At 50.2% G+C, this 115,343-nt stretch carries 88 protein-coding genes, 1 tRNA gene and 2 pseudogenes (1 of these 91 running past the window's edge); 71 read left to right on the forward strand and 20 right to left on the reverse strand.

Translation table 11 applies throughout. From position 1 onward, the window contains the following. Nucleotides 1-257 precede the first annotated feature (257 nt). From HZU72_RS18040 to HZU72_RS18065, 6 genes and pseudogenes are all read left to right on the forward strand, one after another. Nucleotides 258-1,031, forward strand: a complete 774-nt coding sequence (locus HZU72_RS18040; protein ID WP_051430537.1) for a thymidylate synthase — start codon at nucleotides 258-260, stop codon at nucleotides 1,029-1,031. Beyond that, on the forward strand, nucleotides 1,028-1,585 hold the full coding sequence (locus HZU72_RS18045; RefSeq protein ID WP_027958918.1) for a dihydrofolate reductase: 558 nt from the start codon (nucleotides 1,028-1,030) through the stop codon (nucleotides 1,583-1,585). The genes HZU72_RS18040 and HZU72_RS18045 overlap by 4 nt, the downstream gene beginning before the upstream one ends. Nucleotides 1,586-1,605: 20 nt before the next feature. Continuing rightward, nucleotides 1,606-2,457 (forward strand): ProQ/FINO family protein, encoded by an 852-nt coding sequence (locus HZU72_RS18050; protein WP_027958919.1) that lies wholly within the window; start codon nucleotides 1,606-1,608, stop codon nucleotides 2,455-2,457. 265 nt (nucleotides 2,458-2,722) lie between these two features. After that, nucleotides 2,723-3,793 (forward strand): porin, encoded by a 1,071-nt coding sequence (locus tag HZU72_RS18055; protein ID WP_022519672.1) that lies wholly within the window; start codon nucleotides 2,723-2,725, stop codon nucleotides 3,791-3,793. A gap of 236 nt (nucleotides 3,794-4,029) precedes the next feature. Next, nucleotides 4,030-4,416 (forward strand): annotated as a pseudogene (locus HZU72_RS18060) (porin); the annotation flags it as partial. 601 nt (nucleotides 4,417-5,017) lie between these two features. Continuing rightward, complete coding sequence (locus HZU72_RS18065; protein WP_328737820.1) at nucleotides 5,018-6,349, forward strand: undecaprenyl-phosphate glucose phosphotransferase; 1,332 nt, start codon at nucleotides 5,018-5,020, stop codon at nucleotides 6,347-6,349. A 45-nt stretch (nucleotides 6,350-6,394) separates the two neighbouring features. On the opposite strand, the gene HZU72_RS18070 is transcribed toward HZU72_RS18065, so the two are convergent. Further along, nucleotides 6,395-7,309 (reverse strand): glycosyltransferase family 2 protein, encoded by a 915-nt coding sequence (locus HZU72_RS18070; protein WP_180094627.1) that lies wholly within the window; start codon nucleotides 7,307-7,309, stop codon nucleotides 6,395-6,397. Between the two features lie 3 nt (nucleotides 7,310-7,312). After that, nucleotides 7,313-9,502, reverse strand: a complete 2,190-nt coding sequence (locus HZU72_RS18075; RefSeq protein WP_180094629.1) for a glycosyltransferase family 2 protein — start codon at nucleotides 9,500-9,502, stop codon at nucleotides 7,313-7,315. A 169-nt stretch (nucleotides 9,503-9,671) separates the two neighbouring features. On the opposite strand from HZU72_RS18075, the gene HZU72_RS18080 reads away from it, so the two are divergent. From HZU72_RS18080 to HZU72_RS18090, 3 genes are read left to right on the forward strand one after another with little or no spacing between them, the layout of a single operon-like run. Next, nucleotides 9,672-10,496 carry an ABC transporter permease gene (locus tag HZU72_RS18080; RefSeq protein ID WP_180094630.1) on the forward strand — a complete coding sequence of 275 codons (825 nt, stop codon included), beginning with the start codon at nucleotides 9,672-9,674 and terminating at the stop codon, nucleotides 10,494-10,496. Further along, on the forward strand, nucleotides 10,486-11,916 hold the full coding sequence (locus tag HZU72_RS18085) for an ABC transporter ATP-binding protein (protein WP_180094633.1): 1,431 nt from the start codon (nucleotides 10,486-10,488) through the stop codon (nucleotides 11,914-11,916). Before HZU72_RS18080 ends, HZU72_RS18085 begins: the two co-directional genes overlap by 11 nt. A gap of 20 nt (nucleotides 11,917-11,936) precedes the next feature. Next, on the forward strand, nucleotides 11,937-12,908 hold the full coding sequence (locus HZU72_RS18090) for a class I SAM-dependent methyltransferase (RefSeq protein ID WP_180094635.1): 972 nt from the start codon (nucleotides 11,937-11,939) through the stop codon (nucleotides 12,906-12,908). A gap of 59 nt (nucleotides 12,909-12,967) precedes the next feature. Here the strand turns inward: HZU72_RS18090 and HZU72_RS18095 are convergent, their stop codons facing one another. From HZU72_RS18095 to HZU72_RS18105, 3 genes are read right to left on the reverse strand one after another with little or no spacing between them, the layout of a single operon-like run. Then, nucleotides 12,968-13,921 carry a glycosyltransferase family 2 protein gene (locus tag HZU72_RS18095; RefSeq protein WP_180094636.1) on the reverse strand — a complete coding sequence of 318 codons (954 nt, stop codon included), beginning with the start codon at nucleotides 13,919-13,921 and terminating at the stop codon, nucleotides 12,968-12,970. 2 nt (nucleotides 13,922-13,923) lie between these two features. Next, nucleotides 13,924-14,307 carry a GtrA family protein gene (locus HZU72_RS18100; protein ID WP_180094638.1) on the reverse strand — a complete coding sequence of 128 codons (384 nt, stop codon included), beginning with the start codon at nucleotides 14,305-14,307 and terminating at the stop codon, nucleotides 13,924-13,926. Further along, a complete protein-coding gene (locus tag HZU72_RS18105; RefSeq protein WP_180094641.1) occupies nucleotides 14,304-15,809 on the reverse strand; it encodes a glucosyltransferase domain-containing protein in 1,506 nt (501 codons plus the stop codon). Before HZU72_RS18105 ends, HZU72_RS18100 begins: the two co-directional genes overlap by 4 nt. A gap of 669 nt (nucleotides 15,810-16,478) precedes the next feature. Between HZU72_RS18105 and HZU72_RS18110 the strand changes: the two are divergent. From HZU72_RS18110 to HZU72_RS18235, 26 genes and pseudogenes are all read left to right on the forward strand, one after another. Beyond that, nucleotides 16,479-17,682, forward strand: a pseudogene (locus tag HZU72_RS18110) (dTDP-glucose 4,6-dehydratase). A gap of 47 nt (nucleotides 17,683-17,729) precedes the next feature. Continuing rightward, on the forward strand, nucleotides 17,730-18,083 hold the full coding sequence (locus HZU72_RS18115; protein ID WP_180094643.1) for a four helix bundle protein: 354 nt from the start codon (nucleotides 17,730-17,732) through the stop codon (nucleotides 18,081-18,083). Continuing rightward, nucleotides 18,080-19,021: a dTDP-4-dehydrorhamnose reductase gene (rfbD, locus tag HZU72_RS18120; RefSeq protein WP_180094645.1), complete on the forward strand. Its 942-nt coding sequence runs from the start codon at nucleotides 18,080-18,082 to the stop codon at nucleotides 19,019-19,021. The genes HZU72_RS18115 and rfbD (HZU72_RS18120) overlap by 4 nt, the downstream gene beginning before the upstream one ends. Before the next feature lie 29 nt (nucleotides 19,022-19,050). After that, entirely contained in the window at nucleotides 19,051-19,935 is an 885-nt protein-coding gene (gene rfbA, locus HZU72_RS18125) for a glucose-1-phosphate thymidylyltransferase RfbA (protein ID WP_180094647.1), read from the forward strand. After that, nucleotides 19,935-20,489 (forward strand): dTDP-4-dehydrorhamnose 3,5-epimerase, encoded by a 555-nt coding sequence (gene rfbC / locus HZU72_RS18130; RefSeq protein ID WP_180094648.1) that lies wholly within the window; start codon nucleotides 19,935-19,937, stop codon nucleotides 20,487-20,489. The genes rfbA and rfbC overlap by 1 nt, the downstream gene beginning before the upstream one ends. Before the next feature lie 355 nt (nucleotides 20,490-20,844). Next, on the forward strand, nucleotides 20,845-21,252 hold the full coding sequence (locus tag HZU72_RS18135) for an RT0821/Lpp0805 family surface protein (protein ID WP_180094650.1): 408 nt from the start codon (nucleotides 20,845-20,847) through the stop codon (nucleotides 21,250-21,252). Beyond that, the gene (locus HZU72_RS18140) at nucleotides 21,252-22,985 is read left to right on the forward strand and encodes a polysaccharide biosynthesis/export family protein (protein ID WP_180094652.1); all 1,734 of its coding nucleotides are present in this window, start codon (nucleotides 21,252-21,254) and stop codon (nucleotides 22,983-22,985) included. Before HZU72_RS18135 ends, HZU72_RS18140 begins: the two co-directional genes overlap by 1 nt. A 160-nt stretch (nucleotides 22,986-23,145) precedes the next feature. Then, nucleotides 23,146-23,955: an ABC transporter permease gene (locus HZU72_RS18145; protein WP_180094654.1), complete on the forward strand. Its 810-nt coding sequence runs from the start codon at nucleotides 23,146-23,148 to the stop codon at nucleotides 23,953-23,955. Between the two features lie 3 nt (nucleotides 23,956-23,958). Then, on the forward strand, nucleotides 23,959-25,059 hold the full coding sequence (locus HZU72_RS18150) for a KpsE/RkpR family capsule polysaccharide export protein (protein WP_180094656.1): 1,101 nt from the start codon (nucleotides 23,959-23,961) through the stop codon (nucleotides 25,057-25,059). 222 nt (nucleotides 25,060-25,281) lie between these two features. Then, nucleotides 25,282-25,632: a four helix bundle protein gene (locus tag HZU72_RS18155; protein WP_180094658.1), complete on the forward strand. Its 351-nt coding sequence runs from the start codon at nucleotides 25,282-25,284 to the stop codon at nucleotides 25,630-25,632. A 660-nt stretch (nucleotides 25,633-26,292) separates the two neighbouring features. After that, nucleotides 26,293-27,750 carry an MBL fold metallo-hydrolase RNA specificity domain-containing protein gene (locus tag HZU72_RS18160; protein ID WP_180094660.1) on the forward strand — a complete coding sequence of 486 codons (1,458 nt, stop codon included), beginning with the start codon at nucleotides 26,293-26,295 and terminating at the stop codon, nucleotides 27,748-27,750. Between the two features lie 65 nt (nucleotides 27,751-27,815). Beyond that, on the forward strand, nucleotides 27,816-28,754 hold the full coding sequence (locus HZU72_RS18165; RefSeq protein ID WP_180094662.1) for an ATP-binding cassette domain-containing protein: 939 nt from the start codon (nucleotides 27,816-27,818) through the stop codon (nucleotides 28,752-28,754). Nucleotides 28,755-28,784: 30 nt separating this feature from the next. Next, complete coding sequence (rfbB, locus tag HZU72_RS18170) at nucleotides 28,785-29,915, forward strand: dTDP-glucose 4,6-dehydratase (protein WP_180094664.1); 1,131 nt, start codon at nucleotides 28,785-28,787, stop codon at nucleotides 29,913-29,915. A gap of 43 nt (nucleotides 29,916-29,958) precedes the next feature. Further along, on the forward strand, nucleotides 29,959-30,312 hold the full coding sequence (locus tag HZU72_RS18175; protein ID WP_180094666.1) for a four helix bundle protein: 354 nt from the start codon (nucleotides 29,959-29,961) through the stop codon (nucleotides 30,310-30,312). Continuing rightward, nucleotides 30,309-31,265, forward strand: a complete 957-nt coding sequence (gene rfbD / locus HZU72_RS18180; RefSeq protein WP_180094668.1) for a dTDP-4-dehydrorhamnose reductase — start codon at nucleotides 30,309-30,311, stop codon at nucleotides 31,263-31,265. Before HZU72_RS18175 ends, rfbD (HZU72_RS18180) begins: the two co-directional genes overlap by 4 nt. A 23-nt stretch (nucleotides 31,266-31,288) precedes the next feature. Beyond that, a complete protein-coding gene (locus HZU72_RS24320) occupies nucleotides 31,289-31,492 on the forward strand; it encodes a sugar phosphate nucleotidyltransferase (RefSeq protein WP_443089499.1) in 204 nt (67 codons plus the stop codon). A 1,131-nt stretch (nucleotides 31,493-32,623) separates the two neighbouring features. After that, complete coding sequence (locus tag HZU72_RS18190; protein ID WP_180094670.1) at nucleotides 32,624-35,386, forward strand: rhamnosyltransferase WsaF family glycosyltransferase; 2,763 nt, start codon at nucleotides 32,624-32,626, stop codon at nucleotides 35,384-35,386. A gap of 16 nt (nucleotides 35,387-35,402) precedes the next feature. After that, a complete protein-coding gene (locus HZU72_RS18195) occupies nucleotides 35,403-36,161 on the forward strand; it encodes a Stf0 family sulfotransferase (RefSeq protein WP_180094672.1) in 759 nt (252 codons plus the stop codon). Nucleotides 36,162-36,178: 17 nt separating this feature from the next. Next, nucleotides 36,179-37,312: a polysaccharide pyruvyl transferase family protein gene (locus HZU72_RS18200; protein ID WP_180094674.1), complete on the forward strand. Its 1,134-nt coding sequence runs from the start codon at nucleotides 36,179-36,181 to the stop codon at nucleotides 37,310-37,312. A gap of 139 nt (nucleotides 37,313-37,451) precedes the next feature. Next, on the forward strand, nucleotides 37,452-38,612 hold the full coding sequence (locus tag HZU72_RS18205) for a hypothetical protein (RefSeq protein WP_180094677.1): 1,161 nt from the start codon (nucleotides 37,452-37,454) through the stop codon (nucleotides 38,610-38,612). 463 nt (nucleotides 38,613-39,075) lie between these two features. Further along, on the forward strand, nucleotides 39,076-40,662 hold the full coding sequence (locus tag HZU72_RS24140) for a tetratricopeptide repeat protein (protein ID WP_180094679.1): 1,587 nt from the start codon (nucleotides 39,076-39,078) through the stop codon (nucleotides 40,660-40,662). Nucleotides 40,663-40,688: 26 nt separating this feature from the next. Next, nucleotides 40,689-41,633, forward strand: coding sequence for a sulfotransferase family 2 domain-containing protein (locus HZU72_RS18215; protein ID WP_180094682.1), 945 nt, complete (start codon nucleotides 40,689-40,691; stop codon nucleotides 41,631-41,633). Nucleotides 41,634-41,824: 191 nt separating this feature from the next. Continuing rightward, on the forward strand, nucleotides 41,825-43,918 hold the full coding sequence (locus tag HZU72_RS18220; RefSeq protein WP_180094685.1) for a glycosyltransferase family 2 protein: 2,094 nt from the start codon (nucleotides 41,825-41,827) through the stop codon (nucleotides 43,916-43,918). A gap of 139 nt (nucleotides 43,919-44,057) precedes the next feature. Continuing rightward, the gene (locus tag HZU72_RS18225) at nucleotides 44,058-45,032 is read left to right on the forward strand and encodes an aminoglycoside phosphotransferase family protein (protein ID WP_180094687.1); all 975 of its coding nucleotides are present in this window, start codon (nucleotides 44,058-44,060) and stop codon (nucleotides 45,030-45,032) included. Nucleotides 45,033-45,070: 38 nt separating this feature from the next. Continuing rightward, nucleotides 45,071-46,066 (forward strand): UDP-glucose 4-epimerase GalE, encoded by a 996-nt coding sequence (gene galE / locus HZU72_RS18230; protein ID WP_180094689.1) that lies wholly within the window; start codon nucleotides 45,071-45,073, stop codon nucleotides 46,064-46,066. Nucleotides 46,067-46,300: 234 nt separating this feature from the next. Beyond that, nucleotides 46,301-47,146 carry a glycosyltransferase gene (locus tag HZU72_RS18235; RefSeq protein WP_235976168.1) on the forward strand — a complete coding sequence of 282 codons (846 nt, stop codon included), beginning with the start codon at nucleotides 46,301-46,303 and terminating at the stop codon, nucleotides 47,144-47,146. Nucleotides 47,147-47,208: 62 nt separating this feature from the next. Here HZU72_RS18235 and HZU72_RS18240 read toward each other — a convergent pair whose 3' ends face one another. Then, entirely contained in the window at nucleotides 47,209-48,936 is a 1,728-nt protein-coding gene (locus HZU72_RS18240) for an SLC13 family permease (RefSeq protein ID WP_180094693.1), read from the reverse strand. Between the two features lie 184 nt (nucleotides 48,937-49,120). Between HZU72_RS18240 and HZU72_RS18245 the strand changes: the two genes are divergently transcribed. The 5 genes from HZU72_RS18245 (at nucleotide 49,121) to pgm (ending at nucleotide 55,562) form a co-directional block, all read left to right on the forward strand. Then, nucleotides 49,121-49,861 (forward strand): helix-turn-helix domain-containing protein, encoded by a 741-nt coding sequence (locus HZU72_RS18245; protein WP_180094695.1) that lies wholly within the window; start codon nucleotides 49,121-49,123, stop codon nucleotides 49,859-49,861. A gap of 200 nt (nucleotides 49,862-50,061) precedes the next feature. Further along, entirely contained in the window at nucleotides 50,062-50,964 is a 903-nt protein-coding gene (gene cysD, locus HZU72_RS18250) for a sulfate adenylyltransferase subunit CysD (protein ID WP_027958948.1), read from the forward strand. Further along, nucleotides 50,964-52,868, forward strand: a complete 1,905-nt coding sequence (gene cysN / locus HZU72_RS18255) for a sulfate adenylyltransferase subunit CysN (RefSeq protein ID WP_180094697.1) — start codon at nucleotides 50,964-50,966, stop codon at nucleotides 52,866-52,868. Before cysD ends, cysN begins: the two co-directional genes overlap by 1 nt. A 137-nt stretch (nucleotides 52,869-53,005) precedes the next feature. Further along, nucleotides 53,006-53,779: a 3'(2'),5'-bisphosphate nucleotidase CysQ gene (gene cysQ, locus HZU72_RS18260; protein ID WP_180094699.1), complete on the forward strand. Its 774-nt coding sequence runs from the start codon at nucleotides 53,006-53,008 to the stop codon at nucleotides 53,777-53,779. 187 nt (nucleotides 53,780-53,966) lie between these two features. Continuing rightward, nucleotides 53,967-55,562 (forward strand): phosphoglucomutase (alpha-D-glucose-1,6-bisphosphate-dependent), encoded by a 1,596-nt coding sequence (gene pgm / locus HZU72_RS18265; RefSeq protein ID WP_180094701.1) that lies wholly within the window; start codon nucleotides 53,967-53,969, stop codon nucleotides 55,560-55,562. Between the two features lie 305 nt (nucleotides 55,563-55,867). Here the strand turns inward: pgm and HZU72_RS24145 are convergent, their stop codons facing one another. Next, on the reverse strand, nucleotides 55,868-57,307 hold the full coding sequence (locus HZU72_RS24145; protein ID WP_180094703.1) for a flagellin N-terminal helical domain-containing protein: 1,440 nt from the start codon (nucleotides 57,305-57,307) through the stop codon (nucleotides 55,868-55,870). A gap of 321 nt (nucleotides 57,308-57,628) precedes the next feature. Here HZU72_RS24145 and HZU72_RS18275 point away from each other — a divergent pair, with 321 nt between their 5' ends. The 23 genes from HZU72_RS18275 to HZU72_RS18385 all read left to right on the forward strand — a co-directional run bounded on the left by HZU72_RS18275 (nucleotide 57,629) and on the right by HZU72_RS18385 (nucleotide 88,061). Further along, nucleotides 57,629-59,056: a phosphomannomutase gene (locus HZU72_RS18275; RefSeq protein ID WP_180094705.1), complete on the forward strand. Its 1,428-nt coding sequence runs from the start codon at nucleotides 57,629-57,631 to the stop codon at nucleotides 59,054-59,056. A 294-nt stretch (nucleotides 59,057-59,350) separates the two neighbouring features. Then, nucleotides 59,351-61,060 (forward strand): glucose-6-phosphate isomerase, encoded by a 1,710-nt coding sequence (gene pgi / locus HZU72_RS18280; RefSeq protein ID WP_180094707.1) that lies wholly within the window; start codon nucleotides 59,351-59,353, stop codon nucleotides 61,058-61,060. Between the two features lie 52 nt (nucleotides 61,061-61,112). Continuing rightward, nucleotides 61,113-61,589: a hypothetical protein gene (locus HZU72_RS18285; RefSeq protein ID WP_180094709.1), complete on the forward strand. Its 477-nt coding sequence runs from the start codon at nucleotides 61,113-61,115 to the stop codon at nucleotides 61,587-61,589. 1,183 nt (nucleotides 61,590-62,772) lie between these two features. Then, the gene (locus HZU72_RS24150; protein WP_180094710.1) at nucleotides 62,773-64,974 is read left to right on the forward strand and encodes a polysaccharide biosynthesis tyrosine autokinase; all 2,202 of its coding nucleotides are present in this window, start codon (nucleotides 62,773-62,775) and stop codon (nucleotides 64,972-64,974) included. Between the two features lie 141 nt (nucleotides 64,975-65,115). Further along, nucleotides 65,116-66,402, forward strand: coding sequence for an exopolysaccharide biosynthesis polyprenyl glycosylphosphotransferase (locus HZU72_RS18295; RefSeq protein ID WP_180094712.1), 1,287 nt, complete (start codon nucleotides 65,116-65,118; stop codon nucleotides 66,400-66,402). Between the two features lie 86 nt (nucleotides 66,403-66,488). Then, entirely contained in the window at nucleotides 66,489-68,372 is a 1,884-nt protein-coding gene (locus tag HZU72_RS18300; protein WP_235976169.1) for an ABC transporter ATP-binding protein, read from the forward strand. Between the two features lie 109 nt (nucleotides 68,373-68,481). Then, nucleotides 68,482-69,483, forward strand: coding sequence for a UDP-glucuronic acid decarboxylase family protein (locus HZU72_RS18305; RefSeq protein WP_180094714.1), 1,002 nt, complete (start codon nucleotides 68,482-68,484; stop codon nucleotides 69,481-69,483). Between the two features lie 195 nt (nucleotides 69,484-69,678). Then, nucleotides 69,679-70,914, forward strand: a complete 1,236-nt coding sequence (locus tag HZU72_RS18310; protein WP_180094716.1) for a glycosyltransferase family 61 protein — start codon at nucleotides 69,679-69,681, stop codon at nucleotides 70,912-70,914. Nucleotides 70,915-71,756: 842 nt separating this feature from the next. Further along, a complete protein-coding gene (locus tag HZU72_RS18315; RefSeq protein ID WP_443089500.1) occupies nucleotides 71,757-72,542 on the forward strand; it encodes a glycosyltransferase family 61 protein in 786 nt (261 codons plus the stop codon). A 139-nt stretch (nucleotides 72,543-72,681) separates the two neighbouring features. Beyond that, on the forward strand, nucleotides 72,682-73,695 hold the full coding sequence (locus tag HZU72_RS18320) for a glycosyltransferase family 2 protein (RefSeq protein ID WP_180094720.1): 1,014 nt from the start codon (nucleotides 72,682-72,684) through the stop codon (nucleotides 73,693-73,695). Between the two features lie 250 nt (nucleotides 73,696-73,945). Beyond that, nucleotides 73,946-75,010 (forward strand): glycosyltransferase family 4 protein, encoded by a 1,065-nt coding sequence (locus HZU72_RS18325; protein ID WP_180094722.1) that lies wholly within the window; start codon nucleotides 73,946-73,948, stop codon nucleotides 75,008-75,010. A 50-nt stretch (nucleotides 75,011-75,060) separates the two neighbouring features. Continuing rightward, a complete protein-coding gene (locus tag HZU72_RS18330) occupies nucleotides 75,061-75,861 on the forward strand; it encodes a hypothetical protein (protein ID WP_180094724.1) in 801 nt (266 codons plus the stop codon). Continuing rightward, on the forward strand, nucleotides 75,861-76,847 hold the full coding sequence (locus tag HZU72_RS18335) for a glycosyltransferase family 2 protein (protein WP_180094726.1): 987 nt from the start codon (nucleotides 75,861-75,863) through the stop codon (nucleotides 76,845-76,847). Before HZU72_RS18330 ends, HZU72_RS18335 begins: the two co-directional genes overlap by 1 nt. A gap of 135 nt (nucleotides 76,848-76,982) precedes the next feature. Then, nucleotides 76,983-77,936, forward strand: a complete 954-nt coding sequence (locus tag HZU72_RS18340; RefSeq protein ID WP_180094728.1) for a glycosyltransferase family 2 protein — start codon at nucleotides 76,983-76,985, stop codon at nucleotides 77,934-77,936. Further along, nucleotides 77,933-79,165 (forward strand): glycosyltransferase family 4 protein, encoded by a 1,233-nt coding sequence (locus HZU72_RS18345; protein ID WP_180094731.1) that lies wholly within the window; start codon nucleotides 77,933-77,935, stop codon nucleotides 79,163-79,165. The genes HZU72_RS18340 and HZU72_RS18345 overlap by 4 nt, the downstream gene beginning before the upstream one ends. Before the next feature lie 127 nt (nucleotides 79,166-79,292). Then, nucleotides 79,293-80,462 carry a glycosyltransferase gene (locus HZU72_RS18350; RefSeq protein WP_180094733.1) on the forward strand — a complete coding sequence of 390 codons (1,170 nt, stop codon included), beginning with the start codon at nucleotides 79,293-79,295 and terminating at the stop codon, nucleotides 80,460-80,462. A 185-nt stretch (nucleotides 80,463-80,647) separates the two neighbouring features. Then, the gene (locus HZU72_RS18355) at nucleotides 80,648-81,898 is read left to right on the forward strand and encodes a hypothetical protein (protein ID WP_180094735.1); all 1,251 of its coding nucleotides are present in this window, start codon (nucleotides 80,648-80,650) and stop codon (nucleotides 81,896-81,898) included. A 172-nt stretch (nucleotides 81,899-82,070) separates the two neighbouring features. Beyond that, nucleotides 82,071-82,613 (forward strand): WcaF family extracellular polysaccharide biosynthesis acetyltransferase, encoded by a 543-nt coding sequence (locus tag HZU72_RS18360; protein ID WP_180094738.1) that lies wholly within the window; start codon nucleotides 82,071-82,073, stop codon nucleotides 82,611-82,613. A 135-nt stretch (nucleotides 82,614-82,748) separates the two neighbouring features. Further along, complete coding sequence (gmd, locus tag HZU72_RS18365; protein ID WP_180094740.1) at nucleotides 82,749-83,867, forward strand: GDP-mannose 4,6-dehydratase; 1,119 nt, start codon at nucleotides 82,749-82,751, stop codon at nucleotides 83,865-83,867. A 2-nt stretch (nucleotides 83,868-83,869) separates the two neighbouring features. After that, on the forward strand, nucleotides 83,870-84,844 hold the full coding sequence (gene fcl, locus HZU72_RS18370; RefSeq protein ID WP_180094742.1) for a GDP-L-fucose synthase: 975 nt from the start codon (nucleotides 83,870-83,872) through the stop codon (nucleotides 84,842-84,844). 87 nt (nucleotides 84,845-84,931) lie between these two features. Further along, nucleotides 84,932-86,338, forward strand: a complete 1,407-nt coding sequence (locus HZU72_RS18375) for a mannose-1-phosphate guanylyltransferase/mannose-6-phosphate isomerase (RefSeq protein WP_180094744.1) — start codon at nucleotides 84,932-84,934, stop codon at nucleotides 86,336-86,338. 12 nt (nucleotides 86,339-86,350) lie between these two features. Next, nucleotides 86,351-87,118, forward strand: coding sequence for a glycosyltransferase family 2 protein (locus HZU72_RS18380; protein ID WP_180094746.1), 768 nt, complete (start codon nucleotides 86,351-86,353; stop codon nucleotides 87,116-87,118). A 61-nt stretch (nucleotides 87,119-87,179) separates the two neighbouring features. Beyond that, a complete protein-coding gene (locus tag HZU72_RS18385) occupies nucleotides 87,180-88,061 on the forward strand; it encodes a glycosyltransferase family A protein (protein ID WP_180094749.1) in 882 nt (293 codons plus the stop codon). Nucleotides 88,062-88,112: 51 nt separating this feature from the next. Here the strand turns inward: HZU72_RS18385 and rfaH are convergent, their stop codons facing one another. The 7 genes from rfaH to HZU72_RS18420 are packed head-to-tail and all read right to left on the reverse strand — an operon-like array spanning nucleotide 88,113 to nucleotide 103,143. Further along, on the reverse strand, nucleotides 88,113-88,640 hold the full coding sequence (gene rfaH / locus HZU72_RS18390) for a transcription/translation regulatory transformer protein RfaH (RefSeq protein ID WP_180094751.1): 528 nt from the start codon (nucleotides 88,638-88,640) through the stop codon (nucleotides 88,113-88,115). A 35-nt stretch (nucleotides 88,641-88,675) separates the two neighbouring features. Beyond that, on the reverse strand, nucleotides 88,676-89,998 hold the full coding sequence (locus HZU72_RS18395; RefSeq protein ID WP_180094753.1) for an aminotransferase class I/II-fold pyridoxal phosphate-dependent enzyme: 1,323 nt from the start codon (nucleotides 89,996-89,998) through the stop codon (nucleotides 88,676-88,678). Further along, nucleotides 89,995-97,422 (reverse strand): type I polyketide synthase, encoded by a 7,428-nt coding sequence (locus HZU72_RS18400; RefSeq protein WP_180094755.1) that lies wholly within the window; start codon nucleotides 97,420-97,422, stop codon nucleotides 89,995-89,997. Before HZU72_RS18400 ends, HZU72_RS18395 begins: the two co-directional genes overlap by 4 nt. Beyond that, nucleotides 97,419-99,059: an LTA synthase family protein gene (locus tag HZU72_RS18405; protein WP_180094756.1), complete on the reverse strand. Its 1,641-nt coding sequence runs from the start codon at nucleotides 99,057-99,059 to the stop codon at nucleotides 97,419-97,421. Before HZU72_RS18405 ends, HZU72_RS18400 begins: the two co-directional genes overlap by 4 nt. Beyond that, the gene (locus HZU72_RS18410; RefSeq protein ID WP_180094758.1) at nucleotides 99,052-99,849 is read right to left on the reverse strand and encodes an SDR family NAD(P)-dependent oxidoreductase; all 798 of its coding nucleotides are present in this window, start codon (nucleotides 99,847-99,849) and stop codon (nucleotides 99,052-99,054) included. Before HZU72_RS18410 ends, HZU72_RS18405 begins: the two co-directional genes overlap by 8 nt. Nucleotides 99,850-99,893: 44 nt before the next feature. Beyond that, the gene (locus HZU72_RS18415) at nucleotides 99,894-101,135 is read right to left on the reverse strand and encodes a capsule polysaccharide biogenesis protein (protein ID WP_180094760.1); all 1,242 of its coding nucleotides are present in this window, start codon (nucleotides 101,133-101,135) and stop codon (nucleotides 99,894-99,896) included. Between the two features lies 1 nt (nucleotide 101,136). Beyond that, nucleotides 101,137-103,143 carry a capsule polysaccharide biogenesis protein gene (locus tag HZU72_RS18420; RefSeq protein WP_180094762.1) on the reverse strand — a complete coding sequence of 669 codons (2,007 nt, stop codon included), beginning with the start codon at nucleotides 103,141-103,143 and terminating at the stop codon, nucleotides 101,137-101,139. A 447-nt stretch (nucleotides 103,144-103,590) separates the two neighbouring features. Between HZU72_RS18420 and HZU72_RS18425 the strand changes: the two genes are divergently transcribed. From HZU72_RS18425 to HZU72_RS18435, 3 genes are all read left to right on the forward strand, one after another. Beyond that, nucleotides 103,591-105,609 (forward strand): diguanylate cyclase, encoded by a 2,019-nt coding sequence (locus HZU72_RS18425; RefSeq protein ID WP_180094764.1) that lies wholly within the window; start codon nucleotides 103,591-103,593, stop codon nucleotides 105,607-105,609. 144 nt (nucleotides 105,610-105,753) lie between these two features. Then, nucleotides 105,754-106,701: an AEC family transporter gene (locus HZU72_RS18430; protein WP_180094766.1), complete on the forward strand. Its 948-nt coding sequence runs from the start codon at nucleotides 105,754-105,756 to the stop codon at nucleotides 106,699-106,701. A gap of 98 nt (nucleotides 106,702-106,799) precedes the next feature. Next, nucleotides 106,800-106,876 (forward strand) — tRNA-Arg (locus tag HZU72_RS18435). A gap of 191 nt (nucleotides 106,877-107,067) precedes the next feature. Here the strand turns inward: HZU72_RS18435 and HZU72_RS18440 are convergent. Together HZU72_RS18440 and HZU72_RS18445 are read right to left on the reverse strand one after the other, a co-directional pair. Beyond that, complete coding sequence (locus HZU72_RS18440; RefSeq protein WP_208458148.1) at nucleotides 107,068-107,307, reverse strand: YdhR family protein; 240 nt, start codon at nucleotides 107,305-107,307, stop codon at nucleotides 107,068-107,070. A 228-nt stretch (nucleotides 107,308-107,535) separates the two neighbouring features. Continuing rightward, nucleotides 107,536-107,748 carry a helix-turn-helix transcriptional regulator gene (locus tag HZU72_RS18445; protein ID WP_125749702.1) on the reverse strand — a complete coding sequence of 71 codons (213 nt, stop codon included), beginning with the start codon at nucleotides 107,746-107,748 and terminating at the stop codon, nucleotides 107,536-107,538. 456 nt (nucleotides 107,749-108,204) lie between these two features. Here HZU72_RS18445 and HZU72_RS18450 point away from each other — a divergent pair, with 456 nt between their 5' ends. Both HZU72_RS18450 and HZU72_RS18455 read left to right on the forward strand, forming a co-directional pair. Next, nucleotides 108,205-108,678: a S24 family peptidase gene (locus HZU72_RS18450; RefSeq protein ID WP_125749699.1), complete on the forward strand. Its 474-nt coding sequence runs from the start codon at nucleotides 108,205-108,207 to the stop codon at nucleotides 108,676-108,678. 394 nt (nucleotides 108,679-109,072) lie between these two features. Beyond that, nucleotides 109,073-109,615 (forward strand): hypothetical protein, encoded by a 543-nt coding sequence (locus tag HZU72_RS18455; RefSeq protein WP_180094768.1) that lies wholly within the window; start codon nucleotides 109,073-109,075, stop codon nucleotides 109,613-109,615. 79 nt (nucleotides 109,616-109,694) lie between these two features. Here HZU72_RS18455 and HZU72_RS18460 read toward each other — a convergent pair whose 3' ends face one another. The 4 genes from HZU72_RS18460 to HZU72_RS18475 form a co-directional block, all read right to left on the reverse strand. Continuing rightward, nucleotides 109,695-110,198 (reverse strand): opioid growth factor receptor-related protein, encoded by a 504-nt coding sequence (locus HZU72_RS18460; protein ID WP_180094770.1) that lies wholly within the window; start codon nucleotides 110,196-110,198, stop codon nucleotides 109,695-109,697. Further along, nucleotides 110,198-110,713, reverse strand: coding sequence for a gamma-glutamylcyclotransferase family protein (locus HZU72_RS18465; RefSeq protein ID WP_180094772.1), 516 nt, complete (start codon nucleotides 110,711-110,713; stop codon nucleotides 110,198-110,200). The genes HZU72_RS18460 and HZU72_RS18465 overlap by 1 nt, the downstream gene beginning before the upstream one ends. Before the next feature lie 90 nt (nucleotides 110,714-110,803). After that, nucleotides 110,804-111,835, reverse strand: coding sequence for a helix-turn-helix transcriptional regulator (locus tag HZU72_RS18470; RefSeq protein ID WP_125749689.1), 1,032 nt, complete (start codon nucleotides 111,833-111,835; stop codon nucleotides 110,804-110,806). A gap of 40 nt (nucleotides 111,836-111,875) precedes the next feature. Beyond that, nucleotides 111,876-112,493 (reverse strand): DUF2201 family putative metallopeptidase, encoded by a 618-nt coding sequence (locus HZU72_RS18475; RefSeq protein ID WP_125749686.1) that lies wholly within the window; start codon nucleotides 112,491-112,493, stop codon nucleotides 111,876-111,878. A gap of 302 nt (nucleotides 112,494-112,795) precedes the next feature. Here HZU72_RS18475 and HZU72_RS18480 point away from each other — a divergent pair, with 302 nt between their 5' ends. The 3 genes from HZU72_RS18480 to HZU72_RS18490 all read left to right on the forward strand — a co-directional run. Further along, nucleotides 112,796-112,945 (forward strand): DUF4113 domain-containing protein, encoded by a 150-nt coding sequence (locus HZU72_RS18480; RefSeq protein ID WP_125749683.1) that lies wholly within the window; start codon nucleotides 112,796-112,798, stop codon nucleotides 112,943-112,945. Between the two features lie 404 nt (nucleotides 112,946-113,349). Then, complete coding sequence (locus HZU72_RS18485) at nucleotides 113,350-113,988, forward strand: hypothetical protein (protein ID WP_180094774.1); 639 nt, start codon at nucleotides 113,350-113,352, stop codon at nucleotides 113,986-113,988. Between the two features lie 156 nt (nucleotides 113,989-114,144). After that, nucleotides 114,145-115,343: the 5' portion of an ATP-dependent nuclease gene (locus tag HZU72_RS18490; RefSeq protein ID WP_180094776.1), read on the forward strand. It continues 730 nt past the right edge of the window; only the first 1,199 of its 1,929 coding nucleotides appear in the window; the start codon lies at nucleotides 114,145-114,147; its stop codon lies beyond the right edge, outside the window.

The raw sequence follows: 115,343 nt of genomic DNA on the forward strand, positions 1-115,343 counted from the left end.
CAAGCGAGGAGGAGTCCATATACGCGCTACGGTTCGTGCACCCACTTGAATGGGTGGTTTTCGTAGCGCGTGGTAAGCGAAGCGCACCCGCGGGAGCAGCGTGAAGCGGTGCCGGGGTTGGGCGAATAACGTTAACGGGGCGGCATTGCTAGACCGGGCAGCTATGGGCGCCTAGAATAAACCGCTACATCGCCTGTTAATTTGGAAATTCTGTGACTGCACCAACGCCCGCGCTTGAGCAACCCTATTTAGACTTGATGCAAACCGTTTTGGAGCATGGCGTTGACCGCCACGACCGTACAGGCGTCGGCACGCGCTCCGTGTTTGGCCATCAAATGCGCTTTGATTTATCGCGTGGTTTTCCACTACTGACCACCAAAAAACTCCATCTGCGCTCGATTATTCACGAACTCCTGTGGTTCCTGAAAGGCGACACCAACATCGCCTACCTAAAAGAGAACGGCGTGCGGATTTGGGACGAGTGGGCGGATGAAAACGGCGATTTAGGCCCCGTTTACGGCTACCAGTGGCGCAGCTGGCCCGACCCAAAAGGTGGCAGCGTTGACCAAATTGCCAAGGTGCTCGGTCAAATTCGCACCACACCCCAATCCCGCCGCCTGATTGTTTCTGCATGGAACCCAGCCCAGGTCGATGAAATGCAGCTACCACCGTGCCACTGCCTGTTCCAGTTCTATGTGGCCAATGGCAAGCTGTCGTGCCAGCTCTATCAGCGCAGCGCCGACATTTTCCTCGGCGTGCCGTTTAATATCGCCAGCTACGCCTTACTACTGACCATGGTCGCCCAGGTGACCGGCCTGCAGCCGGGTGAATTTATCCACACCTTAGGCGATGCGCACCTGTACAGTAATCACCTTGAACAGGCCAAAGAACAGCTATCGCGTGCGCCTAAAGCGGCGCCTAAGCTGGTGCTCAATCCAGAGGTAGACGACCTGTTCGCATTCCGTTTTGAAGATATTCACATTGACGCTTACGAGGCGCACCCGCACATCAAGGCCGAGGTAGCGGTATGAGCCAGCGAAACGATACGAGTAATCAAAACGGCGCTTTCGACTCTCTGGTGCCGGTGGCAATGATCGTTGCCATGGCTAAAAATCGTGTGATCGGCGTAGACGGCAAGTTGCCCTGGTACCTGCCCGAAGATTTAAAGTTCTTCAAACGCATTACCCAGGCAAAACCGCTGGTCATGGGGCGTAAAACCTACGCTTCCATTGGCAAGCCGCTGCCTAATCGGCTTAATGTCGTTGTCACCCGCAACGCCGAGTTTTCCCACGAAGGCGTGCGCGTGTGCCACGACCTGCCCGCAGCGTTAGAGCTAGCCGACCAGCACGCCACCATAGAGGCGGCAGAAGAGATCATGGTAATGGGAGGCGGAGAAATCTACCGCCAAGCGCTTCCCTTTGCACAGCGGCTTTACATAACGGAAGTGGACATAGAGGTAGAAGGCGACGCAACGTTTCCTGACTTCGACCCCAGCGAGTGGCAAGAAGTACAGCGCGTAGCGGGGCAGCCAGCAGAAGGGCAGCCAAGTTATGATTTCGTCGTTTACGAGCGCATCGCCGACTAAAAAGGGCAAAGGAGAAGGCTATGGCCGCCAGCTTAATGAATATATTAGATGATTTAGAAGCGCGTCTTGAACGCACACAAGCTGAGCTACATGCCCTGCGTGAAGAAAACCAGCGGCTAAAACAGCAATTGGCGTTGCAAGAAACCCAATCGCAAAGCGTGCCAAGCTCCGAAGCCACGACTAAAATAGATAATGAAAGACATAGCGAAGAAGCTGTCGATGCAAAGGTTCTCGACCCAAAAGCGCCTGAAACGCCACCATCTAGTGAAGTAGCGCCAGATCAGGTCGAGCCAGAAGAAGTCAAGCCAGAAGAAGTCGTGTCAGAAGAAACAGGGCCAGAAGAAACAGGGCCAGAAGAAAAAGGTGAATCATCGGCTACCGCTGAAACGGTTAAGGCACCTTCACCGCACGCCCTGCTGAATCAATGGTACGAGCGCTACCCCAAGGCGTTTTTTAAAGGCCACACCAAGCCCTTAAAAGTTGGCATTCATCAACAGCTTGCAGAGCGCGAAGAGTGGCCTAATAAGCTAATTCGTCGAGCCTTAGCCAACTACGTGAACCTCCCGCGCTATATAAAAGCAGTGCGCGAGGGTGCCGAACGGGTAGATTTGGATGGCCAACCCGCAGGTAAGGTCGATAAAGAAGCGGCGCGACACGCAGCAGAAAAACGCGGTGAGAAGAAAGAAGGAGGGCAGCCCAAAAAAGCGCAACCTAAACCATCGCCTGCCGCTAAAAACACCCGTCAAGAAAAACCGAAACAGCCTGATTTAGCGCAGGATGCAGAACCGAAGGCAGAAAAAGGCGAGCCGCGTAAGTCGCTTAGCTTGGAAGACAAATTGTTAGATTTACAGCAGAAATTCAAAGGCCGCTGAGACCGGGCCCAGCAGCAGGGGTTCCATAAAAAAGCACAAATAGTAAGAAAACACTGTTTTTTTCTATTGCGTTCCCTGGAGTCCCGGTATAGAGTTTGTTCTGCGAGCATTGGACTATAACAAGGCTTAGTTGAGGACATGCCGCATACCACCGGGAAAAAACCGGCGGATGGCAAAAGAGCATGGCCCGCAAAAGCCAACTGCCAACTTATTAAGAGTTGAGCAGCAACGATCGAAACAGTATACGAGTTAAGGAACTTACATCATGAAAAAGACACTTTTAGCGACTGCTATCGTTGGCGCCCTGGGTGCCTCTGCTGCAGCACAAGCAGCTACCGTTTATGACCAGGATGGCACCCGACTGGACGTCTATGGCCGTATCGCCATGGGTGTTGCTGGTGGCGGCCCTGAGTACAACGGTGACGGCGAAAAAATCAACAACGACGCTGAGTTCGTAGATGTTTACTCACGTCTTGGTCTGCGCATGAGCCACGAAGTTTCACGTGACCTGACTGCTTTCGGTCGTGTTGAGTGGCGTTTCGACGGTGACGAGCGTACCGGCCCTAGCGGTAATGGCAACAGCGGTTTCAAAGAAGTTCGTCAGAGCTACATCGGCTTGCAAAGCGACCAGTTCGGTACTTTCCAAGCAGGTAATTTCGACAGCTTCTACAATCAGTTCGTTTCTCTGCCGTTCGATTGGGAAATTGATCGCGGTTTAGAGTTTGCTGGTCACCCGAAGCAGTCGCGTGGCGACTCTATCGGTTACTACACGCCTGACCTGAGCGGCTTCACTGCATTCTTGCAACTGAAACACTATAGCGAGCGCGGCCTGACTGAAGCGGAAGAAACTTCTGAAGGTGACGTAATCGCGCCGCAAGGTGGTGTTCGTTACGCACAAGGCCCTGTAACTGTTGGTCTGGGTTTTGTTGATGACGTTGCACGTGGCGGCGGTAACGCTGAAATGTTGTACGGTCTGATCGGTTCTTACGATATCACTGACCAGTTCTCTGCTCGCTTGGGTTACGAAACTCGCGACGATAACAACCTTCGTGGTGGTGGTTACGACACAGTTGGCCTAGGTGGTACTTTCACCACTGGTCCTTGGGCGTTTGCTGCTGACATCTACGATGTAGATCCTGACAACGGCGACAGCCGCACTTCTTGGGCCCTGGGTTCTTACTATAACGTTTCCAGCAACTTTGATGTGTTCCTAGAGCTGCAGCAAGCTGACCAACCGTCTATCGACGTTTCCATCGGCGGTGGCAGTGGCGTCGATGTTGAGCGCGCTGATGGCGACGACATGTACTGGCTAACAGGCGCTCGTTACCACTTCTAAGCCTGGTTTAAACACTACGCTTAAAAGGTAACTGCCTAGCAGAACCAAATAGAACCGGCCTCTTTAGAGGCCGGTTTTTTTTGCATTTTTGCCAATAATATTTATTAATACAAATAAGAACTGTTTTCCTTTAAGGTCGGCTTGATATTGTATAACATTGTTTCGCTGCATATAGCTGAGAATAGCTGAATAGCTAAAGCAGCGAACAAGATTAGCGTATCAAGGGATTATTTCTAATGCAGAAGAAGCAGTTAGCGGTGGTTGTAGCAAGTCTGTTAAGTATCTCCTCGGTTCAAGCCACAACACTTTATGATCAGGACGGCACGAAGCTGGATATTTACGGCCGTATTGCCATGGGTATTGCGGGCGGTGGCCCTCAGTTTAATAGCCCTGGCAATAAAGTGAATGATGGCGCGGAATTCGTTGATGTTTATTCCCGTGTGGGGTTTCGAATGAGTCATGCGATCACTTCAAACATGACGGCATTAGGTCATTTGGAGTGGCGGTTTACCGGTGATGAGCGCAATACGAACCAGGGCTTCAATGAGATTCGTCAAAGCTACATCGGTTTATCAAGTAAGCAGTACGGCACATTGCTAGCAGGTAATTTTAATAGCATGTATTTCTAAGATATCCCAGTAAAGCTGGTTACCCAGTACCCTAAACAGGCAGACAGCGCTCCACATCATGGTCATGTCGGGGCGCTTTTCGTTGCATGCCAGGCAGAATGATCCTGTGCAATATACCGGCACAATAGGCCGGACAAGGCGTTCGACTGGCTGGCTACAATGTCGATAGGCTGTGCCGGTTTGCTTAAGACGTAGGGCACTTCCCGGGTGGCAGTTTGTGGGCACCACAATAGGGCAGCTTACCCGTTGTTCTGTTATGATTAGGCCAACGGTCAGGCTGATATGAATAATGCTGAAACTGGTAATAAAGTAAGCGTGTTTAGTACTTTTTTGTCAATGCAAGTGACTGGTAGAGTGAGTTCGTTATGCTTAGTATATAGGTTTTAAATTATAACTATTGATTGTTTTAACCAATATTTACCATTAGGTTAAATGAATATGGAAGCCAGCAGTTGCCGCTAATGAATGAAAACAAATTAAGTGCAATGACTGTCTTGTCGAAAATTAATTGCAATAAAGAATTGCAAAAAAAATACTGTGACACATGGATAGACGATCAATAGGAATTGTAGAACGCTATCCGGCTCAGCTTATAATGCCGGGCGTGGATATATTTGCGCTTGTAGTGGGTGGATTGCTAGCACACTGTCTACGTTTTCAATCTCTCCAGCTGCATGACAGGTATTGGCTGGCAATGGCAGTAATGGGGTTGCTAGTCTTGCTGATCAATACGCTGCAAGGCGGCTATATACGCTGGCGTATCAGTAAAATATCAACACTGTTGGTCAAGCTAAGTATGGTATGGGCGATAGTTGCCATTTTGGTAGCTTCACTCATATTCTTTGCACATGCAGCGGGTAACTATTCACGACTGTGGATCGGCTATACGCTTGTCTTTTCGTTTGTCATAGCGGCCGGGCTAAGAGTGGCTGCCCAGCTAATGCTTAAATATGCGAGAAAGCTGGGCAAGGCGAAACGGCCAGTCTTCTTGGTGGGGCCGTCGTTGCAAGTGATCCACGTCGGTAAGGGAATGCGCGATGCCCCCTTTGAAGGCTACTGCATTGCCGGTGTCGAGCGCTTGTATGAAAACCCGGATAATCTTTTCTATGAGCGCCTGGTAAGGCGAGTGACCGAGTCAGGTGCCCGCGAAGTTTGGATCTGTGTGCCGCTGGAAATGGGCGGGCTGGTTCGCTCCATTTTCTACGAGCTTCGCTACCACACGGCTGAGGTTCGCTTCATACCCGATTTCGAAGGCATGCAGCTACTCAACCACCGCATAAGCGAAGTGGCAGGTCATCTAGCTGTCGATCTCAGCGTTTCGCCGCTGGATGGCGTGATGCGCATCGTCAAGCGCATGGAAGATCTGGTGCTGGGGTCTCTCATCAGCCTGTTGATACTGCCGGTCTGCCTGGTAATAGCGATCGGTATTAAAGCCACATCGCCCGGGCCGGTATTGTTCAAGCAGTATCGCACCGGGGCCAATGGCAAATTTTTCAAAGTCTACAAGTTTCGAACCATGTACGTGCACCAGGAGCCGGAAGGCTGGGTGACTCAAGCATGCCCCGGCGATGAAAGGATAACGCCTATCGGCGCTTTCCTGAGGAAAAGCTCTTTCGATGAACTGCCGCAGTTTTACAACGTGCTGCAGGGGCGCATGTCGATTGTAGGGCCAAGGCCGCATGCCCTGGCGCATAACGAATATTACAAAGACATTGTTGAATCCTATATGAAGCGGCACAAGGTAAAGCCGGGCATCACCGGTTGGGCGCAGGTAAACGGCCACAGGGGCGGCACCGATACCATCGAGAAGATGGAAAAACGTGTTGCCCATGACTTGTGGTATATCGATAGCTGGTCGTTGGGCCTGGATTTAAAGATTATCTTCCTTACCATCATCAAAGGCTTCTTCAACAAAAACGCCTACTGATGTGGGTGCTGATAAAAAAGTATCATTCCAACCGAGCTGGCACGCTCAATTCCAGAACCGAGCGTGCATTGAAAGCCGTTGTTTAAGGCGGGTAGGCAGTTGCCTCTCATGGCGCCCAAGCCGGTAGCCCAGGTACTTGGCAAACGTGCGTAGCAGAGCGCCGGGGAGCGCCAATGGGGCGTGTTTTAGCAGGTAGCCCGCCTCAGAGCGAATAAACCGCAAGCCTTCACCCTCCGCGCTGCCCAGCCATTCCAGCAGCCACGCCTCCTGGGCATGAAACGCCCCAATATCAAAGTAACGCTTGAACTCTTCGCTGATCGAGTAATTATGGGAGTGGTGTACGCAGGCAGTGGCGTTATAAGCCAGCTTCCAGCCTTGCTTGAGAAGCCTGGCGCCCGCCATCATGTCTTCGGACAGAATTACATGGTCAGGAAACCCACCAGCTTCTATCAACGCCTGCCGACGGTAGGCCGCGAAAGAATTAGAGAGAAAGGCTGTCTTAATGCCTAACGTTGGGATATCCGCTTGACTCACCACTCGAGACTCAGCGGGATAATTGAACAAGCGAGCATGTGTGGCAATCGGTGTGGCATCGTGGTGCGGTAGTTGTCTACCAAAAGCCGCGCCGATGGTATGGTCTTCAAAGCTCTGGCTGAGAGTCGTTAACGCAGCAGGGTCTGATATAAAGGCATCCTGCGTCATGAAGATCACCACATCACAGTCGCCCAAATCATGAAGCAACCTGTTACGGGTGCCGCCATGATTAAAAGTCCGACGATCAATGCTAATTACCTCAGCACCTGCATTGTGAGCCAGGGTGGCGGTGTCGTCATCAGAAGATGAGTCAACCACCACCAATTGCATGTTAGGCGCTAGCCCCTCAAGGGTAGCTTCAAGCCAGCGCTGCCACTGTGGCCCTGCGTTCAGCGTAGGCACGCAAACGGCAAAATTAAGTGCCATTACCTACTTCCCTATAGAAGGTTGGCTGCGGGTAAGAAGCTCTTCGTCAGTTGATTTCTTAACATCGTGATAGGCATTATCAAGCGCCAATTGCCGCTGCTGCTTCACAATGGGATTGGCGGGAGTACGATAAAGAGACGTTGTCTTTTCCACTAGTTTAAACATGCTTTGGTAGGCGTAGCGGCGCCATAAATTCCAATCTTCAAGCTGATCAAGTGCTTCATTAAATCCGCCAAGTTCTTCATAAAGCGCACGACGGAACATAATGGCCTGAATCGAAATAAAGTTCTCAGTCGCCAAGCGCTCATGGCTAAATGCCAAGCGGTGCTGGCCATGCATTTGATAAAGCAGCTCATTAATGTGCTTGTTTTCTTTATCAATATCACACATCACATCCCAGGCAAGGCTGTAAACGCCTGATAGCGATTCTTCGCTTTCCAGTGCGGTTCGTACCAGTAACTCAATATGATCTGCGTAGATCAAGTCATCATCATCAAGGAAAAGACACCACTCACCACTAGCTTTGGCAAGCCCCAAATTGCCTGCAGCGCTGCGGCCTAATTTATCCTGGGAGTAATACCGCACTATTAGCTCGCTATTTTCAGCTAGGCGATCAACCGCTTGCGAGCAGTGTGTACCGCCATCTTCGACCACGATCCACTCAATGGCGCGATAAGTTTGGTTGAGAACACTGATACCCGCTTGGTTTAATAACCAATCTCTACCCTGATAGGTGCGTGTAATAATTGAAACGAGCGGCCTTTCCTCAAACGTTTCAACCGCCGTATTAGATGGAACAAATGCACCTTCGCGAGTCAATTCGTAATCCAGCCCCCGGAACACACCGACCGAAAGGTTACCTGCTTTTTTACGTTCGCGATTTAAAGCAGGAAGCTGATGCAAGAGTGCATAGTACTCTTTCGCTAATCGTTTGCGCGCGCCCTCGAAGGGCTGAGGGCGAGCAACGCTAGCGATGGCCAAACCAAGTGTCGCTAAGCGAGCAGGAACAGTACCGTAACGCAACCGCAAATAGAGGTTAGCACGGGTGCTACCTAGATATTGAGCTGGCTTAACCTGGTGTGCCTCTTCATAGGTATAGTGAGCCACGGTCGCGTTTGGGCAATAGCGCAGTCTGAAGCCCGCCTCGCGAATCCGGAAAGAGAACTCAACGTCTTCGCCGTACAGAAAAATGCGCTCATCGTAGCCATTAATATGATTAAACGAGGTGCGACGAATCAGAATACATGCATGAGACGACCAATGGGTCTCCCAGGTAACTGGGTCATAATGCTTAGGGTGTTCATAAGGGCGCTGTCGAAGCTCCCAGCAAGCAACATCGTCTTGATCCCTGGCAGCCAAGGTAACCACACGCGAAATCGACTCTGGATCAAACTCAAGATCAGGGTTGGTGATTAAGGCATACTCACCCTGGCTATGGTTGATCGCCCAGTTATGTGCCGCGCCGAAGCCCAGGTTAGGCCGCTGGTGTAACTGAAAATCAGCAAACGCATCACCCATGGTAGAGCGTATAGCGGTAATCCCTTCAAGGGTGTCATCCGTAGAGCCATTATCAACAATCGCAATTTCAATACGATCAAGCGGGTATGCCTGAGAATGAATGCTATTGAATAATGAAGTTAACCATTTGCTACTATTATAAGTAACAAGAGATATAGTAATTAACGGTAAAGCAGTGTCGTGAGGTAGTGGAGTACTGGATGCTTGCGCTAACCCCCCATGCTGAATAAGAAGCGGTTCATCTAAGTTGCGTTTTTCAGTAAGTTTATTTAAAAGCCGCAAATTATGAGGTTCGTTAAAGCGAGCTTCAAAACGCTTCATCACATCTGCCAGCGGACGAAGCACTGATTTTACCGGTGCAGGTAGCCTGCGGGCCGCAGAGCGAGCCTGGTAATAGCAATGACGTAACGAAATAGGTGAATGACCAGCACCCTTGCGCAGGATTGCCACCGCATGCCAACGTGCATGGCGGCTTATATAAATAGCGCGACGCAAAGGTTTGGTCACACGCCAAGAACGAGATGACTCAATGGCGTTAAGCTGCCCACGTAAGTGCTCGTTTTCCTGGCGCAGATAGGTGATCTCATTCAACATATTTTGCGCGCCTTGGTGGCTGGAAGCCTCATTAGGCAAGCGTCCATGCGTATTGTTGTGGCTTAAGTTGCGATCTTCCAATGTTCGTCCTGAAATAGCAGTAATCAAGTAAAAGAGAATCGGTTTATGATAGTCGATCTACTATCTAAGGTCGACGCGCATTTCTTCGCGTTGTTAGAGGCAGGCGTGTAACGTAGAATAAGCGGCTTATTCTAGCCACCAATGGACGGAAGCCGTGACGCGAACGCACATGGCAGCGCGGTTTAAGACTGCGCCGAGGCAATTAATTGCAAGTGTTAATACTCATCACCAACTGCTTTTGAAGCTGATTTGGCGCGATGTGGTAGGGCGTTACAGGGGGTCTTTGATTGGTTTGTTGTGGTCGTTTGTGACACCGCTAATCATGCTGGCCGTTTACACATTCGTTTTTACTTATGTTTTTCAAGCGCGTTGGAATGTAGGTGAAGGCGAGCCAAGAGCATTATTTGCACTAGTACTTTTTTCGGGATTAATGCTGCACGGTTTATTAGCGGAAGTGCTTAATCGTTCGCCAAGTATTATTATCAATAACGTTAACTATGTAAAAAAAGTCGTTTTTCCCTTAGAGCTTTTACCCATCGTTATTTTAGGGGCCGCGCTTTTTCATTTTGCGATTAATGTGGGTGTCATGCTACTGGCTATGCTGCTAATGGGTATGCCGCTGCATGCGACTATTTTGCTCTATCCGCTCGTCGTACTGCCATTGGTGCCGTTAACACTGGGACTCGGATGGGGACTTGCGGCGCTGGGTGTTTTTGTGCGAGATATCGGACAGCTAATCGGTATTGTAACTACTATTTTGCTATTTCTTTCGCCGATCTTTTTTCCCTTGGATGCGCTGCCGCCCTTGCTGCAAAAGCTGCTGGTGTTAAACCCGTTAACCATCATCATCGAAAATGCACGTAACGTTTTGCTGTGGGGTGAAATGCCGAACTGGGGAGCGTTAATGATTTATAGCGTTGTCGCACTAGCGGTGTTCCTGGTCGGGTTCGTTGGTTTCCAAGCGCTACGTAAGGGGTTTGCTGATGTCCTCTGAAATTGCTATCCGCGTCGAAGGGCTCTGCAAAGAGTACCGTGTCTACGAAAAGCCCTCTGACCGACTCAAGCAAACCTTTGCGCCTCTCATTGCAAAGTTACGGCGTCGGGAAACTAAGCTCTATTATCGAGAATTCAGAGCGCTCCGGGATATTTCATTCACCGTTAGGCGCGGTCAAACTGTTGGCTTAATAGGCCGTAACGGTTCCGGAAAATCGACCCTGCTTCAGCTTATTTGCCAAACGCTTACGCCGACCTCCGGTATCGTTGAAGTAAATGGCCGGGTCGCCGCTCTACTAGAACTTGGGGCAGGCTTTAATCCTGAGTTTACCGGTAAAGAGAACGTCTATCTCTACGCCTCTGTTATGGGATTGTCGCAAACTGATATCGACAGCCGTTACGATAATATCGTGGCGTTTGCAGATATTGGCGAATTTATTGGCCAGCCGGTTAAAACTTACTCCAGCGGCATGTTATTACGACTTGCCTTTGCCGTTATTGCCCATGTAGACGCAGATATTCTGATCGTCGATGAAGCGCTAGCGGTCGGGGATGCCTTCTTTGTTCAAAAGTGCATGCGATTTTTGCGCCGCTTTATGGAAACCGGCACTGTGCTGTTTGTAAGCCACGATAGCTCGGTAGTAACCAACCTCTGTAATCACGCCATTTGGTTAGAAAAAGGCAATGTTATTGAACAGGGTGATCCCAAGCAGGTAGCTGAACACTACTTGGAAAGCCAGTACGCAGAAAACACGCCTTTTGAAACCCCGGTGCCTTCAGAGCAGCAAGCTGAGGAATCCCAGCCAGAGGAAGACGGTGGTGAATCCATACGTCAGACCGATAGTCAGGGCGAAGCTAGCGACTACACAGCGGCAGAAGACTTTTATGATATGCGCCGCGAGTGGATTAATAACTCAAAATGGCGCAACGACATAGAGCTCTTTGCCTTCGACCCAGATGCTCCCAGCTTTGGTGAAAAGGGTGCAGAGGTAACAAGCGTTGTGCTACTCAGCGAAGAGGACAAAATGCTGCATTGGGTTGTAGGTGGTGAAGCAGTACATCTACAAATCAACTGCAAGGCGCACCATAGCCTAAAGAGTCCAATCGTCGGGTTTGTAATAAAAGACCGCCTAGGGCAAACCCTATTTGGGGATAACACCTTTTTGGGCACCGAACCCATTAGTATGAGTGCTGATGATAATTTCTGCGCGCATTTTGAATTTCGCATGCCCATCTTGCCCGCCGGGCAATACTCCGTATGCGTGGCATTAGCCGATGGCACTCAACAAGAACACCGTCAACATCACTGGATTCACGATGCTCTTATCGTGACCTCTCATGCAAGTTCTGTTGCGCACGGTTTAGTGGGCATTCCAATGCGGCGTGTTGCGCTTGAATCACTTAATATCCCAGCGTCGTGATTAAAATCGAGACATCTACAATGAATCAATCTCACACACTGACTGTTGATAAGACCTGGTTATTTGAGCCTCGCTATATTACTGAACCCGATAGCTGGGCAGGGCATACGCCCTTCGCAGCATGGCTGGTATCCAATCAGAAGCCAGATCGCTTGGTAGAACTGGGGACTCACACCGGGTTTTCATACGGCACCTTTTGCCAAGCAGTAAGCGAAAACGCGCTGCCTACACAGTGTTTTGCAGTAGACACATGGCAAGGTGACGAGCACGCGGGAAACTATGACGACACCATCTATCAGCAAGTAAAAGAGTGGCACGATGAACGTTACAGCGGCTTTTCACGCTTAATGCGAATGACCTTTGATGATGCCCTAGCGCATTTTGAAATGAAAAGTGTCGATCTGCTTCATATCGACGGACTGCATACCTACGAAGCAGTCAAGCATGATTTTGACACTTGGCTACCTAAGCTATCGGACAGAGCTGTAGTGCTTTTTCACGATACTCACGTGCGTGACAGAGGGTTTGCCGTATGGCAGCTGTGGGATGAATTAACCAAGCAATACCCTCATATTACCTTTGCACACTCTAGTGGACTGGGTGTGCTTTTGGTGGGTAAAGATGTTGCGCCAAGTGTTAAACAGCTTGCCAACACCTATCAACACAGCCCTGAACTAGTGAGTGGCATGTTTGCTCAGTTGGGCGGCCGCATTGAAAACCTATGCGAAATGCGTCGTCAGCGGCATCAGAATGAAGCACGTGGCAGGGCACTCGAAGAGCGGGAAGAAATGTTAGTGCTGCGAGACAATGCCATCGTGACGCTGGAAAAAACAGTTCGTGAGCAGCAGCAGGCGCTACAACAAGGGCGGCATTTACTCACTACAGCAGAAAGTACTTCTCATTCTCCTGAAAGCATAAGCATGCCAGCTGAAAGTGAAGCATGGCAGCACTCCCTGCTGGCTCGAATTGCTAAAAAGCTTTACAGTCGATAATTGATTATCATGCCCATTAACCAAACAGGAAAGTGGTTCTGGGCATGGTTGCTACAATGTTATTGCTCGCGACTGTTACTCATAGGTTCTGATGTATTTAACGTAGATTTTACTATGTAACGAGGACGCTGTTTTGTTTCCAAGTAAATGCGTCCAATGTATTCCCCAAGCACGCCAATTCCAATTAATTGTACCCCACCTAAGAACAGTATTGCTGTCATCAGAGATGGGTAGCCTGGGACAGGGTTGCCCCATAAAAGTTTGGAGATAATCATCCAGCTAGCATAAAAGAAAGCTAATAGTGCTACAAAAAAGCCTATATATGTCCAGATCCTTAAAGGCCATGTGCTAAATGAAGTAATGCCATCAATTGCAAAGTTCCAAAGCTTCCAGCCACTGAACTTTGTTTTACCAGCAACTCTAGCAGGGCGACTATACTCAATGATCGCTGTTTTAAAGCCTACCCACGAAAGCACTCCTTTCATGAATAGCTGCTTTTCAGGCAAACTCAAAATAGCGGTTACAACTTCTTTTGATATCAGTCTGAAGTCACCTACATTTTCTTCTATTCTAGGCGAACTAATAGAGTTGTGGAGTCGATAGAACCAAGTTGAGGTTGCGCGTTTAAGAAAACTATCATCTTTTCGATCGCTGCGTTTAGCCAGTACTACTTCGTAACCTTCCTGCCACTTTGATATCATCTCAGGAATAACCTCAATCGGATCCTGAAGGTCAACATCAATAGGAATGCTGGCATCACCCGTTGCATAGCTTAAGCCAGCTACTAAAGCTGATTCTTTACCAAAATTTCGAGAAAAATTGACTACAATAACATTAGTATTCTCAGCTGCTAAGCGTTCAAGTATTTCGAGCGATTGATCCTGACTGCCATCATTTACAAAAATATACTCGATCATGTTCTGACTGAGTAGATTGGATGATGTAACTGCTTGGTAGAAGATATCGATAGTATCTTCTTCGTTATATACAGGGATGATTAATGATAATTTCATAGTCACTTCCGAAAGACGCAGAAAGAGGAGTAGAGATAACCTAAAATAAGGCTAAGAGCTGAAAATATAATTAATGTCAATAAGGGGGGAGTACCCAATGAGTCACCTAGTAAGCCGGTAAAATAGCTCAATATGCCCATTGCCAGAACAAAGCTTATGTACCGTAATAGGGAAGTCTTTTGCTGAAAGGTATAACGTGCATTGACAAAGAAGGAGAAACTGACGGCTAAACAAAAAGCCACAAGATTAGCTATTGACTGACTTGTACCTAATCCCCAGTGAAGCACCAAAAAAACTACCCAATGAAGCAGGGTGTTGACCAAGCCAACGGTTGTGTAGCGCTTAAAGGTGGCTAACCAGCGGCTATTGGTAAGAGCATTACTCACGGTTGGGTATCCTGTTGGTTGATGATAACTACAGCGACATCATCGATGAAGAAAACAGACTCGTTTGATGGCCATGATTCACGATTGGCAGCAGCATTAACGGCAGCAAGTCGCTCTGCCTCATTGGCCGGAATAAAGCGGCTATCCACAATGCGAAATATCCATTCCCGAGACCAAGGTGCAAAGCGAGCCGTACCTGCATCACCTCTTGGGCCAGAGGCCATAGGAATCTCATAAATGACAGCAATTGACTGGGGAGTAGCTAGCGGGCGCTCTAGCTCAGCGGCTGTCGACTCAATTCGGCCTATAATACGGTTGGTTGCCAGTAAGTCGGCTTGTGTAGCTAAATACTTATCATATGCAAATTTGTTGATTTGACTAGCGCTATCGAATAAAAACAGCGTAGAAAATGTGCCTGCACATATAAGGGCTACAGCAGCAAAATGTTGATTGATATTATTGAAACAAATTTTATCAATGACGAAAGCAACCCAAAAAGCATGTAATGATGCTAAACCGATTAACGATCTAGGTGGGAAAGGGGTGTTTGAGCCCGCAAATGCTAAAGCAAATGGTGCAAAGAGAGATAGTATGACCAGCAAGATAACGATGACTGCATCAGCCTTTCTTCTCCAGATTAGCAGCATACAAGTAATAGCAAATGTAATAAAAATACCAAGCAGTGGAAGTGTCCAGCGAAGAGTAATGTAAAGAGTCTCGGGAAGTGTTATGAAGCTTAATGAGTGAGATAGAAAAAGTGACTTTATTATCTCGGCATTTTCAATTAGAGCAAATGGTGATATGGACATTCGGCTGCTCGGCTCAATCCCAATAAAGCGATAGCTGATGCTTGTAATTAAAAAATATAAAATCAGTGATATTATTAAAGCAGTGGTGCCAATTAGAAATCTTTTAATAGCAATTGAAAGGTTTTGTGTAATTATACTCATAATAAACGCACAGATTAAGACAACGCCAGCCACCTGAGCAGCTGCGGGGTAAAGAGCTGGTGCCAATACAAGAATAGCCATGCCGATGCCATACCTACCCTTGTAAATGGCATACAACCCCGCAAGAGCGCATAGGTTTGCAAGTGGATAAGCAACACGCGTGCTAGAAAAATCAAATAGCATGCCATAGTAAATGGAAATGCTGCTAGCCAGCATAAAGCTATAAATAGCTGCGCCATGACTAAAGCCAATGATCCGAGCCGCGAACCAACTACTCCATAAAAGTAGCATGCTGCCAATGGCAGAGTAAAAAAGACCCCCCGGATTATTGTCTTGAAGCCACTCAAATACCATAAAGTAGCCCCATCTTCCTTGGGCTAAAAATGTTCTAGCATCCTGTGAGATACTTTGGATTTGGATAATGTCGTCACTATTGAAAGTAGGTATTATCGCCTGATAAGCATACGCGATGACCACAAGGAGATATAACCAAGCATAACCACTTGCTGATGATGTGATTTTGCTTAATATGTTTCTATAAAACGACAGCATGTAGCGCTCCAAGTACTCAGTCTATTGATGGTGTGGTTCTTTTGTGATCTTTATAAAAAACGATTTTCTTATCTGATCGCTGCACTGTTGTTTTGAGCTGTTCTAAGTCTCTCGAAATCATCCTGATAATTCAGTGTTGTTTGTTTGGTACATCAAGTTTCTATATTTTTAGCTTTGTAATATTAAGTGGCTAAAGTGATGGAAAATACAGATCGAAAGTTTATTAGTAGGGTTCGTCAAGCCTGTATCTTCAAGTGGATTCTGCCAAATCAGGGCCATCAAAAAAGCACGTGTCATTGTATCGTTTATTTTAGGTTATAGGTAGCATGCTTGATGATTAAGGTTCTGGTGGTCACCAGTGCCAAGCACTGAACGTTAGCGATGCTAGGATTGAATTGCTGATAACCAAGATATGTCAGTGAAATACTTAACTACCAAGTCAGTAGTAGGTCGCTGATCACTACAGCAGCAAGCCCATACCGGCAGTAGCTCTCATAAAAGGGGAGGAGGGATGGTCGCGGGGCCATTTCATTCATTTCCTCTAGGTGGGGGGGCTGTCATAATCAGCTCAATATTTACCGATTATCGTAGAGGTGCGCTTTACCTTGCCTAACAAGTAGATGGCGATTGAGTACTATGGTGCTGCGTATGAAACATAAGGAACATTCAATGAACATTTTAGTAACAGGTGGCGCAGGGTTTATCGGTTCAGCGGTGGTTCGCTACCTGATCGAACAGACCGAACACAGCGTGGTGAACGTTGACGCATTGACCTATGCCGGTAATTTGGAATCGCTAAGCTCGGTAGACAACAGCGAACGCTACACCTTTGAGCAGGCCGATATCGGTGATGCGGCGAGCATGGCTGATATTCTTGATCGCCATCAGCCGGATGCGGTGATGCACCTGGCGGCAGAGTCCCATGTTGACCGCTCAATTGATGGCCCCGCCGCCTTTATACAAACTAATATCGTCGGCACTTATACCTTACTTGAAGCGGCTCGCCACTACTGGAAGGGCCTGCAAGCAAGCGCGCCTGAGAAAGCCAGCGCATTCCGCTTTCATCATATCTCCACCGATGAAGTGTACGGCGATCTAGCGTTGAGTGAAGAGTCAGAGGTAAAGAGTGAGGAAACACCCTCACCCCTCACCCCTCACCCCTCACACCTCACAGGCGAAGCCGCTGTTCACCGAAGAAACTCCCTACGCCCCCAGTTCGCCTTACTCCGCCAGCAAGGCAAGTTCCGACCACCTGGTGCGCGCATGGCACCGCACTTACGGTTTGCCGGTATTGCTCACCAACTGCTCCAACAACTACGGGCCGTACCACTTCCCTGAAAAGCTGATCCCGTTGATGATTTTGAATGCGTTGGCGGGTAAGCCACTACCCGTTTACGGCAAAGGCCAGCAAGTGCGCGATTGGCTATATGTAGAAGACCACGCCCGCGCGCTGGTCAAAGTCGTCACGGAAGGCGTCGTCGGCGAAACCTACAACATTGGTGGGCACAACGAGCAGACGAACCTCCACGTGGTAGAAGCCATCTGTGAGATTCTGGATGAATTGGTGTTAAGTGAGGAGGGAGGAGTAAGGAGTGAGGAGAACCCCTCACAAGCGAGGCGCTCACAACTCACAACTAACGATTCACCACTCACCACTTACAAAGACCTAATCACTTTCGTGCAAGACCGCCCAGGCCACGACTTGCGTTACGCCATCGACGCCAGCAAGATCGAACGCGAGCTAGGCTGGAAGCCAGAAGAAACCTTCGAGACCGGGCTGCGCAAAACCGTTCAGTGGTACCTCGCCAATGAATCCTGGTGGAAGCGAGTACAAGACGGCAGCTACCAGGGCCAGCGGCTAGGCAGTTTGTAAGGTGTAAAGAGTAAGCGCTTCGCTTGTAAGGGGGGAGGGGAATGGTCATGAGAAAGCATCAGCAACTCCGAGTGTGGCAAGAAGCTATGGATCTGGTTGTTGCTATTTATTCGATGAATTCTACCTTTCCTTCAGCTGAGCGGTTTGGGCTTGCTAGCCAAATGCAGCGGGCCGCTGTTTCGGTGCCAAGTAACATAGCTGAAGGTGCGGCACGGGGCAGTAAACCAGACTTTTTAAGATTTTTGCATATAGCGCGAGGCTCGCTCAGTGAGCTTGAAACTCAGTGCCAAATTGCCCAACGCTTAGGGTATACGGCTGATATTTCAGCTCTGGAAATAGCGATCAACTCTGTATTTTCACAGCTAGGCGGGCTGATCAAGGATTTAAAGGCATCCCTATGAACTCTGAACACACACACCTCACACCTCACACCTCACGCCTCACTATTCTCATTACCGGCGGCAACGGCCAAGTAGGCTTTGAACTCCGCCGTCAACTCGCCACCTTGGGAGATATATTAGCCCCCAACCGCGCAGCGTTGGATCTTTCCAACGCTGATGCCGTCGATGCATTTCTGGCCGAACACCAGCCAGACTTGATCGTCAACGCAGCAGCCTACACCGCAGTCGACAACGCCGAATCTGACCAGGCAATGGCAACGCGCCTAAACGCCGAACTGCCAGCGCAATTGGCCGAGTACTGCCACCAGCGGGGCAGTTGGCTAATCCACTACTCCTCGGATTACGTGTACAGCGGCGAAGGCACCACCCCCTGGCAGGAAGGCGATGCCACCGGGCCATGCAACGCCTATGGCGCGACCAAGCTGGCCGGTGATGAAGCCGTCGCCAACAGCGGTTGCCAGCACCTGATTTTCCGCACCAGCTGGGTCTATAGCGCCTTTGGCAAAAGCTTTCTGGCCACCATGCTGCGGCTAGGGGCCGAAAGAACAGCATTAAGCATTGTGAGTGACCAGATGGGGGCGCCCACTCCCGCACGCCTGATTGCACTCGTCACCCAACAGGCGTTAGCGACGCTGAATAACCCTAAAACCGCCAACGATTTGGAAAGCGGCGTGTATCATCTCGCCCCCAGGGGCGAAACCAGCTGGCATGGGTTTGCCTGCGAGATATTCCAGGTAGCAAAACAGGCTGGATTACCAATGACCATTAGCCCAGAAGGTGTAACGGCAATACCCACCGTTGATTACCCAACCCCGGCGGCGCGCCCGCTGAATTCTCGGCTGGAAGTCGATAAGATAGAAGCAGCACTGGGAATCCAGTTGCCCAGTTGGCAAAGCCAGTTGGCGCTTACCGTGGAAGAAATAGCAAGCTCGCGATAGTGGCGGGCAACGAGCAAGGAGCAATAACGATGCAACGTAAAGGCATAATTCTAGCGGGGGGCAGCGGAACCCGCCTGCACCCCATCACGCGCGGTGTTTCAAAGCAACTGCTGCCCATCTACGACAAGCCGATGATCTACTACCCCATTTCGGTGCTGATGCTGGCAGGCATCCGCGAAATCCTGATCATCTCCACGCCGGAAGACCTGCCCCAGTACAAAAACCTGCTGGGCAATGGCGACTTCTTCGGCGTGCGCTTCGAGTACGCCGTGCAGCCAAGCCCGGACGGCCTGGCCCAGGCGTTCATCATTGGTGAAGAGTTCATCGGCGATTCGCCGGTCTGCCTAGTGCTGGGCGACAACATCTTCCATGGCCAGCACTTCTCCGAGCAGCTAAAACGCGCCTCTGAGCAAGCCAGCGGCGCCTCGGTATTTGGCTACCTGGTAAAAGACCCTGAGCGCTTTGGCGTGGTGGAGTTCGACGAAAGCGGCACCGCCGTTTCCATTGAAGAGAAGCCCGCCAAGCCCAAATCGCCCTACGCGGTTACTGGTCTCTACTTCTACGACAACGACGTAGTGGAGATCGCCCGCCAGGTGAAGCCATCAGAGCGCGGTGAGCTGGAAATCACCAGCGTCAACAACGCTTATCTGGAGCGCGGCGACCTGCGCGTCGAGCGCCTGGGTCGCGGCTTCGCGTGGCTGGATACCGGCACCCACGACAGCTTGTTGGAAGCCAGCCAGTACGTGCAAACCATCGAACACCGCCAAGGCCTGAAAGTCGCCTGCCTGGAAGAGATCGCCTGGCAGCAGGGCTGGCTAACCGATGAAGCGCTGCGTGAAAGTGCCACTGCGCTGGCTAAGACCGGCTACGGCCAGTACCTATTACACCGTCTAGATGCAGAAGGAGCCCACTAATGCTCGTTGAAAAAACCGCACTGCCCGAGGTGGTGATCCTGACCCCCAAGGTGTTTGGCGACGAACGCGGCTTCTTTATGGAAAGCTTCAACCAGCAAGCGTTTGAAGAGGCCACCGGCTGCAAGCGCAACTTCGTGCAAGACAACCACTCCCGCTCCCGCCAGGGCGTGCTGCGCGGCATTCACTACCAGCTAGAACAGCCCCAGGGCAAACTGGTACGTGTGGTTCACGGTAGCGTATGGGATGTAGCCGTGGATTTACGCCGCGACTCAGCCCAGTTTGGCCAGTGGGTAGGCGTCGAGCTTTCCGCCGAGAATAACCGCCAACTGTGGGTGCCAGAAGGCTTTGGGCACGCATTTGTAGTGATGTCAGAAACAGCAGACTTCCTCTACAAGACCACTGATTTCTACCACCCTGAATCTGAGCGCTGTATCCGCTTTGATGACCCGGAGCTAGGTATCGAATGGCCCAAACTACCGGTCCCGTTTGCGCTCTCTGAGAAAGATCAGGCGGGTAGCACCTTTCAGTCAGCGGAAGTGTATAGCATGCTATAATCTCCAGCGCTCGCCAGCGAAAACGCACGTGATGCCTACGCCACACTGGATTACCAGTGTGGCGTTTTATTATCTTTTCCAACGGTGGTTCAGCGGCGGTGGCTAAGGCGGTGAAACGTAATGCATTCGATGGTTAAGTAAAATGAGCAGATATTGGAAGGGTTGTCAATGTAGAGGCGGAGACGGTATTCCCCTACAATGTCGAGCTGGTGCGAAATATCTAGTTTGATAGCTACTTCTTTAAGCCAGTAAGAAGGTAGCGCACCACCACATTCACCCGCGCAGAAGAGTAGGGCAAGGGAATACGCCCGTCACGATCCCTGGGCGGTAGCGTGCCTTTAATTTGGAATTAACTATGCCATTATCCCAACGTTCATTGGTGTCGCCAGCTCGCATGCTGCTGGCGGCGCTCAGTTTAGTCATGGTTAGCGGTTGCGCCTCTTACCCCTCCGGCTCTAGCCAGCAAGAAGCACAGTACGTGCTCAATAATGACCCCGCCACGTTGCTGCAAGACGAACGCCTCAACGACTTTCTTACCAAAGCCCCCGCCGGTGCCATCATGAATGTAACCAGCAGCCCCTGGGGCGATAACGTAGAGGTCGTGGCCGATGCTGCTTACCTGGCTGCCAGCGGGCGCGAATGCCGCAAGCTGCGAGTAGTGGAAGCAGGCACGAACGCCGCGGGGGCCGCTCTGGTGTGTAAAACGCCGAACGGCTGGGTGAATCAACGCGTCGTGGCACAAACATCACAGGGGCGCAATTAATGAACGTTTTAAAACTGCTTAACCGCGCGTCGCTCAAACGCTCTATGGCCGTGGCCTCCATTGCGCTGGTCAGTACACTCACCACAAGCACCGGTTGGGCGCAGTCGCTTAGCCTTTCCGATAGTATTCTGCCCGAACAGGCTGAGCGGCAAGGGGCCGCAGGCCAGGAAGAAGTTAACGATACCCCCCGTGCAGACTGGCGCAGCGGTACTTACGGCCCGGTTTCCCAGCCACCGCAAAACCCCGATGCGCTACCACCGTTTGGCGCCAACCTGTTCACCGGCGGCTTTCGTGGCGCCATGGGCGATGGCCTGAACCCGGATTACCGCATCAAACCCGGCGACCAAGTCACCGTGCGCGCCTGGGGCGCGTTTGAGTTTGACCGCGTGCTACCGGTGGATGCCCAAGGCAACATCTTCATTCCCGGCTCCGGCCCGCTGAATGTAGAAGGGCAAAGCAGTCAGGAAGTGGATGGCAGCGTACGCAGCGCGATTACCTCGGTGTACCCGGATAACGTAGAGGTCTACACCAACCTGCAGGGCGTTCAACCGGTCGCCGTTTACGTTACCGGCTATGTAGAAAACCCCGGCCGCTATGCCGGTACGCCCAACGACTCACTGCTCTACTTTCTTGATCAAGCTGGCGGTATCGACCAAGACCTAGGCAGCTACCGCCAAGTGCGCGTGGTGCGAAATGACACCACCGTCGCCACGGTCGATCTTTACGATTTCCTGCTCAATGGCAGCATTGCCCGTCCGCAATTTCAGGATGGCGACACCATTGTAGTAGAAGAGCGTGGCCCGGCAATTGCCGTGGGCGGCGATGTGCATCGTGAACACCGTTACGAGCTAATTGGCAATCAGCTTAGCGGCGCCGAGTTGGTAAACCTGGCGCGGTTAAAAAGCGGTGTTTCCCACGTACTGCTGCGCGGTGACCGTGAAGACGGCCCCATTGCACAATACTTCCCCATCGATATGTTCGCAGGCCAAACGATTCGCAGCGGCGACGAAGTACTGTTCAGTTCCGACCAGCGCAGCGAAACCATTGTGGTAGAAGTGGAGGGCAGCTACTACGGCCCCTCACGCTACGCGCTACCCAGGGATGCCCGCCTAAGCGAACTGTTGGATGCTATCGCCGTGCCGGAAAACATGACCGCAGTGGAAAGCATTTCAATCAAGCGGGAAAGCGTTAAAGAGCAGCAAGCGCAGTCGCTAGAAGACAGCCTGCGCCGCCTGGAAACCACCTATCTCGGCGCGCCTTCCAATACCAACGAAGAAGCCCAGATTCGGATTCAGGAAGCTGAGCTGATTCAAGACTTCATCTCCCGCGCCAGTGAGCTAGAACCCAGCGGTCGCTTGGTAGTGGCCTACGATGGCCGCATTTCCGATATTCGCCTGCAAGATGGCGATGTGGTGACTATTCCGGAAGTCAGTGACTCCATGCTGATTAGCGGGGAAGTGCTAGTGCCCCAGGCCGCGGTCTACCGCCCCGGCATGAGCGTGATCGACTACATCGAAGGCGCAGGCGGCTTCACCGAACGTGCGGATGACGATCACATTCTGGTGGTTCGTCAGAATGGCGCGGTCGAGAACGCCCGCAACGTCAACCTGCGCCCTGGGGACGAAATTCTGGTGATGCCTGCTGCACCCACCCACAACCTGCAGCTAGCCTCCACTATCACGCAGATCCTCTATCAGGTAGCCGTTGCTACCCGCGTAGCGGTCGATCTGTAATAGCGGGTGAGTGGTCAAGGGTGAGTAGTTAATGGTTGGAGTGGGGTTTCGAGAGAGGGTTACCACTCACAACTCACAACTCACCACTCACCACTCACCACAAAGCAACAAGCGAAGCGACGTAGGCACACACTTTGTATCTCTTTAAACAAGTAACGCTATGGATAACGTAAACAGCGGCCCGCGGCGCGCCCGTACGCCGTGGCAGGTAACCCGCAGCGTGTGGTACGCCATGTTTATGCGCGAAGCCATTTCGCGCACCATGGCAGACCGTATGGGCTGGTTCTGGATGATCTTCGAGCCTGTTGCTTTTGTTGGAATAATGGTGGCAATTAGAAGTTATGTAAGCAGTGATAGGCTAATATCTAATGCGCCATTTATACCTTGGATGATTGCTGGTTTAATGGGATTTTCTTTAGTAAGGGAAGGAATGCTGCGCGGAATGGGGGCAGTTATTGCCAACAATGCATTATTTGCTTATCGACAAGTGCAGCCTTTTGATCCAGTCCTAGTGCGTAACTTTTTAGAGGGAATGTTACGTACTTTAGTTTTTTTTATATTTGTTATAGGTGGTTTAGCACTAGGCTTAGAATTATATCCTGATAATGCCATAAAAGTTATGTCCGGGTGGTTGTCTCTTTGGTGTTTAGGTCTTGGCTTGGGCTTAATTACTTCGGTAGCATCTACGTTAGTGCCCGAAGTTGGCAAAATCGTAAGAATGGTTTCATTGCCTTTGCTTATTGTTTCAGGAGTTATATTTCCACTGAACCAACTGCCGCATTGGTTGTTAGAATACTTAATGTATAACCCTATACCTCATGGTTTAGAAAACTTGCGTTTAGGTTTCTTCGATAATTATCAAGTCGTACACGGAACGAGTATGCTTTACTTCTGGCTAGTGACGCTTTTTCTGAATGCTCTGGGGCTTTTATTGCACCTGCGTTTTTCTGATCGTTTAAAGGCAAAATAATTCATGCACTACTCTTTACACCGATTCATAATCAAGTTTCCTCAGTGGGCGTTAGCTTTTTTTGCAATTTTACTGGTGTCATTTTATTGGTTCGTGATTGCAGAAAAACGGTATGTATCTCGTGCTACGGTGGTGTTGGAAAGCCCGCAAGTAGCAACACCGGAATTTAGTTTGTCTTCCTTAATGGGGAGCGGTGGTGGGGGGAACACCCATGACCTGTTGTTGTTGCGTGAGCACCTGCTCTCAGTCGATATGCTGCGCCAATTAGATGAAGAGCTAAATATCCGCGGTCATTACACTGAGCACGGCGATATTTTTGCCAAGCTACATAATCGCGATGCACCCATTGAAGACTTGCACAAATATTACCTGCGCCGGGTAGAAGTAGAGCTCGACGAGTACGCCGGTGTGCTAAATGTTCAAGTAGAGGCGTATACCCCCGAGTTTGCTCATGAGATGACCACATTGCTGCTTGAGGCAGGTGAGAACCATATGAATGAGATGGGCCACCGATTAGCTGATGAGCAGGTACGTTTTTTAGAGCAGCAAATGGTGCGCCTGGATGAGCGTTTTAGCGAAACGCGCCAGGCATTGCTGGAGTACCAAAACGAATACGGGCTGGTGTCACCAACGGATACCGTAGCAAGCATTAACCAGGTTGTCGCAACACTTGAAGCAGATTTAGCTCGCCTGCAAGCGCAGCGTAATGCGCTTTCCAGCTTCCAGAGTGCGCAGTCACCGGAGTTACGTCAGGTGGAGCGCAATATCAGCGCACTGCGCGACCAAATCATCGAGCAGCGCGACCGCATTGCCCAGGCATCGGGTGATTCGCTCAACAGCGTATCAGCAGAGTATGAAACGTTAGAACTGCAAGCTCAGTTCGCCCAGGAGACCTACTCCAGCGCACTGGCGGCACTGGAAAACACCCGACTGGAAGCCGCCCGCCAGCTCAAGCAGGTAAGCGTACTGCAAAGCCCGCTAATGCCGGAGTACCCCACAAAGCCCGATCGGCTCTACAACAGCAGCGTATTCGCCATCATCACCATCTTTCTAGCCTTCATCCTCAGCATGCTGATGATGATCATCAAGGATCACAGGGATTAGGTGAGTGGTGAGTTGTGAATGGTTAGTGGTGAGTGGTGAGTTGTGAATGGTTAGTGGTGAGTGGTGAGTTGTGAATGGTTAGTGGTGAGTTGTGAATGGTGAGTGGTGAATGGTTAGTGGTGAGTGGTGAGTGGTGAATGGTTAGTGGTGAGTGGTGAATGGTGAATGGTGAGTTGTGAGTGGTGAATGGTGAGTCGTGAATAGTAAGTGGTAGGGGTGGGAATGAGGAAGCATCAGGAGCTGAGAGTTTGGCAGCAGGCGATGGATCTGGTCGAACAAATCTATCAAATTACGTCGCTATTTCCTGATGACGAACGATTTGGTCTCACAAGTCAGATGAGGCGAGCTGCTGTATCAATTCCAAGCAACATTTCAGAAGGGGCAGCGAGAGGAAGTGATAAAGATTTTATTCGTTTTTTGTTTATCGCACGTGGCTCGTTGAGTGAAATTGAAACCCAGCTATTGATTGCCCAGCGTCTTAGCTACATTCAGGATGTGAGCATTACGATCGAATTGATTCATAAAGTCTCAGGCCTTCTAGGTGGGTTGATTCGCAATTTACAGAGCCGATAATTTACTCACAACTCACAACTCACAACTCACAACTCACAACTCACAACTCACAACTCACAACTCACAACTCACAACTCACAACTCACAACTCACAACTCACAACTCACAACTCACAACTCACAACTCACAACTCACAACTCACAACTCACAACTCACAACTCACAACTCACAACTCACAACTCACAACTCACAACTCACAACTCACAACTCACAACTCACAACTCACAACTCACAACTCACAACTCACAACTCACAACTCACAACTCACAACTCACAACTCACAACTCACAACTCACAACTCACAACTCACAACTCACAACTCACAACTCACAACTCACAACTCACAACTCACAACTCACAACTCACAACTCACAACTCACAACTCACAACTCACAACTCACAACTCACAACTCACAACTCACAACTCACAACTCACAACTCACAACTCACAACTCACAACTCACAACTCACAACTCACAACTCACAACTCACAACTCACAACTCACAACTCACAACTCACAACTCACAACTCACAACTCACAACTCACAACTCACAACTCACAACTCACAACTCACAACTCACAACTCACAACTCACAACTCACAACTCACAACTCACAACTCACAACTCACAACTCACAACTCACAACTCACAACTCACATGCTCGAAATTATCCACCACGGCGGTGCCACTGGGGTCACCGGCAGCTGCCACCAACTGGTTCTCAATCAAAACGAATCACTACTGGTAGATTGCGGCCTCTTCCAGGGCGAAGACTCCAAAGAAGACAGCTTCGAGCAGCTACAGATCGAATTCGATACCAGCACCGTTAAGGCCCTTGTCATCACCCACGTTCATATCGACCATGTGGGCAGGCTGCCTTACCTACTGGCGGCGGGCTTCACCGGCCCTATTATTTGCTCGATCCCCACGGCCAAGCTGCTGCCGCTGGTAATTGAAGACGCGCTAAAAATTGGCTTCACCCGCAACGCCCAACTGATCGAGCGCTTTCAAGCGCAGCTACAAAAGCAGATCGTCAGCGTGCCTTACGGCAAATGGCAGAGCATAGGGTCAGTCAGTGATGTAAGCGGCCACACCGGCGCTAGCGTAGGCACAGCTGAAAATGCAGAGATAAGCGAAAGCACAGGCACCACCCGTGTAAAACTCAAACGGGCAGGGCACATTCTGGGTTCAAGCTACGTAGAAGTAAGCTACCAGGATGCCGTCACCGGCCAAAAGGAGCGCGTGGTGTTCTCCGGCGACCTGGGCGCCCCCTACGCGCCTTTACTGCCCGCGCCAAAATCACCTTACGGCTGCGACCAACTGGTGCTCGAAAGCACCTACGGCGACCGCCGACATCCAGACCGCCGCCAGCGCCGCGCTACCCTGAAGGCAGCCGTGGAGCAAGCACTCGCTAACGGCGGCACGGTGATGGTGCCTGCGTTCAGTATCGGCCGAACGCAAGAACTGCTGTACGAGCTGGAAACCATCATTCACCAATCCCGCTCATCTCAATGGCAGTCGATGGAAATAATTGTCGATTCACCGCTGGCAGCACGCTTTACTCAGGTGTATCGCGAGCTAAAACCTTACTGGGATAAAGAAGCCCAGAGCCGCCTACGCAGTGGCCGCCACCCGCTCAGCTTTGCCAACATCTACACGGTAAATAGCCACGCAGAGCATGAGCAAACGGTGGAGTACCTGGCCCAGACCGGCCGCCCGGCGGTAGTGATTGCCGCCAGCGGCATGTGTGCAGGCGGGCGCATCATGAACTACCTAACAGCCATGCTGGGTGACGAACGCCATCAAGTGTTGTTTGTAGGCTACCAAGGCGCAGGCACCCCAGGGCGGGATATTCAGCAGTACGGCCCCCAGGGCGGCTGGGTAAACATAGACGGCGAGCGAATCGATATAAAGGCAGGTGTGACCTCTATCAGCGGCTACTCCGCCCACGCCGATCAAAAAGACCTACTCAACTTCGTAAAGCGTATGCGCCGCTGGCCCAACACCATTCGTCTGGTGCACGGTGAACAAACCGCCCGCGCAGCGCTCAAAAGCGAGTTGGAAAAACTCTATAAGCGAAAAGGAAAAGAAGTGAGAGTAGTGAATGGTAAGTAGTGAGTTGAGGAGCATTCACCTGATTCACCACTCACTATTCACCACTCACTATTCACGAATTCAAAATGATCGAAATAAAAAACCTCTACAAACGCTACCACAACCACCACGGCAGCGATTGGGTGCTCAAGGACATCAACTTGACGATACCCACCGGGGTAAGCGTAGGGCTGATCGGTGCCAACGGCGCGGGTAAGTCCACGCTGCTGCGCCTCATCGCGGGTATGGACAAGCCTGAGCGTGGTGAAGTGATTCGCCACAGCCGCGTTTCCTGGCCTGTGGGGTTGGCAGGCGGCATGCAGAACAATATGACCGGGAGGCAAAATGCTAAATTTGTAGCCCGTGTGCAGGGTAGTACCCATCAAGAGGTTAAGCGAGTCATTAAATTTGTCGAAGACTTCGCAGAGATAGGCGAAGCTTTTGATGAACCAGTACGTACCTACTCATCCGGGATGCGCTCCCGCGTTTCATTTGGCCTATCGCTTTCCTTCGACTTCGATATCTATATCTCTGACGAAGCCACTGCCGTTGGCGATAGGGCGTTTAAAGAAAAAGCCAAAGCGCTGTTCAAGTCTAAAATCGGTCAAGCATCGTTAATAATGGTGTCTCACTCAGAAGGTATTTTGAAGGATCTCTGCCAAGTAGGCCTTTACCTAAAAGAGGGCCGAGGATATTGGTATGACGATATTAATGAAGCCATTAAGGCCTACCATGCGGACATTGATAGCGGCAAAGCAATGGCTGAGCCCAAGGCGGTTCGTAAGCCCAAGCGTTTCGACAACTTGCCCGGTAACATTCCTGAGGCTGAAACGCATTTGCAGCAGGTCAAGAGCAAGTTGGTAGAAGCGCAACGAGCGTTGGAAGTCGCTAAGCAGCAGAATCTGTTGCCTGTTTACCGCAAACATATTCGAGACGACATCCCCAAACGGCAACAGCAAATAACCAATGCCCAGCTTCACCTGGAAGCACTTAAGAAAGAGCAGGGCAATGCCACTGCTGAATAGGTTGTAATATTTAATTCAAGGACTGTGTACATGGCGAATAAAACTTTCTTGATTACTGGTGGTGCCGGTTTTATCGGTTCAGCGGTGGTGCGCGAGCTTATCCAGAACTCAGCTCACCATGTTGTGAATGTAGACAAGCTGACTTATGCAGGTAATCTGGAATCGCTCGCTAATGTTGAAACCAATGAGCGTTACACCTTCGTGCAGGCTGATATTTGCGATGCAAACGCTATGCAGCAACTGTTTGAAAAGTACCAGCCAGATGTTGTGATGCACCTAGCGGCAGAAAGTCATGTGGATCGTTCCATTGATGGCCCGGCTGAATTTATTCAAACCAATGTGGTCGGTACCGCTGTACTTCTAGAAGCCGCCCGTAGCTACTGGAAAGTGCTGCAGGAGCAAGACTCTGCCAAAGCCGAGGCGTTCCGCTTTCATCATATCTCTACCGATGAAGTTTATGGTGATCTTGAAGGCACGGATGACCTGTTCACCGAAGAGACATCCTATGCTCCCAGCTCGCCTTATTCAGCCAGCAAAGCCAGTTCAGATCATCTGGTACGCGCATGGCAGCGTACCTATGGGCTCCCCACTCTGGTAACCAACTGCTCAAATAACTACGGCCCGTACCACTTCCCGGAAAAGCTGATCCCGCTGATGATTCTTAACGCCCTGGCAGGCAAATCCCTGCCGGTATACGGCGATGGACAGCAGATTCGTGATTGGCTCTATGTTGAAGATCACGCCCGCGCATTGATCAAAGTAGCCACAGAAGGGCAGGTAGGCGAGACCTACAACATCGGCGGCCACAACGAGCAAACGAACCTGCATGTCGTCGAAACCATCTGTGAAATCCTGGATGAGTTGGTGCTAGGTGAGAAGTTAGGCATGAGGAGTGAAGAGAATGGCGCTAACCCCTCACAAGCGCAGCGCTCACCACTCACTACTTACAAAGAATTAATCACTTTCGTGACTGACCGCCCCGGCCATGATGTGCGCTATGCCATAGACGCCAGCAAAATCGAACGCGAGCTAGGCTGGGTGCCAGAAGAAACCTTTGAAACCGGCCTGCGTAAAACAGTGCAGTGGTACCTCGCCAACGAAACCTGGTGGAAACGCGTACAAGACGGCAGCTACCAAGGCCAACGCCTAGGGAATGTATAGTAAGGGGTAAGCGCTTCGCTGGTGAGGAGTGAGGTAAAAAAACATGAGGAAGCATCAGCAACTGCGGGTATGGCAAGAAGCGATGGATCTCGTTGTCGCTATTTACTCAATGACCTCATCCTTTCCCTCAGTTGAGCGATATGGGCTAGCTAGCCAAATGCAACGTGCTGCTGTATCTGTGCCAAGCAATATAGCCGAAGGAGCGGCGCGTGGTAGTAAACCCGACTTTTTAAGATTTTTGCACATAGCACGTGGTTCGCTCAGTGAACTTGAAACTCAGTGCAAAATTGCCCAACGCTTAGGGTATATGGATGATATTTCAACACTGGAACTAGCGATCAACTCTGTATTTTCACAGCTAGGCGGACTGATCAAGCATTTAAAGGCTTCACTATGACATCTGAACACGCACACCTCACACCTCACGCTTCACCCCTCACTATCTTCATCACTGGATCAAACGGCCAAGTCGGCTTTGAGCTCCAACGCCAATTTGCCATCTTCGGCAACACCTTGGCTCCTACACGCCAAGAGCTCGACTTAACCAACACCCAAGCGGTTGACACCTATTTAGCTGAGCACCAGCCAGCACTGATCCTCAACGCTGCCGCTTACACAGCGGTCGATAAAGCCGAAAGCGAGCCAGAGCAAGCTAAACGCCTCAATGCCGATCTGCCAGCACAGTTAGCCAAGTATGCTGCCGAGCACAACATTCCGCTGGTGCACTACTCAACCGACTATGTGTATCCAGGTAATGGTGAAACACCCTGGCAGGAAGATAGCCCTACGGTACCGCACAGCGTATACGGCCAAACCAAGCTGGAAGGCGACCAAGCGGTTACCCAAAGTGGCTGCCAGCACCTAATTTTCCGTACCAGCTGGGTATATGCCGCCCGCGGTAACAACTTTATGAAAACCATGTTGCGCCTGGGCCGCGAGCGCGAAGCACTCAACATCGTCAACGACCAAATAGGCGCGCCCACACCAGCCCGCCTAATCGCCCAGGCCACCGCACTAGCGTTCACGCCTCACTCCTCACAATTTACGCCTCACTATTCACCCCTCACGCCTCACATCCCCTCAGGCATCTACCACTTGGCGCCGCGAGGGGAGACAAGCTGGCACGGCTTCGCCTGTGAAATTTTCAAGCAAGCAAGTGCGTGTGGTGCAGAACTAGTGATTCAGCCTGACAGGGTAAGTGGTATACCTACTGTGGATTACCCAACTCCCGCGAAGCGGCCGCTTAACTCCCGAATGTCTCTAACTAAACTTGAAGCTGCGCTTGGTGTCACATTGCCAACTTGGCAATCACAATTGGGCCTGACACTCAAAGAAAAATTGGAAAATTGATAAGCCAAAACAAGTAGGCCACGATGAACCAAACTAAACAACACAAAGGTATTATTCTGGCAGGGGGATCAGGCACACGCCTTCATCCAATTACCCGTGGGGTATCCAAACAGTTGTTGCCTGTCTACGACAAACCGATGATTTATTATCCCATTTCGGTGCTGAGGCTTGCGGGTATATCGCGATATCTTGATTATTTCAACGCCAGAAGACCTACCACAATATAAAAACGCTGTTAGGCAACGGTAAAAATTCCGATATTAACCTTCAATTCGCGGAGCAACTTAGCTCAGATAGTCTGGCTTAAGTATTTATTATTGGTGAAGAATTTATTAGTGGCAGTCCTCTATGACTGGTGTTAGAGAACAATTTTCCGGTCAGCATTTTTCAGAGCAGTTAAAGCGAGCAGGTCAGCAAACAAATGGTTCAACCGTTTTGGCTATTTAGTGAAAGACACTGAACGGTTTGGTGTGGTGGAATTTAGTGAAGATGGCAAAGAGCTTTCGATTGAGGAGAAACCATAAAAAGCCTAGATCTAGACATACGGGTAACTGGGTTATATTATCTACGATAATGATGCTATAGAAATAGCTAAGAACGTAAAACTATCAGAGTGTGGCGAGCTGGAAATTACTAGTATCAATAACGTATACCTGAAGCGGGGGCTCAGCGTGTAGTGCCACTAGGCCGTGGCTTTGTATGAATGGATATTGGAACACGCGACAGCTTGCTAGAGTCTAGCCAATACGTGCAAACCATTGGGCACCACTAGGGGCTAGGAATTGCCTGCTTGGAAAAAATAGCCTGGCAGCATGGCCGGGGTAGTGATGAGCGGCCGGTAAAAACTCGCCAAACCGCTTGCCAATACCCAATTAAGCAAATATTTGCAGGAACTATTGAAGGTAAAGGGTAAAAAACAAGCTTGAGCGGGTAGCCAGCCACTGACCTTGATTCTTAATGCTCATCAATGGTGCTTCGTTAATCTAGAATTATCTAGGTTATTCTTTATCTTACCCATTTTATTTTAATATGGTTGGACTGCTGACTTATTTATGCCTATTAATAACACTGTTTACCGCTAAGTATTATTGATGTGTTTTGTGATATCAATATAAATGCACTCTCCATGAATTAAATAATTTCTGTAGAGATAAATGGTTGTAGTATATTGTAATGTATTTATTGATAAGTTGACATGCCGGTATAAAAATACAGATTACAATGCTTTGGATGAGCTGATTTTTCAGTTTCTGATGATTTTAGCTTAGGAATAGATTTTTTATTGCTTAATGGCATGATTTAAAAGCCGATAATATGAATAGTAATTTAGACAGCCACATGTTTGATTGGAGCAAAAAATGAAAGTTAAAGAAAAATATAAATTTGGCAAAAAAGGCACTAAGGAAGAAATGATTGAAAAATACTTCGATGCTAAATTTTATCTGAATCATTATAAAGATATTTGTGAAAAAAGCGTATCTCCAATTCAGCACTATTTAATATTTGGATGGAAAGAGGGGCGAAATCCCTCGCGTTGGTTTTCAACTAACGCGTATCTGGAAGATCATGCTGATGTAGCGGAAGCTGGAATTAATCCTCTATTACATTTTGTTTTACATGGTAAAAAAGAAGGCAGAGCAGTAAGAAGTGTAGATGATTATAATGAGGAAAAAAGAAAAAAAGAGGAATTAAGCAAGAAAAATTCTTTATCTGATTTTAATGAATTTGATGTTAACGCTGTCGTAAAAGAAAATTTCGATGAGAGTTATTATCTTAGAAATTATCAAGACATAAAAGATGGAGCTATAAATCCTTTAGAGCACTTTACTATTTTTGGGTATAAAGAAGGTAGAAATCCTGCGCCGTGGTTTGATACAAAAAAATATGTAGAAAAATATGGTTACTTATTTGAAGGTGACGTAAATCCTTTTGCTTATTATTTAATGGTTGGTAAGAAAATAGGCCATATTATTTATGCAGCAAGGGATTATACAAGTGAAGGGCTTTTAAAATTACCACGTAACCCATTAAGTACTACGATATCTACATCGGGAATAAAACCTTTTAGAGTTAAAGATTTAAATAATGCATCTGTAACTTACAATAAGAAATGTTTAGACATTCATTGGGTTGTGCCTGATTTTAATAAAGGTGGCGGCGGCCATATGACTATTTTTAGATTTGTCAGATGGCTAGAAATTTTTGGGCATAAATGTACTGTTTGGATTTTTAATCCATATATAAATGATAATGAAAATGAAGCATATGAAAAGGTTGTGAAGTTCTTCCAAACAGTTAGAGCAGAAGTTAAATTCATTACTAAGAATCATTTTCCACAGAATGGTGATGTTTTAATCGCGACATCATGGCAAACTGTTTCTATAGTCAAAGAAATTAACTCATTTAAAGAAAAATTTTATTTTGTACAAGATTATGAACCTTATTTTTACCCTCGAGGTGCAGAATCTATTCTTGCTGAAGAGACCTACCGTGAAGGCCTTTCATGCTTATGCGCCAGCCCTTGGTTAGAAGAAAAAATGAAAGTTGATTTTGGTTGTTGGGCAAAATCATTTATGTTGGCTTATGATAAAAATGAGTACAAAGTTTTTGAAAGTAAAAGTGATAATAAATCTCATAAATTTAAAATAGCAGTATACAGCAGAGTGTTTACTGCAAGGCGAGCAGTAGAGCTGGCCTTGTCAGGCCTGGAACTTCTTTCTGAAGATTATGATAATATAGAGGTTCACTTGTTTGGAGGTGATGTTCCGTTTGAAGAAGCTCCTTTTGACTGTATTGTACATGGAGTTTTAAATTCAAATGAATTAGCAGAACTTTATAATGAATGTGATATTGGAGTATGCTTTTCAGCGACGAATTACTCATTAGTTCCGCAAGAAATGATGGCTTGTGGCTTACCAATTATAGAGCTTGATGTAGAAAGCACGCGCGCTATTTTTCCAGAGGGTACGGTAGAGTTTGCTTACCCTAACCCGGAAGGTGTAAAAGCTGCAGTTGCAGAAATGATGAACTCTGCTGAGAAGCGAGCTGCTCAGTCAGAAAAAGCATTAACATGGGTAAAAGAATTTTCATGGGAGTCTTCTGTAAAAACTGTAGAAAAAGCTTTAATAGAAAAGCTTTCTGAGAAATGGGAACAGAAAAGTGTAAATGCTAATAATGCTGTCTTAGTCTCAATAGTTATACCTACATATAATGGAGGAAATTTACTTTTTGATGTTCTAGACGCAGTGAAACGTCAAAGGGCACCTTGGGAATTTGAGATCATTGTTATCGATAGCAGTTCGAATGATGGTACTGCAAATATGCTTAAAAGCTATTCTGGGATACGCTTTTACTCAATCGATAAAAAAGATTTTGGTCACGGAAAAACCCGTAATTATGGAGTTGAGCTTTCTAAGGGAGAGTATGTTGCATTTTTGACACAAGATGCACTGCCTGCAGATGAATTTTGGCTTTACAACATGGTAGCACTTTTAGAACATTATCCTAATGCAGGTGGAGTATATGGAAGGCACCAAGCTCATGATGAAGCTACATACTTCACTCAAAAAGAAATAGAAAACCATTTTGCAAATAAACTGAATTACCCACTATGTATGAGCAAAAATTTGGATTTAGATAGATACAATGAAGATATTCGCTGGAAACAAGCTATGCATTATTACAGTGATAATAGTTCTTGCTTAAGAAAAAAAGTTTGGGAAAAAATACCCTATAGAGATGTTAAATATGGTGAAGATCAGCTTTGGGCATACGATATAACTGAAAAAGGATATGAAAAAGTATATTCTCCTGGTTCTTTGATTAAACACTCTCATGATTATCTTCCTGAAGAAAGCTATGAAAGATCAAAAATTGATGGAGATTATTTTTCTTATTTTTGGAACTATAATGTGGTGCCTGATGATCCGGAAGAACTAGATAAATTAATAAAGGAAATAAGACGTAAAATTGCTTCACAAGGTGCTAAGTTAGGTCTTAAGCATGAAGAGTGGGAGAATTGGCAGGAAGTTATGGAAAAACGTTTACAAGGTTTATATGAGGGACAAAAAAGAAGTGATTCTATTTTTGCTCCAGAAAGCAAAGAAGCCAGTAAGTACTAATAAGGGGGAGTGAACAATGCCAGGCTTAATCTTATGTGCCACACAAAGATGTGGCTCGACTATGATAGTAGAAGACATACGTAATACTGGAGTTTTAGGTCTTCCAGAAGAGTACTTTATACCCTGGGATTCTTCCAAAAAAGAAGTTGACTGGGTAGCTGCTTTACAAGGTATTAAAAATAAAGCAAAAACATCGAATGGCTTCTATTCGATAAAGGTGATGGCAAACCATCTTCCTGTAATTGATGAATGCCTTAAAGGATCACGTTTTGACACTAAAGATTCTAATTCGGTTTTGTTTCCACGCTTTAGAGAAGCATTTAAAGATTGTAAATTCTTGATGATACGTCGGGATAGTATAGTTCGACAGGCAGTATCGAGAGAAATGTCACGACAAACTGGCGTAAATCATGCCACTAAAAATGAAAATGATGAGCACTTTGCTGGTAATTTAATGAAGGGTTATCAAGAAAATTATAATAAAAAAACGCATTATAATCTTAAAGGGGTTGGCAATGAAGTCAAAAAAATTTCTGCAGAGAATGCACTTTGGGAATCGTTTTTTGAAAGCAATGAAATTAAGAGCCCTCTTGTATTACGCTATGAAGAAGTATGTAAAAATTTCCCTGCCTATTTGACCAGAATTTCTAATTTTACGAATGTGCCTTTAGAACAAGACTTGGATTTCCAACAACGTAAAATGGTTAGGCTTTCAAATTCAGTCAATGATGAATGGGTAAAATCGTATCTTAAAGATTTTGGTTATTCCGTTTAAATAATACAGAGGCTATAATGAGATATTTAATGATAGGTGCTGGGCATTTTTTAGATGGCAATGATAAGCAATCTAACGTTTTTGCCTTTAATGATCTGCTTAAACAGTCCGGTGGCAATTCTGGGAATTATATGATAGGTGAAGGTGTCAGGTTTCATATACTGGACTTTATGGATAATGATACTGATACTTTTGAATATATGCCATGGTCGAAATTTAGACTAACAACATCGGCGCAACTTGATGAAAACTATGATCAAGTAATTTTGGCCGGCGCTAACATGATTAATGAGAAAGCTGATTTCAGCTTCGCTTATAATAAGCTTGCAGCTACTAGTTTGCCTATTTTTGCGATGGGCGTTGGGGCTCAAGCTGAAAATTATAGCGATGGCATAAAAGTTCCTACTGGTACAATTAATTTTTTTAAGCTAATAGATGAGAGATCAGCTTCAATTGGTGTAAGAGGTGATTTCACAGCATATATTTTAGAAAGTATGGGTTGTTCAAAAGTAGAAATTAATGGCTGTCCATCGTATTACATAAATAAAAACAATAAAGATTTTTATATTGAAAAGAATTGTGAAATTTTAAATTCTGCATTTTTAATGAAAAGAGACAGGAATAAATATAAATCCGATATGCTTCTTAAAGAATATCAGAGTGCTGCATTGAGAGAATGCATAGATAAAAATTTTAAACTTGTAGTCCAAACTGATTATGCTGAAGCTTCAACGGCTTATAATAAAGTGATGGTATCTGAACCGTGGGGAAGGTTAAAAAAATATTTTTCTATAAAGAAAGAAGAAGAGCAAAAGTTTAATAATTTTTTTATTAATAATACCGGAATTTATTTTTGTTGGGATGAGTGGGTTGACTTTTTAAAGGGTGTTAATTTTTCGTATGGTGCTAGGTTTCATGGTAATATGGTTGCCCTGATGAATGGTATACCTGCTTTGAATATAACGCATGATACTCGAACCAAGGAATTTTGTGAAACCTTAAATCTGCCTTACATTGATATTGAAAGTTTAGATAAAAAATATATGACTTCTGATGAATTGTATGATTATGCTAATTTTGATAATTTTAATTCTCAGTACGGTATTATGTGTAAGAAATTTGATGATTTTTTACGTTTGAATTTAAACTAGTCCTTCCGGGGCTTTTTAGCCCCGCTTTATATAGGAATTATATTTCTCTTTAGCGATTTTTTTGACTAATCTTTTATTAAAAAATAGTATTGTTTGTATGTTTATATGCTTATTGTTTTATTTGTGATAAGGTAAAAAAATGGTTTATATTTCCGATTATGCAGGCTTTATTGACAATAAGGCAAGAGAAACACATGTCATATTTTCCAGCGCCAATATGCCAAGAGGTAAATTGTCAGGAACTCGTGTCTTCATACGCACGGATGTAAATTATATTTTTTTAAATTGTATTGAAAATTCCTGGTTTTTAAATGGTGTAATAGGCTTCGGGAAAGATCTATTAGAAACTATTGATAAATTAAAATTATTAATTAAAGAATTAGGCGATCACTATGTCGTTTTTTACGGTGGTTCTATGGGGGGGTATGGAGCTCTTCTATATGGATTACACATCAGACCACATCGAGTGGTCGCAACTGGTGTAGAATATATATTAGGTATTAAAGGAGGTTTTTTTAATAAGCATTGTTTAAATAAGAATTTAATTTGCACTGATTCAAGTAATGAATATTTATATAACCTTGTGAATTGCAACAAAGAGTATTTAGATAAAGTTTTCTTGATATATGGTGAAAGAGCGTTTAGCGACTTAATCTGCGCACTAAAAATGTCTTCGGATGGTTTTAGTAATATATTTACTATTGTCAATGAAGATCATTCTATCCCTCCTTTTTTGACTTCTTTTTTTGATATTAGCGACCTAATATCTTCTAAGGATATATATTCATCTTTAGGAGCTTTTTCAGGGAATATAGTTAATTATCCTGATTTTGTAAATGCTTGTTATGAATTCTATGTCAATAAAAACGCCTACAGTCTACTCGACTTTAAAGATATTGAAAATCTTCCTCCTTTAGTTAGAAGCTATTATTATTTCTATAGATTTTTATATGAGAAGAAGAAGGGGGTCATAAAGGCTTCTTTTTGGCTTGAAAGAGCTATTTATTTAAATCGCAGTTGCCCTATAATTCTTTATAATTATGCCGATTATATGAATCTTATAGGAGATTACAACACAGCATTAATGTACTCTAAGTTATCTTATAGTTTTTATGTTAAAGGTGTGAAGCCTCTTTATAATGCGCAATTATCTTGTATTGAATCTTTAATAAATCTTGAAAATCACGATGAAGCCATTAAAAGTTTTGCTTTGTTTAAAGAAAAAATTTCTAAGTCTGCTTTAAATAATCCTCACATAGCTCTCAGAATAACAAAAATAGAAAGTCGGCTTGGTATTTAAAAATCCATAAATAATAAATTTGACTTTGTCATGTTTTTAAAATAAATATGTAAGCATGCTGCATTATTGTTTTGAGAAATCTATTTTTTTCAAACTTGAAGAATGCTTATAAAATTTATGCATTCCCTTTCTTTTTTAATTACTTTATTTAATTGTCTCAGATGACATTTGCCTAGTTTTATGTGTAAAAATTTATTTTATTCGCAATAAAATATATGAAGCGTCTTATATAATGTTAATGGTAGTTAATGTTTGAGCCGACGACGGCTTAAAATTTTATTAGATTGGCTTGATTGTGTTATTTAATCATTTTATTCCGCTACGACCTCAAAAAGAAATTGTTAAAAGACTTTTTAAAAAATTGTTACTGGAATATAGTTTTTTATTTTTATAAGCGATGTTTTTATTATTTATTTAAAAGTTCTTGCATATAAAATAATCTTTTAACTCAAGAGGTTTAATTGTGTCTGATACTACTATATTGATATGTACCGGTTTCCATCGGAGTGCTACTTCAGTAACGGCACAGTGGTTAGCTCGATTGGGGCTAAATATGGGCCACTGGATGCTAGGAGCTTCTCCTTCTAATAGAGATGGACACTATGAAGATAATTCTTTAGTTATGTTACAAAATCAAGCTTTGGCTGCCCAAGGTACTTCATGGCGCTTCCACGACGAGGTACCTCTGTATCCTCTTCAGGCCGTCAACATGATTTCACGATACTCTGCCAGCCGTGACCAATTTTCTCCTGAAGGCTGGTGTGTTAAAGATCCGAGATGTACACTTTTTTTACCAGCATGGAATAATGTACTTGAATCTAGGGCGCGCTATTTATTTGTACTTCGACATTGGTCTGAAAGCATACAGTCACTTTATAAAAGGCATGCTGAAGCATTGGTCTTCGATCACAGCTCTGGCTTGAAAGAGGCGCATCTTCAGTTTTGGCGAAAACCCACATTGGCATTGGAAATGTGGATCGCTTACAATCGTCGTTTATTGGATTTTTTTAAAAAACATCCAGATCAGACCCTATTGATAAGTCAGCGTAGTATATTTTCTGGACTTAAATTGCCTGAAATATTGAATAAACGCTGGAATATGTCGTTCGATTTCGCTGAATCTCCTGTTAAACCTCACTTATTAGCTGATATAGTGGACAATAACATTTTATCCATGTGCACTACAGAGCTTGTTGAAAAAGCTGATAAGCTTTGGGAAGAATTAATGGCTATTACAGATTATAAAAATAACGATGAAAGTGCGCGCTGGTCAAATAACGAGAATAAAATTTGTCAATTAAGAAATGTTTCAGAAATCTTAGATACTTATATTCCTACTGTTATCCCAATTGATTTGAAGGCCCACTTAGATTGGCTAGAAACGCAAGCTGGGCCGCTGAATTTATTGCCTGTGATTCAGTGGTTAAGATCTGATGCTGAGTATCGCTTTGGTTTATGGGAAAAGCTGGCTCGTTTAGCTTTGAAACATTCTAATTGGAGTGTTGCTATTGAAGCTCTAAAACATATAGTTATTGTTGGTAACCCTGCACCAAATATATTCAAGCTTTTAGCGGATGCTTATCTTGGGCATGGTGAGTATGATATGGCTATTAAGTTATACGAAAAAGCGATATCAAAAAATAAAAAGAATTTTATTTTTTATGTATCTCTCTCTCATTTGTATATGTCTTTAGGACGACATGAAAAAGCAGAGATGTTATTAAAGAAAAGTACTAAATATTTTGATAGAATTCCAGGCTTGCTTTTTAATGCTATTATAGATGCACTTTGGCAACAAGGGAAATATAATGAAGCTAAGGACTTGCTTGCAGCAAGAAAAGATGAAGGTAGCATACTAAAATTATCACTATATGAAATAGAAGAAGGAAATGAAAGTGGTGTTGAAAGGCTACGTAAATGGCGCTCGCGACGTCTTGAGTTTAATTCTTTTGAGTCTTTTAAGTGCCAAATTGAAAGCAGCGGTTTAAGCAAAAGTTCCAGCATCAATCTAGTTAAAAGGGTTCAGGATATTTATGCTGAATTATTTTGAATTTTCTCATCATTTTAAGGTGCCTTATGTTACCTGTTTTTTTTGTACATATTCCTAAAACTGCTGGTACTAGTTTTCGTAAGTCGGCAGAATCTTTTTATGGTAGAGAAAAAATTGTCTACGATTATTCGCCAAGTTCCGAAGAAACTTCAAATATAATTAACAAGTGGATATATGAGAAAAAAGATCCTTTGAATTTTTTTGAAGAGTTTAGTTGTTTAAATTATTCTCTTTTAAGCGGGCATGTTAATGCCAGTAAATATATACACCTATTGGGTGCTCAACAAACTGTTTCTTTTTTTCGAGACCCTGTTCAGCGTGTAGTTTCGGAATACTACCATTTCGTTCGAAATAATAACTATAAAGGCGACCTCCCTTCTTTTTATCGTAAACCTCAATTTATTAATCGGCAAACGAAGATAATGCACGGCGTGCCTTTTGAGTCAGTCGGTTTTTTTGGGCTTACGGAAGAGTATGAAATTAGTTTAGAGATGCTTAATTCTCTTTATGGGCTGAGTATAAAATCCATAAAGCTTAATATGGGTAGAAAAGATCAAACAGTAGACTATAAGCTTTCTGATGAAGAGCGCATTGAAATTGAAGCTCTTAACGAAGACGATATTGTTTTTTATCAAAAAGTTAAGAATAATTTTAGAGAGCGATATTCACTTTTTAGAAATGGAGAAACGTATGTGCATGGATTGGTGCAGCAACTTAGTCCAAAAAAAATAAGTGGTTGGGCATGGTATGCTATGAATAGCTCTGTTGTCTCTCTAAACATTTTAGTAGATGATAAGCATGTCTCTACGATTGAGTGTAAAGAGCTAAGACCTGGCTTGTTACGTCTCTCTCCACCAAGAAATGGATATGTTGGCTTCCAATACAATTTTTCTGAACCGTTGCTGAGTGGATCCATCGTTAAAGTAGTAGTAGTTGAAACTGGTCAGTTGCTTACAAATCAGGAAATTTAAATAATATTTATATTTTAGCCTTTGGCCAAAGAGTACAAGAGAATATTGTGAAGCTTTTTGTATGTTTTCCCCAATGCAAACCCCGTTGCCACCTGCGGCGTTTGAAAGAATGTGCAATATTTCAGTGGCAGGCTACTGACGCTGACCCGCAATTCACTCTGCCCAAGGCACGCCTGTTACCTGGATGGCAAATGCTTGAAGTTGCTGTTGATCATGATCAACCCAGTGCGGCAGTGAAAATCTACTTTAATCGTGGAAATGGCTTTGAAGAAGAAAGCAGCGTTTACCTACCGTTAAAGAGTGGACGCATCACCAAACGGCTTTTTTGGATGCCTTTCGGAGTCAAAACACTTCGCTTGGATCCGTTGGAAAGTGAGGGGCATTTCACCATTCGTCACCTGCGTTTTGTGTGGTTAACCCCATGGTTTGCTCACGACCGGTTGGCGCAGCGTTTAGCCAATATGCACTATAAGTGGCGTAATGTACCTAAGCGACAGGTTATCAAGGCGCTTAAAGAGCAGGCGGTTTCAAGCGGTCGTCCATGGCGTGAAATTGCCCTGGAAACCTATGAAGCGACGTTTGAGCGGTTTTCGGTTCAGCGTAGTTACGGTGATTGGATTGCGGGTCAGGTTAAGCCCAGTGAAGCGGAACTGGCTAACACACTAAATGGGTTGGCCTTCAAGCCCTTGGTATCGGTGCTTGTTCCCGTTTATAACCCGACGCTTGAGCACTTGAAGAGTTGTTTGGATTCCGTGTTGGGCCAAGCGTATCCCCACTGGCAACTCTGTATTGCTGATGATGCGTCTACTGATCCGGCTGTTTCGGCACTGTTGGCAGATTACGTTGAGCAAGATCGCCGTGTTCATGTGGTTACACGGGAGAACAATGGTCATATTTGTGCCGCCAGCAATAGCGCACTAGCATTGGCAGAGGGCGAGTATATCGCACTTGTAGACCATGACGACTGTCTGGCTCAAGAGGCGCTGTTGGAAATGGTTGTGGCTCTTAATCAGCAGCCTCAGGCACGGCTGCTGTACAGCGATGAAGATAAGCTCGATGAACGCGAGCAACGCTTTGACCCGCACTTTAAGCCGGATTGGAACCCCGATCTATTACTGGCGCAAAATTATATTTCGCACTTGGGTATGTATGAAACTGCCTTGGTAAGGGAAGTTGGTGGGTTTCGTCAAGGGTTTGAAGGCAGTCAGGATTACGACCTGGTGCTTCGAGTGACTGCCCATTTGACCCCAGAACAGATTGTCCACGTGCCTAAGGTGCTTTATCACTGGCGAGCCACTGAAGGCTCCACTGCCATGAGTAGCGGACAGAAAGATTACACCTCCCAGGCTGGGCTTGATGCTGTCGCAGAGCATGTTGCTACCTGCCACCCTAGGGCCAGGGTAGAGCATGGAGCGTTCGCCAATACTTATCGCGTACGTTGGCCGGTACCCAACTCTAAGCCATTGGTGAGTTTGTTAGTGCCCACGCGTGATCGTGTAGAAATATTGAAGCCCTGTGTGGATGCCATTCTATCGCGTACCGATTACCGTAATTTCGAGCTGTTGATTCTGGATAACCAGAGTACCTGCTCGGAAACACTTGCCTACATGGAGAAGGTCGCCTCGCAGGACTCACGGGTTCGTGTATTGCGTTGGGAGCAACCATTTAACTACTCTGCTATCAATAACTTCGGTGCCCAAAATGCCAAGGGTGACATTATTGGTCTGGTTAACAATGATATAGAGCCGATCAACTCAGATTGGCTAACCGAAATGGTCAGCCAGGCAAGCCGGCCTGAGATTGGTTGTGTGGGCGCTAAGCTCTACTACCCAAATGATACGGTTCAGCATGCAGGCGTTATTTTAGGGATTGGTGGCGTAGCTGGTCATGCCCACAAGTACTTTACTCGCCACGCTATTGGTTATTTCACTCGGTTGCATCTTGCGCATAATTTATCGGCGGTAACTGCCGCGTGCATGCTGGTTCGAAAGTCAATTTTTGATGAAGTTGGCGGACTCAATGAAGCACACTTAGCGGTGGCCTTTAATGATGTAGATTTTTGCCTGAAGGTACGTGATGCAGGCTACCGCAACTTATGGACTCCCTATGCCGAGCTTTACCATCACGAATCCATCTCACGTGGGGCCGACGACAACACTAAGAAGCGTGCCCGTGCAGCGGGTGAAGTCGCTTACATGCGTGAAACCTGGGGGGAGCAGTTGGATAATGACCCCGCCTATAACCCTAACCTTACACTGGTGCATGAAGATTTTTCGCTTCGCTAATCAATTCGGGGCACTGGGATCACTTGACCAGGTCAGCGAAGATGGGGTGCGTGGGTGGTGTTCATCAGAAAAGCCCCTTCGCATTAAAGTGAATGGGCAAGAGTGCTTACGTGCATATTGCCAGGAGCAAAGACGCGATGTGCAAGCAGCAATAGGAGGTGAAAGCACTGTCGGCTTTAATGCACAGCTGACATTGGTTCCAGGGGACTTAGTTGAAGTTACCACTTACTGTCGCAAACCCTTAGCGGGAAGCCCCAAACGGGTGGCAAGCAACACTTGGCTGGGGGCAGAGGCCGTAAAGTATCCAGCTTTTAAGTTAATCGCAGTCCTCCTATCGGAAACTCATGCTAGTCACTTCCAGCCTTTTTTTAGGCGTAACGCTGAGTTGGCAGCAGTGGCACTACGGGCTCCTAATCAGCCTGATAGGCTGGTAAAGTTTAATTGTAACGCTGCGCATAGACGCGATGTGCAAGCTTTTTATAAGCTTGTCATTATCCCCTTCTCATTACCTGCGCCTGAACTACTGCCTACGCCTAATGGGGAAGGTTTGTTTGCTCTAAACTGTCTTCATTATCGTTATGTAGAAGGTCGAACCTATTCCGCAGCCTCATTACTGCCTGAACAGGCTCGCCGTGATGTGATCCACGCCCTCGGCAAGCTACATTCAATTGCTATCGGTAATCTGAGACGGCTAAATAGCCATCAGCCTTACTGGGCTTATTTGCAGCGGAGTATAGTTCGGCAGGCATTACTTTCGTGCGATATTGGCTATATAAAAACGTTGATGGTGATGAGGCGCTGCATTCGTAAGCTACCAATGGTGCTTTCTCATGGTGATCTACACACTGGTAACGTGCTAGTGGATGCCACAACAGGCAAAGTGACATTGATTGATTGGGATCGGTGGGGGGAATTGCCACTTGGTTATGATGAAGCCTGCTTCTTACGAGGCATACCATTTCGACAAGCCTTGGCGTATCTGCCGGATCAACATGCTTTGCGTTTAGGTTTTACGATAGTGAGTTATTGGTTAGGTGCTGTGGAGGGAAATGGTTTTCGTTATACGGAGCAGGCTAAAAGCATGATGAATTTTTTAGAGAAGCATATGGGTTAGTTGGCTTGAGTTCTTAAATGCCGCATTAAGGAATTACAATGCAGTTATTAGTTGTTGGTGGAGCAGGTTATATTGGTTCCCATATGGTGAAACAGTTGGCAGCAGCTGGCCATAAAGTTGTGGTCTTAGATAATTTGTCGACTGGATTCAGCTCGCTTGCCAAGTATGGAAGCCTTGTGATAGGTGATTTGGCGGATGTTAAGCTGTTAGAGCAGCTCTTTCAGGACCACAAGTTTGAGGGTGTTATGCATTTTGCCGCTGCAAGCTTAGTGGGTGAATCAGTGCAGCGTCCAGGTAAATATTATCGAAACAATGTGGCAAACACTCTTAACTTGCTGGACGTGATGGTGCGCCACGGGACAAAGAATTTTATTTTTTCCTCTACCGCGGCAACATTTGGCGAGCCGGAATACACTCCCATTGATGAGGCTCATCCTCAAAAGCCGATTAACCCTTATGGCGCAAGTAAGCTCATGGTTGAGCGAATTTTGCAGGATTTTCATGCGGCTCACGATTTAAATTCGGTGTGTTTGCGATACTTTAATGCCTGTGGTGGCGACCCAGAAGGAGAGATTGGAGAGTGTCATGATCCAGAAACACACCTCATCCCTATCATCTTGCAGGCAGCATCCGGTCGTCGCAGCCACATCACTGTTTTTGGGCGGGATTATGCTACGCAAGATGGTACTTGTGTGCGTGATTACATTCATGTAGAGGATCTATGCTACGCGCATGCACTGGCGTTAGATGCGTTGGCAAATTGCAAACTACAAGGGGCTTTGGCTTATAACTTAGGCAATGGATTAGGTTATTCGGTACAACAAGTACTTTCTACTGTACAAAAAATAGTTGCGGAAGATGACAAAGAAGTGACTGTTGAAGAAGGGCCACGTCGTCCAGGCGATCCTGCAATATTAGTTGCGGATGCCGCATTGGCGAAATACATTTTAGGCTGGCAGCCGAAGTATGCAGACTTAGAAACTATTATTCGCCATGCATGGGCCTGGGAAAAGAAAATGGCTATAGTTGCATAATCAAGTAACGTCTGTTTGATTCAGGATTCGATTATTTTGCAAAGCTGTAATACATTTATAGTTTTAAGCGATGGGGCTAGGCCAACAGAAGATATTTATTTTTTGAAATCTGCGGCCCCAGAGTTGAGTCGTTTGGGGAACCAAATTGAGCGAGTAGTTGCCTCCCGCTCTTTTGCGAATGCTAGATTGCATGGAAGGAACGTTTTAAATAGCTACCCGAGTGCTACCTTATTATTGTGCCGCTCTCTGTCATTAAGCTGGTTGCGCTGGCTAGAACGCAACCGCAACGTCTTTGGCTATATCGTCTATTTGATCGATGACGACGTTGCCGCTGCCTCCGTCGATGCTACGCTACCCAGCGCCTACCGCAAACGCATGGCGGGCATAGCAAGCCTTCAGCCCCGCCTGCTCGCCCTGGCCGATGAGGTGGTGGCATGCAGCGACCAACTGGCAAGCTACTTTACACCGCGCCACGCCAAGGTTTCGGTGCTTACACCGCCGTTGCTGGCGCCATTGCCGAGCCAGGAGCATTTGTCGGTTACCGCTTCTTCAGAAACGCCTTGGCAGATAGGCTTTCACGGTACCCGGGCGCACCTTCAGGATTTACTGCATATCGCACCTGCCTTGGAAGCACTGCAAAAACAGCGTGATGATACCGAGCTTGAAATCATGCTGGGCCAACATATTCCCAGGCGGTTGGCGGCGCTACCACGGGTAAAAGCCCCGGCACCGTTGCACTGGCAGGCTTTTCAGCAGTACCAACGCCAGCGACGAATACACATTGGCTTGGCACCGTTATTAGCAACGCCGTTCAACCAGGGCAAGTCGTTTATCAAGTTTTTGGATATTGCCGCTATGGGTGGGGTAGGGATCTACTCCAATCGCTACCCCTATACCGAGGTGGTTCGCCATGGCGAAAACGGCTTGCTGGTGGACGACTCCCCCGAGGCGTGGCAGGCAGGGTTAAACCAGTTGCTCGATAACCCTGAAGCAACCGCTAAAATGGCAAGCCAGGCGGCGCGGGACGCCCTAAACATTGGTAACCCACAGAAAGCGATAACGTTTTGGCAATCGCTATAGCGTGATAATCAAACTCCCCACTCACCACTCACCACTCACCACTCACCACTCACCACTCACACCTAAAACGGAAACACCCAAGGCGTAATCAGCAATACCGCCGCTGAGTAAGTCACACTAACCGGCAAGCCAATCTTTAAAAAGTCGGTGATGCGGTAGCGCCCAGGTGAATACACCATTAGGTGGGTTTGGTAGCCAAACGGGATTAGAAAGCAGGCGCTGGCACCGTACGCAACGGCCATTACAAACGGCAGTGGGTCGGCGCCAAAGGCGTGGGCGGTGCTCCAGGCCACCGGAAAGGCCAGCGCGGCAGCGGCGTTGTTGGTCACGGTTTCTGTGAGCAGCAGCGTTAGTAGGTAACAACCCACAAATGCGGCATAGATACCGTAGCCGCTGAACAGCCCCTGCATACCGCTGGCTAACAAGCCCGCCGCGCCTGAGTTTTCCAGTGCCTGGGCAATCGCTAACGCCGAACCAATAATCAGCCATAGCTCAAACGGGAAACGGCGGCGCAGTTCCGCCAGGCTGATCACTTTCAACAGCAGTAGCCCGCCCAGCAGTATCAGTAGCCCGTGGAACAGTGGCAGCAGATTAGCGGTAGCCAGGGCGATCACCGTTGCAAAGCCGCCCACGGTGAATAGGCTCTCTTTGTTACTCAATTGCGGCCTGGTGAAACTGCCGCTGAGTAAGTGGAAGTTGCGGTCTAGGTTGCGGTGCTGCCGGAAATCAGCGCTTACCGCTAACAGCAAGCAGTCCCCCACGCGAAGTGGGATTTTCCCCAACTGCCCCTCCAAACGTTTTTCTCCCCGCCGTATACCCACCACTCCCGCACTAAACATGCTGCGAAAATCCACATCCTGCAGGGTTTTGCCTGAAAGCTCGGATTCGTGGGAAATCACCACCTCCACCAAATTCGTCGCTAACAGGTTGTCGGCCTGATGGCCGAACAGCTGCAGCCCTGGAAAGCGCTGCAGTGCTTGTACCTTGCCCACTTCCCCCGTGAAAACCAGCGTGTCGTTGGCCAGCAGTTGCTCATCCGGTGCCACGGGGCTAATCAGCCGCCCGTGGCGCTCTATTTCCAGTAAGTAGAGCCCCTCTAGGCTACGCAGGCCGTTTTCTTCGATGGTTTTGCCGATCATGGGCGAGTCGGGCTCTAGGTCGGCCGCTAGAAAGTAGGAGAGCTTTTCATTGGTGTTTTCCACCTGGTGATGCGGCAGGGCATTGGCGCGCCACATTAGAACGCATAGGGTCGCCAGCGCCACAGGGATACCCACTAGACTGAATTGGAACATGCCTAACTCGCTGCCACTGGCGCTCAAGTTAAACGAGTTCACCACCAGGTTGGTGGACGTACCCACCAGGGTGGTAATGCCGCCCAAGATGGAGGCGTAAGAGAGCGGGATTAATAGCCGGGATGGCGCGATACGCTGCTGGCGCGAAATAGCGCCGAGAAAGGCCGCTACCACGGCCGTGTTATTCAAAAAAGCGGAAAGCACCGCCGTACTACCCATTAAGCGTGCCGTAGCAAGTCGCGGGTGGCCCTTTAATAGGTGGCGCGATAGCCAGTCCAGCAGAGGCGAACGTTCAAGCGCCAGCGATACCAGCAGTAAGAGTAATAGTGTGGCGAGTGCCGGGTTGGTGTATTGGGTGAGCAGGGTAGCGGTGTCGACAAACCCTAGTAGCAAAAAAATAGCGGCCAACGTGACAAAAGCAATGGCAGGCTTTACGCGCCCGCTAATTAACAGCGCCAATAAAAGCGTAATAGAAAACAGAACGGCCCAGGGGGTCATATTGGGTCCTTAAAAACGGTAACTTCATGGTTCACTTGCTGGATTTTACGCAGGCTTTTATGATGGTGTCTAATGATTGCCGATCTTCGATCTGATGATTATTGAAAATTATATTTAATACAGGTGGTTAGCGATAATTTTGAGCATTAAACATTTATCGCCTGAAACGCTCAATGAGCGCCGCATGCAAGCCGTAAAGCTACGCTTGGATGGGGTCACGGTTGCGTTGGTAAGCCAACAAACCGGGCTTTCTTCCCCGACCGTTTCGGCGGCCTGGAAGGCGTTTCGTGAAGGTGGCTGGGCGGCAGTGCCGGTACGCCCCCGCGGCCGTTTAAAAGGGCAGGCCAATGTGCTTGATGCCGCTATTCAACAACGGTTGTGGGAGGCACTGTATGCCCCGCCCCCCGCTGAACAGCCAGGCTGGAGCAGCGCTGACCTTGTGGCTTTTTTACGCGATGAGCATGGTGTTGAGCTGAGCCAGCGCGGTATTGAGCACTGGTGGGAAAGCCAAGGTTTGAAGCATGAGCCTTGGCCGTTAAGCGCATTGGCTAAGCAACGCTCGCAGCGGGGCCGGTGGTATCGGCAGGCCGTTGCGCCGCGGTTTAATAGGTTAGAAGAGGCCGACCAGCGTTGGCAGGGTGGTGTGCGCCGGGTGGCGCATCCACAGCGTCCGGTTTATCAGCTCTATTTGCATGGCCCCCGTGGCCGGTTGTGGATGCGTTGTTTTAGGCGCCCGCCCGTGGCAGATGATTATCTGGCTGCAATGCAGGCGCTCATTGGCAAGAGTGAACAAAGTAACAGGCCAGTCGCCTTGGTATTTCATGGCGCTTGGTTGTCAGCCAGCCCGCAGGTAACGGCTTGGTTGGCGCAACAAACGATGTTTTGGTTAGTGCCGGTGCCTGCCGATATGGGCTTGGCTTCCTAGGCCCTGTCTGAAAACTGGCTGCGCTCGACCATACGGCGTTAAAAATCGGCTCAAAGTACTCATTTACACTACGTAAACTTCGTCTTTTCGCCGATTTTTGCCTTGTCTGGTCTTCGCTCGCCGACTTTTCAGACAGAGCCTGGCACTTGAAAGCAAACTTTTTCACGCTATGTTTTTTCACACAATTGTTGGGACAGATGATGACATCACTCACCCATTTACAGCGACTGGAAGCGGAAAGCATTCAGATCATGCGCGAAGTGGTTGCCGAGACTGAAAACCCGGTAATGCTTTATTCCGTTGGCAAAGACTCGGCGGTCATGCTGCACCTGGCCCGCAAAGCTTTTGCACCTTCTCCGCCGCCGTTTCCGCTGCTGCACGTTGATACCCGCTGGAAGTTCCGGGCCATGTATGAATTCCGCGACAATATGGCGGAAGAGATTGGTATGGATCTGCTGGTGCATATCAATCCGGAAGGTGTCGAGAAGGACATCAATCCGTTTACCCACGGCTCGGCGATTCATACCGACATAATGAAGACCGAAGGCTTAAAGCAGGCGCTGGATAAGTACGGCTTTGATGCGGCTTTTGGCGGCGCCCGGCGCGATGAGGAGAAATCCCGTGCCAAGGAACGTATTTTTTCGTTCCGTACTGCACAGCACCGCTGGGATCCTAAAAATCAGCGCCCGGAGTTATGGAAGCTCTATAACACCCGGAAGAATGGCAAAGAGTCTATTCGCGTATTTCCGATTTCCAACTGGACCGAGCTGGATATCTGGCAGTACATCTACCTGCAGAATATCCCCATTGTGCCGCTTTACTATGCGGCTGAACGGCCGGTGGTGGAGCGCGATGGTGCGCTGATTATGGTCGATGATGAACGCATGCCGTTAGAGCCGGGTGAAGTGCCCATGATGCGTAAAGTACGTTTTCGCACATTGGGGTGTTACCCGCTAACCGGTGCGGTTGAATCAGAAGCGGATACCTTGCCCGCCATTATTCAAGAAATGCTGTTGACCAAAACATCGGAACGCCAGGGCCGGGTCATTGATAGTGATAGTGCGGCATCCATGGAGAAGAAAAAGCAAGAGGGGTATTTTTAATGTCTCACTCATCTGACCTGATTGCTGGCGATATCGAAGGCTACCTGAAAGCCCATGAGCACAAAGGCTTGCTGCGCTTTATTACTTGCGGCAGCGTAGACGACGGCAAAAGCACCCTGATTGGCCGCCTGCTGTTTGAGTCCAAGTTGCTGTTTGAAGATCAACTGGCAGCAATAGAAGCGGACTCGAAAAAATACGGCACCCAGGGCGGCGAGATGGATTTTGCGCTGCTGGTGGATGGCCTGGCCGCTGAGCGCGAGCAGGGCATTACCATTGATGTGGCCTACCGTTTCTTCTCGACCGAGAAGCGCAAGTTCATCGTGGCGGATACGCCGGGGCATGAGCAGTACACCCGCAATATGGTTACCGGGGCTTCCACTGCCGACGCGGCTATTTTGATGGTCGACGCACGCCATGGGATTTTGACGCAAACCCGCCGCCATAGCTTTTTGATGTCGTTAATGGGTATGCGCCACCTGGTGGTGGCCATTAATAAGATGGATTTGGTCGACTACTCCAAAGCGCGTTTTGATCAAATCGTCGAAGAGTACCGTGCTTTCGCCAAACAGCTGGGGTTGGAGAACATCACCTTCATTCCTATGTCGGCGCTGAAGGGCGACAACGTCATCGAGCACAGCGCCAAAATGCCGTGGTACCACGGTACGACGCTGCTGGGTTACCTGGAAACCGTCGAGCTGGATGCTGAGCATCTTCAACGCTCTCCCTTCCGCATGCCTGTGCAGTGGGTGAATCGCCCCAACCTGGATTTCCGCGGTTTTACCGGCATGGTGGCCAGCGGTGTGGTGCGCCCAGGCGACCAAATTCGCGTTCAGCCTTCTGGCAAAACCAGCACTGTTTCGCGGATTTATACCCTGGATGGTGACCTGGAAGAGGCGGTAGCCGGGCAGTCGATTACACTGCTGCTGGAAGATGAAATTGATATTTCCCGTGGCGATGTCATTTCCGGCGTAGATGAGCCAGCCCACACCGCCGACCAGTTTGAAACCACCCTGGTGTGGATGCACGAAGCACCGCTGTTGCCGGGCCGCCCTTACTTGATGAAGCTGGGTACCCAAACGGTTTCGGCAACCGTGACGGATATCAAGTATCAGGTCAACGTCAATACCCTGGAACACACCGCGAGCAAGCAGCTTGATCTGAACGGTATTGGTATTTGCACCCTAAGCCTTAACCGTGCCGTTGCCTTTGATGCCTATAAAGACAACCACGATACCGGTGGCTTTATCCTCATCGACCGTATGACCAACAATACGGTTGGCGCAGGCATGCTGCACTTCGCCTTACGGCGTAGCCAGAATATCCATATGCAGCATGTGGATATCGATAAGCAGGCGCGTGCGTTGGCCAAAGGCCAGAAACCTGCCGTGTTGTGGTTCACCGGGCTTTCTGGGGCGGGTAAATCGACCATTGCTAACCTGGTTGAGAAAAAACTCTTCACCCACGGTCAGCATACTTATCTGCTGGATGGCGATAACGTGCGCCATGGCTTGAATCGTGATTTAGGCTTTACCGATGCTGACCGCGTTGAAAACGTGCGCCGGGTAGCGGAAACCGCCAAGCTGATGGTGGATGCCGGGTTGATCGTGATGTCGGCGTTTATCTCGCCATTCCGCAGCGAGCGCCAACTGGCACGGGATCTGTTGGAAGCGGGCGAGTTCATCGAGATTTTTGTCGATGCTCCGCTGGATGTTGTCGAGGCGCGTGACCCGAAAGGCCTGTATAAAAAGGCCCGCCGTGGTGAGCTTAAAAACTTCACCGGTATTGATTCGACCTATGAAGCCCCCGAAGCGCCGGATGTGCACCTGAAGACATCCGAAATGGATGCGGAAGAAGCAGCCGACGCCGTGATCGCAGCCTTGCGTGAACGTGGAATGATCAGCTGATTTGAATGCACTAGCTGTCAGGTGGTGGCGAGGTTGGCCGCTACCTGGCAGCTTTTTTTATGCAAAGGCTAGGTCTTAAAGACTAAATCTTAAAGGGCTAAGTCTTAAAGGGCTACGTCTTATAGAGGGATTAGATTATGGCGCTTATTGATCAAGTACTGCTGGATGCCATTGAAGGTATAGCTCGCGAAGCTGGCGACGCCATCATGAGCGTTTACGCCCGCGAGTTCAGCGTGGAAGAGAAGGAAGACAAAAGCCCGTTAACCGAGGCAGATAAAGCGGCGCACAACGTTATTATGCGCGGTTTGCAGGCGCTGCCGGTGCAGATCCCGATCCTCTCTGAAGAGGATATTGAGGGGTTTTCAGGTGCTGATGCTGAGGGCCGCTACTGGTTAGTTGACCCGTTGGATGGCACCAAAGAGTTCATCAAGCGTAACGGCGAGTTCACCGTCAATATTGCCCTGATTGAAAACGGTAAGCCGGTGCTCGGCGTGGTGACTGCCCCGGCGCTTGAGGTGGGCTATGTGGCCGCACGGGGGCTGGGCGCGTTTAAGATTGAAGCCGATGGTCATCGTAAGGCTATTTCCGTGGCAGGCAAACCTAATCCGGGTACCGCATGGCGTGTAGTGGGCAGTCGTTCGCACCCTAGTCCTGATTTGGCCGCTTGGTTGGAACAGTTGGGCGAGCACACCATGCTGCCCATGGGCAGTTCGCTGAAGCTGTGCATCATTGCCGAAGGTTTCGCCGATACCTACCCACGTTTGGGCCCCACCTGTTTGTGGGACACCGGCGCCGCCCATGCGGTAGTGCTGGAAGCAGGCGGCCGGGTAGAAACCCTGGAAGGCACGGCGCTTAGCTACGCCAACCCCAGCGAAAAGCTCAACCCCTACTTTGTGGTGTGGGGGCATTAAGCCTGAGCAGCTCTTGAGGTATCGCTTTACTGTTGATCAACAGTATACCGGTTGGACACGTTAAAGAAGCAGCGTTGATGGTTATATAGCCCCTTAAACAGGGGCTTTCGTTATTATGGGCTAAGCTATTGTAGGCTTTGCTTTTGTATCGCTGCCCGTTGGTTGTGTTGTAAAAAGGAGTTCACAAATGGAAGCCGTTTTAAAAGCGTTTTATGAACAACAGCCGAATGCCAGCGTGGTTAAGGAACGCGTAGCGTTTGGCACCTCTGGCCATCGTGGCCGCTCCATCGAGCGTACCTTTAATGCCTCGCATATTTACGCCATTACCCAGGCAGTGGTCGATTACCGCCTTGAGGCGGGTTACCAGGGGCCGTTGTTTTTAGGTTTCGATACCCACGCGCTTTCTCGCCCGGCGTGGGAGTGCGCGCTGCAGGTGTTGGCTGCCAATCGGGTGCCGGTATTCGTCGAGAAGGATCACGGCTACACCGCGACGCCGCTGATTAGCCAGGCAATTCTGCACCACAATCACCCTGAGGATCAGGCGGCGCCGGATGTGGCACTCGCGGATGGCTTAATCATCACGCCTTCGCATAATCCGCCGGAAGATGGCGGCATTAAGTACAACCCGCACCACGGTGGCCCGGCGGATACCGATGCCACCGGCTGGATCGAGCTACGCGCTAACGCTTACCTGCTGCGTCAATTAGAAGATGTGCACACGGTGTCGGTTGACGAGGCGATTGCTCACGCTCAGGAGTACGATTTCACTGCACATTACGTTGCCAAGCTCGGCAGCGTGGTGGATATTGCCGCGATTCAGGATGCTAACCTGACCTTAGGCGCCGACCCCATGGGGGGCACGGCACTGCCGGTGTGGCAGGCGATAGCAGCGCACTACCACCTCAATCTCGAGGTGGTGAATACTACGGTCGATGCTGAGTTTGCATTTATGCCGCCGGATCACGACGGCAAAATCCGTATGGATTGTTCAAGCCCGGCGGCGATGGCCAATCTGCTCAACATTAAAGACCGCTTCGATATCGCTTTTGGTAACGACCCGGATGCCGACCGCCACGGTATTGTCGATGCCAACGGCTTGATGAATCCAAACCACTTTTTGGCGGTGTGCATCGATTACCTGATGACCCACCGCCCAGAGTGGGCTGCTTCGCTAAAAGTCGGTAAGACGCTGGTTTCTTCTTCCATGATTGATCGAGTCGTCGCTTCTCACCAGCGCGAGCTGTATGAAGTGCCGGTAGGCTTTAAGTGGTTTGTGGAAGGTCTGCATGAAGGCTGGCTGGCGTTTGGCGGCGAAGAGAGTGCTGGCGCTAGCTTGCTGACCCGCAACGGCAAGGCGTGGTCTACCGATAAGGATGGCATCGTGCTGTGTTTGCTGGCAGCGGAAATTATGTCAGTGACCGGTAAAACGCCTAGCGAGTATTACCGCACCCTTACCGAGCGCTTCGGCGAGCCCTTCTACAAGCGGGTGGATACCGCCTGTTCGCCGGAAGAGAAAGCGGCGTTTAAAAACCTGACGGCTGAGAGCGTGACCGAGAAGCAGCTGGCGGGTGATCCCATTACTGCCGTGCTGGTCAACGCCCCCGGTAATGGCGCTTCGATTGGTGGCATCAAGGTCACCACCGAAAATGGCTGGTTTGCCGCACGCCCCAGCGGCACGGAATCGCTATATAAAGTCTACGCCGAAAGCTTCAAAGGCGAGCAACATCTGGACGAGCTGATCGAAAACGCTAAAGCGCTATTGGCGGGGGTGTTGAAAGGGTAGAGCCGCCCCCTTGAACTGTCGGCTGTTCTTGCTGATTACTACGATAGAGTCGGCGCTATGCTGGTGGTCACACCATGCCAGCATTCGAGAGCGACAAAAATTTGAGGTGATGTGACCGCCGTAAAAATCGATTTCAATTTTTACGGCGAGAAGTTCAGTGCTTCAGGTGTCATTGTGGATAGCGGCTGTGGGTGTGGGTTTCTGGCGTAATGCCCTGAAATTATGGCATTTTCAGCCGCTTTCTTTATCCTCTGTGAGAATCCTGGGTTAGCGGTAAAATACTTGCTGTACCTTGTCGCCTTACCTTACTCAAGAAGAGAAAGTACGCCTTGCGGGGTCTGGTTAGCTTGGGCTAGCACAGAAGTGCCTGCCTGCTGCAAAATCTGCAGCTTTGCCATAGCAGAGGTTTCCTGAGCATAGTCGGTATCCATAATGCGCGATTTCGCCGCGGTGGTATTGACGCTCTGCGTTGCCAGGTTTTCAATAGCGCTATCAAATCGATTAGTGAGGGCGCCGTACTGACCACGGTAACCATCAACTTGGTTTAGCGCCTCCTGCAGCTTGTCCATCGCTTCACGCGCTTTTTCGATGGGGTCTAGCTCAACATCCTCCAAGCCAAGAGACACATGATCCGCTGGAGTTGGCTCTACAGTAATAGTGTCCATTTTTTCACCGACCTGAGCATCGACTACAATTTCAGTTGCAGCGCTCTCCGGAGAAGTAGCGTCAGACGCAGGCATGTCATCCCACTCAGCCTGCACGTTAAAAACGCCTGTGCCTGTCACAACCAATATTAAAGGCTCTTTTACTTCATCAATATTGACCCGTTCCAGGCTATGGGTGGCATCTGTTGAGCCATCACTTGCATCTGTATCACTACTAAAGCGATCGCCATCACCTGTATACACAAACGTCATGCCGCCATAGCTCTTGGTCTCACCATCCTCAAGCTGATCTGAAAATACGGCGTCAGCATCTGCTTCAATATAAAACAAGTCAGAAGCATCATATTCAGCATCAGAAAAGAAACCTAAGTCTTTCTCAGAGTTTTGGAAAATCTTAGCTTTAAGATCATCGGCCGTATCAACACCATTCGCTTTCCAGGTGTAATCATCCAAAGGCGTTCCAACCAGGTGCTTGCCGCTACGAGTGAAAATTTGTATATCGTCTTCAGCACCGGTCAAACCATCAACTGAGATAGTGACATTTTTGGCTCCACTAGGGATGAAAGTAACAGGCTCTATGCCGGAGCCCTGTCCCATAAGCCTATCGCCACTATCTTCGAAGAGATCCCCCATACTCTGGGTTTCCCCCAAGCTGGACTCAACCGGCGCCAACGGATATTTTCCAAACGCTTCTGTACTCGTGGCAATACGATCAATCTCGGCACGCAGCTCTTTATACTCGGCGTTTACCGAAGCGCGGTCGGTATCGGAAAGGGTTCCATTTGCCGCCTGCACGGCTAATTCTCGTGAGCGGTGCAGGATGTCATTGATACCATCTAGCCCGCCCTCTGCGGTTTGCATCAGCGAGATGCCGTCATTAATGCCACGAGTGACCGTAGTATTAGCGCGCACATTGGATTCCATGCGGTTGGCGATCGCCTGCCCCGCGGCATCATCTTTGGCGCTATTAATACGCAGGCCTGAGGAGAGCCGCTCTATCGCAGTGTTTAAGCTGGCCTGCGTTTTTCTTAGGTTATTTTGTCCACCCAAAGCGGCAAGGTTGGTGTTAATGGCTGGCATCGGTAACCCTTCTTTATAAATAACATTATGTATTATAAGCCTTATACGGCCAGAACAAATAAAACTTTAGTGTTTTCTGCATTAACGCTTTTTGAGTACATTCAAAGGCCCATTACCACCGCTCAGATTGTCTACTATTTGGCCAACCCCTGTGACCCAGACACATTTCCTACTTTTCGTCATTGAATCGAGCGGGGAGTGACGGGCACCATCCATCGGGGGCGCAAGCTTGGGCCGAATTCGTTTAGAATGCCGTAGGTCGTTGAGCACCGAGACCAACTGGGTTGTCCATTTGCTAATTATAAGGAAGCCGTCGCCGATATGAGCCAGCAGTGTAAAGAATTAATAGCCAACAGCGGTATCGCGTTCGGCACCAGCGGCGCCCGGGGGCTGGTCGAACAGTTTAGCGATGACGTATGTGCGGCCTTTACCGTGGCTTTTTTGCATGTCATGCGCGAGCACGTTGACGTCAACCGGGTAGCCATGGGTATGGATCGCCGTCCGAACAGCCCTGACATGGCGGCGGCATGTACAGCTGCTGCAAGGGCGGTGGGCATTGAAGTGGCTGACTACGGCATCCTGCCTACCCCTGCGTTAGCGCTCCAGGCCATGGCGGATGGTATCCCTGCAATCATGATTACCGGTAGCCATATTCCTTTTGATCGTAACGGCATCAAATTTTATCGGCCGGAGGGTGAGATCACCAAGGCGGATGAGCAGGCCATTCTAAACGCTGAGGTTGAACTGCCACAGCTGGGGGCGATTGCCCGTAATAGCGAGCGCAATGCGGCTAATGAACGTTACTTAACGCGTTTTACAACATGGTTTGAGGGCAAGCCGCTGATAGGTATGCGTGTGGGCCTGTATCAACACTCTGCGGCGGGGCGTGACCTTAGTCAGCAGGTATTAGAAGCGCTGGGGGCAAGCGTTATCCCTCTTGGCCGTAGTGAGCAGTTTGTACCTGTCGATACCGAAGCGGTTAGCGAAGAAGACCGTGCTAAGGCTTCCACCTGGTCAGCAGAGCACAACTTGGATGCATTATTCACCACGGATGGCGATGGCGATCGCCCGTTGTTGGCCGATGAACATGGCCAGTGGTTGCGTGGCGATATCCTTGGTTTGCTATGTGCTCGGGAATTAGGCATACAGGCGCTAGCGGTACCGGTGAGTTGTAATACTGCTATTGAAGGCTGTGGGGCATTTGCGCAGGTGGTACGTACCCGCATAGGCTCACCTTATGTGCTGGCCGCTATGGGGGCGCTGACTGAACAAAATACTCAGGTAGCTGGGTTCGAAGCGAATGGCGGTTTTTTGTTGGCGAGCCGGCTGCAAAAAGAAACGGGTTACCTGGAGGCACTGCCTACGCGTGATGCCTTGCTGCCCGCATTAACACTGCTGGTAGCAGCTGCACAGCAAAATAAGCCTCTGTCAGCATTAGTCGATGGCTTACCATTGCGCTTTACCGCCAGTGACAGGCTCAAATCCTTCCCTACAGAGCGCAGCGCTGCTTTGTTGTCACAATGGAAAGATGACTTGCCTGCCATGCAAAAGGCGTTGGGCTTGGAAGCGAGCATTATTCATGTAGATAGTACCGATGGTCTACGGGTAACGCTTACAACAGGAGATGTTGTTCATCTTCGCCCATCAGGCAATGCGCCAGAACTGCGCTGCTATGCAGAAGCTGGGACGTCAGAGCAGGCCGCCGAAGTGGCCAAAAAAAGCCTAGCTGCTTGCGCTCATTTTTTATAACCCACCATGCAAGGTGGTGGGTTGCGGTATGGCAGCCAACCGCTTGCTTGCGCAAAAGCTATGGTTGGGTTGCTTAAGCTCCTGAATTCGGAAACTCTCATCTTAGAAAATGAAGATATTCATATTGCTTGCTATCTCCCTGTCCGTTATAGATAAGTAGACTTTGAATGTTAATTTATGTAAATATAGATTAATGTCTAATTATTCTTTTCTTTTAGGCCGAATGAAAAATTCATGGGGTCGCAAATGAATAGGGTCGCAATTGAATAGAGTAACAAATGAACAGGGGGAGTAATGAATAGTTCGAGTTTACAGCTGTCGCAGCGTGTATATACCCCATTAAATGCATTACAGGCCCATGCTGAACGTCTCCAGGCGCAATCGCTCAGTGACCTGATTGGTAGCGATACTCCCTCAGCCCGTCGGCGCTCTAGTTCATTAGCATTTACTTTTAATACGCTACATTTAGACCTTAGTAAGCAACGTGTAACTCAGGAGACCCTTTCATTATTAACTGATTGGGCACACAGCTGTGGGCTTGAAGAGAAGCGTAAAGCATTGTTTGCTGGCGCTAAAATGAATACCTCTGAAAAGCGTGAGGCAATGCATATGGCAGCGCGCTGGCCAACGGCTGCTACTCCTCCCAACGGCATGGAAGATGCCGCCGCTTTTTGTCAGCAGCAGCGTTTACGCTTAGCCGAAATTGTTGAGCGAGTGCATCAGCGTGAGTGGTTTGGTGCCACTGGGCAGTCAATCACCGATGTAGTGCATATTGGCGTTGGCGGGTCTGATTTAGGGCCAAAACTGATTAGTGAAGCTTTGGCAGATCGACCAAGCCATACTGTTGTCAACGTTCACTTCGTCTCTAGCATGGATGGCACCCAGCTTTTACCGTTGATGGAGTCACTGGATCCTGCTACCACGCTATTGGTGTTGGCATCTAAATCGTTTACCACAGCGGATACGCAGTTCAATGTACAAACGGCCTTGGTATGGTTGAGTGAATCACTGGAAGTTGATGTGCCCACTATTTGTTGCTATCAACTTTTAGGGGTCTCCTCCAGACCGGATAAAATGACTGAGTTTGGTATTCCTGACGCCCATCAATTGGTCTTTAAAGACTGGATTGGTGGGCGTTTTTCATTATGGTCGCCAATTGGTGTCAGCGTTGCGATGCAGCTTGGTATGGCTAAATTTAATTCGCTGCTCGAAGGGGCGCACATGATGGATCGCCACTTCCTGGAGACGCCGCTGACCGAAAATTTGCCCGTCTTAGTCGCATTAGTGGGCGCTTGGAATTGCCAATTTCTGAATATTTCCAGCCATGCCATACTGCCTTATGATGCCCGGCTGAAAAGTTTGCCTGCCTATTTACAGCAATTAGAGATGGAATCAAATGGTAAGAGTGTGTGCCTGGATGGGCGCTCTGTTACTCATGCGACCTGCCCAATTATCTGGGGCGATGTGGGGTCGAATGCTCAGCATGCGTTTTATCAACTTATGCATCAGGGCGGGCATACGGTAAGTGCCGATTTTGTAGCGGTGGCCGGGCGTGAGGTAGCAGCAACACAGGCTGTGCGTGAGTCGTTGGCCTCCCAGGAGCAACTAACCTTAGCTAATTGCCTAGCCCAGGCGCAGTTGTTCGCGTTGGGTGACGATGCTATTCCTAATGCACTGCGCGGATCTATGGCTCAGAGTCATCGCGGCAACCAGCCTAATTCGCTTTTGCTGCTTAATCAGCTAAACGCTTGGAGTATGGGGGCACTGTTAGCGCTTTACGAACACAAGGTGTTTGTTCAATCGGTATTGTGGAACCTAAACCCTTTTGATCAGCCGGGCGTCGAGCTAGGCAAGAAGCTGGCCACCCGCCTTTACCAAGCGCTGGCAGGGGAGGCTTCCGAGCAAGACATCGTACATGACATAGAACATGACATCGTACATGACATAGTTAACGATCCTAGTACCTTACAATTGCTGAAAAAAGTAAGCGAATGGAGAAAGTGAGTGTTGCTCTGTTTCAAGTTGAGCGGAGCTAAAAAAATAAAGGTAAATTAGAATGTTTAAAAAAATGAATGTCATCTTTATTTCGACCACTACGGCGCTTTCACTGCTGCTATCTTGCTCTGTTTTGGCGGATGAAGTGTATAGCGAGACAGCCACAGGAATGGTCGAAGCAGCTGTTCAAGCGATCTGTGATGGCGATAAAGACAGGCATCTTGCAATGCATCAGCGGGAAATTGCTCCTGATCTCTATTATGACGAAAAGTTTTCAGCCTTCCATGAAGCATGCAGAGAGAAAAGGATATTAAGCATTGAAACTATATCAGATCTTGGTAATGCATTAATGCAAGAGCAAAAGCGTAGATTTCACATTGATACGAACATTGTTATGGGTGACGGGTCTGTGTACGCAACCACGTTTCGAGTGATTTGGGGGGCATTCGGGGTACCCGAAGTCGGAAATCCAGTCGAGGCGTGGAGATTGGGTGGAATTAGTAGAGTGCAGGTACCCACGCTTAAGGAAGTACGCTAGACAAGTTAGGCTGGGTAAGAGCTGCCTACGCTCGATAATTCAGCGTTACAACTCGCCCTGAACGTCAACCCGATTCTTTTTTCACTGATCTTTGCTTTGCTTTGCTTTGCTTTGCCTTCGCTCGTCGGTTTTTTGTACAAAGCCTCGTTTCACCTCATCCCAATATACCGCAGATACGGCGCCGCCAGTGCCTGGTGGCCCGTGTAGCTTCGCGGCCATCCCCGTGGGTAGCCTTACCCATGTCGAGTACTCCTCTGGCATTACCTTCTCTTCTTACTCACCCAATAAGTTAGGTGGGCTCACGTGTATGTGTGATTAATAGATGCTGATTATTAGTTGATAATACACTTTAAATAAAAGTTTATTACTAGTTATCTTCTAATCAGAAGTATGAGATAAGCCGCGAAATTTGAAATATAAGTTATGGGTGTTACTTATGTGGTCAGTTTGTTTTATTAAATTGGTTCTTGTGCGCTTGGCAGTTTTTGTCCAGTCTTATAAAAATTAATAAATTTATTGAATGATATAAATATTTGGTATCGAGGGTTGCCATTATACCCCGGGGCGGTAGCGTGGTTAAAAGAAGAAACCCCTCACCATCATAATAAATGACAGATACATGCCAGGCGCCGATCCGAACTGAGGGCTGCACTAGGTTGATTGTCGGTCTTTTACGTATGACGACTCATGAGTATATACGATCAATATGCATGGTTGATCAATCAAAAAATTTATTTTAAATAATGGTTTACGACGAAGAAATGTGTAATTAAAAGAATGAGTTGATGCCGGTTTTAAAACATTTAAGTTTCTGGTGTTACTTTTTTAGTCAGTTAATTATTATTAAGTTCAATCTTGGGCGCTGTGCTTTTTATCCAAGATTACTAAAAATACACAATGCGTTTAAATGTTATAAAAACGCTTGGTCTCGGGGATTGCCGCTATATCCTGGGGCGGTAGCGTGGCTGATGGCAAGTTGCACCAAGTTGTATCAAGTTGCATAAAGTTTCACCAAGTTGCACCAACTAGTTGCACCAGATAGTTGCACTAAATATGCCTTTATCCGCCACGCTTTTATTTAACCACCATGCTTATAACCTTATCGTTTCATACACCTATACCTATACCTGCTTCCTCTAAAGTTACTTAATCTCTTTTCTCAACGTCTATATAAGGTCGCCGCGTGACAGACAGCCCGCCCTCAAAACCAACCTACGCGCCAGACATCGACCTTGGCCATTTTTTTGGCTGGCTAGTTGACTGTAAGTGGTTGATTTTATTTGTAATATTTCTTTTTGGTGTCGGTGGCTACCTGTATGCTGGCTCGCAGCCCCGCATATACAGTGCCGATTCGCTTGTGCAGGTAGAAAGCAAGGATAGCACGCTGATCAACCTGCCCGGGATGTCGGGGCAGGCAAGCCTTGAGGAAAACAGGACACTGACCGAGATCGGAATCCTGAAATCGAGAATGGTACTGGGTGGGGCAGTTGACCGCGAAAATCTGACCATCCGAGTCACCCCCAGGCGCTTGTACTTTCTCGGTAACTTCCTCGTCAACCGGGGTGTGTCCGTACCCTCTTTGATGCGTGATCATCCTTATGTATGGGCCAATGAATTTGTCGATGTCTCGCGATTCGAAGTGCCCGAGGGGGCCTCTAGAGGTCCCTACATTATCCGCTCAGAGGGTGATGGTGGTTATACCTTGCTACAGGGCGAGCGTGTTTTGTTTACCGGGCAGGCTGGCGAAACACTGCACAGCGACGATGGTTATCGGTTGTTCGTGCAACGCCTCGAAGCGCATGCAGGTGCCGAGTTCCTGCTATCCCTAAGTACCCGTCTGAGTGCGATCAATGCGCTCAAATCAAGTTTGAGTAGCTCCCAAGCGGAAGGGGAGTGGCTGGTCAATCTTCGCCTGACCGGTCAGGACAGAACGCAGATTGAGGATACTCTCAACACTATTATGGAGGTCTTCCTGGCACAAAACATCGAGCGTCAGTCCGCCCAGGCCGACCGTCAGCTTCAGTTCCTTGCGGAACAGATTCCCCAGGTTAGCGAACAGCTCTCCGCTTCAGAATCTAACCTGAACGATTATCGCGCCCAACGCGATTCCGTTGATCTGGATTTCCAGACCGAAGCCATGCTGAACAATCTGGTGACAATCGAAAATCAATTGTCGGATATCGAGTTTCAGCGGATCGAACTGGGGCAACGTTTCACTAGTGGTCACCCAACCTACCAAGTGCTGGTTAATAAGAAGCAGCGACTGGAAGAAAGCAAAGCGGAATTGGAAATTCAGATTCACGACCTCCCCGAAACCCAGCAGGAGATCCTTAGGCTTGAGCGGGCGGCTCGCGTTAATCAGGAAATCTATATACAGCTGCTCAACAAGCAGCAAGAAATGCGCCTGATTCAGGCGGGAACGGTGGGCAATGTCAGGATACTCGACTCGGCTGTCGTCCAGCCGTGGCCCATTGCGCCGCTTTCAAGCCGGATCGTGTCCAGAAGTTTGCTCATGGGCTTGTTCGTCGCGATTGCTATCGTTTTGGCTCGCTACCTACTCAATCGTAGCATCGAAGTACCCAAGCAGCTTGAGGATCAGGGCCTTCCTGTCTATGCGGCCGTGCCCCTTTCCGTTGAGCAGAAGAAGCTTTCGGGAGGCTTCAAGACCGGTTCGCATTACCGCAAGCGCGCCGCTCTGCGTCAGCGTATTGGTCTTTGTGACCTGCTGGCCTTGCGAAGCCCGAATGATCTCTCTATCGAAGCTATACGCAGTCTGCGCACCAGCTTGCACTTCGCCATGATGGATGCGGATAACAACCGACTCATGATTACGGGGTCTTCACCAACGGTCGGAAAGAGCTTCATTAGCGCTAACCTGGCCGCGGTTTGTGCCCAGACTGGTCAGAAGGTACTCGTCATCGATGGCGACCTGCGTAAGGGGCATCTCCACCATGCCTTTCAAGGCGAAAGCGATGCTGGGCTTTCCGAACTACTGGTTGGTCAACTGACATTAGAAGGAGCGGTTCGTAGTACCGCGGTGGAAGGGTTGGACTATATCTCTCGAGGCGTCTCTCCGCCCAACCCTTCTGAACTGCTGATGCAGCCGAGCTTTTCACAGCTAATGAAGGATGTGTCCTCCCGCTACGACCTGGTGATTATCGATACCCCACCGGTACTGGCGGCGACCGATGCCGCCATCATTGGTAAGCAGGTTGGCACTAGCTTGCTCGTGGTGCGTTTCGGAATGAATCCGGCGCGGGAAATCGAAGCAACGATACAGCGTCTTGGAACCAGCGGCGTCACTCTCAAAGGCGCCATCCTCAACGCTATGGAACGTACAGCCGCCACCAATTATGGCTATTACGGCCACTATAAATATTCTTAATAATAATTAAGTTTTTCTGGAGGGACGATGCTCGCTTGTCGTCGCTGTAGATATCGAGGGCGTCGTGTCGTACGCCATCAGACTAACCATCAATGTGGCCCTTAAGGTCCAGATTGTCAGTGGCGAACAGGGGAGTAAACTATGGCAACGATCACTTCCATCTTCCCGGTGCAAAGCCGACACTCCCGATTCCTTAATCGACTGCTGCTGAGTCGCAAGCTGCAACTTTTGCTGGGTTTTCACCTTACGATCATTTTTCCTGCACTGGCCATCTGGGGTGAAGCCATTTGGAATGGTGCCGATAGTGACCAGCTGGTGACGTTGTTCGCTATTACATTAGCTTACTGGTGTTCGCTTACCGTCTTGCAGTGTATTAACCAGCTTCCCGGTACTCTTGGCTATTTTTTGAGCATACCGGTCACTTCGGTTTGTTTTGCCACTCTCTTCACGATGCTTCGTTTGATGTCGTTCGAGCCTAGCGAGACACTCTTCCTTACCAGTTACTTTCTCACTGCTTCTTTTTCTACTGTGGGTTACTGGGTTGCTCAGCATTACCGTGAACTCAAACTTGCCGTGGTGCCTTATGGCAAGGCACCAAGCCTGTGCCATATACCCGGTGTTAATTGGCACAGCCTTGGCTCACCTGGGCTGGATAATGTTCGCGTGGATGGCGTGGTAGCCGATTTGTACGACGATCTCCCTCCTGAGTGGGAGGAGTTCCTGGCAGACTGTACGCTTCACCGCATTCCCGTCTATCACGCCACCACTACTTATGAGTGGCTAACGGGTCGTGTTCAGCTTGGTCATCTCTACGAGAATCGCTATGGAAGCCTGCAGCCGGATGAAGGCTACGAAATGATTAAACGGTACCTGGATTTGCTGACTATCCTGGCAACGTTGCCTCTCATCTTGCCAATCATGGCCATCACCGCTATTGCTATTCGTATGGAGGGCCCCGGCCCCGTTTTATTCACCCAGCAGCGCATGGGCTTCCAATGCCAACCCTTCACTGTTTACAAGTTCCGAAGCATGTACATCGACCAGCAGGGAATGGGTTATACCGAAAATAATGAGGATCCACGCATCACTCGTGTTGGCAAGGTGATTCGGAAGTACCGCGTGGATGAACTTCCTCAGTTGTTCAACGTGCTGAAGGGGGACATGAGCCTGATTGGTCCGCGTCCAGAATCCATGGATCTAGCACATTGGTACCAGAAAGACGTGCCTTTCTTTCACTATCGACACGTCGTTCGTCCCGGTATCTCTGGCTGGGCACAGGTAGAGCAGGGCTACGCAGCAGAAGTGGATGGCATGAACCAGAAACTGGAATACGACTTTTACTACATCAAGAACATTTCTTTCTGGCTCGATCTGCTTATTGTGATGCGCACCATCCGTACCGTGCTGACCGGCTTCGGCAGCCGCTAATTCCCCTCCAACTAATTCCCCTCCAAATAGTGCCATGACTTGTAAGGGCCAGGCACTCAACAGAAGCGACCTGATATGCGACATCTATGCCTGATACGTTTGGGCTCTTCCCTGGCGCCCGACGCTTCAACCCTCCCTCTAATTACTTTACCTATTGCTCTATGCTGAGCCAGCTAAAGGAGCTCTACGCTCTCCTTACCGCCGAGCAGCGCAAAAAGCTCCTGCGCCTGCAATTCCTGGTGGTGTTGATGTCCTTCACCGAGATCGCTGGGGTGGTGTCCATCGGTACCTTCATGGGTCTGGTCGGTGATATGAGCCAGCTGCAGGGCGAGGGGAGGATGGCTGAGCTTTACCATGCCAGCGGTCTTGATACGCCACAAGCCTTTCTGTTCTGGCTGGGTATTGGCGTGCTGGTCATCTTCATCGGCGCGGCGCTGATCTCGATGTACACCATCTGGCGGCTCTCGATGTATGGCGCTCGTGTGGGGGCACAGCTCGCCAGCCGTCTCTACACCCATTACATGCACCAGTCCTGGCTTTTCCACGCCAGCGGCAGCAGCAGCCAACTGACCAATCAGATCGCTCAAGAGTGTCAGCGCATCACCAACTCGGTGATTAACCCTTTGTTGCAGATGAACGCCAAGCTGGTAATGGCGCTGTTCATGTCGGTGGCGATCTTTCTCTATAACCCGCTGGTGGCCCTGGCGGGGCTGACGATTTTATCCTTGGCTTATGTGCTGCTCTTTCGTACCGTGCGTCGGCGGCTGATCCGCAATGGCAAGAGTATTTCCGAGGCGCAGCAGCTGCGTTTCAAGCTTATGGCCGAGGGCTTCGGAGGTATCAAGGATACCTTGGTGCTGGGCCGCCAGCAGCTGTTCACTGAACACTTCGATGGTGCATGCGACCGCTTCGCCGAAGCCCAGGGTACCACCCAGACCCTGAGCATGGCGCCGCGCTACGCAATGGAGCTGGTTGCCTTTAGTAGCGTAATCTTCCTAGTGCTGTATCTGCTGGCCGCGTACGAAGGCAACTTGGGCTCCATTTTGCCAGTACTTTCCGTTTATGCCCTGGCGGGGTTTAAGTTATTGCCGGCCTTTCAGCAGGTCTATACCAGCCTCTCACAGATCCGCGGCAATCTGGCCTCCTTCGATGCCCTGCGAGATGACCTTTACAACAGCAGTAAAGCGCGCCTTGCCGTTCAAGCGAGTAAGACCGAGCGGGCTGTTGAGCCATTATCCCCCAAGCAGCACGTGCGGCTAGACAACGTGACCTTTTCCTATCCTGGCAAGCAGGAGCCGGCGTTAAGGGGGCTGGATATTGTGATTCCAGTTAACCAGATAGTGGGTCTTGTCGGTGCTTCTGGCTCCGGTAAATCGACCGCTATTGATTTGCTACTGGGCCTGATCGAGCCTTGCAAGGGGCAACTGTTGATCGATGACCAGCCGGTGACGTCTGTGAATCGACGTGCCTGGCAGAACGCCTTGGGTTTCGTACCCCAATCTATTTTTTTGGCAGACGGCAGCATACGCGAGAATATTGGCTTCGGTTTGCCGCCTCACGCCCTTGATGATGTGAAGGTTCACCGTGCTGCGAGTTTGGCACACCTGGATGAGCTCCTCGCCGAATTGCCGGATGGCCTTGACACTCGAGTCGGGGAGCGGGGCGTACAGCTCTCCGGCGGCCAGCGTCAACGTATCGGTATTGCCCGAGCCCTCTATCATGACGCGGATGTACTGATTCTAGACGAGGCCACCAGCGCTCTGGATGGTATTACTGAAAATAGCATCATGGAGGCCATCAACGCGTTTTCCGGTAAGAAGACTATTGTCATCATCGCCCACCGCTTAGCAACGGTAAGACATTGCGATCAGATCTACTTGCTTTCCAAGGGAAGAGTCGTTGATCAAGGTGATTACCCATCATTGTTGAGTCGAAACAAGACTTTCCAGCGTATGGCTCAACACGCATAAACGCCAGTTATCAAACCGCTTTATATCTCGCAAGTTCTCAACTCTAGATTAAGACCGAGTGAGGGTTCAGTGCCCTGACAACCTTTCTGAAAAGAGACAGGAGAGTGCAATGATTAACACAATATTAGTGACCGGCGGGGCGGGGTTCGTTGGGTCGCATCTGTGTGAGCGGCTTTTGAGCGAAGGGAATAACGTCATCTGTGTCGATAATTTCTCTACGGGTAGCAAGGACAATATCATGCACATGCATGGGAACCCGAGATTCGAAATCATTCGCCACGACATAAACCTGCCTTTATTTGTGGAGGTTGATCAGATTTATAACCTCGCGTGTCCGGCAAGTCCCATTCACTATCAGCTCGATCCCGTGCAAACCATCAAAACGAGTGTGCACGGTTCCATCAATCTTTTGGGGCTAGCCAAACGTACCAAGGCAAGAATTCTTCAGGCGTCAACAAGTGAGGTCTATGGCGATCCGGAGGTTCACCCACAGCCTGAAACCTACTGGGGCATGGTCAATCCTATCGGTATAAGAAGCTGCTACGATGAAGGCAAGCGCTGTGCCGAGTCATTATTTTTCGACTATCACCGGCAGTATCAAATGGATATCAAAGTGGCGCGTATATTCAATACATACGGGCCGCGGATGCACCCGGATGACGGGCGAGTTGTCAGCAACTTCATCATGCAGGCGTTACAGGATAAAGAAATCACCATCTACGGAGACGGACATCAGTCACGCAGCTTCTGTTATGTTGATGACCTTGTCGATGGCTTGGTTCGGCTCATGAATACAGACGGGGTAATAGGCCCTGTCAATTTGGGGAATGACGGCGAATTCTCGATGCGTGAGCTGGCTGAAAAGGTGATAAAGCTTACGGGCAGCAGTAGTCATCTAAGCTATCACCCCCTTCCTATGGATGACCCAAGGCAGCGCCGTCCGGATCTCCGCCAGGCTGCAGAGAAGCTTGGGTGGGCTCCTTCCGTAGCGCTGGAGGAGGGGCTGACAAAAACGATCGACTATTTTACTGGTCTGTTGAAACGTCACGGTGATGTCATGAACGTCAACCCGGAGGTCAATGAACCGACCTACAGCATCCAGGCTGTATGAAGTAAAACTCAACACCGTACTTAGTGGGTATGTTCTGATGGCTGGGTCGATAGGGTTAAGTGAGGCTGGACTCTGGATTGTCAGCCTCAAGTTCCATCAAAGAGCAGTCGTACTTCAAGTCACAATATTTTATTTTTATCAAAAGCTCAGTCAATAACTCAGTTAAAACTCAGTTAAAAATATGCGAGTGTACCGATGACTAACTCTATAATAACACTCATTAAAAACGTGGTGAGGAGTACAATAAAAGCACCCATTAAGAAGATGTTGGCTCTGCTGGAAAACGCTTGTTTAGCTAGCCCAATAAAGTCCAGATTTTCTGCTTGGTACAGCAACGTTGTTGAGAAGGGAGTTGAGAAAGGAGTTGAGACTGATGAGGATGCCACAGGTTTTAAACCAACTTTTGAACCACTGAAATGGAAAAGTATAAACAAGGTAGAATATTCTGGTGTATGTGTGCTATCCAAAGGAAAGCTGTTGATGTACCGTCCGCTGGAAGTGTTTCAGCGACATCCTGATGCTCGCAAGGCGATTGTCAGCACCAGAAACTATCGTCCATTGAAATACCCTGGTTCACAACATTCCCTTTCCCTCGCGTTAGTGCGCAGAAACTGGGCATATTGGCGGAAAGGAAAAAAAGCTGTCAGCTTGACGGGCAGCGTTGCACTCTTGGGAAATTGCGAATTTGACAACGCTAACTATTACCATTTTTGGGTCGACGTGATCGCCGATATCTGGTTCGTACGCCAGCATCTTGCTGCAGAGGAGCTTCCAGACTATTACTTGGTTCCGTTCGCAAATTTGGCTTGGCAGTGGGACATACTCACGCTTTGTGGCATCCATGAGTCACAGGTGATTCCTTACGCTAAGCATGATGTTTTATCACTTGATAGGTTGATCATACCGATTCGAGACAAGGGGGCCTTAAACCTGCCCTCATGGCTGATCCGCGCGATGCATGACATGTGTGGTTGGACGCCAACACCGCACAAAGGGAAGCGTCTGATCTTCGTGTCGCGCGCTGATGCCGATTACAGGTGTGTTGCTAACGAAAGTGTTATCTGCAATCGCCTTCGTGAAAAGGGTTTCGAGGTGCATACCTTGAAAGGATTAAGTATCACAGAGCAGCAGCAACTGTTCGCTACCGCGGCTATCATCTGCGCACCTCACGGCGCTGCTTTGACCAATGTGGCGTGGTGTGGCCCAGGTACCATCATTATTGACTTTTTATCTGAACAGCACTTGGTTCCATGTTTTAGTGAGTTGGCTGCGCAAAATAAGTTGGTTTATTACCCTTATATTTGCAAACGGGTGGAGGGCACTGCCAGCGGTTTAAAGGGCGACATCATTGTGTCAGATTCTCAGATCGATTCCGTATTGGATATCGTAACCCATCATTTAAAATTAACGGGTGAAGTATTGGAAAGTTAAGGCGAAGTTGGATTATATATTAGATGGACTATGGTCGTAAGAGTTATATAGAGAGAAAGTGTAAAATAAAAATAGCGTCGTCTTTAATTAATCCTGGAGAAGGCCAAAGTTATTTTCTGTCAGTGAATAGTGCCAGTCATCTTGGCAGACTTGTTTTTGGTGGCATTACCTATTGATAAATTAGTCAATTTGTAAGAGTGTCACTTCCTCACGAATGAGGAAACCCAGACTGCCTAGAGACTCGCTATTACAACGACAGTAACTTGTCTGAAATGATATAAAAGATTAGTTATTAGTGGCCCCTGATGCTAACAGTGGCAATTTAGTAGTTACAGATCATGGTAATCCCGTGCTTTATGATAGGTTACGTGTTGTACATGGCAACTTAGACCGCCTGGCAAGCCTGCTTTAAGCAAGATTTAGGCGTGCCTGTCGACAACTAAAAGAGTAGCCGAATGATTAAATTTATAAGAAAATACTTAAATGGCTTGATAATGGTTGTAATAAAGGTGCCTGTGAGAAAGGTTCTTTATGCTTGGTTAGTGAGTCCAAAAAAATCCGCATTTTCTTCTTGGTATGATAATAAAATTAACGAACAAGTTTCTATATCCGATGATGCCACCATGGGTCTTGGGTTGACGCATGAAACACTTAAACGGGAAAGTGCTAGAAATTCTAAGCTTTCTGGTGTTTGTGTTGTCGACAAGGGGAAACTGCTGATGTGTAGGCCGTTATTAGAAGTTCAAAAGCGTCGTGCAGACTCTCGCAAGGCCATTGTCTTCACCAGCAATTATCGTCCGCTGAAAGGCACTGTCCCAGAACTTTTTTTTACTTTTCGCTTCATGCGCATAAACTTGAGATATTGGCTGAAGCGAGAAAATCATACTAATTTGCCGGGTAGCGCTGCGCTCTTGGGTAACTTCGTATACGACAATGCTAATTACTATCATTTTTGGGCTGATGTAATTGCCGATATCTGGTACATACGACAGCATCTTACTGCAGAGAAGCTTCCGGATTATTACCTTATTCCGCTCGCAAATTTGACTTGGCAATGGGATGTTCTGAGGCTTTGTGGCATACATGAGTCGCAGGTAATTCCTTACGCCAAGTATGAAGTTCTTTCATTTGATAAATTGATCGTGCCGATTCGACATAAAGGTGCTGCAAATCTGCCGTCGTGGTTATGTCGCGCAATGCATGACATGTGTGGGTGGACACCCAAAGTACCAAAGGGAAACCGCCTTATCTTCGTATCACGCGCCGATGCTGACCGTAGATGCGTTGCTAATGAAAGTGTTATCCGCAACCGCCTTCGTGAAAAGGGTTTCGAGGTGCATACCTTGAAAGGATTAAGTATCACGGAGCAGCAGCAGCTGTTCGCTACCGCGGCTATCATCTGCGCACCTCATGGCGCTGCTTTGACTAACGTGGTGTGGTGTGGCCCTCATACTGTCATCATTGACTTGTTATCTGAGCAGCACATGGTGTCATGTTTTAGCGAGTTAGCTGCGCAAAATAAGTTGTTTTATTACCCTTATATTTGCAAACGGGTGGAGGGCGCTAACAGCGGTTTAAAGGACGACATCATTGTGTCAGATTCTCAGATAGNGCTAACAGCGGTTTAAAGGACGACATCATTGTGTCAGATTCTCAGATAGAATCTGTATTGGATGTCGTTGCTCAATATACCGATCGCGCCAATAATGTAATGACAGGGTAAGTTTAATTTCTTCTATTAATGATAAAAATTTGCGGGACGTATAGATGAAAGTGATAAAAACTAAATTAGTTTCCATTGTTGTGCCTGCCTATAATGTAGAAAATTATATATATAATTGTTTAAGCTCAGTTATTGACCAGACTTATTCGGAAATTGAAGTACTGGTGATTAACGATGCTTCCACTGACAGAACGTACGATGCAATATTGGAGATAATTAAAAAAGATGCTCGCGTAAAAGTAATAGACCTTGAGAGTAATGTAGGTGTCCACGCCGCCAGGGCTAAAGGTATTCGTGAAGCAAGAGGCGATTTTATAGGTTTTGTCGATGGTGACGATCGTATAGCACCCGAAATGGTCGAAATTCTCTTGGAATCTGCAACAGAGAATAACGCCGATATTGCTATATGCGGGGCTGAAAAAGTGACTGAATCGGGTGTAAAATTGGGTAGTAAGGTGTTTTTTTCAAAACCATTTTGTCAGCAAGCAAATATCTTTGAAGATTTCTGTAGTCGACGCTTTGGATCCGGTGTTTTGTGGAATAAATTATACAAAGCTGAGCTGATTAAAAAACATGGTGCAATTATACTTGATAGAAAAGTTGATGCGTCTGAAGATTACATTGTGAATGTCGGTTGTTTTTCTGAAGCTGCTTGTGTGTCGGTAGTGAGTAATTTTTTATACTATTATTTATTAAGGTCAGAAAGCGCATCCCAAGGAAAAAATAAGGCTAAGCATTTCGTAAGAATTATTGATGCTTATGCGGAATGTCTTAAAGTTTACAGTAATTTAACAACATCCCAAAAAGAAGAAGTCACGAGGCTATACTCGAGTCAGCTTTGTTTCAATGATTATCAAGTTGGTTCTGTTGATGAGCTATATAGCTATAATGACAATCTGAAAGAAAGTATTATTAGCTTTTCTTGTAGTTATCCAGCGGGTTTGTATTCACTTATTCATTCATTCCAAAAGCAAGAAAATATTAACGCCAGTAAAGTTGATAAGCTTAAAAAGCATTTTAAAAAAATATTAAAATCATTTTATATTAAAGGTGTGTAAGTGCTTTTGTTTGTGTAATAGCTTTATGTGTGTAAGAGAATGTACAAGCCTTCGTTACACGTGAGTCATTCACTGATTCTATATTCATTACCTATGGTTTGCTTTAAAAATGATCAATAGTAACTGTTCAATACACGTTGTCACTGGATCATTTCCTGCACGTTCCCAAACGTTTGTTCAAAATCATGTGTGTGGTATGGCTAGCCGTGGTTGGTATGTTTCCACTCTGGCAAGCAACGTAGAGTTGGGTATGACGAGTGATGAGTTGGATGCAATCGATAATCTTGGCGTGCAGCGTAACTATTGGGGGGCGTGGTCTAGTAATCGGTTCAAGCGATTAATCCAAATGGTAGGATATATGCTCTTCACTCCTGCCACGATCCGTTATTGGAATGGACAAGGTCCGTGGGCGCGCTCAGAAATGTTGGAGGCAAGGCGCATGTGTGATTACCTCAAATCTAATGAGGTAAAAAAAATTCATGTTCATTTCGGACATACTGCTGCATTCCTTGCTGCGATAGGTTGGGATAAGCCCACAGTGGTCACTTGGCATGGCTATGATGCAAATATGCTAACTACCTCTCGAGGTGATGCTATCTACCGCGAGTTGTTCGAACGAGATTGGAAGCACACCGTCGGCTCTTCTTTTATGCAACGACGTCTTATCGAACTTGGCGCCCGTAAAGAGCAAGTTTTCAAGATACCCATGGGTATAGACCTTAGCTGTTTCCAGTTTGTGGACCGTTCTAGCCGTGTTCAGAATACGATAAAACTCGTCTCGATTGGACGCTTAGATGAAATGAAAGGGCACAGTTACCTTATTGATGCAGTGTGTGAAGTGAAAAATTTAGGAATAGATTTAAAGTTAAATATTATCGGTGAAGGCCCAGCCAGAAAAGAATTGGAAAGCCAAATTCAAAAAAAGGGATTGGAAGAAAATGTGGCTCTTCTTGGTTCCCGGCCGCCGTCGTATGTACGAGATGAGTTAGCTGCTTCAGATATATTTGCACTAACAGGTGTTGTAGCGCTTTCAGGCCGGGTTGAAACGCAGGGAGTAGCCTTTATTGAAGCCCAAGCGACAGGCCTTCCTGTAATAGGATCAGATGTGGGTGGTGTCTCCGAATCCATGCTACCAGATACTACCGGCATACTCGTTAAGCCAAAAGATGTAAGCGCCATAGCAGAAGCGATTGCAACTTATGCTGATAATAGAGAGTTGCGTTTAGCTCACGGTAGAGCCGGGTCTGATTTCGTTCGCGATAGATTTAATATTGATACTATGCTCAAGTCATTTGAAAAGCTTTATCAATCATGAGGCCTGTGCTGTAAATATTGCTTCTTAATATTGGGTTTAAATATTTCATTATGTCTAGTCTAAAGCAGCAACTCCCATTTCTAAGGCTTCGTACAAGCCTTGTTCTGCACTTGAGAGAGATCAGGGCCTATTCAGCTGGTCTTAAAAATGCCGGAGAAAGTGAGAGAAAGAAAAAAGTTCTCATTTATGGTCAAGGCCGGTCGGGAACAACATTATTTGAACATTTGATGTGTTCTACTGGGCATTTTGTTGGTTATCATGAAGTGCTAAATACTGTCACAAGAGAAGTGGTTTGGCCAATACATTATATTAGGGGGCTTGGTCGTCAGTTTGATGATGAGAATATCATTTTACACGTTAAACCGAATCACCTGGGGCAAGATCGGAAGCGGCCTGTTAATGTACGGTTATTTCTGAAAGCAATGTGTGAGGATGGGTGGTTCATAGTTCATATTCAAAGAAAAAATATTATCATGAAAATGATATCAAATTACTTAGCTGTCGCAAGAGGAGGTTATCACAAGACTGATGATAAGGAGGAAAAGCATGTGTTACGCATTCCGCCACAAGAATTCTTTGATCGATATGATAATCATCGCTTACTTTTAGATGAAGAAAATACTCTTCTCCAGGGCCTGCCACACATCAAAATATCCTACGAAAGGGATTTAGAGCGAACAGAATGCCATCAACAAACAATTGATAAAGTACTTGAAGAGTTGGGGTTGGAAAAAAGAACTGTTTCAACAAAATTAAAAAAGATTAATAATACATCTCCTGAAAAGTTAGTGGAAAACTTGGACGAGCTGCATAAAGGGTTCTTAGCTCGAGGCTGGGAGTGGACGCTTTGATGCCGACGACTGATTTTATGTCGATAGACCAGTCTTCAACCAAGAGTGTTGATGATAGCAGTATAAGCATTGTTATACCGTGCTTTAATGCTATTGCGTATTTGGAGCGTGCTATTGATAGCCTTAAACAACAAGAGGGAGTGAATGTTCAGATTATTGTAATTGATGATGGGTCTACGGATGGGAGTATAAATTTGATTAAATCTCTGCCATCAGTAGATGTTTGGAAGTCAGGACCAAATAAAGGCGCCTGTGCTGCACGTAACCGTGGCCTCTCACTTGCCATTTTTCCTTATGTGATGTTTTTGGATGCAGACGACTATCTAGATACTGGGACACTGAAGGGTTTGGTCTCGGCACTAAAAGATAGCCGAAGTATTTTCGCTATTGCACCAATGGTTATGATAAACGATACCGGCGAACGTATTTCAAAAACCTTGCCCCGTAATGATAAAGTTACAAATTTTATAGCTGATTGGGTGCGTGGGCGGTATGTTTCACCCTGCTCCATTTTGTGGAAAACTGAGGCTGTAAGACGTCTGGGGGGGTGGAATGAGTCGTTGTCGAAAAATCAAGATGGCGATATCGTTTTAAGAGCTGCTTTAACTATTGATAAAGTGGCTATAAGTAGTTGTGGGGCAGGTATTTATTGGTGTCACGATGGTGAAAGTCGTATCAGTAATTCTTTGGATGAAACGAAGCTAAGAGATAGCTTTTATGTTTTTTCAAATATTTATGAACAATTAAAAAAACGAGGAATGAGATGTGACGAAATTGATAATGCATTTTCCTATGCTACTCACTCACTAGAGAGATTGGCTGCAAGGAACCGTCTTTATAATATTAAAAAGGAAATTAAAGATTATCGAAAAGATGCAGGTTGGCCATACGCTGAAGGCCCTCCCTTGCATATTTTTCTAAGTCGGATAATAGGGCTAGATCGTAAAGAGAGGTTGGCACATCAGCTGAAATCTCTCATGCATTGATATTGAGTTTATTTATTAATTAGCGGTTTCTTAGCGATATTGTTAGTCTTTTGGCATGAGGGTATGTATTGGCTTTTATATTTAATGCTAGCTTTTATAACATGCCAGTAATTTTATAGGATCAACGGTAAAAACATGCCGCAAATCTCCGTCATTGTCCCTGCCTTTAAACCGCACGACTTCATCTCATTGCATGAAAGTATGGCCGCAAATGCGGGTGTGGATGCAGAGTGGATCGTGGTCGATGATGGCTCCGGCTCAAACTTTGACGCAGTCTTCTCGACGTTGCCCGAAGGTGTACGCCTGCTTCGCCAAAAAGAGAATTGCCGCCAGGGAGCCGCACGCAATGCTGGCCTCGCTGTAGCGAGGGGAAGGTGGGTAAAGTTCCTCGATGCTGATGACAAGCTGGATGAAGGGCATCTGGCTGCACTATTGGCAGCAACAGGGCAGGGCAGGGCGATCCCTTTCGCCGCTACGAAACACGTTTTCATAGGTGGTGGAGTGTTAGTGAATGAAAGTTGGTGTGATCTACCGCCTGACCCGGATGTTCAGTTTCGTCGACTGATTGTTCGTCCCTTTCTGCATCATTGTGGCGCGCTTTTTCCTCGTCACTTACTCACCAGCTTAAACGGTTACGACGAAAGCCTGGTCACCGATGAGGATGGTGATCTGCTTCTCCGTATCTTGCGAAGCGGCTACCACTTCATTCCTGTAGAGGGGGTGCACTATCTCTACATTCATCATCAGGCCGAGTCACGGGTCTCCGCCGATAACGACATAAAAAAGATGCAGGCACGCATCCGTGTTTGCGAGAAGGTTGTAAATGGCTTTGTCGAACAGCTACCAGTCGAAGTCGCTGAGGCACTTGCGCAGCGTATGGACAAGGTAGCCATGAACTATTGGACGGCATTTCCTAGCGAGGCGCAGGCATTGTTGGCCCAAGCTCGCCGGCTGGCGCCCGGTTACCGGCCGGATATGCGCTTACCTCTGCGCTTGATGCGCGACCTTGGTAGGCCGGGCATGGTTCTCGCAGCGCAAGGTTTATACCGAAGACTAAAGGGGCGCCCGAAAGGAGGGGCACAGGGATGAAACTGCTCGCTGTAAGTGAACATTACTACCCTCGCGTGGGGGGAACCGTGAACTACGTGCACGAGACTCTCTGTGCCTTGGCCAAGAGCGGCGTAGAAACGGAACTCTTGGTTCCCGGCCCAGCGGACAAGCACTGGCTGCCCGAAGGTATGGCCGAGCCTCCCTATGCAGTGCACTGGCTCGATGCTGGCTACCCGGCTAAGGGCGACCCGAGCCGGGAACAGCGCTACGATTTCTGTCGACAGGTTGATGCCCTGGCCGCCGAGCGGCTGGCAGGCCCTAATCGGCCCGACATACTGCACGTTCTATTCGGTCTCTTTGTTATGGAAGTGATTGATACGAAACGCCTCAGGCTGGGGGGAGTAGCCTGCCTGGCGACGGTGCATAACGTTCCACCTCTGGAGTGCCGACAAGTGGCCCCAAACGCCCCCTTGCCTGCACGCATTAAGGAGGCGCTGCGCCTGCAGGTGGTCACACTGAAGAACCGGGGTCGGTTGAAAAAGCATGATTACGACCTCTACATCTGCCCTTCACAGCAAGTGCAAGAGCTGTTGACCCCTGTGGTGGGTGACCAGGTGGGGGTAATTGGCCATGGTCCGACTACCGACCTTCAGGCGCTGATGGTGCCGCCGGTCACGCGCCGCCCGGTCGGCCCTGTGCGCCTTCTGACCGTGGGCGGCTATGCCCCACACAAGTGTCAGCACATCATTCCTAATACGGCAGCACGTCTTCGCGATATGAACATTGATTTTATCTGGGAAGTGGCTGGCCCGTCTGGTCGAGTAAAAGGTTACCGTGACCGCATTTCGCGGGATTTGGCCGACCTAGGACTCGAAGGACGGGTGATCTTGCATGATGCGGTCCCCTTGGCTGATCTGGGTGAACTCTATGATCGGACGCATATCTATGTGCAACCCTCGATTGAGGAGGGGTTTTGCCTGACAGCGCTAGACGCGGCGGCAGTGGGCTTGCCGGTCATCGGCTGCCGTGCAGGCGCGTTACCTGACATCATCAAAGCGAGTAATGGAATTCAAGTAAAAAGTGGGCCACGGCCTTTGGCCGAGGCAATCGCTTACTTTGTAAAGGAGGAGTGCTGGCAGGATGCCAACGTGCAGGCGGCGTATATAAAGGCGCACTTTTCGTGGACTCGCGCTGCCAAGTCTCTGCTGGAACACTACGACAGGCTTCTCTTCCAGAAACCGAGCTTCTATGTAGCTGAGCGCATATGAGAAGGATACAACGCCTGATCGCGTTCAATCCGGGAGCCCTTATGCTACAGCTGGAATTAGCGAATGATCGTATCCCGATCATGCTGGCCGACATTTTGCTGTCCTTGGTAAACGAGTATCTTTCAGAATGAGCCAGACACCCATTGGCCAGTGCGAACAGTCGCTCAAAGTGCTGTTACTGACCTCGAAGCTTTCGCCAGCGGCAGGCGGGCTGGCAGTTTCGGTGCCGGGTCTTGCACATAGTATCGACCAGCTGCCTGGGGTGGATATGCATGTGATGGGGACGTTAGACCCAGACAACCCTGACAGTGCAAAGAGCTGGGGGCCAAGAGTGTTCGCCTTTCCTGTGAAGGGCCCGCAGGCTGGGCAGTATGCTCCGAAAATGACTCAGGCCATTGCGGAACTGGCTCCTGACTTAGTCGACGTGCAGGGGCTATGGACCTATCCCTCGCTCGTTAGCCTGCGCCATGCGCGTAGGACGGGCAGTCCTTATATGATAACACCACGAGGGATGCTGGATCCGTGGGCGCGGCGCAACTCTGCCTGGAAGAAACACATCGCCTGGATTGCTTTTGAGTTTGCCCACTTAAAGGAGGCGCGTGCACTGCGTGCCACTGCCGAGATGGAGGCGCAGCATTTTCGCGACATGGGACTGACGAACCCCATTGCTATCGTGCCTAACGGAATCGATCTGCCCGACCTTGCCCTGCGAACTGACTCTGCGTTGCGCTCCATCCTCTTTCTCAGCCGTATCCACCGTAAGAAGGGTGTGCGCTACCTGCTTACTGCTTGGTATGCGCTTCATGCTGACTTTCCCGATTGGGAGGTGGTCATCGCTGGCATCGATGAGAAAGGCCATGAAGCTGAACTAAGGCAGTTGGTAGCAAAGCTGAGCCTGCCCCGGGTTCGCTTCGTGGGAGAGGTGCATGGCGACGCCAAGCAGTTACTCTACCGTGACGCAGATCTCTTCGTCTTACCGACCCATGCAGAAAATTTCGGTTTGGTGGTCGTCGAGGCGCTAGCACAAGAAACCCCAGTGATTACCACTACCAATGCCCCGTGGGCTGGGCTCACTGACCATGGTTGCGGCTGGTGGATTGACCTTGATCAGAACCAACTGACAAATACCCTGCGCACAGCGCTATCTCAACCAACTGAAAAACTCGCTGAGATGGGTAAGCGGGGCCGTATCTGGGTCAGCCAGGCTTTTAGCCTGGAGCAGGTGGCGTTAAAGATGCGCGACGTACATAACTGGGTTGCTGGTCGCGGGTCGAAACCGGAGAGTGTCTACGACTGAGCCAGCGCTACTTCTCGAGTTCTGCGCACATCAAGGGGCGCCGTTTTGGCGCTTCTTGAGGTTATTGACAGTTTTATATAGCCCGACCGATAGCCAAGTAAACTAGAAAACCTGAGGTTTTAAATTAAAAAATGCCTATCGGATATACTCTGCTTGACCCTCTGATTGTTCTTGCAGGGACGGGCATGGCGCTCTACTTTCTGGCTACCTATCCTGTCCGCCTGATGGGCTGGATGCCCGCGGCACTGACTCTCTACTTCTTCATACCTTTCGTGACCTTGATGACACTTTGGCAAACGGTGCCGATGTTGTTGGCGGGACGGGTCTTGCTCAATGGAAAATTGCGCGTTGCATCATCTGCAAAGCCAATAATGCTTTTTTTTCTCATAGTATTCTTTTCCTCGAGTTGCTATGCGCTAGTAGCCGGTTCTGACGGAAGCCGGGCAGCCATAAGGGTGATTTATTACACAGGGCTCTTTGCATTAATGTCCTTTTCATATGAGATGGCACGTCGTCCTGAATCCTATGAGATATTCCTCAAGGGGCTGGTGGTAACCGGTGCAATACTGGCCGCCTACGCGGCCTATCAAATTTTTGCGGTTTACGGTGGATTACCTTTGCGTGGCATCGTCCGTGGTACCACTGGCGTCGATGTAGCTTATGAATATGGTGTTCTGCGTGTAAACAGCTTCGCCAACGAACCCAAGCGCTTGGGCTATGTGTTGTTCGTCTGTGGGATGGCCAGCCTGTTTCTGGCCCGCATGTGGCCCAGGTGGAAGCGAAGACTGAAGTGGGTTGGTTACGGAACGCTCTTCATGTCCCTCTTCACTTTCTCCGGCTCCTACTTTTTATCGGTCTTTCTCTTTACCTGTATAGCACTGCTGCTCTACCCATCGTTTGCGACAAAATACGTTGTCTACACCTTGCCGCTAGTGGCGTTAGTAGTGCTAGTGGGCGCTTTCTTCCCTGAACTGGAGATCTTCGAGGCTATCCAGCAGGGCTATGTGCGTCGCGAACAGGAGATCGAAATAGGCTTGGATGGTACCCAGGTCTACCGACAAGAATTCTATGCTTGGGACTACTTGAAACGTTATCCCATTGCGGCCTTTTTTGGTGTCGGGTTAGGGCAGTACTTCTCTACCTTGTTCGGTGAATACGGTGCGGGCGTGGGTATCAATGCGTATGGAGGTCTTCTGCCGCTCAACTCCACTTTCTTGGAAATGGTCTTTGATTTTGGGGGAGCGGCAACGGTTATGTTCTATGCCGCCATCACATGGCTAATACTCAACCTACGCAAGGTGGGTGAGAGTTATCTCTCCTTCGCGCTGCTGTTTCTGACCATACAGAGTTTTACGATTCTAACGATACAGTTCATGGTGCTGTTCGCCGGTGTGGGTGTCGCTAGGCTCACAATGTACAAAGAGAGCGTGTTGTAGTAACTCTTTGGCCGACAATTAAAGATGGCCCCTTCTGATTTAATTTATAACCCAACCTATTGTCAGTGTCGATTAACAGTCACCCAGTGTGCCATTTGTTAGTCAATTCGCGTAATTTAAAAAAACATGTCGCTCTAGATTGAATGCCACCAAGATAAGGGGTCTTTATTTAATGGAATTAGACGCGTATGACAACGGCGAGTTTGATCGTGGTGCAAGAAAAGTCAAAGAACTGATATGGGTTGTTGTATCAGGCCTTTTTTTTTCTACTTGGCTACCAGGTTCTCTTTGGCGGGTTACATTATTGCGTTTATTTGGCGCTAAAGTTGGCGTCGGGGTCATTATTAAACCTCGTGTGGTGGTGAAGTTTCCTTGGAAACTTCATATTGGAGATTACAGCTGGGTCGGTGAGCAGGTATGGATTGATAATTTGGATTCTGTCTCTATTGGTAGCCATGTTTGTATATCGCAAGGTGTGTATTTATGTACCGGTAGTCATGAGTGGTCTTCACTATCATTTAAACTTATTACGAAGCCAATTGAGATAGCTGATCAGGTTTGGTTAGCTGCTTTTAGTCGCATATCACCTGGCGTAGTTATAGCCCAAGGGGCAGTTTTAAGTTTTAGTTCAATTGCCACAAAATCTCTGAGGGAATGGACGATTTATTCAGGCCAACCTGCTGAAGCCATCAAACATAGGGTGAAGAAAGAATAATCTTCATAGCTTTATTTTAAGGTTTATCCATCTTTCTGTAATAACGAAAAATGACTATTAAGTTATTGGTTTTTATTGCGAGCTGTTTATTAACAGTCGTTTTTTTAGATAAATAATTTAAATGAGGTCTCTACTATGAAGAAAGCCCTAATTACCGGAGTGACGGGCCAAGATGGTTCCTATCTCGCAGAGTTTTTGCTTGGAAAAGGCTACGAGGTGCATGGTATCAAACGCCGAGCATCTCTATTCAATACCCAGCGTGTAGATCATATATATCAAGATCCACACGTCGAGAACCAGAAATTTGTACTGCACTATGGTGATCTGTCGGATTCAACTAACTTGACGCGGATTATCCAGCAAGTACAGCCGGATGAGGTTTATAACTTGGCGGCGCAGTCACATGTGGCGGTAAGCTTCGAAGCTCCCGAGTACACGGCGGACGTGGATGCACTGGGTACGTTACGTATCCTGGAGGCGATACGCATGTTGAGCTTAGAGAAGAAGACTCGGTTCTATCAGGCTTCGACCTCTGAGCTTTTCGGTGAGGTACAGGAAACTCCCCAGCGCGAGACAACACCTTTCTACCCCCGCTCGCCCTATGCTGTTGCCAAACTCTATGCCTACTGGATCACGGTTAATTACCGGGAGGCCTACGGCATGTATGCCTGCAATGGCATACTTTTCAATCATGAGTCGCCACGTCGTGGAGAAACCTTTGTCACCCGGAAGATTACTCGAGGCCTGAGTAATATTGCTCAAGGACTAGAAACCTGCTTGTACATGGGCAACATGGACGCGCTGCGCGACTGGGGGCATGCCAAGGACTACGTGCGCATGCAGTGGATGATGCTGCAGCAAGATACCCCCGAAGATTTCGTGATCGCCACAGGTAGACAAATATCGGTTCGTGATTTCATTCGCATGAGTGGCGCAGAATTGGGACTGACGCTGCGCTTTGAAGGGCAGGGCGTTGAAGAGAGTGCCGTCGTCGAACACATTTCCGGTACCAAGGCGCCGGGCCTAACGGTGGGAGATGTCATTGTGCGCGTCGATCCGCGCTACTTCCGTCCGGCCGAAGTAGAGACGCTGCTGGGTGACCCGTCCAAGGCCAAGGCCAAACTGGGCTGGATGTCGGAAGTCATCGTCGAAGAAATGTGTGCTGAGATGATCGCCGGAGATCTTCGAATTGCCCAGCGCCATGCGCTGCTCAAGGAGCACGGCTACGATATTCCTGTCGCGGTGGAGGGGTGATCATGGCCGTTTTTTTCAATACTAAGATATTCGTCGCTGGGCACCGTGGCCTGGTTGGTTCCGCCATCGTGAGGCATTTGGAGGCGCAAGGCCATACCGATATAAAGACAGCCCCGCGAGATGAACTTGACCTAACCAACCAAGCACAGGTGTCGGCATTTTTCGAGGAGCACAAATTCGATCAAGTCTATCTAGCCGCGGCAAAAGTGGGAGGCATTCATGCCAACAATACCTATCCTGCCGAGTTTATCTATCAGAACTTGATGATTGAGTCCAATATCATCCACGCTGCCCATCAATCGGGTGTCAACAAGCTGTTGTTTCTGGGCTCGTCGTGTATCTACCCCAAGCTAGCCCCACAGCCGATACACGAAGATGCGCTGCTTACTGGCAAGCTGGAGCCTAGCAACGAGCCTTACGCTATCGCCAAGATAGCTGGGGTCAAGCTCTGCGAAAGCTATAACCGCCAATACGACCGTGACTACCGCATCGTAATGCCGACAAATCTTTATGGGCCGAACGACAATTTTCATCCCGACAATTCCCATGTGGTTCCAGCGCTGTTGCGTCGCTTACATGAAGCGAAGGAAGGCGATGAGAAGGAAGTGGTGGTTTGGGGTAGTGGATCGCCGATGCGCGAGTTTCTGCATGTCGATGACATGGCCGCCGCTAGTGTCCATGTGATGGGACTGGATCACGCCCGTTACGCTGCTAATACTGAGCCGATGCTATCGCATATCAACGTAGGCACTGGAGAGGACTGCACTATTCGCCAGTTGGCCGAGTTGATCAAGCGGGTAATTGGTTTTACTGGTGAGCTGCGCTTTGATGCCAGCAAGCCCGACGGCACCCCACGTAAACTGATGGATGTCTCACGGCTCAAGGGGCTTGGCTGGCAGTCGGAAATATCGCTAGAAAATGGCTTGCAGGATACTTATCAATGGTTTCTGGCCAACCAGAACCTTTTTCGTAGCTAATTCAGCTTCCGCACTGTTTTTCGCAAAGCCTTCGCACAGGCTTCTCGAACCAATCTCTGCATGAGTTCTCGACCTAGGAGTTTCACCATGATCACACCCATCATCCTGGCCGGGGGAAGTGGTTCACGACTGTGGCCGTTATCGCGCCAAGAGTTTCCCAAGCAATTCCTGCCGCTGATCGGTGAGCGCAGCATGCTACAAGAAACCCTACAGCGCCTTGCGCCACTCGAGCATACGGCACCATTGCTAATTTGCAACGAGGAGCACCGTTTCCTGGTGGCCGAGCAGTTGCGCCAGCTGGGCATCACCGATGCTCGAATTCTGCTGGAGCCGGAGGGGCGCAATACCGCCCCGGCGATTGCCCTGGCGGCGCTGCAGGTCGCTGAGAAATCGCCTGAGACATTGCTATTGGTGCTGGCGGCGGATCATTTGATCGCTGACGAGGTCGCCTTTCATGAAAGCGTGGCCCAAGCCCTGGCTTTGGCTAAACAGGGGCAACTGGTTACTTTCGGCGTTGTGCCGTTCCGTGCAGAAACTGGCTATGGATATATCCAGCGCGGCGAAGGGCAGGGCGATGGCTGCTTTCGGGTTAAACGCTTCGTCGAAAAACCCGATCGTGCCACTGCCGAGGATTACTTGGCCACCGGCGACTACTACTGGAACAGTGGCATGTTTCTGTTTCGCGCCAGTCGCTACCTGGAAGAGTTAGAGCATTACCAACCGGCTATCGTAGCGGCCTGCCGTGCGGCGCTAGCCGGTGCGAGTCAGGATCTCGATTTCACACGGATGGACGCGGATGCCTTTCGAGCCTGCCCGGCGGACTCCATCGACTACGCGGTGATGGAACGCACCCAGCATGCAAGCGTGGTGCCGCTGAATGCCGGCTGGAGCGACATTGGTTCCTGGGCCTCTCTATGGGAGGCCAGGGAGAAGGACGCTCAGAGCAATGTGACTCACGGGGATGTGATGATTCACGAGGGACACGATCTGATGGTGCACGCCAGTCATCGCCTGGTGGCCACGGTTGGGGTCGATAACCTAGTCGTGGTCGAAACCACGGATGCGGTGTTGGTGGCCCATAAGGATCGCGTGCAGGAGGTCAAACGCATCGTAGAGCAGCTTCAGACCGAGGGGCGCGACGAGCATAAGAATCACCGCGAAGTCTTCCGGCCCTGGGGGGTCTACGACAGGATCGATTTAGGCTCACGCTATCAGGTTAAGCACATCACTGTGAAGCCGGGCGCTAAGCTCTCGGTTCAGATGCATCATCATCGTGCCGAACACTGGGTGGTGGTTTCGGGGACTGCCAAGGTGACCCGTGGCGACGAGACCTATTTGGTGAGCGAGAACGAATCGACCTATATTCCCATCGGCCGCGTACACTCCTTGGAGAATCCTGGCGTTATCCCTTTGGAGCTAATCGAAGTCCAGTCGGGCTCCTACTTGGGCGAAGATGACATTGTGCGCTTTATCGACCGCTACGGGCGCTGCTGAGGATATGAGTTCATGAAGATTTCTGTCATCACCGCCTGTTTCAATAGTCAGAAAACCATCGCTGAGGCCATCGAAAGCCTGAAGCGCCAAAGCTGGCCCTTCATTGAACACTTGGTGATTGATGGAGCCTCGCAGGATGCTTCCGTGGCTATCGCGAGTAAGACGCTTGGTGACGGCGATGTGCTGATCTCCGAACCTGATCGCGGCATCTTTGACGCCCTGAACAAGGGCCTCCAGCGAGCGAGCGGCGATGTGATCGGCTTTCTTAACTCCGATGATCTTTTTGCCCATGATAACGTACTTCGCCGGGTGGCGGCGTGCTTCAACGATCCCAACGTGGGGGCGGTCTATGGCGACCTTCAGTATGTGGATGCCGATGATACGGAACGCGTAATCCGCTACTGGAAATCCGGCACCTTCAGCCGACGCAAGCTACAGCGAGGTTGGATGCCCCCGCATCCCAGTTTCTTCATGCGTCGTGAATTCTATGAGGATCTGGGCGGCTTTGACCCTGCCTATCGTATCTCCGGCGATTACGACTCGCTACTGCGGTATTTGAGCAGCGAAATGTTTAGCGTCGTTTACCTACCGGAAGTGCTAGTGAAAATGCGCGTGGGTGGTGCTAGCAACGGTAGTCTGAAAGCAATCCTGCGGAAATCATCGGAAGACATCAAAGCGATGCGCAACAATGGTGTCAATCCATTGATAGCCCTGCCCTACAAGAATTTCTCCAAGCTGCCTCAATTCCTGGGTGTGAGGGGGAAGGGGGATTCAGCATGATCCGGCGTTCAAGGCCGGCATCACGCCTTGGTCAAGTCGAAACGTTTGTGAGAAATACTTTATGATCTCCAACATCTATTTGCTGTGGGCACGCCTGCTGTTCAAGAAGGAGCGCAAGCCAGTTCTCGAAGACTTGGCAGCCTGGAGAAAAAGGCACCCTATCCGGGATACGGATTCTGACAAGATGGTGACTTATCTTGTACCCATTTTCGAACGGAAACGGGCTCCCAATTGGAGCGTCGTCCAGACGAACCTGACGCGAACCATATCGGCTTTACGGCGGCAATCTGACCCGCGTTGGCGCATGATCGTCTGTTCCCAAGACTGCCCCGATCAGATCGCCTTCGATGACCATGTGCAATTTCTGAAGTATCCCGCCTCGCATAATGGCAGTCCTGATAAAGTCCAGAAGCTGCGCTTCATGGCGCGTTATCTTGCGAAAACGGAAAAGCGAGATGGCTATGCCTTCTTTCTCGATGGTGATGACATCCCGCATCCCGATCTGACGCGCTTCATTCTCGAAGATGACAATGGCCACGGTTATTACCTTCCGAAGGGCTATTGCTTTGATGCCGGAGAACGCTGCCTGCTAAGACCGCTCGAGGAAGAAGGCGACACGCACACCTTCGCTTGGCTATGTGGGTCAAGCCACGCGGTGCGATTTGACACGCGTTTCGACCGGTCTCAGACGGTGCATGTATCGTTGCGGGGCGATCATATGCAGGCGCGGCAGAACCTGAAATCCCGTGTCGGTCTGGTTCTGAAACCGGTTCCCTTTCCTGCGATGATCTACATTGTCAATCACGGATCAAGTGACCAAGATATTTTGGCAGAGAGTGACGGTCGTAAAAGAGCGCACGCGGGGCTGAAAGAAGTGAAGGAGTCTGAAATTGACGACGTCCTGGGAAGCTTTGGGACGAGCGTCAGTGAGCTTTCAAGATAGTATAACTTTGGAAGCGCTATGCCTCTCTAGAGCAAGAGGGTGGATGCCCAATCAGCTGCTGCTTTTTTGAATATTCTCCACTGGCACTTCCAGGTGCTGTGGCCGGTTAAGCACGTTGAGCAGGACGATGGCGCGCTCTTCGCCTTTAAGACGGGTGAAGATGGCTTCCAGGTCTTTGAAGGGGCCGTCGGTGATGGTGACTTTCTCGCCAGCGCTGAAGTAGGTGTGAATACCTTCCTGGCTGTGCGGCTGGGCGCGCAGGGTTTCAACGAGCTGTGAGGGCACGGCGACGGGCCTGTCACCGAAGGTCAACAGCCGCAGTACCCCGCGAGTAGAGCGGATCGGCCGCCAGTTGCTGACTAACTGATCCAAACAAATAAACAGGTAGTAGGGGAAGAGTGGCTCGGTCACCGTGGTGAGCTTGCCCTGGCGCTTGCGTTGACTATTCAGGACAGGATGGAACACCTCATAACCTTGGTTGGCGAGGTGTTCGGCCGCACGAAATGATTCGCCCCCTTTGCACTGAATAACGTACCAGGCGGGCGTTGCTGCACTTTCCTGGTCATCGTGAACATCCATGCCATTATCCTTAGGTCTAAAGGTGCGTGATAAAATTATGTCAGCAATGTGGTTAATGCATCAAGCGTTTGGTCAATATGTGCATGGGTGTGATCACAGGAGAGAAAAAAGCGCAGCCGTGCGCTTTTTTCAGGTACCGCCGGATACAGAATAGGCTGTACGTTGATCTGCTGTTCTAGCAGCCCGTTAGAGAGCCGGGCAGCCGCTGCGGAGCTGCCAATAATGATTGGTACGACCGCGGCGCCGATGCTTTTGCCGGTATCTAACCCACGGGCAGTGGCCTGTTCAAGAAAGTAGCGCGAAATAGCGTGCAGGCGCTGAACCCGTTCGGGCTCTTGCTGCATCAGTTGCAGCGCGGCTAGCGAGGGGGCGGCGACTTGGGCGGGCATGCCCACGCTGTAGAGAAAGCCGGGGGCCAGGTAGCGTAGTGTTTCCACCAGCGGCTTGCTGCCTGCGATATAGCCGCCGCAGCCTGCCATGGCTTTGCTCATGGTGCCCATCCAGATATCTACGTCGCGCGGGTCGATATCGAAATACTCGCGCAGCCCCAGACCGGTGTCGCCGATCACCCCAAAGGAGTGGGCTTCATCGACCATCAACCAGGCTTGATAGCGTTGCTTCAGTTCGATAAAACGCGGCAGCTCAGGGATGTCGCCATCCATGCTGTAGAGCCCTTCGATTACCACCAGTACGCGTTCAAACTGATGCCGATGCCGGGCCAGCAGGGCTTCCAGCGCTGCGGGGTCGTTATGGCTAAACGACATGCGCTTGGCGCCTGAAAGCTGCGCGCCCACCAACGAGCTGTTATGGATATACTCGTCGTGGAGCACTAAATCCTTAGGCCCCAGCAGGTGCCCCAGCGTGGAGACGTTAGTGGCGTGACCGCTCACAAACACCACTGCATCTTCAACGTCGTAGGCAGTAGCGAGGGCCTGTTCCAACTCTTGGTGGATAGGCCGTTCGCCGGAGACCACACGACTGGCGGAGACCGAGGTGCCGTAACGCGCCACTGCATCGCAGGCGGCCTGATTGATACGCGGGTCGCCTGAAAAGCCAAGGTAGTTATAGCTGGCAAAGTTGATACAGGTTTGCCCATTGATCACGCTGGTTGCCCCGGCGGTGCCTTCGTGCACCTTGAAGAACGGGTCGACCAGGCCCAGCTGGTCGGCGGCCTGGCGCATCATGGCAATTTGCTGATAGCCCGGCTGGGCATCAAAGCGCGTGAAGCGCTCGGGCACCGTGCGTTGCTCTCCGCCTTGTCCGTTAGAAGAGGGCGCGGTACTGGCAGCACGCGGCGTAGTACGCCGGCGTGCTTGTTCCAATAATTGCTGTTTCAGTTCAGAGTGCTTGGCGGTCATGGAGTCTCAGTCGCGGGTGATGAGGAAGCGGACGCAGGCTCAGTAGTGAACCCTTCAGCCCCGTGTTGTGCGGCCAGTGAGGCTATCGCATCTTGCGGAGCGTCTTCAACATCGTCGTGCTGATGCATTTTCTGAATCAGCACGCCCGCCAATTTGTCGAGTGTCGATGCTTCACTGAGCACCATCACTGAAACCTGTACGCCCAAGCGGTTCTCGATAGCGGTCATTAACTCAACGCCCATCAGGGAGTCGAAGCCCATATCGTAGACCGAGCGGTGAATATCGAGCTTCTCTTCATCGATCAGCAGAATGCTGGCCAGCTCGGCGCGGAGTAGATCGGTGACCGTACTGTGCAGCTCCTCGGGTGAGAGGTCGGCGAGCAGTGCGCTGATGTCGTCGTCGGCATCCATGCTGCCGTCGTCATCGCTGGCGCGGGCAATTTCGTTAAAGCGCGGCGCTTCGGCCGTGGGTAGGAAGCGAGCAAGTGCGCCCCACTCTAGTTCCAGCACACCTAGGCTTGGCCCAGGGGCCAGCAGCATCTGTTCGAGCACTTTCAGCGCGTCATCCGAACGTAGCGCGGAACCGCCCAGGCGCTCTTGCAGCGCATCACGGGTGCGAGTATTGCGGGCCAGGAAGCCAACATCTTCAATGGCGCCCCAGCGTACACAGGTGGCTGGTAACCCTGCGGCACGGCGATTGGCAGCAAACGCTTCCAGCCAGTGGTTGGCGGCCACGTAGTTTGCCTGGCCGGGATTGCCGAACAGGGTGGTGGCCGACGAGTAGAGCACGAAGAAGTCCAGCTCCGTTTCGCGGGTGAGTGCGTCAAGGTGGCGGGCGCCGTCGATTTTGGGCGCTAACACTTTCTGAATGCGCTCGGCATCCAGGTTACGGATCAAGCCGTCGTCGATCACCGTGGCGGCGTGCACAATGCCCCGCAGTGGTGCTAGTTCACCCTTGGCGCGCTCCAGCACATCGGCCAGCGCAGTACGGTCGGTTATGTCGCAGGCGGCGGCGAGTACCGTAACGCCTTGCTGTTCAAACGATGCAATGGCTGCCTGGGCTTCTTCACTGGTGGGGCCGCTGCGGCTGAGCAGGATCAACTGCCGCGCGCCTTTCTCTACCAGCCACTGAGCGGTTCTTAACCCAAAACCACCCAGGCCGCCGGAGACCAGGTAGCTGGCATCTGCGGGGAGCTGCATCGCTGCCGTGCCCAATACCTCGTTCTTGGGTGGCGCGATGGGTTGTTCATAAGTCACCACCACTTTGCCGATCTGGCGCGCCTGCTGCATATAGCGGAAAGCGTCGATTACCTGAGTGTGGCTAAACGAGGTAAACGGCAGCGGGCTCAAGGTGCCGTCGTTGAACAGCGCCATCATCTCGCCAAACAGGCGTTGTGTCAGCGCAGGCTGCACCTTCATTAGCTGGTCGGAGTCGATACCGAAATAGCTGAGGTTATTGCGGAACGGTCGCAGCCCAATATGAGTATTTTCGTAGAAGTCGCGTTTACCCAGTTCCAGGAAGCGGCCGAACGGGCGCAGTGCACGCAGGTTCTGGTTGATCGCTTCCCCGGCCAGGGAGTTGAGCACCACATCCACGCCTTCGCCCTGAGTGTCTTCCAGGATCTCTTCGGCGAAGGTGAGCGAGCGCGAGTCATAGAGCCGCTCGATGCCCATCAGACGCAGGAAGTCGCGCTTCTCTTCGGAGCCCACCGTGGCGTAAATTTCCGCCCCTAGCCATTGGGCGATTTGCAACGCTGCAATGCCCACGCCGCCCGCGGCGCCGTGAATCAGGATTTTTTCGCCGGGCTCTACTCGTGCCAGATGCTTGAGCGCGTAGTAGACCGTGAAGAAGGTCGTCGGGATCGTGGCGGCGGCGGCAAAGCTAATGCCTTCCGGCAGCGCTGCAACGGCGTGCTGGCTGGCAATGACCTTGTCGCTGAAGCTGGCAGGGCCGAAGCCAACCACGGCTTGCCCCGGAGTCACGTGGGTGACGTTGCTGCCCACGGCCTTTACCACGCCTGAAAACTCAAGGCCCAGGGTGGGGCCGGCGAAGCCGTTCTCTATCGCTTCATCGGAGAGCAGGCCCAGGGTGTACATCACATCGCGAAAGTTAAGCCCGGTGGCCTTAACACTGATTTCCACCTCGTCGGCACTGACTTGTGGCAACGGGCGCGGACGCCAGGTTAATTGGCGCAGTTGGCCGGGCATGGCAAAGCCCAGTGACATCGCCTGATGCGGCTGTTTGGTCTGCTCATTAGTCTGCCCTGCGGCAGCTGGGTGCGGCGCGGGCAGGGTGCGCAGCCTCGTAGCAAAGCGGTGACCCTGGTTATCGATCAGCGCTTCGTTTTCGCTGTCTGGTTGAGTCAGTAGGGTGGCCCAGGCGTGTAACGCAGGCTCGCTGACCGTTGCCGGTATATCCAGCAGGTAGACGCTATGGCCGACGGCTTCGTTGGCCAGAGAGCGGCCAAAGCCCCACAGGGCGGCATCGCCAGGGGTGTCTGTCGCGCTGGCGGGTAACGTTGCCTGCCATAGAGCGCTTACCCCGTTGGTCACCAACCACAAGGAGGCCGCAAGCGAGTGCTGCTCTAAGGCCAGTGTCCACTGCAGAGCGTGATTACAGCGGGCGGTTTGCGCTTCAGTGCTGTTCGCGCCCAGGCCACGCAGGTCAATCACATTGAGGGTTAGCTCGCCCTGGTTATCAGGTGTGGATTGAGCCAGTTCAGGTTGAGCTAGTTCAGGTTGAGACAGTGCATGAGCCAGCAGCTCAGCGGGCTCGCTCTGACTAACGCTGAGCAGCGCCGAAGTACCCAGTTGTTGCAGTGCCTCGACCAGGTTGGCCGCCAGCGCTTCACTGCTGTGGTCGGCGACTACCAAGTGACGCCGTTGAACTGTAGTGGACTCGTCGCCTGCCGCTGCTAACGGGTAGTGAGCGTGGAGCAGGTAGGCGCCGCTGTCGCTCTCTTCCAGCGCCATTGGCGCGGAGACCACAAAGCCCTGGTCGTTCAGCCAACTAATGAGCGTATCTTGCTCTAGAGCGGTTTGATCGATGCCGGGCGTGGCCAACAGATCATCCAGCCAGCGGCTCGGGGCGATACCAATCAGCATGACCTGGGCGCCTGGAGCGAGTTGCTCAGGTAATGCTTCGATTAACTGACGTGTCGCGGCCGGGTGGGTGATATCCACACTGACGAACGCTATTTGGGCCTTTTCAACGCCGATGGGGGCGGTTAACGCAGCAAACTCGTTTTGGTCAAGGTGCTGCATATCCATCAGCGGGAAACGCTCTTGCAGTTGTTCCGCCTGATGGCGCGTGCTGTCGAGAGTGGTGATCACGCGGTAATGGGTAAGGTCGTGATACAGCGCTTGAGCGCTGCGTTCCAGCAGACGTTCGCCCAATGCTGGCGCGCTGGGGCCTGCTTCGAGCAGTTGCAAACGCTGCCCAGCAGGGAGCTCTGCGATCAGCGCATCGATTAACTCGGCTAACTCGCCTGCCAACGCTTGCCAGCCGCTTTCGCCCACTAATACACGGTTTAATCGTGCCAGGTGGTCGTGGCTAATGCCCAGGGTTTCCAGGTCACTTGTGCCGCTACGCAGCGCCTGTTGGTGAAGCCCTAACCGGCCCACCAGGTGAATGGGCGCAAAGTAGTCGGGGTAGTCTTGCACCAGCAGTTGCCAGATAACGTCCGGCGAGTGCTGTGCTTCTTCGCTTTCGACGCCGAGACTCTGCTGAGCAAAGGCGTCGCTAAGGCTGTCGAGCAGCGGAGCGACTTCGTTGCCGTAACGCTGGCCGGTGCTTTCGCTGTAAACGTTGGCAATATCTGCAAGGCGAGCAAGCGCATCGGCAGGTAGTGCCAGCGGTTCTGCGTGTAGCGGCGCCGGGGTCAGTTCCACATCCAAATAGCTGAAGTGCTGGTGATGGGCGCGGTTGAGTCGAATTGCTTTGAAGCGGGTTTTGCTCAGTACTGCAACGGCGTTACCGGCGGCGTCATACAGCTCGAAATCGGCGGTAAAGGAGTGCGGTGCGCGCTTGCCCATCACGGCGCGGGCGAGAACCGGCACGCCTGCCTGGGTGTTGACTTGAATACGCTCCACGCGAACCGGCACAAAGGCGAGCTGGGCGGCAAACTCGCTATGTTGCGCAAGCAGCGGGATAAACATCTGGAAGGCGCTATCCAGAATGCCGGGGTGCACATGCAATGTGCTGAGCTGTGCTTGGACTTCATCCGACAGGGCGATTTCACCAATCACCGCATCGCCTTCAATCCAGCCTCTGGAAATGGCCTGAAAGGCGGGGCCGTAGTGCAGGCCGATACGCTCAGCCATCTCCAGGTGATCTTCCAGCGTGTAGTCCGGGGCACGAGTAGGCATCACCGGCGCCGGGCGGTTGAGCAGGAAGCCGCGGCTTTCACGCATGGTGCGGGCCACGGCATTCAACTGCCACTCTACCCCGGTGGCCGGTTCGCGGGAGTGGATCTCCAGGCGACCATCTTCCGGCAGGTAGCTAAGCCGCATGGTGCGGCCATGGGGACCATCCAGCAGTAACGGGGCACGAATTTCCAGCTCTTCGATGTCCAGCAGCGGGCTGTCTTTTAGCTGCAGCGCCGCCGCCAAGGTGAGCTCTACAAAACCGGCACCGGGGAACACTGCACCTTCGCCCACCACATGGTCGGCCAGCCAGGGTTGGCGTTGGGTGTCGAGTTGGCTTTCCCAGGTGTGTTCGTGCTGTGCTAACGGGTAGCCCAGCAGCGGGTGCTGATAATAGCGTGAAAGCAACCCTTGGCTGTCGGTGGTGCCGTGTACCCAGTGGTGGCTGCGTTGCCAGGCATAGCGTGGTAGCGGCACACGCTGACCCACCACCGGCAAGTGGCGGCTAGCCAGGTTAAGGCCACTCAACAGTAGTTGACTTAAGCAGTGCTGCAAGCCTTCAAGCCCAGGCTTGTGGCGTTCAATGGTGCCGAATACCAAACCAGGACGTTCCAGCTGGCGCAGTGTCTCATTGAGGTAGCGGCGCAGAATGGGGTGGGCGCCAATCTCTACGAAGACATTATTACCTTGCTCGATAAGCGCGCTAGCGGCGGCGTCAAATAGCACCGGCTCACGAATGTTTTTCCACCAGTAGGTGGCATCCAGCTCAAGACCGTCACTCAGCGCGCCGGTCACGGTGGAGTAGTAGGGGATCTGCGTGGCACGCGGGGTAATATCGGCCAGCGCGTCAATGACCCCTGCTTGGATGCTGTCCATCGCGGGGCTGTGGAAGGCGTAGTCCAGGGGCAGGCGTTTGGCAAAAACATCCTGCTCGCCCAGGGCGGTTTCCAGAGCACCCAACTGTTGACTATCGCCCGCCAGCGTAATGCCTTTCGGGCTGTTAATACCTGCCAGGCATACCTGATTGAACTCGGGCTTTTCGAGCCACGCGGCGATGTCGTCAGCGCTCATGGCCACCGCAGTCATTTCGCCGAGGCCACGGGTTTTACCCTGGTAGTCGCTGCGGTAGTAAATCACTTTGACCGCATCTTCCAGGCTCAGCGCACCGCTGGCCCAGGCGGCCGCCACTTCACCCACGCTATGGCCGAAGACCGCGGTGGGCGTAAGGCCTTGCTCACGCAACCACTCGGTAAGCGCCACTTGCAGGGCAAACAGCGCTGGCTGGGCGATCTCGGTTAGCGGGAAACGGTTCTCACCATTGCGGCCTTCCAGCTCGGCGCGTAGCGAGAAATCCCCTTGTTGCTGAAAGAGTGCGTCGACGCGATCAACCGCCGCGGCGAACACTGGCGAATCGCTGAGCAGGTCGCGCCCCATGGTTTCCCACTGACAGCCGTTGCCATCGTAAACAAACACTGGGCCGACCGCTTTGGGCAAGCGCTCAATTGCGGTGACACTATTTGTTTTACCGGCAGCATATTCACTGAGCTGCGTGGCGGCTTCTTCTGGCGTTTGCGCAAACAGCAGCGCGCCATGGCTATGTCGATCACGGTGGTGGAACAGCGTATAAGCGATATCGTAGAAGCGAGTGCCGTTATTTGCGCGTAAGTCGTTCTCGCGCAGGTAGTTGGCGAGCGTTTCGGCGCTTTGGCTGAGCGCTGCTTCGCTGCGGGCGCTAAGGCGAATCGGTAGCGGTGATTCTGGCGCCTGTGGCTCAAGTTTTGTCCGCTCGGGCGGGCTTTCCAAAATAACGTGGGCGTTGGCCCCGCCAAAACCAAAGGAGTTCACGCCGATAACCAAGCGACCCTGTTTTTTCAGCGGCTGGCCTTTGGTGACCACTGAGATATTCCACTCATCAAACTTGATGCGCGGATTGAGTTTGCGGATGCCAATCGTGGCCGGTACTTCGCGGTGCTGAATGCTGTATAGCGCCTTGGCGAGACCCGCTACGCCGGAGGCGGTTTCCAGGTGGCCCAGGTTGCTCTTTATCGAGCCGATCAGTAGCGGCGTTTTGCGCTGCTGGCCAAGTGCTTCACCAATCGCGCGGGTTTCAATCGGGTCGCCAACGGCGGTACCGGTGCCGTGGGCTTCCAGATAGTCGATCTCGTCTGGCGAGATACCTGCCTGTTTATAGGCGCGCTTCATCAGGTCAATTTGGGCGCTGGGGTTGGGCACGGTTAGGCCAGATTTGTGGCCATCGGTGTTCATCGCCGAGCCCGCCACTACGGCAATAATATTGTCGCCGTCGGCGACCGCTTGGTCGTAATCCTTGAGCAGGAAAATGCCGCCACCTTCCGAGCGCACATAGCCATTACCCGCCTCATCGAATACCTGACAGCGGCCAGTGGGTGAAAGCATGCTGGCTTTAGAGAAGATGATAAAGCCATAGGGGTGCAGGTGCAGGCTAATGCCGCCCGCCAGCGCCATACTGGTTTCGCCGCTGCGAATCGACTGGCAGGCCTGGTGAAAGGCCACCATGGAGGACGAGCAAGCGGTATCCAGCGACATGCTGGGGCCGTGCAGGTCAAACACGTAAGACAATCGATTCGAGGCGATGCTGGAGGTGTTGCCGGTGGCGGTGGAGGCATCAATTGCCGCCATATCGTCCGCGATGCGATAAGAGTAGTCGAGACTGGCCACACCTAAAAATACCCCGCACTGGCTGCCGCGCAGAGAGCTGGGCAGAATGCTGGCGTCTTCCATGGCTTCCCAGGCGAGCTCTAGGAGCATGCGCTGCTGGGGATCCATGTTGGCCGCTTCACGGGGCGAAATGCCAAAAAATTCAGCGTCAAACCCGCTGATATCGCCCAGGCTACCGGCGGCAAAGGTCACGCTGGTACCGGGGTGGCGCTTATCCGGATGCAAAAAGGCGTCGTGGCTCCAGCGATCAGCGGCCACTTCAGTCACTAAATCTTTTTCGGCTTGCAGGTCCTGCCAGAACGTTTCAGGGGTGGTGCCGGGGAAACGATGGGCGGCGCCGATAATGGCAACGCGTTTAGTCATTCTTGCTCCTGAGGTTCTGGTTCTGCCTTGATCACATCGTTACTTATATTGTGTCCAAACACTTGTTTGAATAACTGGACACCAAGCTCGTTTGCGGCTAATTCGTGCGGCGCATTTTTCTTAACAAAATGCTCTGTTGCAATATGCTCCGCTGCCAATTGCTCGTCTGCAGTTACCCAATCCGCTGTTGACCATACCATGTAGGGGGTGCGGCTATCTGGCGGCGTGAAGTGTGCATACGCCTCGGGCAGAATCGGTACATGATCCCCATACCAGCCTAGCAGCCCTGGTCGCTTTGCAGTATTTAGCGAATTTTTAACGCTTGCCAACATCTTGTCGGATTCACTTAAATGCTGCAAATAGACCGCGAAATCACGCAAATGAATGGGTAGCGGCCAAGGAGCGTCGGGCAGCGTAGTCGTTAACGTTGCCTGATTTGGGGCTTCTAAATGCAGCGGGCCGTGATTTTCCATGGTGATAGCAAACACGAATAGCGGTCTATTATCGTCATCTTCAAGCAGCCGTCCAATCTTTCGTGCAACCGCCTTGTCGCTAACGTATTGACCGTTTTTGTCGCTACTCTTGAAGGCATTGATATCTATAAAGTGATCAAAGCCTAATTGGGGCATCACCTTGTGACGAAAATAGAAGCTCGCCAGGTACGGATGCACACAAACCGTGCGATAGCCTGCCGCTTTTAGCGCGCTCGCTAAACTGGGCATTGGGTGGCGAGCAAGCGTGCGGTAAGGATTGAACTGGCGAACGCCCCAGTGGCCGGGTGCAAGACCAGTTAATACCGCGCACTCGGTACGCACGGTGTTGGCACCCCAGGCGGGCACGTTTAAGGTACCGTGCAGGGTGGCGCTTGCGCGGGTGGCATCGAAATGGGAGAGCAGGTCTGTGTTTACCTCGTTACACCAGGGGCGAGGGTCGAAAAACGACTCGCTTTGCACTAGCACCACGTTGGGCAGTGGCTGTTCACCTTGGTGCGCGCTCGCCACCGGCGTTAACGCGTGAAAGGGCGATTGCTCAGGCGCAGGAATGGGAGCGCGCATTAGCGCCACACCGTAGGCCCATAGGCTAGCGAACAGCCCTAAGCGGTGCATGTCTTCTATGGGCTGTAAGGTGATGGCGGGCAGCCTGCGGACACTAACAACAACTAGCAGTGCGCCCAAGGCTATTAACCCCAGCGCATGGCTTAGAAAACGGCTGGCGCCCTCGCTAGTGACCAGCGACCCTTCCCAGTAAAAGAATCCACCAATTGCCACTGCGGCGGCGCTGCTGGCGGCAATCGCCAAACCTACGCCGAAAAAGGGCACGTAAAGGCGCGGGTGCAGTATAGCGTCCCAGAAGTATTCAAAGTCGTGGCAGATAAACGGCTCGTTGAGCGTATGCGATTTGGCGTTGCTCGACTGCACCACCACCAGTTGCAGCGAGAGAAACACCATCACCGCAAACCAGGGGCGCTGGAGTAACAATACCAGCAGCCCGAAAAGCAGAAGCCATGAGCCAAGGTGAACACTATTGGCCGCTACTCCACGCTGCCAAAATGGGCGCGGTCGAGGGCTAAGTAGGGCTTCAAACAGACCGCTGATCAATAGACCCACGAGTAGCGGCCATATCAGTGCGCTAATCACGGGGCGTGTCTCCTGAGTGGCCAAAGCCCAGGCGCTTGATCAACCATTGCGAAATCCCTGCAGGCAGTACCGCCAGCCACCAGGTACCAAAATTAAGTGGGAAGGGGAAGCTGATGCGTGCTCGGTTTGCGGCGATACCGCGTTTAATTACTTTGGCCGCGCGCTCGGGTGGCCATTCCCAGGGTTTGGGGCCGGGCATGGCTTCGCACATGGGTGAGGTGACATAGCCGGGCATGACTACTGTTACACCAATGCCCTTAGGCGCGAGCAGACCACGTAGCCCTTCGCCATAGGCTTTGATGCCTGCTTTGCTGGCGCTATAGCTGGGGGTGGTGGGTAAACCGTGCCATGCGGCCAGCGAGCTGATCAGTACCAGTTGGCCGCTGCCGCGGGTCTGCATGGCTGGCACTAGGTGTTGCACCATGGCAATGGGGGTTTTCAGGTTGATATCCAGCAGCGCCTGCACGTCTGCCCAGGGCTCTAAGGTATCAGGCCCTTGGGGGTGGGTGTTTTTGCCCGCATTGGCGATGACGATATCTGGAACCTGTTGGGTGCAGACTTCGGCTAACCAGCTTTGCAGGGCGTGGTCATCGGTTAGATTGATGGTTGAAAGGGTGACCTGGGCACCTTGTTGGCGGCAGGTGGTGGCAAGCGCCTCTAGCTTTTCCTGCTGGCGTCCGTGCAATACCAGATGGGTGCTGGGATCGGCATAGGCGCTTGCCAGGGCGCCCCCAATCGCGCCGGTGGCGCCAGTGATCAGCACGCAACGTGAGTGTTGAGAGGGACTCACAGCCTCTTTCGCAGTTTCTTTCGCAGCTTCTTTCGCAACAACGTTCACAGAAGCTTCTCCAGTGGCGATGGGCAGGCTTCGAGTATGCGGGCGGCGTTATCCACGGCTAGATCGATACTGGGCTGGCAGTAGTAGCCACCGTTAACCTGAACGGCATGCATCACGGTCTTTTGAAAATAGCCAAATAGCTCGCTGTTAGGCGGCTGCGGCTGCTGCCAAAAATCCGCCAAGTCGCCTTGGCAGGTTAGCCCATCCAGATTATAGATTGGGTCGCTAAGCGCATAGGTGGGGCAGTTCTTCTCCAGCGAAACGATGCCCACGGTGCTGTTAACGGTGACATTGCCCTTGGCGTGTTTGAGCAGGGCGTTGAGGTCTCCAGACTCTAGATAGACGATGCGCCCTTGTAGGCCATGGCGTTCGGCAAGCCGCTTGATGATCTTGGGGTAATTGACCAAGCCCATATCCAAGGGGTGGTTCTTTATACACAGCAGCGAGTCGCTGGGCGCGTGCTTGGCGAACGAGGCCATCACGTCGTCCATCACTTCCTGCATATTGGCGTAGGGGGAGTGATCGCGAATTTGCGCATCGCTATTTAACTGCAGTGGCAGCATAAAATAGGGGCGGCCACTTTCGATCAGCGCTTTGATGCGTTCGGCATCGCGTTTTTTCCAAGCGGTTTTTAACTGAGTAAAGCGCTTCAGGTAGCCTGCGTACTCAACGGGGGCGGTGATCGGCGCGTGATTGCGGTAGTGAGGCGCAACCAGCGGATTGGCTAGCCCGGCCAAGTGGTAGCCCACATCGTGCATGGCGCGAATTTTAAACGAAGAGCGAAAACGCACGGGGGCGGGTGGTTTGGGCAGCGCTTTGCCGGTTTCATAAAACCAGCTTGGGTCACGGGGCAGTAGCGAGTGGCCGTTAACGCCTTCGCGCTCGAGGGTGATCCAGAACGGGCGGAAGTAGCCTTCTTCAAACACGTGGGTACGTACGCCGGCCGCGGCGGCGTTATCCACCGCAGGGCGATGAATGGGGCGACGATCTCCGAATACTACTTGGTCGGTGATCCCATACCGCTGCCAGAGTGACTTGATATAGCCGGGTAGCTCAGAGGTAGGGCCACGAAACAGATGGCTTTGGCCGTGGGTACGCTGCCAGTAGGCGATATCGCCCGCATTGAAGTTGACCTTGACGACACGGTGCCCATCGTTCACCAGGCGCTTGGCTAAGCGCTGGTAAAAAGGTGAGCAAACGCCCTGCAAAAATAAGAATGCACGCTTCTGATGCTTCAACTCAATGCCTTCCGATCAACAAGTTACGATAACAGCGGTAGAGATGCTGTTTCCATGTAAGGGTGTTTTTGTGTGTTCTTGCCTGTTCCAACAGGCTGACGACGGTTTCAGCATTGCATAGCTGGCGGGTCGTTGGGTCTACATAGCCGGGATAAAGAATCAGGGTGCCGGCCACCAAGGCATCCAGCGAGAGCGAGCGCGTGCGGCGTGGGCAGCCAAGCGCATCCTTGGTTAAGCCCCAGCCAGCATAAAACGGTAGACCGTAGGTGCTGACTTCCCGCTTGCGCAGCAGTGCTTCAAAGCCGGTTAAAGAGCTCATTGTATGCACTGCATCGACACGCTCTAACAGGGTTGCGATGTCGATGTCGCTGGCGTCTAGATCATACAGGCGTTTGGCGTCGGTATCGAGTGCTCCAACACGTGCGCCGCTCAATACATCGGGGTGGGCTTTGTAGACAATATAGGCATCAGGGTGCGCGTCACGCACGGCGCTTAGCAGCCCGCTATTGGTATTAATATCTGGCGAGCCGGTGGCAATCGAGGCATCGCTCTCCACTTGGCCAGGCACCAGGATGGTGTAACGCCCTTTGGGCAGCTCGATCCCTGCCTTTCCACGTACGTTGTACTTGGAGAGTTTGAGCGCCACCAGCCTTTCTCGTAACTGTTGCGCACGTTGCAACAGGTCGTCGCTAAAGAGGGCGCTATTGAGCAGCGTTTCTAAATCACTGGATTGGCTGGGGTCGTAATAGATACCCTGTGAATCAATCACCAGCGATAGTGGCTGAGTAAGATCGACCCCCAGCCCCACTGAACGAATGAACCCATCTTCCATGCGCCATAGCTTCGCCATGTGCTGGGCGTGCTGGCGTTTAAAATTAGCATCAATGCGGCTTGACCATACCAATAGCCGTTCATCGGGCTGCACGCTGGCTGGCAGCTCGATCTGATAATTTACCTGGGCGGCGGAGCCCAAAAAATCGCCGATGAAGCCCCGTTTCCATGAAGAGAAACCACACGCCCGCCAGTTGCCCCGGTAGCGCTCCTGCTGCCGCTTTTGGTCGGCGATCAAGGCGATGGTCTCTTCCAGCGTGGCAGGCTGCCGAGTGTAAGGGTTGGCGTAGCGGCAGTAGCGTAAATAGGCGGCGGCAAAAACCTCAGCTAACGTGCGTTTTACACGGCGGCGGTGGCAGGGCAGTTGATCATGGGTGAGCCCCCAGCCTGCATAAAACGGAATACCAAAGCAGTGTACCTGCTTTCCGGCCAGTAGCGCTTCAAAGCCGAGCTGACTGGTCACGACGTAAACGTGGTCAACCTGATCAAATAGCGCCCAGGGGTTAAGGTCTTCACCGATGACCCGGCAGCGTGGGTGGTCTACGGCATTAAGTAGGTGGCCCTGTTTTTTACCCGCGATAACGTCAGGATGGATCTTGACCAAGATCTCGGCGTCGGGGTGCTCTGCTAACGCTGCCTCAAGCATTTGCTTGAAGCTACTCGCGCTAGCGCCCCCGTAGTGAATTGAGGCATCTCCAGCGGTTTGGTCGACCACTAATACACGCGCTGGGCTGGCATCATTAATCGGCTGATCGGGAGCGTGGTTATATTTGGAGAGCCGATAGCGGGCAATCAGCTCCATACAGCGTTCTGCTTGATCTAATTCCTCAGCATCGAAAGTGGCCGTATTGAGCCAGTTTTCCAAATCAGAAGGGCGCGAGGCGTCGTAATAAATGCCGGCCTCATCGACTACCAAGCTGTGCGGTTGAAAGCCGTTTACGCCTAGCCCTAACGAGCGTAGAAAGCCATCTTCTAATGCGATATAGACTAGTTGATGGCGTTGGGCATACCGCCTAGCGCTTACACTAGTGGGTTTTAACCCCCATCCAATCACCGTATCGGGCATTTTCTTAAGGGAGCTTATTCGGACGAATTGGTCAAATTCGGGCAGCAATGCAGGCAAGGTGGCCAGCTTGCGAATACCTGGGGACGTGTAACCTGCCGTTCGTTTCGCCATACATAAGGCCGCAGTGAGGTAACAGGGTTAGGGATAGGCGAGGGAACATACGTTAATTGGCTAGGGTAATCAATTCGCCTTCCTTTAAGTGGTAGGTTGATTGTCGGCAGTGGGCACGCACAGGCGCCCTAGCTCAACCTTGAGTTTGTTAGCAAACTGTTACGGCCGCTTGGCTGCCAGATTTCAGAGTGCGTCAAACCTCTGGAAAAGACATGGCCAGGTCTTTAAGTTAATTTTGCCAGCGCTGTATTTCATTGTCATAACCCTGTAAAGGCCGTGCATGGTTGATAGTTGTCAACGCTCGCTAGACGCATAATGTTGGTAAAGTGAGTAGTTAAAATGGCTTAGGCGTACTACCTTCACCCACAACAGCAAATGGATATAAATGCTGCCGTTACTCTATACATTCAGGGGCATCCTGTGCGTTTGTCCCCCTTGTTGAAACGAATGCTTTTGGCTCGATCGTTAAGAGGCCGGCTACTGCTGGGCCTTGCGGCTACCTGGTTTTTGGTCGTTACCCTGGTGCTGGGCATGTCCTGGCAGCTGGGCAAAACCATGGTGCAGGAAACCAATATGGCGCACCTGCGCTATGAAGCCACTCTGTTGGCCGATGAAGTCTCCCAGCAAGTTGAGCTGCGCTTTCAGGCATTGGAGCGTCTGCGCGAGATGATCGGTACCACAGAGGATGCGGGCTGGATCAGCTATCAGCTGCAGCAGAACGATAGTCTACTAGCTTGGTTTGAGGGGATCGTCGTTGCTAACAGCGATGGTGAGGTTATTGCTGATTGGCCTGCAATCGTGGGTCGCGTAGGGCTCGAAACCGCTGACCTTGAGTATTTTCATATGCTGCGCGGTACTCGCCGCCCTTATGTGAGTGAGCCCTTTGTAGGTCGTGCGAGCGGCATGCCAATGGTGCTAGTGGGCGTGCCGCGATTTACCGAGCAAGGCGAGTTTGACGGTTTTATTGGAGGTATCCTTAGCTTGGATTCAGGAGGGATGTTTAGCCGTTTAGCCAAAGTACGCTTGGGCGAAAAAGGCTATGCGGGTGTTGCTACCGCTTCGGGTAAGGTCTTATACCATCCTAATAATTCATTAATTAATGCTTCTGTACCCAGTGAGGCATTTAACCCATGGCTGGATTTGGCGCTGGATGGCTGGGAAGGTGATGCCGTAGGTCGGCTTGTGGGTGGGGAAATGGGGCTACAATCTTATGCGCAGATTTGGCCAGCCGGATGGGTGGTGGGCCTCTACCTGCCGATTCAGCAAGCGCAACTGCCATTAGCTGGCATTATTCAGCAGCTTTGGTGGTTGTGGGTGCTTTTTGCGCTCTCCATGTTGCCCATACTGTGGTGGATGTTAGGCCGCGTGCTTTCGCCGTTAAAGCATTTGGAGAAGCAAATTGGCGAGGTGGGTTTAGGACACCGTGAGAGCGTCAGTCTAGCGACCAAGATGCAAGAGCTACAGCAGGTGGCGAGTACCTTTAACCGAGTGGAAGATGAGCGGCAACTGTTGTTAGGCAATCTTCAAGAGCGCGAGGCGTTTCTTGACTCGGTACTTAATGCAGCGCCGCAGGGTATGTTTGTCGCTAATATTAAAGGTGACATCACCTACATGAATCCTGCGCTGTTAGAAATGCTGGGCGTTTCAGCGGACGCGCCGATGGAGACATGGCTGGCACAGATCCATACTGACGATATCGCCGGTGCCCAGGATATGTGGTTGCATAGCCTGCGCAATGGTAGTGATTTTGTCCGCCAGTTACGCTTCTTACGTAGCGATAAAGAGTTGCTGTGGCTGGATATTCATGCCCGCGTGGTAATGCTTTCTCAAGATGGCCAGACCCTTGGTTTGGTGGGCGTAGTAAAAGATATTACCGAACGTAGGGAGCAGGAAGCCATACAGCGCTGGGAGGCAGAACATGACCCGCTAACCGGTCTGTTGAATCGCAGAGGCTTTGAGCGCCGCCTAGAAGAGGCCTTTGCCGATTTCCAAAAAACCAGCACACCTTCCGCTCTTTTGCTGTTCGACTTGGATCACTTCAAGCCCATCAATGATGAAGGTGGCCACGCCCTGGGCGATGAGATGTTGCGCCGCATTGCTCAGGTGGTTGCCTGGGAAGTCCGCCGTAGCGACCATGTGGCGCGCCAAGGGGGCGACGAGTTTGGCGTGTTGCTACCCAGTTGCACCCTGGCTCAGGCAAGGAGAATCGCTGAATCCCTGCGGCAGTCGGTCGGGGAGATCTCTGTGACACATCAAGGCAAACAGTACATGGTGACACTCAGTATCGGTGTCACCACCTTTGATGAAGAGGATTCTAATGTGTCCGACGTTTTGGCACGGGCCGATGCCGGCAGTTACAAAGCCAAAGGGCTGGGGCGCGATGGGGTCGTTGTCAATATGCCTCACAATAACGATATGCCTCACAATAACGATGACGTAATGGCGCTTTTCGACTCGCCCAAATAGTCTCTCATATAAGCACTTTAAGCCTGTGCAGAGGCTTGGCGCGGTTAGCAGTCGACAAAACATGTCCAGCAGTAGAGTATAAGCAGATGCTGAACTTGTCGTTAGAAGCCAGTTTTTAAAACCAAGGCTGACTGAGATACTGTTGTGAATCTACTCGAACTGTTTGCCCGCACGCTGGATGTCACGCTGCCTGTCTTTGCGATGGTGTTTGTAGGCTTGGGCCTTAAGCGCTTGAAATGGATTGATAGTGCCTTCGTTTCGACCGCTTCTGCTTTGGTATTCAAAGCAACACTCCCCACGCTGATCTTCCTTAGTTTGATTAAAGCTGACCTGAGTGTTGCGCTGGACGTCTCGCTGATGCTGTTTTTTGCTGTGGCAACGCTGGGGCAGTTTTTATTCAGTTGGGGCTGGGCGCGGTACCGTATAGCTCCTCAGGATCGCGGTATTTATGTCCAGGGAGCGTTTCGCGGTAATTGTGGGATAGTGGGTTTGGCGCTAGCGGCGGGCATGTACGGTAACTATGGCCTTTCAGCGGGCAGTCTTTTGCTGGGCGTGGTCATCGTGATGTATAACGCGCTTTCGGTCATCGTGCTGGCATTTTACCAGCCTGGCCAATCCACCGATTGGCGCAGCCTGCTCAAGCATGTAGCGAAAAACCCGCTAATTATTTCGGTATTTGCAGCGTTACCCTTTACCGCGCTCTCGATCCCACTGCCCAGTTGGGTGATTACCTCGGGGGACTATTTTGCCTCGTTAACATTGCCACTGGCGCTGATTTGTATTGGTGCAACGCTCTCCGTGTCGAGCATGCGTGACAGCAGCCAAGTGGCACTCGGCGCTAGTTTGATGAAGATGGTAACACTACCGGTGCTCTCGACCGTGGCGGCTTGGTTGGTGGGCTTTTCCGGCGAACAGCTGGGCTTACTGTTTCTGTTTTTTGCCAGCCCCACCGCTGCCGCAAGTTTTGTAATGGTGAAAGCGATAGGTGGTAATGTGGCTCTAGCCGCCAATATCATCGCCATTACCACCCTGATGGCGAGCGTTACCGTTACGCTTGGCGTTTTTGCGCTGCGTTTACTCGGCTGGATATAGTGTCATTAGATTGAATAGCCCTGCTGAATAGCGCAACTCGGTTGGCCCTGCCTAAGCCGACGCGTTATACTACGCGCCCGCAAGTTTGGACGACGTTAGTCCCTGTAGCTCAGTAGGATAGAGCAGCCGCCTCCTAAGCGGCAGGTCGCAGGTTCGACTCCTGCCAGGGACGCCAGTAAAATCAATGTGTTAGCCTCAGTGCTTCTCTGTAAATTCTCCGTTTTTGCCTCCGGTTCCCCTAGTGGTTCCCCTAGATTTGCAAGCATTGGGATGACTTACTGGTACCTCGTCAGTCAGCTATGCCCGGCGCACCAGCAGCCTATGATGATAGGTTGCGAGAAGCTACTTTACTCAGAAGGTTTACAGTCAGTAAGCCCTTAGTTGATTGCTGATAGGGTGGTGTTTGTGTACAGGGCTATAGCATTGATGCCGGTCGACTTCCAGTCGTGCGGTATGCATCTCGCAATAGGCTTCGGCATTAGCCCGTGAGCCTACTAGGTATATCCTGCTTGCCAGCTGTTGATCAGCATTCTCTGTCCAGATTTTCCAAATTAAGCCTGGCTCATGATTGATACTTTCTGCCGAGGTAATCATAGCTTTGGTCATTTCGTCACCGAAAGGACCATCAAAGGAAAAATGATCCTGTAGTATGACGGGTATACTGCCTCTTGTAACAAAGTATTGAGGGTGAAGAATAGAAGTTTTCACCCTTAGTTTAATTGTGCTTTTAGCCTTATATGCAGGAGCTATCTTCCGAGTTCATTTAAGCTCAGATAACCTGAAAAAACTTAGGCACGCCTGTTAATGTGAACAGGCGTGCTTGGTCTCATGGTTTCATGCGGCGTTATCTCGCTCCTTAATCCGGGCTTCAATCCACTCGTTGATTTCACTCTCTACCCATGCAACGGCTCGTCCTCCAATCCGAACTGGTGGCGGGAATCGTTGTTGATCCATGAGCCGATACAACGTTGACGTGCTCATGCCGCAGCGCTCTAAAACGATGTTCCTGCGCAGCAGCTGTGGGCGTTGAGTTTCGTTCTTGTCCATCACTCACCCTCACTTGCCTGATATGAAAATTAGCTAACAGGAGGAATAAGGTGAGGATTCTGACTATTTGCCCCTTTAAAATGTAAATAAAAGAATCTTTAAGTATCTTAATGTTTAATTTGCGCTGGTGCTTTTAAGCGGGGCAACGATGCGACGTTTGGTGGTGCGCGTTTTGTGTAGTGCGCTTTTCAATCCACTACAATCAACCTAACACTGTCGCAAAGTTTTTCAGTAACTGACTCTAAGACGGATGTCGATAAAACTAAAAAGGGCTGTTCAGTAAAGCTGCTTACCCTTACATCCTGTCCACTTATGATGTATGTGCAATTAGTCTTTGAGCTAACCATTCCATGTTGTTGCCTGTTTCTTTGATCGGCCGTGCCGAACTGGGACATCCATCGTGCCCGTTGTCGCTATTATCCAGCGCGGTGCGTGCTGGGTTTCCCAGCTCGAAAGATGACCACCTGGATAATGATCTCGATCTGCCGCATGCGGTCAGGCATTCTGCCGCGACCTGCTTCTGGCAACTCCATGATCGGTGGTAAAATTCACCATGGTGATCTGCTGGTGGTGAATGGAAGCCGAGTGATCGTGATTGCCGTAGATGGAGACTTGGCCGTCAAGCGGCTGGAACGGGTGCACCAGCGTGCCTATCTAAGAGCCAGCAACCCGGCGTATCGGTTCATCCCGCTGGAAGGGCGGCCGATAGGTGTACTGTCCAATAACTATAGCTGTATTGTCGCCCGTTCTAATGAGCTGAATACTCTGGGCGTTGCTATGGGCACTGCCCGGCATCTGCTTTCGCTGGCTTTGTACCGCCAGGTGATCCTACTGTCGCGCAACTGCGCGCTATATGGCGATATGTTCCACCAGGTGACGGAAGTGCTAGCCAGATTCTCCCCCCATGCTGAGGTTTACTCGATTTACTAGAGCTTTGTGGGCTTTCAGGGATTCGATCTTGATACCCTCGAAGATCGTGGTCGCCAGCTACGCGTTTCCATCAGATAGTGGACGGGTATTTCTGTCTCGGTGGGGGACACTGACTCGGGTGTTGGCCAAGTTGGTAAACTACGTCGCCAAGAAATATCCCGCCTATAGAGACCAAGGCGTGTGCCTATTAACAGCGGATAGTCCTGCTACGCACGCGCTGCTCAAGCATCTGCCGGTCTGGGGCATCGCTACCACTATGGTACTTTCACAAAATGCCACCCGAACTTCTTAGTGGCCTCTCAGAGTGAACGTTGCGACAAATCATTGACTGGCCTGATCAGTCCACTAGAGGTGCGCTAGTGTGAGAGGCTACTGACTGCACCCAACATCCCCCATGCCCCTTCCATGGTGGAAAGTGCTCTGGCCACCGGCACGCCGTCAACACGAGTCCGATAACACACGTCGCCAGACGCAGTTTAATGATGACTATCGTACCTGGGAGCACCGCAAAGCCGATTTTGATGCCGCCGAGTTTGCCCGGCAGCAGCGAGAAGAGCAGGGCGTGCTAAGGCAACGTGACGATATGACGCTCACCCTACAAGAGCGCCTGGAAGAGATCGACTGGCCTCGCGAGACCGTGATCGATTTTGATTTGGGAAGCGATGACACCACGATGGCGCTGGATATTGACCTGCCATCTGACGATGACATGCCGGATCAAGAATGGACGATGCCTGCCAAAGCGCTGCCTTTCGTGTGCTTGGCGCCGTGTTTGTGCGTTTGCCCTTTGTTCAAGAAGCGCGGGTGTCTGAGTATCGTCAAGTGGTCGACCCCATCACGGGTGGTACGCGCGATCAGTATCTCTATAGCATCAAGGTCACTCGAGCACAGTGGAACCGTATCCACTTTGATCAGCTGGCGCAGGTCGATCCGGTGACAGCTGTTGAAGCGTTTACGCTGCGCCGTTATATGACCAAAATCGGCATCTTTCGCGACATTGAGCCGTTTAAGCTGGTCTAAAAGGCCTCTCGCCAATACTGAACCGACGACGCAGAGACCACCCCCTGTTGGGTACCGATCTCGATGACCGCTTGCTGAAAGGTGCGGGCTAGGTCGGGCTGGTGGCACAAGGCTAGCGACCGAATCATCCGCGTGATACGTAAATGATTATGGCCACCGGCTTTCAGCCAAATATGGGTTTGTATTGCCAGCGTTGGTTGAGCGACGATATCGCTCCCATCCCGAGCGAGGCCAAAAAAGTCGAGCATAACGTCTAGCGAGCGCTGCTGATGCTGGCGCATAACGTCATTTCTCTCAAACGCAGCCTGTACCGTGGGCGTCAGCAAGGGAGCAAAGGCGTTAAAACGACCCGCCTCAGGGATAGGGAACAGCCACTGAATATAGTCGTGGGTGTGCTCTAGCCAGAAGGAGGATAGCGCCCAAATATCCTCAAGGCACCGGCCTTTATGATCGCGGCCTTCACCGCAGTAAAACTCAATCAAGCGCTGATCATTATCCATTAAGTAGCACTCATCAGGGGTTCTATCGGGGCATATAACGCCATCTCTCGGGCATGTCGTTCGGCATTGTCATCCTGATGTGCCTCAATGCCCTCCAGTGCACGAAGGTAATAGGCGGGTAAGCCATGCTCGCGTGCCCCGGCAAGCACATGGTGCTTGTACCAGGTATATGGACGCAGGCCGAGTGCGGTGAGGTTGCCGATATACGCCTGCACCTCAAACTGCCGGTCGCTTGCCAGGTCAGTGACGGTGAGCCACGTCTCGTTATATGCCGCGCCTAGCCCCTCATAGCGATCGAGCGTCGGTTTGTGATGAGAAGCCATTTCCCAAATGACCCCATAGACAGCGGACTGCGCTGAGGCAGGCACAATATCGCATTTGCCTGAGCCGTCCCCGCCGCGTTGATGAAATGCCAGGCGGTAAGCGGGCAGAAGGGCGGTGGTCACAAAGCGTGCTGGAACGCGGGCCGCTAGGCGCTGGGTCGCCATATTGGAACCGTAGGCAAAATAGAGCATGGGGACCCTCCTTGGTGTAGCAATGATAACGTCGTCGCGCTTTTCCGCATGCGGAAAAAGGGTATATCGAACCATGAGGCTGGCGGGTGTTTATGAAGTCACAGGGGATTCAGTGGCGTAGTGTGCCAGCATCTGTTCTGCGTTCGTTTTGATCGTCTCTCGCCATGCGTGAGGCGCGGCGACCTTGATATTTGGCCCCATGCCCATCAACCACCAAAGCGTCTGCTGATCATCCGGTACGTGGGCGGTTAGCCGATACCAGCCGTCAGTGTCCGGCAACGCTTCTATCGATTGTGTGTCTGATAGTGGCGTTTCCTGTAGTAGCCACGCCACTGGCCTAGTGATATCAGCCTCTAGTACCACATCGCTCGGCCCCTGAAGATACCCAAACGCACCGCCTTTTATGTACTCATCAATGTCAAAATCGTGCTGCTCTTGCCAGGGCTGTTGACTGAGTGTTGCCTGCTTCACGCGATGAAGGGCGAACTGGCGAAGATCCTTAAAGCCATCCACATGAGCTAACAGATAAGTGGCACTGTGGCGGCTCACAATGCCTTGAGGGTGGAGGATAAACGCCTTTTCAGAGTGACTGGTACGTGATAGGTAAATAACGTCAACGGCTTTCTGCTCAAGGAGCGCCTGAGAGATGGTCTGCCAGGTTGCCTCGTTAATCTCAGCGGGGATCAGCGCTTTACCGTTGGGAATGGCGCGTACTTTGCGTGCCCACTGGCTAAGCCCATTAGCGCTCATGTCGTCCAGCAGTTTCCGTGCGTCGGTAAAGTGGGGCGAGAGCTGGCCGACCACCACCGGAGGCAGCAACCCCTTCAAATACTCTTCCGCCAATACCAGCGTTAGCGCGCTGGGCACATCAAGCGCGGGTAGCTGACACTGAAAGTCACGATCAAAATACCAGCGGTAAGGTTTCTGGCTATCGTCACAGCCGATGGGAAACTGCGTGGAGAGTTTCTGGCTTAAATCCCGCTGCAGAGAACGTGTATCGATATTAAACCCGCGCTCTGCAAGCTTCTCTTTCAACACGGGCGTCGCGATACGCCCTGGAAAGCGAGGAATCAGCTGTAGCATGGTCAAGTAACGGAAAAGCGTATCACGAGGTTCAGACATAGTGACGCTAACCTTGGCTGGATATATGAAAGCGTTGAGTTTAACGTGCCTCACAAAACTTAGCGACCCGTGCCGGTAAAGCATCAGGCTCTTTGGCCACCAGGTGGGCACGCAGTCGCCACAACGTTACGGTGCTTTGATCTATATAAGTATTCGGCAAGTCATGCCAGAGGGCGGCGGGGTGGATATCCATGGATGTTTCCACTGCAATATTGGGGTGTCCTTCCAGCCAGCGATACACACTCATCGCGCTGCGCCCCACGCATACTGGAAAGAGCAGGGCATCAGCAGGGAAAGAAATCCCGAGTGCCAACAGCAGTGCATTCACCTCATGGTCACAAGCAAGGTGCCAACGTTGATAGTCGGCCACCAGCGGTGCGGTCAGATGACCTGCCACACAGTGCCAAATGAGGTGAGCTTGTAAGAACTGACGGGACGTATCAGATAACGTCGCGCTATAGAGGGGGCAAATAAAAAGTGATTTACCGTCCGTGCTTGCACTATTAAACACTGAGTTGATGACCGGTGTGACGGTTAAAAACTGGCTTAAAAAGCCCATGACGGGTATCTCACGTTTCCACTGCTCACGATCATTTAGCCACTTGGCTACTTCCTGTTGGGTAGTGTCTTGAGTCGTTACACATTCGTTCATGGTCATCTTAGCGTCCACCGTCCCTGATAAGAGAGAATGAGGCTATGACGTGGTTGCGACATTGTGCGTCGCATAGCCCAGCAAAACGTTCTCACAGTGGCACTATCGCGTTAGAAAAATGTGTCAAGATAGGTGTTGATATAAACACGCATAAGCACGCTGCCGATATAACAATGTCAGCAACAACCACTGTCGTTCGTTAAATATGAGATCTAGAAATGAGTAGCCGTCATGCCAATCGCGCCATCCTGGTGCTCGAGTCTCCATAGGCGTTAGATGACAACGACGCAACGCGTAGCGAACGGTTGATGGCCACTGTCGACAAGCTCAATCGAGAACTAGGGCGAGGAACCATACAGCTAGGGCTACCCCGGCCAGGCAACGCCTGGGTCATACGTTCTGAACACCGCACGCCGCGCTACACCACCCGCTGGGAAGACTTGCCCGCTGTGTGTTAGGCCTGCATCCTTAAAACGGGAGGAAAGAAGAAAAAAGACCACCTTGAGGCTACCAAAGTGATCGCCGTTTCGTATGTCTCCGAGGGGAAGCGTTTGCTAACAGATCTCAGAGCTCATCCGATTACTATACGGGTGCAAAGGGGGCTACGCGAGCCGGAGAAGTGCTATAGTTAATGATCATAAAGATGCATTAAGTCACTAATTAATAATGATTATCCCCAATTATTTTAAAAAATGTAATTGGGGATAATGTGATCTTGTGCTGCCCAACAGAACACTGATCAGTAAATCACTTGCTACAGCTGTCGTAACGACACGCACCAAGAAATCAGCTGAAGAATGCCCAAGTCACTGATTAAGTGCTAAGGTGGATTAGATAATAAAAGTTGCCAGTTGAGAGCAGGATGCCATCAGACCACACCCACCAGCACGATCCACTAGAACGCATCTTTGCATACAGGGTGTTTGATCTGCGTGACCGTTTCCCGCAACCGCTAGAAACAGTCCGGCAAGCACTAGAGTGCTTGCAAAGCAATAACGCCTATCTGCCAGATATGAGCGGTGAGATTGTGGCGTATCTGCGTGGTGGACGCGCAGTCCCTATTCCTGAACACCTGTTTATCCGACAGGTGGGCAATAGCGCGTCAGTGGTTCCAAAAAGTGAAAATGATCGTGTCTGCAACGCTGTGGACACGTGGCTTCGAGAGACCCTTTCGCGAGAAAACGAAGACACGGTGAATGCTTCAACCGTCAGACCCTCCCGGCTCAATATTTTGCTCGATCAGTGTGACCCCAATGCCCCCGAACCTGACGATATACAGGCGTGGCAGCACATGGGAGAGGTTGGCAGAGAAATCATCGAGGCGCCCGGTAGAGAAGACATATGGGACGCCGCCGTCAAAGCGATGGGAGAAGTGAATGCAAGACGATGGATGAAAGCGTCGAACCCCAAGCTAAATGGCAAAAGCCCCAACGTGGGTATCGAGAAAGAGCCTATGCGGGTGTATGAGCTTGTGTTGCAAATGAATACAGGAGCGGGCTAATGGCTGATATCGACCCAAAGCGGAAGTTCGATGAGTATAGGCCGATAACAGCTCCGCAGTGGTTGTTGTCGATCAGGGTTGCCGGTCAAACGACCGCTCTTCGGTGAAGATTTGCCATTCACTTCCCATACCCACAAACTCAGGTGAATACATTCAGTGAAGCTACAAACGATCCGGCTCTCAAGCTTCCAATCATTCGGAGCGGCGCCCACCGAGATCAGGCTGGAGGAGATTACTTATCTCATCGGCCCTAACGGCTCGGGCAAGACAGCAGCACTCCAAGCCTTGTGCCGTCTGTTTGCTTTTGAGCCATCACTACGCCGGATCTTGCGCTCGGATTTTCACGTTCCATTCAACGAAGCAGAACCGCCTGATGAGCGTCAGCTATGGATCGAGGCCGACTTTTTGTTTCCGGAACTCGGCGACGATGACGACGACAACAGCACGGTAGCTCCTCATTTCGGCCACATGCGCCTTGACGAAATCGACGGCACACCGCGAGTGCGTTTCAGGCTCACTGCCACCATGGGCTTGGATGGAGATATAGAAGAAAGCATGGCCTATGTGCTGGACATCAATGCAGATGGCTCACCGCTGAGCACAGCTCAAGTTCCCCGATCTGAACGCAACCATATACACGTTCACTACCTGCCCGCACGCCGTGATCCTGCCGATCACATTGGCTATGGCGCCAATGCACTACTGGGACGTATGCTGCGTGCCGTGAACTGGGATGCAGAACGAACTGTTATCAAGGGTTTGACCGACCAAATCAGCGAAAGCTTGACGGCGAATCAATCAATCAATGCGTTCAGCACAAGCTTGAAATCGGCATGGAGTGCTTTGCATAAGGGAAGCTTCTTTGTCGACCCCAAGCTCACATTTGCTTCGTCCGAGATTGAAGCCTTGTTGCGACACATGTCATTGTCATTCACGCCGGGCCATGACGGGCAGCTGGTGGACTTCTCGCGACTGAGCGATGGTCAGAAATCGATGCTGTATCTGTCCCTCGTGCTGTCCTCGCAAGCCATTGGTCGCGCTGTCCTAGCTGAAGATGACGATTCTTTCGACGCAGAAAAGTTGCGCCCGCCCGTGTTTACGCTGGTGTCGGTTGAAGAGCCAGAAAACAGCCTCTCGCCCCACTACCTCGGACGGATCGTGAATGCCCTTAATGGAATGACAGGCAAAGGGGACGCACAAGCGCTGATCGCCACCCATGCACCGTCTATGCTGCGGCGAGTCGCCCCGGAAAGTATCCGCTATCTGCGGTTGACCCAGAAGCGAACATCGCGCGTCATGCACATTCAGTTGCCTGATGCTACTGATGAAGCTCACAAATTTGTGCGTGAGGCCGT

Source organism: Vreelandella sedimenti, from assembly GCF_013416325.1.
Lineage (GTDB): Bacteria > Pseudomonadota > Gammaproteobacteria > Pseudomonadales > Halomonadaceae > Vreelandella > Vreelandella sedimenti.

Coding starts and splice junctions, on each gene's coding strand:
- fcl (WP_180094742.1), top strand. CDS start 83,870: ATGGCCGTTTTTTTCAATACTAAGATATTCGTCGCTGGGCACCGTGGC.
- HZU72_RS18160 (WP_180094660.1), top strand. CDS start 26,293: ATGCTCGAAATTATCCACCACGGCGGTGCCACTGGGGTCACCGGCAGC.
- HZU72_RS18330 (WP_180094724.1), top strand. CDS start 75,061: ATGTCTAGTCTAAAGCAGCAACTCCCATTTCTAAGGCTTCGTACAAGC.
- HZU72_RS18475 (WP_125749686.1), bottom strand. CDS start 112,493: ATGACCATGAACGAATGTGTAACGACTCAAGACACTACCCAACAGGAA.
- HZU72_RS18190 (WP_180094670.1), top strand. CDS start 32,624: ATGAAAGTTAAAGAAAAATATAAATTTGGCAAAAAAGGCACTAAGGAA.
- HZU72_RS18420 (WP_180094762.1), bottom strand. CDS start 103,143: ATGGCGAAACGAACGGCAGGTTACACGTCCCCAGGTATTCGCAAGCTG.
- HZU72_RS18440 (WP_208458148.1), bottom strand. CDS start 107,307: ATGACCAAAGCTATGATTACCTCGGCAGAAAGTATCAATCATGAGCCA.
- HZU72_RS18485 (WP_180094774.1), top strand. CDS start 113,350: ATGCCATCAGACCACACCCACCAGCACGATCCACTAGAACGCATCTTT.
- HZU72_RS18305 (WP_180094714.1), top strand. CDS start 68,482: ATGATTAACACAATATTAGTGACCGGCGGGGCGGGGTTCGTTGGGTCG.
- pgi (WP_180094707.1), top strand. CDS start 59,351: ATGAATAGTTCGAGTTTACAGCTGTCGCAGCGTGTATATACCCCATTA.
- HZU72_RS18320 (WP_180094720.1), top strand. CDS start 72,682: ATGAAAGTGATAAAAACTAAATTAGTTTCCATTGTTGTGCCTGCCTAT.
- cysQ (WP_180094699.1), top strand. CDS start 53,006: ATGGCGCTTATTGATCAAGTACTGCTGGATGCCATTGAAGGTATAGCT.
- HZU72_RS18245 (WP_180094695.1), top strand. CDS start 49,121: ATGCAAGCCGTAAAGCTACGCTTGGATGGGGTCACGGTTGCGTTGGTA.
- HZU72_RS18360 (WP_180094738.1), top strand. CDS start 82,071: ATGGAATTAGACGCGTATGACAACGGCGAGTTTGATCGTGGTGCAAGA.
- HZU72_RS18080 (WP_180094630.1), top strand. CDS start 9,672: ATGGCAGCGCGGTTTAAGACTGCGCCGAGGCAATTAATTGCAAGTGTT.
- HZU72_RS18195 (WP_180094672.1), top strand. CDS start 35,403: ATGCCAGGCTTAATCTTATGTGCCACACAAAGATGTGGCTCGACTATG.
- rfaH (WP_180094751.1), bottom strand. CDS start 88,640: ATGGATGTTCACGATGACCAGGAAAGTGCAGCAACGCCCGCCTGGTAC.
- HZU72_RS18115 (WP_180094643.1), top strand. CDS start 17,730: ATGAGAAAGCATCAGCAACTCCGAGTGTGGCAAGAAGCTATGGATCTG.
- HZU72_RS18325 (WP_180094722.1), top strand. CDS start 73,946: ATGACGAGTGATGAGTTGGATGCAATCGATAATCTTGGCGTGCAGCGT.
- HZU72_RS18295 (WP_180094712.1), top strand. CDS start 65,116: ATGGCAACGATCACTTCCATCTTCCCGGTGCAAAGCCGACACTCCCGA.
- galE (WP_180094689.1), top strand. CDS start 45,071: ATGCAGTTATTAGTTGTTGGTGGAGCAGGTTATATTGGTTCCCATATG.
- HZU72_RS18335 (WP_180094726.1), top strand. CDS start 75,861: ATGCCGACGACTGATTTTATGTCGATAGACCAGTCTTCAACCAAGAGT.
- HZU72_RS18155 (WP_180094658.1), top strand. CDS start 25,282: ATGAGGAAGCATCAGGAGCTGAGAGTTTGGCAGCAGGCGATGGATCTG.
- HZU72_RS18395 (WP_180094753.1), bottom strand. CDS start 89,998: ATGACCGCCAAGCACTCTGAACTGAAACAGCAATTATTGGAACAAGCA.
- HZU72_RS18165 (WP_180094662.1), top strand. CDS start 27,816: ATGATCGAAATAAAAAACCTCTACAAACGCTACCACAACCACCACGGC.
- cysD (WP_027958948.1), top strand. CDS start 50,062: ATGACATCACTCACCCATTTACAGCGACTGGAAGCGGAAAGCATTCAG.
- HZU72_RS18045 (WP_027958918.1), top strand. CDS start 1,028: ATGAGCCAGCGAAACGATACGAGTAATCAAAACGGCGCTTTCGACTCT.
- HZU72_RS18105 (WP_180094641.1), bottom strand. CDS start 15,809: ATGCTGTCGTTTTATAGAAACATATTAAGCAAAATCACATCATCAGCA.
- HZU72_RS18445 (WP_125749702.1), bottom strand. CDS start 107,748: ATGGACAAGAACGAAACTCAACGCCCACAGCTGCTGCGCAGGAACATC.
- HZU72_RS18425 (WP_180094764.1), top strand. CDS start 103,591: ATGCTTTTGGCTCGATCGTTAAGAGGCCGGCTACTGCTGGGCCTTGCG.
- HZU72_RS18200 (WP_180094674.1), top strand. CDS start 36,179: ATGAGATATTTAATGATAGGTGCTGGGCATTTTTTAGATGGCAATGAT.
- HZU72_RS18310 (WP_180094716.1), top strand. CDS start 69,679: ATGACTAACTCTATAATAACACTCATTAAAAACGTGGTGAGGAGTACA.
- HZU72_RS18055 (WP_022519672.1), top strand. CDS start 2,723: ATGAAAAAGACACTTTTAGCGACTGCTATCGTTGGCGCCCTGGGTGCC.
- pgm (WP_180094701.1), top strand. CDS start 53,967: ATGGAAGCCGTTTTAAAAGCGTTTTATGAACAACAGCCGAATGCCAGC.
- HZU72_RS18480 (WP_125749683.1), top strand. CDS start 112,796: ATGGCCACTGTCGACAAGCTCAATCGAGAACTAGGGCGAGGAACCATA.
- HZU72_RS18450 (WP_125749699.1), top strand. CDS start 108,205: ATGACCACCTGGATAATGATCTCGATCTGCCGCATGCGGTCAGGCATT.
- HZU72_RS18275 (WP_180094705.1), top strand. CDS start 57,629: ATGAGCCAGCAGTGTAAAGAATTAATAGCCAACAGCGGTATCGCGTTC.
- HZU72_RS18400 (WP_180094755.1), bottom strand. CDS start 97,422: ATGACTAAACGCGTTGCCATTATCGGCGCCGCCCATCGTTTCCCCGGC.
- HZU72_RS18465 (WP_180094772.1), bottom strand. CDS start 110,713: ATGCTCTATTTTGCCTACGGTTCCAATATGGCGACCCAGCGCCTAGCG.
- gmd (WP_180094740.1), top strand. CDS start 82,749: ATGAAGAAAGCCCTAATTACCGGAGTGACGGGCCAAGATGGTTCCTAT.
- cysN (WP_180094697.1), top strand. CDS start 50,964: ATGTCTCACTCATCTGACCTGATTGCTGGCGATATCGAAGGCTACCTG.
- rfbD (WP_180094668.1), top strand. CDS start 30,309: ATGACATCTGAACACGCACACCTCACACCTCACGCTTCACCCCTCACT.
- HZU72_RS18455 (WP_180094768.1), top strand. CDS start 109,073: ATGCCCCTTCCATGGTGGAAAGTGCTCTGGCCACCGGCACGCCGTCAA.
- HZU72_RS18050 (WP_027958919.1), top strand. CDS start 1,606: ATGGCCGCCAGCTTAATGAATATATTAGATGATTTAGAAGCGCGTCTT.
- HZU72_RS18090 (WP_180094635.1), top strand. CDS start 11,937: ATGAATCAATCTCACACACTGACTGTTGATAAGACCTGGTTATTTGAG.
- HZU72_RS18355 (WP_180094735.1), top strand. CDS start 80,648: ATGGCGCTCTACTTTCTGGCTACCTATCCTGTCCGCCTGATGGGCTGG.
- rfbD (WP_180094645.1), top strand. CDS start 18,080: ATGAACTCTGAACACACACACCTCACACCTCACACCTCACGCCTCACT.
- HZU72_RS18345 (WP_180094731.1), top strand. CDS start 77,933: ATGAAACTGCTCGCTGTAAGTGAACATTACTACCCTCGCGTGGGGGGA.
- HZU72_RS18140 (WP_180094652.1), top strand. CDS start 21,252: ATGAACGTTTTAAAACTGCTTAACCGCGCGTCGCTCAAACGCTCTATG.
- HZU72_RS18065 (WP_328737820.1), top strand. CDS start 5,018: ATGCCGGGCGTGGATATATTTGCGCTTGTAGTGGGTGGATTGCTAGCA.
- HZU72_RS18085 (WP_180094633.1), top strand. CDS start 10,486: ATGTCCTCTGAAATTGCTATCCGCGTCGAAGGGCTCTGCAAAGAGTAC.
- HZU72_RS18385 (WP_180094749.1), top strand. CDS start 87,180: ATGATCTCCAACATCTATTTGCTGTGGGCACGCCTGCTGTTCAAGAAG.
- HZU72_RS24145 (WP_180094703.1), bottom strand. CDS start 57,307: ATGCCAGCCATTAACACCAACCTTGCCGCTTTGGGTGGACAAAATAAC.
- HZU72_RS18145 (WP_180094654.1), top strand. CDS start 23,146: ATGGATAACGTAAACAGCGGCCCGCGGCGCGCCCGTACGCCGTGGCAG.
- HZU72_RS18240 (WP_180094693.1), bottom strand. CDS start 48,936: ATGACCCCCTGGGCCGTTCTGTTTTCTATTACGCTTTTATTGGCGCTG.
- HZU72_RS18460 (WP_180094770.1), bottom strand. CDS start 110,198: ATGGATAATGATCAGCGCTTGATTGAGTTTTACTGCGGTGAAGGCCGC.
- rfbA (WP_180094647.1), top strand. CDS start 19,051: ATGCAACGTAAAGGCATAATTCTAGCGGGGGGCAGCGGAACCCGCCTG.
- HZU72_RS18285 (WP_180094709.1), top strand. CDS start 61,113: ATGTTTAAAAAAATGAATGTCATCTTTATTTCGACCACTACGGCGCTT.
- HZU72_RS18300 (WP_235976169.1), top strand. CDS start 66,489: ATGCCTGATACGTTTGGGCTCTTCCCTGGCGCCCGACGCTTCAACCCT.
- HZU72_RS18350 (WP_180094733.1), top strand. CDS start 79,293: ATGAGCCAGACACCCATTGGCCAGTGCGAACAGTCGCTCAAAGTGCTG.
- HZU72_RS18340 (WP_180094728.1), top strand. CDS start 76,983: ATGCCGCAAATCTCCGTCATTGTCCCTGCCTTTAAACCGCACGACTTC.
- HZU72_RS18040 (WP_051430537.1), top strand. CDS start 258: ATGCAAACCGTTTTGGAGCATGGCGTTGACCGCCACGACCGTACAGGC.
- HZU72_RS18470 (WP_125749689.1), bottom strand. CDS start 111,835: ATGTCTGAACCTCGTGATACGCTTTTCCGTTACTTGACCATGCTACAG.
- HZU72_RS24320 (WP_443089499.1), top strand. CDS start 31,289: ATGAACCAAACTAAACAACACAAAGGTATTATTCTGGCAGGGGGATCA.
- HZU72_RS18135 (WP_180094650.1), top strand. CDS start 20,845: ATGCCATTATCCCAACGTTCATTGGTGTCGCCAGCTCGCATGCTGCTG.
- rfbB (WP_180094664.1), top strand. CDS start 28,785: ATGGCGAATAAAACTTTCTTGATTACTGGTGGTGCCGGTTTTATCGGT.
- HZU72_RS18205 (WP_180094677.1), top strand. CDS start 37,452: ATGGTTTATATTTCCGATTATGCAGGCTTTATTGACAATAAGGCAAGA.
- HZU72_RS18175 (WP_180094666.1), top strand. CDS start 29,959: ATGAGGAAGCATCAGCAACTGCGGGTATGGCAAGAAGCGATGGATCTC.
- HZU72_RS18095 (WP_180094636.1), bottom strand. CDS start 13,921: ATGAAATTATCATTAATCATCCCTGTATATAACGAAGAAGATACTATC.
- HZU72_RS18380 (WP_180094746.1), top strand. CDS start 86,351: ATGAAGATTTCTGTCATCACCGCCTGTTTCAATAGTCAGAAAACCATC.
- HZU72_RS18215 (WP_180094682.1), top strand. CDS start 40,689: ATGTTACCTGTTTTTTTTGTACATATTCCTAAAACTGCTGGTACTAGT.
- rfbC (WP_180094648.1), top strand. CDS start 19,935: ATGCTCGTTGAAAAAACCGCACTGCCCGAGGTGGTGATCCTGACCCCC.
- HZU72_RS18220 (WP_180094685.1), top strand. CDS start 41,825: ATGCTTGAAGTTGCTGTTGATCATGATCAACCCAGTGCGGCAGTGAAA.
- HZU72_RS18070 (WP_180094627.1), bottom strand. CDS start 7,309: ATGGCACTTAATTTTGCCGTTTGCGTGCCTACGCTGAACGCAGGGCCA.
- HZU72_RS18150 (WP_180094656.1), top strand. CDS start 23,959: ATGCACTACTCTTTACACCGATTCATAATCAAGTTTCCTCAGTGGGCG.
- HZU72_RS18375 (WP_180094744.1), top strand. CDS start 84,932: ATGATCACACCCATCATCCTGGCCGGGGGAAGTGGTTCACGACTGTGG.